The sequence below is a fragment of the Rhodococcus sp. BH5 genome (assembly GCF_027583855.1).
GTDB lineage: Bacteria > Actinomycetota > Actinomycetes > Mycobacteriales > Mycobacteriaceae > Rhodococcus_F > Rhodococcus_F qingshengii.
Genome location: NZ_JAJHVW010000007.1, coordinates 110,749 through 226,091 on the forward strand (window position 1 = coordinate 110,749; position 115,343 = coordinate 226,091).

Genomic DNA, 115,343 nt, shown 5'->3' on the forward strand with positions numbered 1-115,343 from the left:
TCAGCCGTGAGTCAGATTCGTCAACGACGTTACGGACCGCACGCTCGGCTTGTTTACGAGCCGAACTTGATCCGAGTTGACTCGAGAGAAACCATTCGTCGTGAATCTTCGGGGGCACCTCTACGGCTCCTGGCCTGTGGCCGTCTATCCAAGCAGAAGGGCTTCGATCGTATTCCCGAACTGCTGTCAGATATCGAGATTCCGTGTGAAATAAAGATCTTGGGATCAGGACCGGAAGAAGAAGACCTGAAACGGCGGTTCGGCAATACGAAGCCTTCTTCGCATACGGTGGAACTAGTAGGACGCGTCGATGACGTTGTGCCCTATCTGGATTGGTCAGACGCGGCATTTATGCCCAGCCGAAACGAACTCAACCCTGTGTTCGTATGGGAGGCGTGGGCGCGCGGCCGGCCGGTTGTTGCTGCCCATCTACCTGCATTCGAGGATCTGCGAACCTCCGGGCCGGTGCTCACATTTACCGGCGCGGCCAGCCTTCGGTCCGCCCTCGGCGTCGTATCGAGTGACGAGTACCGAGATTTCGCCTATTCAATGGGTTTGCAGGCGTCCCGAACCATGACGACCAGGAGTGAGATCGTTGCCCGAATACAATCGTGACCACCCGCGCATCCTGGTCATTCACGCATACAGTGCTCAAAACTCCGGCGACCGGTTGCTGGTGGAGGAAACACTCGAATTGCTGAGATCGGTGTGGCCGGATTCTGTCGTCGACGTGATTGCCACTGATGCCGAATCGTTCCGCCACCATCCGATCGCGAATCATGTCAAGTTTCATCAGTGGACGTCGGCATGGATTCCGAACCCGAAAAAGAAGGCATCCGTACGTGTTTCCATGCTGGCCAGTACCGTCACCGGCGGGCCGGCACCTGTCAGGATACTGTTCGAGCAAGCGGATTTGATAGTCGCTGTCGGGGGCGGATACCTTCGGGGTTCGTCCGTTTCCGAGGCCCTGAAAACTGCGGGGGCGCATTTCGGTCAACTCGATCTTGCCGCACGAAGTCGTGCGCGCAAGATCTATCTGCCGCAGAGTATCGGTCCGTTCCCGAACATTCTCCGTCGGCGTATCGCGAGTTCACTGAAGGCGATGGATCAGGTGCTCGTTCGTGACGATCGATCACGGGAATTGTTCGCCGACCTGACCAATGTCGAACGAATCTCGGATCTGGCGGTTCTCAAGATGGCGGAGGTCCGTACACCTCGTACTATCGAGATCACGCATGGCCCGGTAGTCGTGGCACGTGAGCTGTCCCGCCCTGGATCCTACGAGAACACTCTGTCCGACTTGGCTCGGTCAGATCATGTTGTATGGGCGATTCAGTCCACCGGTGGCGGAAACAATGACACTCCACTCACCGTCAAATACTCCTCGGGAACCCCAAAGCCATTGCAGCACTATCTGGAGAGCGCGGAGAATCGCGTCGTTGTCAGTACACGCCTGCATGGATCGTTGTCTGCATTGCTCGCCGGAAAGCCGAGTGTGCACCTGGGCTACGAACGAAAATCATGGGGAGCATTTCATGATCTGGGGTTGGAACAGTACGTTCTCGATGCCCGACGGACTTCGGCAACTCGCGTTCTCGACGCGGTGGAATCGATACGAGACGATCCAGCCACTTACTGGCGCCTGATCGATTCACGCATCGAGGCCGTCGCGTCCCAGAGGGAACGCCTACTCGGCTCCCTGGCTGTGCCATGCCACCTGCCGACGGCTGGCCAATGACATGAACCTCTCGTTCCTGTTGTTTGCCAGTGTTTTTCTCTTGCTGATCGCACGTGTACGTGGGGTGACGGTGTTGCCAACCCGCCGTCAAACCTCAACAGGTACCAGAAGCGGGCTGATCGGGATCTGGTTTTGGGTATCGGTGATATGGCCGGTCCTTTTCAAGGCGGTGTTAGGTAGCGTCCTTGCCCTATACCTTCCAGTTTCTGGCTCCGCGGTCTTCGTGATCTCCTACGTGCCTTCGATTGTCATCGGAATCGCGATTTTCATCGCCTCTCTCGGGTCCCGAGATTCATTCCCCTATATCCCCGCGATACTGGTCATGGCGGTGGCGATCATGCCGATCCTCATCTTCGGGGTCGTGGACATCGGTGTCGTCGGAGCGATATTCATGATTGTGCCTACGCTCCTGTGGTGCCGCGCGCTCTCGGTTGACGTACTGAACTGGCCCCGTCTTTGTTACCAGGGTCTGCTTGCGCTTTGTCTGAGCATGGCTGTGGTTTTCGTCGTCTGGCCTGAGGCTGTGGTCGAGACCTGTCGGTTGGACAAGTGCACTGTGGCGGGCCAAGTGCTCACGTCATCGATCACAGGCAATGGCAACTTCCTGGGGCTGTGTGTCGCACTGCTGAGCGTCGTTGCCGTGTATCGGCAACACTGGATCACAGTTGCGGCGGTTGGACTGGCGAGCCTCATCGTGATCGAAATTTCTGGCAGTCGAACAGCGATGATCGGTCTGGTTCTCGGCTACCTCGTAGTCCTCGGTATCGGAAACCGCATGTCGCGGGTTGTGGCTCTGGCAGCTGCGATGGTTGCGTTGGTGATTTCTTTTGTGCCAGTGTTCCGAGTTTACGGGCTCCGCGATTACACCTATCGCGGTGCTTTGTGGATGAGGGCGAAGGAGCTGATTTCGGAGAGTCCGAATGTTGGTCACGGCGCGAACTATTGGACGGAGCATAACGCGTATCGCTTCTCCTCCAACTATGCCGCGCACAACATTTGGTTAGAACTCGGCGTTGCCGTCGGGTTTCTCGGAATTGCCGTGCTTGTCGTCGCTGCGGCCTGGGCGTTGCTGACCACTGACGTGGAAAATCGATACTTGGCATGGGCGCTGATCGTAACTACGGTCGCTGTGGGATTTCTGGAGGCGCCCATCCAACCGTATCGAACCGGTCTGCTTCCCTTCCTGTGCCCTCTCATTCTTCTCTTGTGCTCCTCGGGTATGCGGAAAAGATCAGTTGATACTTCGGAGACGGAAGACCTTGCGATGGACGATATTCGAAGCTCACATGTTGATGCCGGCCTGACGAGGGATGGTGCGCGATGAAAGTTCTGCATGTCACGGAAGCGCTCGGAGGAGGTGTAAGCACCGCGATCTTGAACTATCAGGCGTTGACGCCAGAAATGCATCACTGCGTGATTGCTCGCGAACGGGCCGGGCAGAGCACATACAATTTCCCCTCCGAACTCAGCGTGACATTGGTACCTGGAAGTTTGGCCGCACTTTTGCTGTCCGCGATTCGTATGGTGCGCCGGGGAGATTTCGATGTTCTCCACCTGCATTCCAGTCTTGCCGGTCTCGCCCGGATCATCCCGGGGCACCGAGCTGGAATCGTATACACCCCAAACTGTTACGCATTCGAGCGCACCGACGTCAGTCCCCTGGCGCGGGTACTCTACAAGTCCGTTGAGCGTGGGCTACTCTCGATTCGGCGTCAGTGCGTTGTTGCCGTGAGTGGACGAGAAGCCGAGTTGACTACGGAGTTGTCGAACTCCTCCACCTCCATCGTGGTCGGCAATGTATCCCCGACCGATCACGGCGCATATTTGCGCGCAAGCAGCCCTCGGACAGCGGAAGCATCGGCTGAAAGAAGCCGAGTAGTGATGGTGGGAAGGATATTTCCCCAAAAGGATCCCCAACTGTTCGCCGATATTGCAGCAAGGTTGTCGAGCAGGTTCGAGTTCGTGTGGGTAGGAGACGGCGAAGCCGGGTTGAAAGAAAGTCTCGTGGAATCCGGGGTTCGGGTGACGGGCTGGATTCCAGCTGAACAGGTGCTGGATGAAGTGCGCGCCAGTTCGCTGTATCTCCATACCGCGGCCTGGGAGGGCGCTCCGATTTCCGCTGCGGAAGCCGCCGCGGTCGGTGTCTCGGTGATCAGTCGTGACATCAAAAGTATGGTCTCGCTTGGCTATCCAGTCGCTGGCAATACTGCGGAGTCTCTGTCAATGGCCGTCACACATTACTTCGACTGCCTGGACTACCGAACGACTGTTCAAGCCAAGACACAATATTTCAACCGAACAGTGGACGTCATGAGTTCGCGTACAGCACTCATCGACGCCTATGCATTCGCGATAGGGGCTTCTCGATGACTTCATCGGTCACCGTCATTACCATCACCAGGAATGATCTTTCGGGGCTGGTCCGCACGATCGAGAGCGTCCGGGCTCAGAGTGCACAGGGAGTCGAACACATCGTGATCGATGGTGGTTCGACGGATGGAACTGTCGAATACCTTGATTCGTTGGGTGATTCGTTAGTGTGGAACACAGGCCTCGACAGCGGTCGCTATGACGCAATGAACATCGGTGCGGAACTGGCGAGTGGCGAGTTGCTGTGGTTCATGCACTCGTCCGACGTGTTCCATTCATGTGACGTTCTGGAGAGAGTCTCTCGAGATCATCAAGGAGGGGGCGTCTCTTGGCGGTGGGGTTACGGGCTGAGCAACATCCACGACTCCGGAAGTTCCATCGGAATCGGTGGCCGTATCCCGTTCAGTCTGTCCCGATTCGCGCTAGGTGGAAACATCATTCCCCATCAAGCATGTGTGATCGAGAAGTCGCTGCATGTTGAGATCGGCGGTTACGATACCGAATTCGGACTCAGTGCCGACCAACTGTATCTGTTGAAGATGGCGGTCCGATCGCAACCGCGCGTGTGGACCGAGTTCTTCTGTGACTTTGATTCGGCCGGCGCTGGTTCGGTGCGGGGCATGATGGATCATTACCGGGACATGCGGCGATCACGCGCCCTGACCGGAATTACAGTCTTCAGGGCGCAGTGGCTCGATTATGCGGTGTCCTTGGGGGTTGCGCTTCTCGCAAAAACCGACCGTGTTCAAAGACGAGTTCTAGCAGGGGTGACTCCTCGTGTCCGATGACTATTTGGAACCCACAACGCAATCAAGTGCGGAATTCGCAGTTGTCATACCAGCTTTCAACGCGGAAGCCACACTTTTGGCGTCAATCGAGAGCGCGCACAATGCGGGCGCTTCGGAAGTCATCGTGGTGGACGACGGATCCACAGACAGTACCGCCGCGTTATGTCGCGCCCACGATATACGTGTCCTGACGCAGCCAAATGCGGGTGCATACCTCGCGAGACGACGGGGGGCCACGCTCGTCACGGCACCGTACATCGTGTTCCTGGACGCGGATGATCTTCTGGTCGCACCCGGCATTCACGAGTCCTTGGGTATTCTCTCTGCGCAGGCGGACTGCGCAGTCGTCGCTGGACGTGTGATGGCGAGTCTCCCACATGGGCGTAGTCGGTTGAACAATCAGTCGTACTCCGAGATCAATACTCGAACCCTGTTGACACAAGGGTATGGTCCGTTTCCACCGGGAGCGGCGCTGGTTCGGCGTGCCGATTACGAAGCAGCGATTGCGCTGGACGTACCGGAGATCGTCGAGCGTTACGCCGACGACTACGAAATGTTCATTCGTCTATCCGTCGTCGGCCGAGTCGTTCAACACAACACCGTTTCCCTCGTGTATTCGATGTACGCAGGCAAATCCATTGGTTCTCCTGAGAAATCGCTGTTGTGCAAGGAATCGATCAGGGGGCACTACGCGCGACATCTGGGGATCCCAGTTCGGCTGATGAGCGCATCGGCGGTTGCCGCAGCTGCGAACGCACGCATGGGACGAGCGTCGTTCGCGCAAGGTTTGTACTGGCGGGGTTGCGTGAAGGTAGCAGTTGCCGCGTGCTACAAGGTACTCGCTCGGATCGGCGACAGCGGTCTGAAGCAGTCCACAATCGTGTCTGGCGCTGGAACCTCGGAGACACGAGGGTGAACACAGTGGTCAGCTCGTACGTGAGGTCGGCGAAGTCGATCGACCTGGGCGGGACCGGGTTCTTTCGACTGGTAGGTCTGCTGGCCGGCGCTTGCGCGAACTTCGCCGTAATAGCAATTCTGTCTCGGGACTACGGCGTCGAGTACTACGCCTTCTATGCGCTGATGGCGTCCATGTTGAATCTACTTCCCTTCGCGGACTTCGGTATCGGCGCGACCATGGTGAACGCGACAGCAGATTACCGAAGTGGTGCACTCGATCGGATGTCGTTCCAATCCCATTTTCGGCGGGCGAGTCTGGTCACCGTTCTGGTATCCCTCGCTGTCGCAAGCCTCGCGTTCCTGTTCTATCAGATGGGGCTGTGGGTGCCAGTTCTAGGCGCAGTCGGTGAGATGGATCATGCGTCGGCGCTGGCCACAGTAGTGATTGTATCTGCGGCAGTTGGTATTCCATTGGGTTTGGGGTCACGCATCCTGCAGGGTTGCGGAAAGATGCGCGTTGTCGTTACCGCAGCGTTGATCGGTCCGATCATTCAACTGATCGTGATAGGGGTTTGTTGGACTACTCAGGCGCCGGCCTACCTGTTTGTTCTGGCACCGTGCGCAGGCTACCTCGCCGTCGGATTTCTTACCCTTGCTCTCGCGCTTCGATCGATTTCCGGCGATGAGGGTTCGTTGATCGGCTGGCGTCTTACAAGCCCGGTGCGAGTTCGCATAGCTGAAACGGCGGTTCCGTTTTTTCTCATATCGATCGGCATGGTTGTCGGGTTCCAGAGCCATAGGTTGCTGATCTCCACTTTTGGAACGGTCGAAGACGTCGCACAATATTCGGTGGTGGCGCAATTCGCTGGACCCCTGCTGGCTATCTTGGGAGTGATGGGCCAGAACTTGTGGTCAAGATATCGCGAGCGATACCGAATCGGGACACTTCGGGTGCGTGAATTCGCCCAGCATATAGTACTTCTCGGCACTGTGGGCGCCGTATTTGCGCTTGCTCTGGTCGTCATCAGCTATCCGGGAATTCGGTTTGTCTCGGGTGGAAGTCTTGTCGTCCCGCTGGCAACCGTTTTGGCCGGAAGTGTTTACATCCTTGTTGTTTCGGTGCATCAGCCGGCGGCGATGTTCCTCATGGACCCGCGAGGACTATGGTTGCAAGTCCTCTGTGTCTGGCTGAGCGGCCTCGTCGGAATGGTATTGGCAATATCCCTGATTCCTGAACTCGGAGCCGCCGCACTCTACTTGGGACTATCCGCAGGAATGGTTGTACTCCAGGTTATTCCGTGTATCTATATTTCGGTTCGGCGAATTTCAAGCATGGAGAAGGCGGTGGAGGCAGGCGTGACCGTGTGAATAGCTGCCCGAAAATCGTGAAGTCGCACATACATGAAGGAGAGAAATGAAGAAGGCACTGATCACAGGCATCACCGGTCAAGACGGCTCCTATCTCGCGGAGTTGTTGCTGGGCAAGGGATACGAGGTCCACGGACTTATTCGTAGATCGTCCACGTTCAATACAGCTCGAATCGATCACATGTATGTGGATCCCCACACGCCGGATGCAAAACTGTTCCTTCATTACGGAGATCTCAGCGACGGGGCGCGTTTGGTCACTCTTCTCGCACAGATACGCCCGGACGAGGTCTACAACCTCGCAGCGCAGTCCCATGTACGGGTAAGTTTCGACGAGCCCGAACATACCGGTGACACGACGGGAATCGGGTCGATCAGGCTGCTCGAAGCAGTCCGGATGGCTGGTCTCGAATGCAGGTTCTACCAGGCGTCCAGCTCCGAGATGTTCGGTGCGACACCGCCTCCGCAGGACGAGCAGACTCCCTTCTATCCGCGATCGCCGTACGGTGCGGCGAAGGTGTACTCGTACTGGATCACCAAGAACTACCGCGAGGCGTACGGGATCTTTGCCGTGAACGGAATTCTGTTCAACCACGAATCTCCGCGGCGAGGCGAAACATTCGTAACTCGCAAGATCACGCGAGCGGTGGCGCGGATCAAGGCCGGCCTGGAAAACGATTTGTACATGGGTAATCTCGATGCAATCCGCGACTGGGGCTACGCGCCGGAGTACGTGGAGGGAATGTGGAGGATGCTTCAGGCCGACGAGCCGGACGATTACGTGCTCGCGACAGGCGGTAACTACTCGGTCAAGGATTTCCTGACGGTGGCCTTCGAGCACGCGGGTCTGAACTGGGAAGATCATGTGCGCTTCGACGAGCGCTATCTGCGGCCGACGGAAGTAGACGCGTTGATCGGAGATGCAGGTAAGGCGGAGCAGAAGCTCGGCTGGAAGGCGACTGTACATACCCCCGAGCTGGCTCGAATCATGGTCGATGCGGACATAGAGGCTCTGAAGTGTGAGGGCAAGCCCTGGATCGACCGCCCGAACCTGGTGGATTGGGAGCATGCCCGATGACGGGGGAGTACGCGCAGAAGTCCCTCGATCGGAACGATGCGGTGTACGTCGCGGGCCATCGTGGACTCGTGGGTTCAGCGATCTGGCGTCGTTTGGAGGCCGACGGTTTCAATCGCATTGTCGGTCGCACGTCCGCCGAACTCGATCTTCGCGACCGCGGTGCCGTGTTCGAGTTCTTCGCCGCCGAGAGGCCGAAGAACGTGGTCCTCGCGGCAGCCAAGGTGGGCGGGATACTGGCGAACAGCACACTGCCGGTGGACTTCATCTCCGACAACCTTCGCATCCAGGTGAACGTGATGGACGCGGCGGCCGAGTTCGACGTAGATCGCCTGCTGTTCCTCGGATCATCCTGCATCTACCCGAAATTCGCTCCTCAACCGATTCGCGAAGAATATTTGCTGACCGGTCATTTGGAACCGACGAACGATGCATATGCCATCGCCAAGATCGCGGGAATCCTGCAGGTACAGGCTGTTCGAAAGCAGTTCGGGCGTCCGTGGATCTCCGCGATGCCGGCCAATCTCTACGGCCCGGGTGACAACTTCTCTGCCAAGGGCTCTCATGTGCTGCCAGCCCTCATCAGACGCTTCGACGACGCGCGCCGTGATGGAGCTGCTTCAGTCGTGAACTGGGGCAGCGGGACGCCGAGGCGCGAGTTTCTCCACGTCGACGACATGGCGGATGCCTGCCTTCATTTGCTCGACCACTATGACGGAGCAGAACACGTCAATGTTGGTACAGGCGAGGACCAGAGCATCGCGGAGATCTCTGCGATCGTGGCGGACGAGATCGGGTTCGACGGCGAGATCGAATGGGATCATTCGAAACCTGACGGGACGCCGCGGAAGTTGCTTGACATCGGGAAGCTTCGAGATTTGGGGTGGCAGCCCAGGATTGATCTTCGTGCGGGGATCGCATCGACCGTGGAGTGGTATCGACAGAACGTCGATTCGATCAGGACATGAAGTACTACAGCATTATTCGACGTAAACTCGACTTCGACAGGCAGACATCGTTATGACTTCTCGTATTGCGGTATTCGGCACAGGCTACCTCGGGGCGACACACGCAGCTTGCATGGCCGAGTTGGGTCACGAGGTTCTCGGGGTGGATGTTGATCCGAACAAGCTCGCTATGCTCGAAGCTGGGGAGGTTCCTTTCTACGAACCGGGACTCGAGGAAGTACTGCGCCGCAACATAGCCGCGGGACGTCTTCGATTCACGGCTTCCTACGAGGAGGCCGCAGAGTTCGCCGACATCCACTTCCTCGGCGTCGGTACGCCGCAGAAGAAGGGGGAGTTCGCGGCCGACATGCGTTTTGTCGATTCGGTGATCGAGACACTCGCACCCCTCTTGACCAGGCCGACCGTAATCTTCGGGAAATCAACTGTGCCAGTCGGTACAGCAGAGCGATTGGGTGCGCGGGCACGGGAACTGGCGCCTGCCGGACAAGACGTGGAGGTGGCGTGGAACCCGGAATTTCTCCGGGAAGGCTACGCGGTGAAAGACACGCTTCACCCGGACCGGCTTGTGCTCGGGGTCGACCGCAATCGACCCGGACGTGCGGAATCGATTGCGCGTGAAGTGTACGAGCAACTCTTGAACGAAGGTATTCCCTTTGTTGTGACCGACCTTGCGACTTCGGAGTTGGTCAAAGCATCAGCCAATGCATTTCTGGCAACGAAGATCTCGTTCATCAATGCGATCTCGGAGGTGTGCGAGGCTTCAGGTGCGGATGTGACCGTTCTTGCCGATGCCATCGGCCATGACGAGAGAATTGGTAGGCGATTCCTCAACGCCGGAATCGGTTTCGGTGGGGGCTGCTTACCGAAGGACATCCGTGCTTTCATGGCACGTGCTGGTGAGCTGGGAGCAGATCAAGCACTCACATTCCTACGCGAAGTCGACAATATCAACATGCGTCGTCGTACTCGGATGGTCGAACTGGCTCGAGAAGCGTGTGGTTCTCTACTCGGAGCCAATGTGGCGGTTCTCGGTGCAGCCTTCAAGCCTGACTCCGACGACGTGCGCGACTCACCTGCGCTGAACGTTGCCGGGCAGATTCAGCTGCAAGGCGCTGCCGTCAATGTCTATGACCCGAAGGCGATGGGAAACTCGAAGGCGTTGTTCCCCACCCTCACTTACACTTCGAGCGCACTTGAAGCGTGTGCAGGCGCTGATGTCGTCTTGGTTCTGACCGAGTGGGCCGAGTTTCGAAAGTTGTTGCCGTCGGACCTCGAACCTGTCGTCCGCAAGAAGGTCATCATCGACGGACGTAACTGTCTGGAACCGACCACCTGGCGCGACGCAGGGTGGACCTACCGAGGTCTCGGAAGGCCGTAAACCGGTGAAACCTTCACGGAGGGTGGGTGTTGTAGGCATCGAGGGGAAGTGGCCGTGTGCCCGGGACCAAAGTCCGTCAGCGAGCGAGCTGTGGCCGGGGGAGATGCTGGGATAGCCGCTCGTGCATCACAGGGTGAGGGGCATGTTGCCTTGTTCGGTTGGTATGCATCAACTTCCGGCGGCAAGTTGCGTAGTTGGTCGTCGACGGACGTTGGTCCTACGGCCCGCTGTGGTATGTGACCCTTTCATGGTCGGCGCGGTCGACTGACGATGTCTAGGAAGTTTCGAGGCTCCGTTGCGGTGGTGAAAAGACCAATGACGCAGTAGAGTTCAGCCTGGCTGCACGTTGTGTCTGCTCTGCGCGATGTGTGAGTGGGCCCGATGTCAGTGTCGCGGGTTTGTCAGTGTCGCGTGTTCGCCACTTCCCGATCATGCATCGGCCAGGAAGTGAGATGTGTGAGATGCCGTGAAGGCCTCTCCCCCCTGGCTGTTTCGGCAAATACCTCGCGCTGTGACGCAGGGACACGCGATAGAAGATTGGCTGCCTCGTTCAGCCTGCATTGAGTGCAGCGGCTCGACAGCGGCTGTCGATTACTACTCGAAGACGTGATACGTGTTCGAGCCGAAGGAGATTCGACGATGGATGTACGGGACTACCTGAAGATTTTGCAGGCACGGTGGAAGATAGTCGCTGTCGTCACTGTGGTCGTGATCTTGGGCGCATTGGGCGCCTCGTTGATTGCCACGCCGATCTACCAGGCTTCCACGCGCCTGTTCGTGTCGACTTCTACCGGAACAACCGTGAACGAGGCTTACCAAGGTAACCAGCTCTCACAGCAGTTGGTCACTTCCTACGCCAAGCTCCTTACCGGCGAGACACTGGCACAGAGAACGATCGATTCAGTCGGGCCCGATCGACTCGGCGGGCTTTCCGCTGCGGAGATTTCGTCCAAGGTGACCGCCACATCGGCGCCGGATACAGTACTGCTCGATTTGAGCGTGCAAGATGCGTCGCCTGAACTGGCACGTGAAATCGCAAATGCGCTCTCGGACGAGTTTGTCGTGATGGTCAAAGATCTGGGTACGCCCGCAAATGGTGGCACAGCACCTGCGCGCGTCGTTGTCGAACAGCGAGCACAAACTCCCGCGGAACCGGTGTCGCCGAAGACTTCGCGGAACGTGGCGCTCGGTGCCGCGATCGGGCTTCTGCTGGGGATCGGGTTGGCTGTGGTGCGTGATCGCCTGGACAACACCGTCAAAGAGCGCAAGGTGGTCGAAGACGTCGCCGGCGCGGCGATGGTGGGAACAATTCCGTTCGACAAGGAACGCGAAGTTCATCAAGCGATCAACTTCCACGAGGGCAACTCCGCAAGTGCCGAGGCGTACCGCGAGCTGCGAACCAATCTGCAGTTCCTGGCCGTGGATCGCCCACCGAGTGTCATCGTCGTTACGAGTTCTCTTCCCTCCGAGGGAAAGACCACGACTGCGGTGAACATCGCACTTGTGTTGGCCGAGGCAGGCAAGAAGGTGTGTCTCGTCGAAGGTGACCTCCGTAAGCCTCGCGTTTCGAAGTATCTGGGACTTATCGGAAGCGTTGGTCTGAGCTCGGTCCTGGCCGGGCAAGCAGATCTCGACGACGTACTTCAAGTCACGAGCAATGCTGACCTGACGGTTCTTGCCTCAGGTCCGATTCCCCCGAACCCGAGCGAACTTCTGGGCACTGACACTGCCCATGCGGTCTTTACCGATCTCCGCAGAAGGTTCGACTACGTCATCATCGACGCCTCGCCGTTGCTTCCGGTTACGGATGCTGCAGTTCTTTCAGCGCTGGCGGACGGTGCGCTAGTGATTGCTCGTCACGGCACGACGAAGAGGGAACAGCTGAGCAGGGCGGTCGGCAATCTCCACAGTGTGGGCGCGACGATTCTCGGTACTGTCATCACGATGACCCCGCTGAACGGTCGTGGTGTCTACGAGTACAAGTACTACTACGATTCCGATCCGGTTGTCGCTGACGTGGCCGTGGAAGGGTCCGTGGACAGCAATCCAGTCGGCGAACGAAAGGTCACGTCGACAGTCATCTGACCTGGTCGTACTCTAAAATCCCGACGCCTCACAGGGCCCTCGAGCAATGCTCGGGGGCCCTTCTCTGTGTGGTGAATCGGACGCGATCTCCAGTCGGGTCCTCTGAGTCTGCGACGCGCACTGCCGGAATGCAGGTTCATCGGCCGTCGCAGTAATCGGGTAGGCACGGGCATGCGGGATGTGACGCTGCGGTCTGAGCTGTCCCTGCTTGACCGGTGCCTCTATGACTGTCGATCTGGTTGCGCCCGACGAGGCCTTGGGCGTCTTGGTTGGAATCGCGTAGCGAGTGTGGCGGACCGCAGGCGGACCAGCCCGATTCGGCCTCGAGAGTTTCGCAACGCCTAGATGTCGATCTGGCATCCCTCGATGGATTTGGACAGCGGGTGCGGGGGTTGTCGGCCAGCTGCGACTCAGCATGAACGAGTTCTTGGCCGATGTCGGTGGTCATATCGGCCACGGGTCCGTCGGTCGGAGGGCCGGAAAGGGATAGCGTCGACTGCTCTGGGTGAGGCGCTCGCGTATGTCGGCGACCCGGTGGGGCTCAGTCGCGTCCTGGTTACCTGCGACGAAAGGAACCCGGTTTCGCGTAAGGCAATCGAAGCGTGCGGGGGTTTACTCGAGAGCGTGCGCCCAGCTGATCAGTTGTCCCGCAATGTCGGTTGTTCGAGAGACACGCTCCGCTACTGGGTGCGAACGAGCGTGTCGAGCGTCCGTTGACCCTACACGGCCACACACGTTTGCCATGGCCATGGCCATAGCCATAGCCATCGGTAGCAGTCGCCCCGCTTTGCAGCCGAGCGGCTGCGCAACTCGCATGTCCCTAATTGGGCTGTGCTGCAACTATTTCAGGACATCACCGGCGATCGCTGGCGGTCCACACTCCTCCTTTTGCATGTCTGAATTCTCGGTGTCGCCCGATCGTAGGTTCGCGCAATGCCGGCCAGGAGTAGGTAAGACGCCCAGAGGCGAAGTGTCGAACAATCGTCCAGGTCTGAGTCGACGCTGAGCGCATCAAAGTATGGATTGCAGAGTGTTTACCAACCGCGTGCTGGTTTCCGTCCAAACGCGGAGCCCAAATGGGCTAGGCGATGAAAACTATAGGTACGCAATGGTAATGGTGAGCAATGTTCACTCCTTCTTGTCGGAGGGTGAATAACTGACGTCAATGCTGGCGTCGGGAAGAACTTCGGAAAGCGCTATTGCCACGCTGTCCGGAATGTGGCAAACTCCTCACTGGTACTGACCAGCCAGCCGAAGAGTTGCCAAGATGTGAGTCCTGGCAATATCGAGGCCGGCGACGTCAGCGGGCGAGGAGAAATCGCCGATCGTCCTGTGTTTGGGTTGTTAGTGGACTCTGCTTCAATCATGGGGTGTGAGCTGCGGCAATGCCGCAATAATCGACAGTTGGGCCGAGGCCTGACAATAGTCGCCGGGTTAACTGCAAGGCGCACGTAATGCGACCATACGCACTGAACGCAGCAATGCGGAGCAGTTGCTTCGCTGTCGAAGTTTCGGGAATCGGCAAGGCGGTCCGATGGACCTCGGCCGGTGAACATCTTCAGGCCGAATTCTGTGCATGGGGAAAGGTTTCTGAACACATGACGGTTCTCGAGATGGCCGCGCCCACGAAAGAGCGGCCACAACAACACCGACGAGTAACGCCGGAGAGAGCCGGTGGAGTTTCCGCACGCAGGAAATGGCAATCTGCGTATCTTCGTCGTCTGGCGATCACCGACACGATCATCGTTGCGGCAGTTGTGTTTCTGGCTCAATGGTGGCGATTCGGTAGCGACGCGGATGTCGTCGACGGTGAAGCATTCGGCCATTTCAGCTACACCGCACTGTCTTTCGCCCTGATTATCGGCTGGTTTGCCGTACTGAGGGTATTTCGGACCAGATCTCCTCGTGTGATCGGAAGCGGCCCTGAAGAGTACCGATTGATCGCTGTCGGAACGCTCCGCCTGTTCGGACTGATTGCGATCGCCAGCCTTCTCCTTCACCTGGAGATCGCGCGCCTGTACCTTGCCGTGGCGTTTCCGATGGGATTGACCGCCTTGATCGCGAGTCGTTGGATCTGGCGACGGGTGATTGCTCGTGAGCGAGCCCGAGGTGAATTTCGAACTGCCGTACTTGTGGTCGGTGTGCGAGGGGCGGTTGTCGATCTTGCACGCAACCTCGAGCGCGACGATGCCCATGGATACCGAGTTGTCGGAGTCTGCGTACCCGGCTACGGAGGAGACGTGGGCGAAGTTGTCACAGTGAACGGTCGGGACATTCCGGTGCTCGGAGACGAGCACAGTCTCACCGACGCACTCGAACAGGTCGGTGCCGACACGGTGGCGGTGACGGTGTCGGAGCGACTCGGACCGGAAGGGCTGCGCAAGCTGGCCTGGGATCTCGAGCGCGATCATGTGGACCTTGTTGTCGCACCGGGGATTCTGGATGTGTCCGGGCCGAGGCTCTCGATGCGCCCGGTCGCAGGATTTCCGCTGATTCATGTCGAGCGTCCGCGCTATCACGGCGCACAGAAGTTCTCGAAGACGACCTTCGACGTTGCTTTCGCGGCGCTCGTGCTGGCCGTGATCAGTCCGGTGCTTCTGGCGGCTGCGATCGCCGTCAAGCTCACGAGCAAGGGTCCGGTTCTGTACAAGTCGGAGCGGATGGGGTTGGACGGTCAGCCGTTCCCCATGCTCAAGTTCCGCTCGATGGTCCAGAATGCGGATTCACAGGTCACGGCACTGATGAAGGAGAACGAAGGCGCCGGAGTGCTTTTCAAGATGCGAGACGATCCGCGTGTGACGACGGTAGGTCGATTCATGCGCCGATACTCGATCGACGAGTTGCCCCAGTTCGTCAATGTCCTCCGGCGAGAGATGAGTGTTGTAGGACCGCGGCCACCGCTTCGGCGCGAGGTCGAGATGTACGACGACGCGGTCAGTCGTCGGCTACTGGTCAAGCCCGGTGTCACCGGCCTGTGGCAGGTCAGTGGACGTTCTGATCTTTCGTGGGAAGACACTGTCCGCCTGGATCTTTCCTACGTCGACAACTGGTCGATGATGGGTGACGTCATGATCGTCGCGAAGACGCTCAAGGCGGTGGTGGGAAGTGATGGCGCCTACTGACAAGAAGGCGGTACCGGCGCCTTGCGAAAATGAGGCGCCGATCAATCCGCTGATCTTGCGAACGGCATTGGTGATCGCGGTCATCGGCGCGAGCGGAGCCTTTCAGGCGTACACGCAGAGGACAGCGCTCGGATCGTTGCTCGTACACGGTTCGGCCGTTCTTTCGGCGACACTTGCGTTGGTCTACTTCCTCGACCGGCGATACTCACGCAATACGACGTGGCCTGTCTTCACGCTTATGATCTCGGCCGGCGTCCCGGCAACCAGCTGGTACTGGTCGACACTGCCCCGGAACTCCGCCGTCGCCGGCATCGTCGTCGTGTGCCTGGCGATCACGGGAATCATCGTCGCCCGTGAGTTGACCTTCGCGGTGCGAGTGCGGACTGTTGCCCTCACCTTGCTGGTACTTCTCGTGCTGTCGCTGATGGTCGTGTTCCTCGATCCTTCGACTGGCATCGACGTGGACACCCGCGCCGTTGCTTATCGCGGAATCTTCACGCACAAGAACACTTTGGGACGAATGGCTGCCATCGAAGTTGTACTTGTCGGTGTCATGCTCATGCTTCCCGACATCAAGCGTATTCCGTAGGTGGCGGCGCTTGCTGTCGCCGGCATCGTGTTGTTCGAGGCCCGGAGCCAGACCGGTCTCGTCGCTGCAGGGATTGCGCTGGCGACAATGCTTGCTCTGAGGTGCTTTAGACGGACACCGAACGCTCACCTCGCCTCGACTGTGATCATCGGCCTGTACCTCGGGGTGTCCGGCGCGATGAAGGTGCTCGGACCCGATGTCGCGGCGCTACTCTCGCGAGATGTCACGCTGACCGGCCGGTTACATCTCTGGACGGTATCCGACTACTACGCCGAACAGCGGCCTCTGCTCGGATGGGGCTTCGGCTCGGTGTGGGCGCCGGACAGTGCAGTGGGGCAGATGATTCGGTCAAAGCTGTCCTTTCCGGCGACCAGCGCACACAACGGAATGCTCGACATTCGGCTGCAGATCGGTTGGATCGGATTCCTGCTGCTGTTGGCCGGCTATTACCTGCTTCTGAGCACGGCGCTCGGGCGAGCCCGCAGCAGAACGGAGTACATCGCCGTCGTCGCGATCATGGCTCTCGTCTTCTCGATGGACTTGACGGAGTCGACGCTCTTCTTCGGCGCCATGTGGCTGATCGCATGGGTCTTCCTGGCGCCGTACGGACCGTCGACCCACCGCTCCCACAATGCGGGCAACGCCGAGTTGTCGATCCGTGGGGTTCGTGCCGACAAGAACGACGCGTACAGGTTCGCTCCGGAGCGAAGAGGAGGTCACTGAGATGTACAAGTCGTTCGATGTAGCGCGTTCGAAGCCCGAAGTGAACCCGACGTCCGCCGGTGGATTCACGCCGCCGAAAGCCTTGATGTTCCATGCGATCTATCGGAATCCGGGTGGTGAGGAGCAGAGCTTCGCCAACGAATCCAAGCTCCTGAAATCGATCGGATACGAGACGGTTCAGTGCACCACCGAGAATTCCAAGATCTCCCGGGGACCGTGGGCGGCAGTCACCGCAGTGTTCAGTCCTCGCGTACTCGTCGATGCGTTGCGCATCATCCGTTCGGAGCGCCCCGACGTCATCTACGTGAACAATCTCTGGCCGGCGTTCTCGGCTTCGTTGCTCGTGGCCTCAAGAGCCGCCGCAATTCCTACGTTGCAGGCGGTTCGGAACTATCGCCTCGCCACACCGTCAGCCAAGTTGCGCGCAGATGGCACGTGCACCGAATGCGGTTCCACCAAATACTTCACGAGTTGTGTCCGCAACGGATGCTACGGAAACAGCCGACTGCAGAGCCTTGTCTGCTACCTGAGCGCTACGGCGGTCAAGCTGAGCGTCTTTGGGTGGAAGCAGCACAGGTTCGTCGCAACGAGCGCGATGACAGCACGTCTGGTCGAAGGACGACTGATCAGTTCTGGCCGCGTCGTGGTTCGTCCGAACTTCGGATTCGAAGAAAATGAACCCGAGTTTCGGAGCACTGATTCGGTTGTGTGCGTCAGCCGACTGACACCGGAGAAGGGCGTCCTGGATTTGGTGCGCAACTGGCCGCAGGGCGCTGGAAGTCCCTCGCTCACAGTTCTCGGTGACGGACCGCAGTACGGCGAGATCTCCAGCATAAGCGCAGCTCTCGACAACGTCACGCTGGCCGGATTCACTTCGCACGAAGATGTGATCGAGATACTTCGCGACAGTGCGGCGTCCGTGGTGCCGTCTCAATGGGCAGAACCGTTCGGACGCGTTGCGATCGAATCGATGTCGGTTGGCACCCCGGTCATCTACGCAACCAACGGTGCACTCGCGGATATCGTCGGACCGGGCGGAACGCCTCTCAATACCTTGGAAGAGTCGTCGATACGCGAGGCCCTCGATCGAATCTTCGGAGCGGACGATCGATCGGCGATACGCAGATCCGCTTATCGTCACTACTCGAATCGCTTCACATCGCGCAAAGCGGCGACGTCGATGCGTGAGCTCATCGACGAGGTGAGATCGTGAAAGATCGCACTCGGCATGTGACATTCATGGCCGATCAAGGGCTTTCGAGCGTCCTCACTTTTGTCGTTCTCACCTCGGTGGCACGACTCGGTGGTCCGATCGAAGTCGGCCAGGTTGCCGTGATTCAATCGGCGGGTCTGTTGGCACTGGCACTGGGGAGAGCGATCGGCGTCGACGTCTGGCTGTCGCGAGGGGCGGGGTCTGACGAGCGTGGACCGGCGTTGGCGCCCACGATCGTGCTGGCGGCGGTATCGGTGACATCGGTGTGGGCACTGTTCGTGATCGCCGGCTCGGACTCGATGAATCTCACGGTATACGCCTTGGCTGCAGCTGGTTTCGTGGTGTTGGACGTGATACGCACGATGCTGATGCACGACGGTGCGAGTTGGATCTCTGTGTCGATACAGATCGTGACACTCTCGTTCGTCCTTATTGCAGCTTTCCTGGTCGAGAATCTGACACTTGCACTCGTGACCTATACGGTCGGTGTCTTCGTCGCGCTCGCTCTCGGTCACGCATCCATGCGTCTGGTACCGCCGGTACCGTCGATCAGGTACTCGCGCACTCACCGATATAGATCCGTGCCGTTTGCGATCGAGATATTGATGGGATCAGCTGCGCAGCAGGCGATGTTCTTGATACTCACTGTGGTGGCGTCGATCTCGATGATCGGTGAGATCAGAACTGCCCAGACACTGCTCGGTCCGCTGTCCTTGATGTTCGCGGGCATCTCGCCAATTCTGATGCGTAAGTTCGGCAGTGGTGTCGAAGCGATGAGCCCGAGCGAGTGCATGGCACTCGGCCGCCGAGTGGGCTTGCAGATCTTCTGGGTTTCGATCATCTGCGTTTCGCTGATCTGTCTCACGCTCGAGATTCGATTCTCGGGAGTGCGATTGATGGATCATCTGGTCGGGTCGCACTTTCCGAACTTGATACCGGTCATTCTGCTGTGCGGGTTGGCGGTGGCGTTCAACGGGATTCTGCTGGGAGTCGGCACGTCGATCCGCGTCGTGGACAAGACGGGAAACCTCAACAGATTTCGCGCCTTGCTGTTACCTCTGCAGTTTCTGATCGTTCTCGGGGCGGGACTGACCGACAGCGCCGTACCCGTCGCAGGAGCATTGGCCGCGTCGGCGTGCGTCAGCGCGAGCGTCGCACTTCTGGTTTCGATGAACCGTGACGCCCGACCGAAAGTTGACCTCTCATGAAGAATCCCAGCGGCGTCGTAGTGGCGATTCTGACCTTCCGTCGTGAATCGGAACTGGCTGTCTGCATCGACAGCGTCCGGGCATCGATCCAGGCTTCCGGTGCCTCCGCCCAGGTCGTAGTAGGCGACAACGATCCGGAATCCACCACGCCGACGTATGTTGCCGACGGGATCGAACGACTGCATCTCGGATTCGGCGGGGTATCTCCGGCGCGACGTGCGCTCGTCGATCTCGCCCGTGCACGAGATCGTCGTTACATCGTCTTCGTCGACGACGACGAGTACGTCGATGTCGACTGGCTGTCGAATCTCCTCACCTGCGCAGCAGATTTCGACGCAGGTGCTGTGGCCGGTCCTGTGATTCCGGTGGGTCTGCCTGCCTCGGAACTTCCATTGCACACTCGCGTTCGCCATTCGACCGGCACCCCGGTTGCGTCTGCAGGCGCTGGAAATCTGTTGTTGGACCTGAAGGCTTTGAACGGCTTGAACTTCAGTGACGACTGGGATCTACCTGGCGGCGAGGACACCGAGTTCACGCTCAGGATGAGCGCCGGCGGTGTCCGGTTGTTGTGGTGCGACGAGGCGCTTGCGTACGAACCCGTAGGCGAGGATCGGCGTCGGGATTCCTGGCTCTTCGCCCGGTATGTCAACAACGGACGAATCCTCGCGGTCTGTCAGGGACAGCTCGACCTGCCACTGTTGGCGGCTCAGAGTGCCAAACGCGCTCTGCTCGTACTCGCGTCGGCGACGTTGATCCCCGCTGCCTTGATCAGTCCACGGATCAAGCGCGTGGTTCTCGACAACGGTGCACGCAACATCGGTTGGTTCTCAGAGCGATTCAGCCGCAGCGATTCTCGGACGCCGCGCGCACAGAGGCTGGTGGTAGCGCGATGACACGGTTGTTGATGACGGCATACGCCTGCGATCCGAATCAGGGGAGTGAATCCGGTGCGGGTTGGGCGCTTCTCTCGGCGGCTTCCGAACTGTGTGAGTCGATCACGGTGGTGACTCGCTCCGGTGAGGCTCCCGCATTGGAATCAGAGTGTGAACAGCTCGGTTGCGAGGTTCGTGTCGTGCGAATAGCGACTTTGCCCGCGGAAGAAGCCGGATCGTACGGTCGATACCTCCGATGGCTCTGGCACACTTCACTGTTCGTTCGGCGTGAAGCGGCAAACTTCGACGTCCTGCATCATGCAACGTTCGCCTCCGACTGGTTGCCCCCACCGGTGCTGTTCGGTGGAGCCGGCGGAGTACGACTGGTATGGGGGCCTGCCGGGGGCAACACCTACCCGCCGATGCCGCTCGCCAGGCGCATCGGTATGCGGTACCTGGCAACCACGGCAGTTCGGACCTGCTCCACGAAAGCCGTTCGGTCACTGACACACATCTTCATGTCCGGACGAGTCGACACTTTCATCGCGATGAACTCCGACAGCGGACGAGGCGCACCGCGGGCACGCAATGTCGTCGTCCAACCCAATTGTGTTCTGGACTACGACGGAATCGAGAAGCAAGCGGTACCCAGACCGAAACGAAGACTCTTGTTCGTAGGAAGACTGTTGCAATACAAAGGAATCGACCTGATTCTGGATGCGCTCGAGCAGCTGGGCACCGATTGGTCCATGACCTTTGTCGGGGAGGGACCCGCCCGCGGGCGGATCGAGAAGTCGCTTCCGTATCGGCGCGGTCAGGTCACGCTTCGCGGATGGCGCGACAGATCGGAAGTGGTAAGCGAGATGGGGGCCTCCTCCGCTCTGCTCTTCCCGAGCATGCACGATTCGGGCGGCTGGGTGGCGGCCGAAGCGGCTGCGGTGGGCCTGCCGGTGGTCTGTTTGGATCTCGGCGGTGTGCCGACACTGGCAGGTAGGAACGCCGTGACGATCCAGGTTGCTCCGGCGTCGACTCTCTCCTCTCGTATCGCTCGATCGATTGTCGAGACAGAGCTTTCTTTCTTTGAACCGCAGCGTGATTGGACTCGATCTCGGTTGACATCAGTCTTGTCACGCAGCTACGGCCAGTGCAATGAACGTCGACAAACGAACTCGAAGAAGTGGTGAGACAGATGAGCAGTCCGTTCGAGGTCATCGAGGTGGGTGGCATTCCGTTTGCCGCGACCAATCTCGAGGGAGCTACCGATTGGGTAGTCAACGACAGACGAGAGGGAGCCGGAACCGGAGTCTCCGTGAGGTTGTCGAATTCCTACTGCGTGTCGGCGGCGCACAGTGATCGCGACTACTCCGCGGTTTTGAAGGGTCCCGGTGTGAACTTCGCAGACGGAACCCCGGTCAGCTGGGTGATGCGCCTGATCGGCGGCACCGCCGATCACGTCGGTGTTCGACCAGTCCGGGGTCCGTCGTTCTTCGAGGCCACCCTGGACAAGGGACGCCGCTACAGCCTTCGTCACCATTTTGTCGGCACGACAGAAGAGACGTTGAATCTCTTGACGGATCGAGTCGAGGAGTTATACCCGGGAATCAAGGTGGCCGGCACATATGCCCCGCCGTTTGCCGCGTTCAGCGAGGAGTTCGTCGACGACATCATCACGAAGGTCGATCCGACGTCACCGGACATCGTGTGGGTCGGTCTGGGTGCGCCGAAGCAGGACTTTGTCACGAAGGCGATAGCGGATCGAACCGACTACGTGGCCGTCGGTGTCGGCGCGGCCTTCGACTTCTTGGCCGGAACTGTTTCGGAGGCGCCATCTTTCGTCCAGAACTCGGGTTTCGAGTGGTTGTATCGACTTGTATCCGAACCCAAACGTCTGTGGCGGCGCTACCTGTTCGGTAACTCGACATTCGTACGGCTGGCATCACGTGACATACGAAAAGTCTTCGGCCGTTTGGGGGGACGCGCATGAGCGAGATCAAGACTGCCGAGCGATTCGGAGGACTACGGACCACAACCGTGGTTTCGCAACTATCAGGCGGGCTGTCCCGCAACGGAAGGAACGCAGGATGAAACGCGCACTGATTACCGGAATCACGGGGCAGGACGGCTCTTACCTTGCCGAGTTGCTGCTCTCCAAAGGCTACGAGGTTCACGGACTGATCCGTCGATCCTCGACGTTCAACACTTCGAGGATAAACCACATCTACGTTGACCCGCACGATGCGGATGCCCGACTTTTTCTTCACTACGGTGACCTCAGTGACGGAGCGCGCCTGGTGACACTACTCGCGCAGATCAATCCGGACGAGGTGTACAACCTCGCTGCGCAGTCTCACGTCAGGGTCAGCTTCGACGAACCCGAACACACCGGGAACACCACTGGCGTCGGGTCGATCCGACTACTCGAAGCGGTTCGGATGGCCGGACTCGACTGCCGGTTCTACCAGGCGTCGAGTTCCGAGATGTTCGGTGCCACACCGCCACCGCAGAACGAGGAGACACCGTTCTACCCACGTTCGCCCTACGGTGCGGCGAAGGTGTACTCGTACTGGATCACCAAGAACTATCGTGAGGCATACGGGATCTTCGCTGTGAACGGAATTCTGTTCAATCACGAGTCCCCCAGGCGTGGTGAGACATTCGTGACGCGGAAGATCACGCGCGCGGTCGCACGCATCCAGGCAGGTATCGAGGATCATCTGTACATGGGCAATCTCGATGCGATTCGCGACTGGGGATATGCGCCGGAGTACGTGGAGGGAATGTGGCGCATGCTGCAGGTCGACGAGCCTGAGGATTTTGTGCTCGCCACCGGTGGCAACTACTCGGTGCGCGACTTCCTGACCGTCGCGTTCGAACATGCAGGTCTGAACTGGGAAAACCACGTTCGATTCGACGAACGGTATCTTCGGCCGACCGAGGTGGACGCACTGATCGGGGATCCGAGTCATGCCGAGCGCAAACTCGGTTGGAAGGCCGGCGTGCACACACCCGAACTGGCCCGGATCATGGTCGAGGCAGACATCGAAGCGCTCGAACACGAAGGGCGGCCGTGGATCGACACTCCGGCACTTCCCGACTGGTCGGCGACGCGATGAGTGATTCATTCGCAGCGCGACCACTCGATCGAGGCGCACCGTTCTACGTGGCCGGCCACCGAGGTCTGGTCGGCTCTTCGGTGTGGCGACACCTGGAATCTGCGGGCTTCACCAGGTTGCTCGGAAAGACCTCGGCCGAACTCGATCTACGTGACCGGGAAGCTGCTTTCGATTTCTTCGCCCGCGAAAAGCCGACCAACGTGATCCTCGCAGCAGCAAAAGTTGGTGGGATTGCGGCGAACAGCACTTTCCTCGTCGACTTCCTGTCGGAGAATCTGCGCATCCAGGTGAACGTGCTCGACGCTGCCCTCGCACACGGCGTCGAGCGTCTCCTGTTCCTCGGATCATCGTGCATCTACCCGAAATTGGCACCGCAACCGATCAAGGAGGAATACCTGCTCACCGGGCATCTCGAGCCGACCAACGACGCCTATGCAATAGCAAAGATCGCGGGAATACTCCATGTTCAAGCTGCCAGGCGGCAGCATGGTCGCCCCTGGATCTCAGCTATGCCCACCAACCTGTACGGCCCGGGAGACAATTTTTCGCCGCGCGGATCGCACGTACTTCCCGCCCTCGTTCGGCGTTACGACGAGGCGCAGTCGTCGGCAGTCCAGTCGGTTGTCAACTGGGGGAGTGGCAATCCGCGACGTGAATTCCTGCATGTCGACGACTTGGCGTCGGCGTGTCTGCATCTGCTCGACAACTACGACGGTGCATCGCATGTCAACGTCGGAACCGGCGAAGACCACACAATTCGCGAGATCGCTTCGATGGTCGCCGACGAGGTCGGATACACCGGCGAGACGCAGTGGGACACCTCGAAGCTTGACGGAACGATGCAGAAACTGCTGGACGTGAGCATGATTCGTGAACTCGGATGGCGGCCGACAATCGGATTGCGCGAAGGAATCGCGTCGACGATCTCGTGGTACCGCGACAACATCGGTGCCGTACGCACCTGAATCACTTTTCCCATCAACACACTTCGCACACTCTCGAGAAAGCAGATCGAGCAACATGAGCACTCGCATAGCAGTATTCGGCACGGGATACCTGGGCGCGACACACGCGGCCTGTATGGCCGAACTCGGTCACGAGGTCCTCGGAGTGGATGTCGATGCGGCAAAGCTGGAGAAACTGGCAGCAGGTGAAGTTCCGTTCTACGAGCCAGGGTTGGGCGAGGTCCTACGAAACAACATCGATCGAGGGCGACTGAAGTTCACGTCGTCGTACGAGGAAGCCGCAGAATTTGCGGTCGTGTTCTTCCTCGGGGTCGGCACGCCGCAGAAGAAGGGTGAGTTCGCCGCGGACATGGTCTACGTGGATGCCGTGATCGAGACTTTGGCGCCGCTGCTCACCAAGCCCTCGGTCATCTTCGGCAAGTCCACAGTACCGGTGGGCACCGCGGAACGGCTCGGCAAACGCGCGCGGGAACTGGCACCGATCGGTGACGGCGTCGAAGTCGCGTGGAATCCCGAGTTTCTCCGTGAAGGATTTGCCGTCCAGGACACGTTGCACCCGGACCGACTTGTGCTCGGAGTCGATCGAAATGTCCGCGGTCGAGCGGAATCTGTTGCGCGCGAAGTTTATGCAGAGCTCCTCGATGAGGAGATTCCGTTTCTCGTCACGGACCTTGCGACGGCGGAGTTGGTGAAAGCGTCAGCGAACGCTTTCCTGGCCACCAAGATCTCGTTCATCAACGCCATCTCCGAAGTGTGCGAGGCCGCGGGCGCCGACGTCACAGTGCTCGCCGACGCGATCGGGCACGACGTTCGGATCGGACGTCGATTCCTCAACGCGGGAATTGGTTTCGGCGGAGGGTGTTTGCCGAAGGACATCCGCGCCTTCATGGCTCGCGCCGGTGAACTCGGTGCCGACCAAGCACTGACGTTCCTGCGCGAAGTCGACAACATCAATATGCGCAGACGTACACGCATGGTCGAACTGGCGCGGGAGGCATGCGGATCGCTTCTCGGTGCGAGAGTCGCAGTTCTGGGTGCCGCGTTCAAACCGGACTCGGACGACGTTCGTGATTCGCCGGCGCTCAACGTCGCGGGTCAGATTCAGCTCCAAGGTGCTGCAGTGAACGTGTACGACCCAAAGGCCATGGACAATTCGCGCGCGCTGTTCCCGACGCTGACCTACTCGGCAAATGCATTGGAGGCCTGCGAAGGTGCCGACGTCGTCCTGGTATTGACCGAGTGGCTCGAATTCTTGAAGTTGCAGCCGTCCGATCTCGATTCGGTGGTTCGCAACAAAGTGATCGTCGACGGGCGCAATTGCCTTTCCCCCGACGACTGGCGAGGCGCAGGTTGGAACTACCGCGGACTGGGACGCCCGTGAGCACAGGACGTCTCGTCCGTCGCAGCTGATCTATATCGAAATTGATAAAGCCCGGTTCGCCCTCGCGGTCCGACCGGCAAAGACCGCTCAGACCCGCAGTGGACATGCGTGAGCCGAAGGAGACATCAAGATGGAAATTGTCGACTACCTGAAGATATTGCAAGCCAGATGGCGAATCGTCGCTGCTGTAACCGTGCTCGGAATCCTCGGAGCCCTTGGCGCTTCTCTTCTTTCGACGCCCGTTTACCAGGCCTCGACGAGGCTGTTCGTTTCGACGTCGGCGGGTACCTCGGTCAACGAGGCACTGCAGGGCAGTCAACTTTCACAGCAGCGAGTTCTGTCCTATACAAAACTCCTGACCGGCCGAACACTCGCACAGCGGACGATCGACGAACTGGGACCGAGGGTGGTCGGCGGGATGTCGGCTGACGAGTTGGCCTCCAAGGTCACTGCGACGTCGGCGCCCGACACTGTGTTGATCGACCTCGCAGTCAAGGACGCGTCACCGGAACTCGCACGCGAGATCGCAAACACTCTCTCATCCGAATTCGTCGCATTGGCAAAGGAACTGGAGACACCCGAGAACGGCGGAACACCGCCTGCACGTGTGGTCGTCGAACAGCAGGCTCAACAGCCGACTGTTCCGGTGTCACCCAAGACTTCGCGCAACCTCGCGCTCGGCGCGGTGGCGGGACTGGTTGTGGGGATCGCGCTTGCGTTGATTCGTGATCGACTCGACAACACGGTGAAAGATCGTCGAACTGTAGAAGAGATCGCGGGTTCGGCGATGGTGGGCACGATCCCGTTCGACAAGGACGTCGAAGTCAATCACGCGATCGCTTTCAGTGACGGAAGTTCCGTGAGTGCCGAAGCCTTCCGTGAGTTGCGCACCAACCTTCAGTTCCTCGAGGTGGACCATCCACCGCGTGTCATCGTCGTCACGAGTTCGCTTCCCTCCGAAGGTAAGACGACCACGGCCGTGAACATCGCTCTCGTCTTGGCGGAGGCCGGCAAATCAGTGTGCCTGATGGAAGGCGACCTCCGGAAGCCGCGAGTATCGAAGTATTTGGGATTGCTCGGAAGTGTCGGCGTCAGTTCGGTGCTCTCCGGTCAAGCGACGCTGGACGATGTGCTTCAGCCGACTGAGTTCGACGGGCTGACAGTGCTCGCCTCCGGACCAATCCCGCCGAACCCGAGCGAACTACTCGGCACGGACACGGCCAAACATGTTCTCGAGGAACTGCGGGCGCGATACGACTACGTCATCATCGACGCCTCGCCGTTGCTACCCGTCACGGATGCCGCGGTCCTGGCCGCGATGTCGGACGGTGCACTGGTGATCGCCCGACACGGCTCCACGAAGTGCGATCAACTGGCGCGCGCGGTCGGAAACCTACAGAGTGTGGGTGCGCACGTCCTGGGCACTGTCATCACGATGACGCCGTCTCGCGGACGCAATGCGTACGAGTACAGCTACTACTACGAGTCGGACAAGTCGCTACCGCAGTTGACCGCGGTGCCCGCGCTCAACGCTCACCGAAGCGAAGTCGGCTGAGCAGCGGGCCGAGGAGATCGGCGATCTCGAGTCCGATCTCGTGAAACACGTTCTCTTCCTTACCCATCGGATCCATGACGTCCTCGGGTTCGGTGGCACGAAATCGGGGTCTGGCGGCGGCGAGGTTCTCGACAGTTCCTGCATCTGCGAGCGAGCCCAACCGTGCGGCTTCTCGAAGTGTGAACGTGCGCTTGAGCCGCGCCGGAGCCATCGCCAGGACTTTGTCTCGCTGACTTTCGGTCATCGTGAGAATGAGGTCGGCGTCCGAGGCGAGCGCTGTTGTCATGCGCCGGGCTTGAAACTTCGTGGGGTCGCCGCCGAGCCCCGCGAGAACCCTCGCAGCAGTTGGCTCGATCGGGTGTCCGACCATCGCCCGGGTTCCGGCACTCGAGGCGGTGAATCCGGTGACCCCGGCTTCGGCGGCATAAGCACGTGCAAGGCGTTCGCCCGTGGGTGATCGGCAGATGTTTCCCGTACAAACGAAGAGAACGTGCATGGCAGAAGCATAGGTTGCACACGCGACGCACTCGTCGTACGCCCGATGTTGGTTTCGCGCCCACCTGGCGTACGCGTTTCGGAAAGTTCGGACGCATACCAACAACACATGAAGATGACCGTGTTCGGAACGGGATACCTGGGGGCGACCCACGCAGTGTGTATGGCCGAACTTGGCCACGACGTGCTGGGAGTCGACATCGACCAGTCCAAGGTCGACAAGTTGTCTCGTGGGGAGGTCCCGTTCTTCGAGCCGGGTCTGACCGACATGCTGGAGAAGAATCTGGCGTCGGGTCGGCTGCAGTTCACGACTTCCTACTCCGATGCCGCGGATTTTGCGGACATCCATTTCGTCGGTGTGGGGACGCCCCAGAAGAAGGGGGAGTACGCCGCAGATCTGAGTCATGTTCATTCGGTGATCGACATGTTGGCGCCGTTGTTGCGAAAGCCTTCGCTGATAGTCGGGAAGTCGACGGTGCCGGTAGGCACGGCAGCGGCTCTCGGCGAGCGACTCCGAGCGACTGCGCCGGCGGGTGGCTCGGTAGAGGTGGCCTGGAATCCGGAGTTCCTGCGTGAAGGACACGCCATCGCGGACACCTTGAGCCCTGACCGGTTGGTTCTGGGGATCGATCGTGACCGGCCGGGAAACGCCGAAGGCGTTCTTCGCGAGGTGTATGCCGAGATACTGGACGCGGGGGTGCCCTTCCTCGTGACCGATCTGGCGACGTCCGAGTTGGTCAAAGGATCTGCGAATGCGTTTCTCGCGACCAAGGTGTCCTTCATCAATGCGATTGCGGAGGTGTGCGAGGCGACCGGCGCCGACGTCACGATGTTGGCCGACGCTCTCGGGTACGACGCTCGGATCGGTAGACGATTCCTCAATGCGGGCTTGGGGTTCGGCGGTGGTTGCCTGCCGAAGGACATTCGGGCGTTCATGGCACGCGCCGGGGAGTTGGGTGTCGACCAGGCGCTGTACTTCCTCCGCGAGGTCGACAGCATCAACATGCGACGACGGACAAAAGCTGTGGAACTGGTGACGGCAGCCTGCGATGGCAGTTTGCTGGGAGCTAACGTGTCGGTGCTGGGAGCCGCGTTCAAACCCGAATCCGACGATGTACGCGATTCGCCTGCGCTCAACGTTGCAGGAATGATGCAGTTGCACGGGGCGGCGGTCACCGTTTTCGATCCGAAGGCAATGGATAATTCTCGCCGACTGTTTCCCACCCTTCACTACGCAACCTCCACGTCAGAAGCTTGCAGGAATGCTGATGTGGTCTTGATCGCCACTGAATGGGACGAGTTCGCCTCACTGATGCCCGCCGATTTGGAACCACTCGTTCGGCGGCGGGTGATCGTTGACGCCAGAAATTGCCTCGATCCGGACCTGTGGCGCGCCGCCGGTTGGAACTATCGCGGATTGGGGCGGTAGGTCGAACGTACAGGTAGCGAAAAAATAGCTGCGAGAAGGCCTTAGGTGAGATGCGCGAACCTCGCAGACCATGCCCAGTGGGTAGACTTCCGGCCGGGGAATGACGGGGTCTGGTGACGGAACCCGTCGACGGTCGACGAAGGTGGATCATGAACTTGGTTTTGGGTGTGACGGTGGGAGCCAGCGCTGTGCGTTTGGCGCGCCCGGGGACGCCCGACCACAGTGGTCCGGTGTTCCGATCCAGAGCGGTCGATCGAGGCCGCGAGATTCCGGAGGAAGTCGCAGCAGAGGCAACCGGCGTGGCCTTGACCGAGAATGCCGACCTCGGCAGCAATACGGTCGTCGCCTACCGGGATCAAGCACAGGCCGGAGCACTCCAAACAGCGTTCGAACAGAAAGGCATCCACAACTTCGAGCTGGTTCCCGAAGTAATCGCGACGCTTCGAATGCTCGAGGAGTCCGGTGCGTTGACCGACCAGAGCACACTCGTCGTCGTCGACATCGGTAGTTCTGGATCGACGATCAGCATTGTGGACAGGCAGATACGGTCTACCGTCGTCACCGCCCGGTCGACGCGGGTCAGTGGAGATCACTTCGACGAGCTCGTCTACTCGGATCAGACCGTGCGTCGCCGTATAGCTACGCCGGCCGACCCGGGCGGCGATGCCGAACTGCAGGCGCGATGCCGACTCGCGAAGGAACAGCTGTCCTCACGAAGTGCGGTGTGCCTGCCCGGCCCCGGCGGGCTTCTCCTGCTGTCGCGGGAAGTTTTCGATTCGTTGGTCGTCACGTCGGTGGAGGCCTTCGCACGCGAGATACGAGAGGTCATCGCAACGTCCGGCCGTAACCCCGACGCGATTCTCCTGATCGGTGGCGGTGCACGCATTCCGATCGTGCGGGCGACCCTCGCCGCGTGGCTGGAGTGCCCCCTCATCGCGCCCGAGCAGCCGGAACTCGTGACTGCGCAAGGTGCTGCGCTGATCGCGGAGTCGTCGATGACGCCATCGGCGCGCGCGGTATCTGCCCCGGTTCAGGTTCCGGCTGTAGCGCCGATCTTTGCGCCGTATCCGATCCACACCCCGGCGGAGGTACCCGTTCCGGTTCAGGCGTTCAGCCACGGAGGGGTGGCAACGCTCGCGGAATCGGAGCGGCCGAATGCCTTGTCCGAAGCCGCTTCCGGTACGAAGTCCGTTCCGCAGGAACAGGTGCCGAGCCCTTACGCGGCGGAACTGCCTCAGCCGCGACCGAACCGACACGAGCAACGATTCGATCCGGCCGCAGATCTCGTGGTCGCCGACAGCGACCAGGCCACGGACGGATTCGGCACAGAACGTGACGCAGACACCGAGGCCGTGATGGTTGACGCCCAGGCGTACTCGGCGATGTACGAAGGCGAGGGACCCGGGGCAGGAACCGCACACCCGTCCTGGCTCGCCGGGACACAACCCGTTGAATCGACATCCAAAGAGCCGAGAAACCCGCTACGGTTCGCGGGCCTCGGCGCCGGTGTGATCGCGGCGATCGTGATCGTGGGGCTGGGATTGGGCTACGGAGGAAAGGTCTTCGATTCCGAGGACGCCGGACCCGTGGCAACCGAGGTGACCACGACGGCACCGACGACCACGACTACTCCGCCGCCGACGACCACAACGACCGCGCCCCCGACGACGACGGAGGAAGCCCCTCCGGTCGTCGAGGCTCCGCCAGTCGTGCAGGACACTTACGTGCCTCCCGCGCCCGCGCCCGCGCCGCCACCGCCGGCGATCTACATCCCGGGGCTTCCGCCGATTCTGTTGCCGGTTCTCCCACCGATTCCCGGACTCTGAGCAGTTGATTCCTGGACCCTGAGTCGCCGATTCGTGGACTCTGGGGCCGGTTGGGCTGTTCCTGACGGGCGGCGCGGCCTTCGCAAAGCAGGTCCGGTGATCGACTTCACAGGGTTCCCGAAGGCTGGATGAGCAAATTTCTGGCTACTTTACTTTGGTGCCAAATTTCTTTGCTTTCGTGTTCCAATAACCGGGTTGTTGGTCTCTTTTCGCCCAAAAATTCAGGCAATTCCCCCTTTGAGCTGTAATTATTCGCCTTGCGAACAGTATCTTGCGACGATTTGGCTTATACAAACGAGGTCATGGTTTGCGCTCAGACGGATGACTATCCCGTGCATTCGGCGCAGATTCGTGTAGGTTTCGATTTGCTGATTGGTAGCGATTCGATGAATCTGTATCGATTGAGCATCACTGTGAGGCACACGACCGAAGGAAGCACATCATGGACAACGACGCCCCTGCGGCAGACGAGCGTATGCGTTCGGCGACGATGCGCCCCCGTGTCACGGTGATCGTGCCGGCGATGAACGAGGCGAAGAATCTGCCTCACGTGGCTGCTCAGATGCCGAAGGGAATCGACGAGATCGTGTTCGTCGATGGAAATTCGGTTGACGACACCGTCGAGGTCGCCACGATGTTGTGGCCCGACGCCACGGTGATCACACAAACGCGCAAAGGAAAAGGAAACGCCCTGGCGTGCGGGTTCGAGGCGGCGACCGGCGACATAATTGTCATGATCGATGCCGACGGGTCCACCAACCCCGGCGAGATTCCGCTCTTCGTGCAGGCACTCGTGGATGGGGCCGACTTCGCCAAGGGTTCGCGATTTATCGCAGGGGGTGGAAGTTCGGACATCACAAAGTTGCGGCGGCTAGGCAACTACGGCCTGAATTCCCTGGTGAATATCCTCTTTCGTACGCATTTCACAGACCTTTGCTATGGGTACAACGCGTTCTGGCGCAATGCACTCGACGTCATGCAGCTCCCGGATACAGGCATTGCTGCAGCTCAGTGGGGTGACGGATTCGAGATCGAGACGTTGATCAATGTTCGTGTAGCTGCCGCCGGATTGGGAATTGCGGAAGTCGGAAGCTTCGAGGCCGATCGAATTCACGGTGTCAGCAACCTCAATGCCTTCTCTGACGGAATGCGCGTGCTGCGTATCATCGGGATGGAGTGGCGCCGCCGACGCAGCGCGCGCAGGGGCGCCACCTCGCGTCGTTCCATCCCTCTCGACCCGCAAAAATTGACGTTGCCTGAGTCGATCGTCAGCTGAAGCAGGTTGGAGCGCACATTAAATCGGTTCCTGTTCGCGTCTGGTTGCCGGTTCGGAGCCCAGGACCGTCGCCAGCGCGATCAGGCCGATCAGTGAGGGGTACACCGTGAACCTTTGGATCGTGCCCAGCCCGAGCATGCCGAGACCGCCGACTGTGTGGATGAAGTAGGCGCTCAGTCCGAGTACTCCGGCTGCGAGGGCGACCCATTTTGCTGGGGACGGTCTGCGGAGCGTCCGGGACGAGGTCGCGATCATGATCACGGCGGTGTTGGCCAAGACGAAATACATGTTTGCACCGATTCCATGGAGGATCGATCCGCGGTCGAGGGACGACACGGCGATCAGGATCAAACCGCTTGCCGACACGAGTAGAAAGGAGCCTTCTGTAGGCGATACGACTCGCGACTTCCACCACAATAGTGTGCCGACAGATATTCCCAGTGCAGTGGTCACGAAAGAAATGTTCATCAACCAGTACCAACTGCACACGCCCGCACGACTGTCGCAGACACGAACACCTAGTTCGCTTACGAATTGATTGCGGCGCGAGTAGTTTCCTCGCCAGCTCCACGCGGTCAAGAATTCACACACAAAAAACAGGAATGTCGAAATCCACGCGTATCTGGCGAACAGCTCGATAATGTGCGAGCATTTGCCGTTTCCTTTGTTTGCGACGAATTCTTCGTTGTAGTCCGAGTGGATCATTCAGCGATTCCTTCTCTGAAGAACTTCAGTGGATTTTTGCATGCATTCTCGAATGCGGATCCGATTCTTTCGGCGTCGAATACATTGTCGTGAAACGAAAACGAGACATTGTTCAAGGTTCCCAGTCGTCCGACTGCAATCACGATATGTTCGGGACTTTCAGGTAACAAGGTCGCGATATAGACAGATTCTTTCGGGGTGCCGGTCAATGGAAAATTCTTGAACTGCGGAGCGCCTGACATATCGCTGTAAGCGATGCGCGCACGAGGGTGTGCCGGAGCGCTCGTCACAGCGTCTCCCACCGGCCTGCGCGTAATGCGACCGAGTCGGGACTTTACTGAAGTGGCGGCGAGATTGAGCAGCGGTCGACCCGAATCGGCCGCGGCGGAGATACCGTCCCCGACAGATGCAGGTGAGCCCGCATCGTCGAATGACAAGTCCAGGCCTGCCGCGAAGTTGGAGAGCGTCCGGTGGTTCTCGGGGAGGTACCGCCTGGCGTCGAACAGGACCTTCACAGTGTTGTCCACCTTGATACCTTCCTCTCGAAGTGCGCGCACTATGGAGGCGAAGAAGATCGACGACAACGACGCGGGAACGGCGTTTGCTTTCCTCCAAGCCGCGAGATCACCAAGCGCAGTGGGTGACGATGTTGCGAATCCGACGTGATGGGAAGGTTGCCACTTCGCTGTAATTGGTTGTGAAGAAACCTCTTTCGGTCTCCCTGCGGTCACGCTGCGGAGAAGCTTGCCGGGGCTCGACGCATAAAGATTCCAGGAGGCGGCCGTCAGAGGGAATCGTGTCGGTTGTAGCGCAGTGCACCATTGTGGGACTTTGCCGGTACGCGTCGCAGGGTCAGCGAGCGCGCGCGTGAGATTGACTGTGGTCTGGCCGTCTCCCACTCCGTGTGCAAGTCGCACGATCAGGTATCGGCCGCAGACCGTCACCGCAATAGGCAGCGACACGTCGGCCAGGCGGACCGCAGCGGCGAGGGTGGCAGGTAGGTCTTGTGTGTGAACAGCAGGGATTTCGTGCACGCCGCGCTGCAGTGAGTCCGGTTCGAACACCCAATTCCGAGTTCGACTGCTCGGGATCAGTCCGACTCGCGCGTGTGGGCCCGAGGACGCGATCGTGCGGAGCGCAGCGCGAACTCCTTCCACACCTCCATGGTCGATTGGCCCCATTGCGACTAATGTCCAGTTTTCAACCATGGCAACGTCGAGATCGGTAACTTTGTAGCGCGTGGGCTGAATCTCATTTCGCACGGTGAGGCCTTTCTAATAGTAGAAAGTGGGGAGATATGCGACATTTCGGAAATTGTGTCCTCATGGCGCGTGATTCTTTCTTGGTATGCTAATTCAGTGACGCGTAGCGAGGTTATCAAAGTGCTTGGAGTGACGCTTTCGGAGAATGTCGGCGGAACCGATCACAGCTTCCGAAATCTAGCTCTCGTTCTTGCCTCGGAAGGTATTCAATTGTCGCTGGCAGGCCCGTCCGGAGATACCCCGACCCGGCGCTGGTGGACAGAATCGAACCTTGAATATGTTCCGCTGGAAATTCCCAAACGAGTTGGATTGCGTCCGACAAGCGGGGAAGGCTTCAACTCCAAGTATGACTTTTTCTCGCAAGTCCCGAAAAGTATGCGCGCGGTCAAGGCTTTGATCGGGAAGGTTCGTTCCTTCGATGTCGTCCATTCGAACGACTTGATGACTCACGTGGACGTCGTGCTCGCCGCGCGACTAGCAGGAAGGCCGTCGTTGCTCGAGTTGCACGACATCGTGCCCCCAGGTGGTGGGCGGCTGGTGATGAGTAGTGCGGTGTCCACCGCAAACGCAGCAGTCGCCGTGAGCGAGGCTGTATTCGAGCAGTTGGGCCCGCTGGCACGGAGGAAGACCCGGGTCGTCCATCAAGGTGTCGACTCTGTTCGATTTAGTCCGGGAGTGGCCGATCCATCGATTCGCGCCGAGCTGTCAGCAGATCCCCGAGCATTGCTCGTGGCGGTGGTGGGGAGGTTGGACAGAGAGAAGGGCATCGGCGAGTTGATCGAGGCACTGGGGTCGTTGCGTCGATCGGGAGTTGACGTACATCTGGCTGTTGTCGGCGCACCGGCCAAGAATGACGCTGCATTTGTCGACGCGTTGCACACCTTGGCGCGGGCATCGATGCCGGGCGCCCATCGGTTCCTGTCGCCCAGAAATGACATTCCGTCGATTCTGCGTGCCGTCGACGTCCTCGCGTGCCCGTCTCACGACGAGCCTTTCGGGCTGATCGCGTTGGAAGCTCAAGCCTCCGGAGTCCCGGTGATAGCCAGTGACAGTGGAGGATTGCGCGACTTCGTTCACGACAACAGGACCGGCGTGGTCTTCCGGACAGGGGACGTCGATTCTTTGACCGTTGCCGCACAACGGCTTCTCGGCGATCCCGCACTATGCACCCGAATCGCCGCCGAGGCGTTGGGCCGGTCCAGAGACGACCTGTCCATCGAGCGACGAGCAGATTCGTTCGCCACGTCGTACAGAGCTCTGCTCCGTGACGCAGGACGGCGGAGGCGAATATCGAGGTTCGATTCGAACGGGCAGGGGTGATCATGTCTTCGTCGCCGGTTTCGAAGGTCGAATTCCTCGACAAGACAACATGTTCGGTATCCGTGGTGATCTGCGCGTACAGCATGAGTCGGCTCGAGATGCTGCTCGCTGCGGTTGATGCCGCCACTGTCCAGGCAAACGGCCCAGGCGACGAGGTCGTTGTTGTCATCGATCACAACGAGTCCATGCTTGCTCATGTTCGTGCACACGTACCAACGGGGGTCCGGGTGGTGCCCAACACTGCCGAGCAGGGCTTGTCCGGCGCGAGAAACTGCGGAATCAGTGCAGGCAACGGTCATCTGGTGGCATTTCTCGACGACGATGCGATCCTCCGAACTGGCGGGATCGACGCGATCCGAGCAACGATGAGTGCAGATCCCACGATTGCGGCAGTCGGAGGGGCAGTGCACGCACGGTACGAGGGGTCTAAGGCTCGGTGGTTTCCGGAGGAATACGGCTGGGTCGTCGGCTGCGACTACCGCGGCCTCCCACCAGACGGAGAACAGATTCGCAATCCGATCGGCGCATGTATGGCGGTTCGGCGCACCGCGCTCGAGTCCATCGGCGGGTTCTCGAGCGAACTCGGGCGGGTCGGCACGTTGCCGGTCGGTTGTGAGGAGACGCTGATGGGAATCAAGATCCGCCAGCGGGATCGCACTGCCAAGATACTGCGAGTCTGTGATTTCGCAGTCGATCATTTTGTTCCTGCCGACCGCCAGCAGTTTCGCTATTTTCGTCGACGTTGTTTCTACGAAGGTCGGTCCAAGCGAATTCTCACCCAAGCGGTGGGGAGCGCGGACGGGTTGTCCAACGAACGGGCGTACGTCGTCGGTGTCTTGAGCAGTGGAATCTTCACCGCAGCCAAGGATTCGATTCGAGGCGATCGCTTCGCGCCAGCCCGCGCGGCAGCTCTGATTTTCGGGTTCCTTGCCACCTTGCTCGGGTTCCTTTCGGCGAGAACCGTATTCGGTGGAGAGCACCTGGTTGACGACTGCGACGACATAAACGCCGATGAACTGGTGTCTGTGGTCGTGGCCACCGTCGGCCGTGATTCGCTCGCTCGGACACTGGACGCTCTGTTGGGTCAGAGCCACCACAATCTGCAAATTCTGGTGGTCGACAACAAACCTGATACCGATCGCGTGGACCAGGTCCTGTCGGCGATGGACGACGAGCGTTGCGTGATACTGAGACAACCAGTCAAAGGTGCTTCTGCCGCGCGTAATCTCGGACTTCACCACGCGAACGGGCGAATCGTGGCCTTCACCGACGACGACGCGGAGCCCGACCCATTGTGGATCGAGAAGATTTTGGACGTCTTCGTGCTCGACGCCTCCCACGAGGTTGCTGCGGTGACCGGTCGCGTTGTGGGAATTGGCATCGACACCGCCGAACAACGGTGGTTCGAGGAAGTGGGCATATTCGACAAGGGCGATACCACGACCTTGTGGGCGATGGAGACGCCGAAAATTGCTTCGATCGGATTGGGTCAGCGGGGGACTTCACCGCTTTTCCCCTACACGGCAGGCGAACTCGGTAGCGGCAACAACATGGCCTTCCGCACCGAAAGCATCCGACGTCTCGGCGGGTTCGACGAGGCACTCGGACCCGGAACACCGACGCTCGGAGGCGAAGACCTCGACCTGTTTCGGCGGGTAGTTCTTGCTGGAGCGACGCTGGTTTACGCCCCCGAGGCAACAGTAGGACACCATCACCGCGCGAGTGTCGCGGAGTTGCGGGACCAGATGTACGGCTACGGAACGGGAATGTCCGCGGTTTTGGTCAAGATCATTTCGGGCGGCGACCGGACTGCTCTGGGTTTGTTGAAGGTCGTGCCCCGAGGTGTGCGCATGCTTCTCGTTCCCGACACTGCGCGTTTCGGTGACAGAAGTACAACGATGCCCGGCGATCTCAAGCGAGTGGAACTGGCCGGGTATCTGGCCGGCCCCTATCTGTACGCTTCCAGCAAGCTACGCCTGCGTCGTAGACGGGCGCAGGCGGATCAGTTGTCCCGATGATCGTCGGACAGGCGTCGACTAAGGGGGACGCGGAAACGAAGCGAGGTCGTCATCGAGGTGACCTCGATGACGGCGGAACCACTCGCACCGCACAACTGGGACTCGATCATGTCGTCCTCATCGCAATCGCTGTATTGACCTGTACCGCGCTGATTCTCGCGTTGCTTGTTCGCCGCGATGGAGGGGAGGGAGTTCCATTCTCACTGCGCGTGTTGATCGGGGTCGCGACGACGGTTCTGGTTCCTGGTGTGCCTATTGCACTCATGGTTCGCATTCCGGATCCAGTGATCACGACGGCAGTGGGGATAAGCCTCTCACTCTCGGTCAACATCATTGTTGCGCAGTCTCAGTTCGTTATCGGCGCATTTCATCCGACCTTGATTCAGACAGTGCTGTGCGGGCTGTCCCTCCTCTCCTGTGCGGTGGCGTGGAAGGTTATGCCCTATCGAGAGATCGGACCGCCGCGGGTAGGGCGTCGGCGAATGCTCGCCGGTGTGACGATCACGGTTGCAGTGCTCTTCTTCGCGGTGGCAGTTCGAACTCTGGACACCGCTGCCGCAGGCGCGGCAGGAATCATTCCAGAAATCGGGTGGGCGTACTACGTTGCGCTTTTCCTGGTCTCACTCGTAGCCGGGATCGCACTGACTTCGCGCAGACTCGACGCAGTAGTGCTGACTGTCGCAGCACTGACTTTGATCACATTCACGACTTTGCTGGTAAGCCTTGCAGACGGGGTGACATCAATCCCCACAGCTTACGTACATCGTGGTCTCATCGAGATACTCGTCCATTTCGGAGAACTTCCACCACCCTCCGACGCGCGCTTCAGTTGGGCTGGATTCTTCTCCGGGAGCGCCCAAATGAGTACCGCCTATGGGATTACCGATTTCACCGCCATTTTCATCTGGGCACCCGTGTTCTTCAACGCGATGATCGCGTTGCCGATCTACTCGATCGGGTTGTCGATATCACGGAGTCGACGTGTGGCATGGCTGGGCGTGTTTGTCTATTTGCTTTTCAACTGGTACCAACAGGACTACTTTGCGCCACAACCAACCGCAATGATGTTCTACACCAGCGTGATTGCAGTGCTCTTGTGGCAACTGCGTCGTGCTCCACTCCCCGTGGTCGAGGGAGGGTTGGTGGCGAGAACTGTCGGCGCATCTCGTCGCACTCCGGGGCGTGTGCCTGGACAGAGTTCGGCGCAGACCCTCGCCGTAGAGGCGATTCTGGTTGTGATTCTGGCGGCGATGGTTGTGACACACCAGTTGACGCCGATGGTGATGGTCGGTGCACTGTTGATGTTCACGCTGACGGGATCGACTCGCTATCGGTTGTTGTGGGTGGCCGCCGGCGCGCTCTTTCTCGTCTGGTTCAGCTACGGCGCAGTCGACTACTGGAAAGGCCACCTTCAGGCGTTGCTGTCAGATGTCGGGCAGGTGAGCGGCGCGGTGCAAGGCGGTGTCAGCAAACGCATCGGCTCCGGGCCGACCTACCAAGCAATGCAATATCTGCGGCTCGCAGCTACAGGTTTCATGGGATTGCTCGGGTTCCTCGGCTGGGTTCTGACACGTGGACGAAAGACGTGGTTGATGTCGGGAGTGCTGTGTGTGGTTCCCTTCGGATTGGTGGCAGTACAGAGTTACGGCGGCGAAGTGGTCATTCGGTGTTTTGTCATGGCAGCTCCGATCCTGGCTCCACTTGGCGCCGTGACGATTGTGCGTAGTGCCGCTGCGCTTCGGAACGTTCTGATGAATTCGAGACGACGGCGTGGCGGGCGTATACCGCGTGTTGTCATGGCGTCGCTGTCGATTCTCGTTCTCTCCGTCATTCTCACCGCTACTCGAGGGTTGAACACCTCATTCGAGCACTCGTCGCCTTATCAGATCCGGATTGGTGATGCACTCCTCGCGTCAGTACCGGACGGTGCCACGATCATGGCGTGGGGACCGTCCGCGCAACTGGTCTCCCCGCGAATTCTCACCGGAGTGACGGTTTCTCAAGTTGATTCGATCGATTGCCTGGACAACTTCGATACATGTGTCGCTGATCGAGATCCGGACTACGTATTCGTTGCGCAGCAGGCTTCCTCCCAGATATCCCTTCAATACGGATACCCTGCGGGAATGTTCGACGATGCCATCGCCGATATGCTCGCGTCCGGCAATTTCGAGATCGTCGTCGAGAATGCCGATGTCACCGTGCTGCGTCGCGCTGGTGCCCCCGAGATCGACCTGGAACAGCGATGACAAATCTGTTGGGAGCATGCATCTTCGGATTGTTGTTCGTTGTGCTCACTCTGATTACGGTGACTCGGGAACGGCAGGTGCCGGACCTCGGCACCATCGGCCGTGGGAAGGCTGCGAGAGCTCTTACCGTTCTCGGGGTCGTCCTGGTCCTGTGTGCAGCCGCCGTGGTGTTCTTACGATTCGACCAGATCGCGCTGATCTCGAGTCAGGAGTGAAACACATTGTTGTTCAACAAAATAACGGCCATCGGTGGAGTTGTCGCTTTGTGCTTGTCAGTGGGGTGTTCGGTCACGGGTGACGTGCCAACCGACGCATGTGAAGAAGGACCGAGCGCGCCAGGCACCACGAATGCGCCGACAGGGGATCTGCGCGGGTGGAAGCAAGTCTTCGTAGACAACTTCGATCGCTGCGAGTTGGGAGAAATGTGGGGGGCGTACAGCGGCAAGCCTGGGGGTGATCCTCACAGTTGGTGGGAGCCTGAGCAAGTCAGCGTCACCGAAGGGGTTTTGCGCCTGCGTGCGCAGCAGGATGGTGACCAGTGGGTCACTGGCGGTGTTTCTAACAGTGCAGTGTCGCAAACTTATGGGAAATGGATGGTTCGTCTGCGGGCGGGGGTATCGGACGAGATCAGCTATCATGTGTTGCTGTGGCCGCGAGACGAGGTATGGCCGCCAGAGATCGACATCGCGGAAAGTGTGTCGGGTCGACGTGAGTCGATGTCATCTTTCATTCATTGGTCCGACGAAGGTGAGCATCACTTCGCACAAGCGGACACAACTGGTCGATTCGACGAATGGCATACCGTCGGTGTGGAGTGGGGCCCGGGAATTGTTCGGTACCTTGTCGACGATCGTGAGTGGGCTGAATTCGAATCATCTTTTGTTCCATCGACTTCCATGTGGTTGGGGATTCAGGCGCAAGCCGGGGCATGTGACAAGCAGAGGGAGTGGGGAACGGGGGATTGCCCGGTTTCGGGGTCGCCGGCAATCGCTGACATCGATATCGATTGGGTCAGCGTCTACTCGCCCGATTTCGCGGCTCTGGCAGCTGTCGAGTCTGCGCGAAGTACTGATCTCGAACTGATCGAACTGACTCCACGTCGGTAGTAGCTGTGGATTAATTGTCGCTGAAAATTTATACCTTTAGTCCCAATTGGTGCGTTATGCTCTCGTAGCAGATGAACATTCACTGCGACTAGACGGTGGCATGATGGTAAATCCACGGCAGCGAGTTTCGAAGCGGTTCTTCGGTTGGCTCAATCTTCTTCTTCTGTCTGTTCTTGTGGGAATAGTGCCGCAGGCAACTGTGAGCGCAGCTTCGCTGTGTTCTTCGGTAGCGAGCTCCGGTACCAAACCTGCTCCGGTCGGGAATATTTCGACCTGGCCGAAGTGGCGCCAGATCTTCATCGACAACTTCGACCGGTGTTCGCTGGGCGGGGACTGGGGTCCTTACTATGGTGCACCAGGTGGCAATTCGGCGAGCTGGTGGGATCCGTCGATGGTTCGCCTCGACGGTGGCAAGCTGCAGCTTCGTGCGCAACAAGTAGATGGTCGATGGCTCACGGGTGGGGTTTCCAACTTCACCCGCGCGCAGCAGTATGGCAAATGGGAAATGAGATTTAGAGCAGACAAGTCCGACGAGATCAGCTTCCATCTTCTGTTGTGGCCGAAGAATGAAATATGGCCCCCCGAGATCGACATTGCGGAAACTGTTGACGGAAACCGGAAGTCGATGTCGGCGTTCGTACACTGGAATACACCGACAGATGGATTCGGTCAGGGGCAAGCAGACATCACAGGCGACTTCAGCAACTGGAATACGGTGGGAGTGGAGTGGGGGCCAGGAATTGTTCGCGGCACTCTCAACGGTCGCGTGTGGACTACGTTCGAATCTGCAACCAAGGTTCCGGCGACGCCGATGTGGCTCGGACTGCAAACCGAGTCCGGGGCCTGCGCGCGGAAAGTGGCGTGGGGAGTGGGGTCCTGTCCATCTGCGGGTACGCCTGCGGTCTCGAACGTCGAAATCGATTGGGTGAGCGTCTATGCCCCCGGCTGGTGATCGACCGTCGATTCGTTGGATTCGATTTGAGTCGGAGTACGTGCGGCGCGTCGCAACATTCCGACCAGTGGAACCGAAACAATTGCTGCGGAGAGAATTTCGGCCGCGAGGTAGGACCAGCCGACACCGGCTATGCCGACGTGAGGTGTCAGGACAATTGATCCGGCGATGACCACGATGGTGTTGAGTACTTGCGCAACAACAGCCGAGCCCATTCTTTGGTACACCCTGGCGAGTGCGTTGTGTAGAACGACGAGTGCGGATATCGGAATGATGATCGCAGACAAGCGAAGTAGGGTCGTGCCTTCTCTCCGATAGTGATCGCCGACGGATCCCAGCGCAACCGGTGCCACGAGTGCGAGAAAGATTGCACCGAGAACGGCGAGTCCGGACAGTAGTGCGATGAATCGACGGGTCAGTGGCTGTATCTGCGTCGGAAAGGCGCTCGCCTCTGAGACGAATGGGCCCATGAGCATGTAGAAGAGTACGAACAGGGCGCTCACCAATGCCCAGGTTATCGCGAAGTATGCATTCTCCTCCGCGCCGAGAAGTGAAATGACAACGAGCGGCACTGCAAGCGGGGCAAGGGAACCGAGCGTCATGAGGCCGTACGAGTGGCCGAAGTACGACCACAGTTCACGTGCAGGGGGAAGTGCCGGTTGGGCCGCGGACTCACCTCGCGTGCGCAGTTTCCGACGTATCGCAACACCGAGGACCAGGGCCGCGATCGCCGCCGACCCACCCCAGGCTCCGACGACAGCAAGTTCATGCGCTGTGAATGCCAGTGACGCGACAAGAGCTAGTTTGGCGATGGCATGAACGATGTTCTTCGCGGCTGACCACCTCGCAACTCGAAGACCGTTGGTGGTCTGGTCTTCGAGGGCGAACAGCGCGAGGGTAACGACGAGCCCTACATACGAGAGCATGGCCCACCCCGAGGAGAACAGTTTTTCACGTGGACCGAACATCAACAGTGCGGTGGCGAGGATTGTCGCGAGGAGCGCTACGAGGAGATATCCGCGCGCCACCAGTGCGCCGGCACGGCTTCCTGCCAAAGGTAGGAATCGCTCGTACATCGATCCGAGGCTCAACGTAGACAGAGTGGACAGTACCACCGCCGAATTGATCACCGCAGATGCCCGGCCGACAACGTCGACCGGATACATCCGAGCTGTGACTGCCCAGAACACCAGCCCGAGTACTGCCGTGACGGCGCCCGAGATCAGCACGGCGATCGAGTCGTACTCGAACTTGCGCTTGTCTGTAGCTGGCGTTTCTGGTGATGCCACGGTTGTGACCGGTGATGAGTGCGTCATGTCCACTTTCGGAAGTCGATCTTCCGATGCTACTTGCCAGTAGTTAACTTGTGCATGTCGACGGGTCGGTCAAAATTGCTCTATTGAGAATCGTTGCTCTTCAAGGCGGGTGATAGCGCGAATAAATTGTGAACTTCCATGTGCGAGCGATTTGCCTGATGCGACCGACTGGTCGGGTTTGTGCAGTCCAGTACGATGGCGCCGTGGCTAATGGCGAGGGCGAAGTATGTGCATGCGGTCATGCAGAGGTGGCACACAGCCATCATCGTGCGGGAACCGACTGCGCCCTCTGTGACTGCGTCAGGTTCAAGCGTCGTGGGAGCATACTTTCCCGTCTGCTTCGCTGAACAGCTCGCTTTCAGCGTTTGGAGTGTCGGCCACCTGACGTGGGGCCGGCCTTGACCGCGCTACCGGGCGGACGGGCGAGAATCACGGCGATGGCAGTGGTGAGTGGAACCGAAAGCGCCAGGGCTATTCCGCCGACAGCGGACCTTACGATCTCGATTGCGACGGCGTCACCGACCAGGACGTCCTGAAGAGGGCGCCCGCTGACGCTGAAGAGCAGTAGCAGTGGCAGCGCCCCACCCGCGTACGCGAGAACCAAGGTGTAGACCGTGCTGGCGATGTGATCACGTCCGACCCGCATCGCACCGCCGAAGACTTTTCGACGGGACGCATGCTTGTCGAGTTCGGCCAACTCGAATGCCGAGGATGCCTGGGTGATGGTGACGTCGTTGAGAACGCCGAGCGAGCCGATGATGAAGCCCGCCAGCAGCAGGCCGGTGATGTCTATGTGCTCGATATAGGTCTGAACATTGGTGTTCTGCTCTTCAGACAAACCGGTGAGGTGTGTCAGTTCAATGCAGAGGTAGGAGAGAACCGCGGCGAGCACCATGGCGGCAAGGGTGCCGAGCAAAGCAGAACTGGTCTTGAGTGAGACCCCGTGCGCCAGATAGAGAACCGCGTACAAGATCACCGCCCCGGCGACCAGCGCAACCGGTATCGCAGGCTTGCCGTCGAGCAGAGCGGGTAGGAGAAACCCGACGACTACGCCGAAGGCGATCACCAGGCCGACGAGTGCGCGCAGCCCTCTCCACCGTGCGACTGCGATGATGACGACGGCGAACGCGATGACGATCAACGCCAGCGGGAGCCCACGCGAATAGTCTTCGAAGGAGTACTGCGTGTTTCCGTTCGGGTCGGTCTGACGCACCAGCCGAATGTGGTCACCCACGCGAAGGTCCGGCTGACCGGCGCCCGGAATGACCTCGAGCAATGTCTTCGTTCCGGCATTCGGCCCGGATTCGATATCGACGATACTTCGCTGGCACTGGTAGGCGGAGGTAGGCGGCGGTTGCGGGGCACCGACGAATACCCTTCCGGCAGAGGAACTTCCGCAGTCGCCGAGATCCTGCATCGTGACGGTGCCCGCCTCGGTTTCCACCGAGCTGCCGTCGGCATTCTGGAAGGGGAGTGGGACGGGAATGGTGTTCTTGTCCGGCCACAGTGCGACAGCTGCCGCGACGACGACCATGCCGATGACGACGAGCAACCCGATGACGACGCGTGATGCGGTGGGGCCGATCTGAATGGGGCCACCGTGGCCATGGCCGTGACTCATCGGAAACTGAGTGTCGGACTGGGGATTTGCACCGGTGCAATGTTATCGGCTCCGAAGCGAATGGTCAGCTTCTGACGGCAGTGTCGGTGAAAGGCAGTGTCGCTGCAAGGCAGAGTCGGCGAAAACCGGTGCTACCGATGAGGGGTTGTGAAACTGGGATTGGTCGAGCTGGGTGGCGGGGAACAGGGGGGGTTGTCCCCGCCACCAACCTGGTATCCACAGGGGGGGGAGGGATACCAGGTGCTCGCGGCACCGAAGTGCTGCTAACTAATGTACCCAATTTCAAACCGATTTGGCGCGTTGTCCAACTACCAATTTCACAACGAATCACGTACCGGTTGGACCGTTTTCACATCGGGGCAGGTCACTAAATAGTTAAAGAGTCAATCAAACCGCCTGGTTTGCGAAAAATGTGACCAAGGTCGCACAAATGACCCGCAGTTTTACGTTTACGGGGCATTTGTACAACGAATTGTTTACTCGATTTCAGCCGGATTCAGCGTGAGAATCTACTGTTTGTAACTGGTGAGGAAGTTGCCGAATCGCTCGATGGCCACGGAGAGATCTCGGGCCCACGGAAGGGTGACGATCCGAAGGTGATCGTGATTCGGCCAATTGAACCCGGTGCCTTGAACCATCAGGATCTTCTCCTGGAGAAGCAGGTCCTGAACCAATTTCTCGTCGTCGTAGATCTCGTAGACGTTCGGATCCAGACGAGGGAACGCGTAGAGCGCGCCGCGAGGCTTCACACACGAAACGCCCGGAATCATGTTCAATCGCTCCCAAGCGACGTCGCGCTGCTCGAGCAGGCGGCCGCCGGGCAGGATCAGGTCTTCGATGCTCTGGTGACCGCCGAGGGCGACCTGAATGGCGTGCTGTCCGGGGACGTTGGGGCACAGACGGGTCGACGCCAAGAGATCGAGTCCCTCGAGGAAGCCGGCCGCGTGATCCTTCGGGCCCGTGATCGCCACCCAGCCGGAGCGGTAGCCGGCGACGCGGTAGGCCTTCGAGAGGCCGTTGAACGTCAGGCACAGCAGATCAGGGGCAAGTGTTGCCAGCGAGATGTGCTTGGCGTCGTCGTAGAGGATCTTGTCGTAGATCTCGTCGGCGAGCAGCAGAAGCTGATGCTTGCGTGCCAGATCGACCAACTGCTGCAGAACCTCCATCGAGTACACCGCACCCGTGGGGTTGTTCGGGTTGATGACGAGGAGAGCCTTGGTCTTGTCGGTGATCTTGGATTCGATATCGGCGATATCGGGATTCCAGTCGTTGGCCTCGTCGCAGAGGTAGTGGACGGGCGTGCCTCCGGACAAGCTCGTCATCGCAGTCCACAGGGGGTAGTCCGGTGCTGGAATCAGAACCTCGTCGCCGTTGTTGAGGAGGGCCTGCATGGTCATCGTGATCAGTTCGGAAACACCGTTGCCGAGGTAGATGTCGTCGACGTCGAGCTCGGGGAAGCCGGGAACCAGCTCGTAACGCGTCACGATTGCGCGCCGCGCCGACAGAATGCCCTTCGACTCCGAATAGCCCTGTGCATAGGGCAGGGCGGCGATCATGTCCCGCATGATCACATCGGGGGCGTCGAATCCGAACGGTGCCGGGTTGCCGATGTTGAGCTTGAGGATCCGGTGTCCTTCCGCCTCCAACCGGGCGGCATGCGCGTGCACCGGTCCACGGATTTCGTACAGGACGTTCTGGAGCTTCGACGACTGCTCCAGCTCGCGCTGCGGCTGACGGTGGCGGACGGGTTCTGGTGTGCTCACGAGTTACATGATTCCACCACTGTGCAAGTGCATTGTCGGGGACCGTGTCGCACGCCCCGTTGGCTATTGTCGAGCGATGACCCCCAGCGAGCAGATTGCAGCCCCGTACGGATCGTGGACTTCTCCGATCGGAGCAGCTGATCTGGCTGCAGGTGGGCATCCTGTCGAGGGTGGACGATACGTCGGTGACGAGATCTGGTGGGCTGAACTTCGTCCGACCGAGGGTGGTCGGACCTCGATCCGTCGATCTGGTCTCGACAACCAACCCGTCGACATCCTCCCCGCGCCGTGGAACGCGCGAACCAGGGTTCACGAGTACGGCGGTGGCGCCTGGACGGTCACCGAGTCCGGAAAACTGGTCTTCAGTGAATTCTCCGATCAACGGGTGTACATCCTCGAAGGAGTCACTCCACGGGCTCTGACGCCCGAACCGGCGTCGCCGGCCGCGTGGCGATACGCAGACCTGCAGATCGTGAACGGCGAGGTGTGGGCGGTTCGGGAAGCGCACGCGGAGGACGGGGCGATCACTCGCGATATCTGCGCGATTCCGCTGGACGGTTCCGGCAACATCCGCTCGATCGTCGGCGGCTCGGACTTCCTCTCGTCACCGAGGCTTTCGCCGAGTGGAACCAAGATCGCCTGGATCGCATGGAACCATCCGCAAATGCCCTGGGACGGTACCGAACTGAGGGTAGCTCCACTCGTCGACGGCGTCGCTCAGGCGTATTCCGTGCTGATCGGCGGACTTGAAGAGTCCGTCCTGCAGCCGGAGTGGATCACCGACGACGAACTCTACGCAATCAGCGATCGCAGCGGCTGGTGGAACATCTATCACGTCGGCGGCAAGATCAGCCCGATTTGCCCGGTGAACGCGGATTTCGGTGGCCCGCAGTGGCGCTTCGGTGGGCGCTGGTTCGTCGAACTCGGCAACGGGCACCTTCTCACCGCACGCACCGTCGGAACCGACACGCTGGCGGTACTCGACCCGGCGTCGGGGGAACTGCGCGACATCGCGACCCCGGGTGTCACCAGCATCGGCCTCATGCAGGTTCGCGGCGATCGGTTACTGCTCATCTCGGGAGGCGCGAAACTGGCGGGCGCGCTACGTGAACTGGACCTCGGTACCGGCGAACTCACCGAAATCCGTTCGTCGGTCGAAGAATTGCCCGAGTCTGCCTACCTTCCGGAAGCGCGAGCCGTCGTGGCTCACGGACACGGGCGAGAAGTTCACGCCGTTGCGTATCCGCCGCGCAGTCCGCGATACAAAGGGCTCGACGATGAACGACCGCCGTATGTCGCGTTTGTTCACGGTGGGCCGACGGCGCACGTCGCACCGGCCCTCAACCTCGTCTACGCCTTCTTCACCAGCCGCGGAATCGGCGTCGTCGACGTGAACTACGGCGGGTCGACCGGTTACGGACGTGAGTACCGTAATCGATTGCGTGGTCAGTGGGGTGTCGTCGACGTGCAGGACGTCGTCACCGCCGTCAACGGGTTGGCCGAGCAGGGGCTTGCCGATCCGGCCCGCCTTGCCATCGAAGGCGGATCCGCCGGTGGTTGGACCGTTCTGGCCGCACTGACGACGTCCGACGTGTTCGCTTGTGGTGCTTCCTATTTCGGCGTGGCCGAACTGGACCTGTTCGTGCAGGAAACTCACGATTTCGAATCGCGTTACGTCGACGGTTTGATCGGCCCGCTGCCGGAATCTGCCGACCTGTACGCGGAACGTGCTCCACTCAACAACGTCGACGGGTTGAACTGCCCGGTGTTGCTTCTCCAGGGTCTCGACGATCCGATCGTGCCACCCTCGCAGGCGGAGCGATTCCGGGATGCTCTGGTGGCCAAGGGCATTCCGCACGCGTACCTGGCCTACGAGGGTGAATCTCACGGATTCCGCAAGCAGTCGACCATCATCAGCTCACGCAACGCCGAGCTGTCCTTCTACGGGCAGGTGCTCGGATTCACTCCACCCGGCATTCCGACGCTCGAGCTGTGGAAGCCTGCGATCAGTAGCTGACGGCCCCGTGGCTGCGCGCGAAGGCCGCCAGGATCCGACTTGCCACCAGTGACGGGGTCGACAGGTCGGCCCACGTCCACCTCGCGACCTCCCACCCTGCGTCACGGAGTCGGTCTTCGCGGAGCTTCTCGTTCCAGAGCGCGTCCTCGGGGCTGCGACCGGCGGGCACCAGTCGGCCGTACTTGATGCGGCCGTCGAACTCTCCGATGGTGCGCTGCTCACGCCACAGGAAGTCGACGCGGCCGGCGAACCCTCGAGCGTCGTGGATGTCGACCTGGGGTTCGGGGAGCGGTAAGTGTTCGTGCAGGAACAATGCGAGGCTCCGTGATTCACCGACGCTTTCGATACGGGAGTCCATCGCGGTGAGCGCGTGGAGCGCATGTCGATGGCGCGGATCGTTCGGGCTGAGTGCCAGCGATGCTGCAACCGCGTCCTTGGGCAACCTTGAACGGTGCAACGCTGAATTGCCCACGACGAGAGCCTGTTCGAAAGTGAGTGTCCTCGCGAGATCCGCAACAGTTCGTGCCGGAGTCGTGACGCGCAGCCCATCGACTTCGGTGATCTCGTTGTCCGCCAGCCATGTCGAGTGCACGTGACGTCGAGCGGACTTTCGGCCACCACCTCGCCGGTTCCGGGACAGGTGAACGACCTCGAGCGGAGTGTTCCAGAGTTCGAAACCGTGCAGAACCGCAGCCGAGACGTGGCTGACGGTGGCACCGGGTGAAGCGGCGCAGGCCACGGCCTCTGCCCGTAATCGATGTCGTCCGTATGCGTCGAGGCGGGACAGGTGGCCGCTGTCCACGTACGCACCACGATGGATTCTGGCCCAGGTTCCACTAGCGCAGGCCTGTCGGATCTCGGCATCGGTGCGACCGATCGACAGTTGGTCCGGCCTGCGGATGATATGTGTCTGTTCCCCCATGTCGATCGATCTTGCTGTGCCCGGCGCTGGAAAGGAAGCCGTGACCCCGGGGGTGTGGATAGCCGTGAGTGAACACCACTTGTCCACAGCTCGAACCGGTTTCGCGTCGCTGGAGAGGGTGTTCGGTATGGGAAACGGTGGCAGGTTCCCGGTGTCGCGCTCTAGGAAACCCTTGCGTCCGGAGCGTTCGCGTGCCAGGCTGTTCAACTATGACTACAGGAAAGGCGGACACCGCCACCGTCGCGTGAGCGCCGCACCGATTCGCTCGTCGGCATCACATCGAGCGACATTGCCCGAGAACTTCAATCTCTTCGATGAAGACAGTCTGGCCCTGGAAAAGATCCGCGACGTGTGGCTCGAACGCGGATTGTGTACTCGTCCTGCTGATCGAAACACCGCAGAAGCCTCTGTCGCGCAACTGTATCGACGTTCCGGGCTCCCGAAACCGGAGTTCGTCTGGGTCCCGTCGCCGTCTGCTGGTTCGGACCTGATCGTCACCGAAGGACTGTCGACCAAGATGTCATTGGACGGCACCGGCCTCGACTGCGCTTCCGGGTATATCGCGAGCATGTTTGCGGCATCGCGCCGACGCATGGACGCGCGAATCGAATGTCGGAGAACTGGCTGGCAGATGGAACGCCGGCAGGGGGAGCGCCTGATCAGGGCGTCCATTTGGGAATCGTTGCACACCACGCTGTTCGACGGCGTCGCAGCTGCGATACGAACGATGTCGACTCCGGTGGCCGGGGAAGTGACCTGGTACGGGCAGCAGGACGCACATCGAATCGCGTACTACGACACATGCCATCGATTCGGTCTTGCGACCTTCCGCTCGGAAGACCGTGAACTCCTCGACGTGCAGACCGCACTGGCCGACTCGACCGGGTGGTGGTGGGCGTTCGACGACGTGTGCATCATGGCGGAACGACCCACCGCCTTACATGCCGAACCGATTCCGGGCAGCGCGCAGGGAGCACGGCGCTTGCATCATTCTGATTCCCCCGCAATCGAATTCGTAGACGGTACAAAGGCGTTCGTTCTACACGGAGCGATCGTTCCAGACTGGGTAGTGCTCGACCCCACCGCCGAACGCATCGCACACGAGCGCAATGTAGAGATCCGTCGATGTGCAATCGAGCGGATCGGGTGGGATTCCTACATCGAGCTGGCGGGCCTGACACTGGTCGACCAAACCGACGATCCCGGTAACGCCGGTTGCCTGCTGCAGCTCCACGCGTCGCCGGAGGGCTGGGGTCGAAGTGGACGGATTCTCCTCGCGGTCAACGGTTCTCTCGAACGCGACGGGCATCGGCGTCGATACGGCCTTCACGTACCCGGATGGTTTACCTCCGCGTTGGATGCCGCCGGATGGACTTACGGCATCACCGGTACCGACTATTCCCGTCTCGTTCGTCGAACCTGAATCTCGAACCCTCTACCCTCAATCCTCAAACCTTGGGTGATACTTATGAACTCGAACATGACCTTGTCCGCTCTCACCAGCCTCACCGGCCTCGATGTCTTCGACTACCTGGACCAGGAAGTGTCCATTCCTGTGATCGACGGACTTCAGGCGCAAGGCGATCTCATCGTGATCCCGTTTTCGCTGCTCGCAAATATCGTGGCGCCTCTGCCATGGACACGCTCTGTGAGAGTGCCGCTCTCCGGCGTGGAACTGCTGCGAAGTGCGGCGGGAGGGAACCCCCACAGTCTGGTTGCAGACGAAGGGGAGTGCACGTGGTCGACGCCGGTGAAAGATGCTCGGGGCCTTGCACTCGGCATGCTCGACACCCGAGTGACCGCGTACCTCATCCACCCGGAGCACGGCGCGACCGGCATCGCTCAGGGACGATACGTCATCGGCCGGCAGCAGGAAAGGGGCGTCGGGCGTGCGCGCGGTGCGGTGATGCTTGTCGCCGATTGACACGCCGGCCTCGAGTTGGCGGGGGAGTGAGCACCACTTGCACAGGGCGAGCACCGGTTTCCGTGTGCTGGACGGTGTGTCGGGTCGAGGGAAAGGGTGCTCGGTCGGCAAAGGCTCCCGCACAAACACGAATGCCCTCACCGTGACGGTGAGGGCATTCGCGTGTGGTGCGCTTACTTCTTGCGGCCAGGAGCCTTCGCGCCGGCCTTGAATCCGAGTCCGCCTGCCTTGGGGGCGGGCGGCGCGGCAGCGGGCGCCGGAGCTTCCGCGGGTGCGGACGCCTCAGCAGGCGCTTCAGCGGGTTCTGCCTTCACAGGTTCGGCCTCGGGAGCCGGGGCCTCTGCAGCCGGCGCCGGGGCCGCAGCGGGAGCTGCCTTCCGGGCACCGGGAGCCTTTGCGCCCGACTTGAATCCGAGTCCGCCGGCCTTGGCAGCAGGCGGAGCCTTCGGGGCTTCCGCCTCGGCGGCCGGAGCCTCTGCCGGTGCAGCCGGAGCCTCTGCCAGAGCCTCTGCCGGAGCAGCAGCAGGTGCTTCAGAAGCAGGAGCAGCCTTTGCACCAGGAGCCTTGGCCCCACCCTTCATCTGCAGTCCCTTGCCGCCGGGTGCCTTGGCGCCGGACGCCAGGCCCAGACCCTTCGGCTTGGCGACGGGTGCAGCAGCTTCGGGTGCAGCAGCCTCAGCAGCCGGAGCTTCCGCTGCCGGCGCGGCAGCGGCCTTTGCTCCGGGTGCCTTGGCGGCGCCCTTCATCTGCAGTCCCTTGCCGCCGGGAGCCTTGGCCCCGCCTGCCAAGCCGAGACCCTTGGGCTTTGCGACAGGTGCTGCCGGTGCAGCAGCTTCGTCAGCGGGAGCTTCCGCGCTTGCGGCGGGAGCCGCCTTCTTGGCGCCAGGAGCCTTGGCCCCGCCGGCCATTCCGAGCCCCTTGCCTGGTGCCTTGGCGCCGGGAGCTTTCGCGCCTGGTGCTTTGGCGAGGCCCTTCATGGCCAGACCCTTGCCTGCCGGTGCAGCCTTGGCTTCCGGAGTCGCGGCGGCTTCCTCGACTTCGGCGACCCGATCCTGCTCGACGGTCTCAGCCTTTGCCTCAGCAGCGACCGGTGCCTTCTCGCGCGGGATCACCTTGATGTTCTCGCCGAGCTGGGCGGGATCGAGGCGGGTGACGGAGTTCAGCATCAGCTGCGCGACGTCGACGACCTCGACGCCTTCGCCCTGGCCTTGCTCCTGGCGGGCAGTGACGCCGTCGGTGAGCATGACGCGGCAGAACGGGCAACCCGTGGCGATCTTCTTGGGGTTGGTGGAGAGCGCTTCGTCGACGCGGTCGACGTTGATGCGCTTGCCGATGTTCTCTTCCATCCACATGCGAGCACCACCGGCACCACAGCACATGGAACGTTCGCCGTGACGCGGCATTTCGACGAGCTTGGAGCCTGAGGCTTCCATGAGTTCACGGGGAGCGTCGTAAACCTTGTTGTGGCGTCCGAGGAAGCACGGGTCGTGGTAGGTGACGTCTTCGCTCACGGACGCAACCGGGATCAGCTTCTTCTGGCGCACCAGACGGTTGAGCAGCTGAGTGTGGTGCACGACCTCGTAGTCGCCGCCCACCTCCGGGTACTCGTTGCCGAGGGCGTTGAAGCAGTGCGCACAGGTGACGACGATCTTGCGCTTCTTCTGCTCGATACCGTCGAAGACCGAATTGAGCATCTCGATGTTCTGCATCGCGAGCTGCTGGAACAAGAACTCGTTGCCGGCGCGACGTGCGGAGTCGCCGGTGCAGGTTTCGTCGGCGCCGAGGACCATGAACTTCACTCCCGCGGTGGCGAGGAGTTCGGCGACGGCCTTGGTGGTCTTCTTGGCACGGTCTTCGTAGGCGCCGGCGCAGCCGACCCAGAAGAGGTACTCGTAGTCCTCGAAGCTGTCGGCGTCCTTGCCGAAGACGGGGATCTCGAAGTCCATCTCGTTGATCCAGTTGAGGCGATCCTTGGAGTTCTGACCCCAGGGGTTGCCCTTGTTCTCGAGGTTCTTGAACAGGCCGGCGAGTTCGGAGGGAAACTCCGATTCGATCAGGACCTGGTAGCGACGCATGTCGATGATGTGGTCGACGTGTTCGATGTCGACGGGGCACTGTTCGACGCAGGCGCCGCAGTTGGTGCAGCTCCACAAGGTTTCGGCGTCGATGACCGGGGCCATCTCACCTTCGACGGTTTCACCGACGAGCTTGCGGTCGGCCTCGAGGCGCGCGGCCTCGGGGATGGCTGCGAGGGCGCCTTCCTTGACATTGCCTTCGCTGTCGACGAGACCGATCTCGTCGCCGCCCATGTCCTTGCGTCCACCAGCGAGCAGGTACGGGGCCTTGGCGTAGCCGTGGTCACGCAGCGACATGATGAGCAGCTTGGGCGAGAGCGGCTTTCCGGTGTTCCACGCGGGGCACTGGGACTGGCAACGACCGCACTCGGTGCAGGTGGTGAAGTCGAGCCAGCCCTTCCAGGAGAAGTCTTCGATGTTTCCGGCGCCGAGAGTGTCGGTGTCGGGGTCGACGTTCTCCATCGTCAGGACTTTGCCCTTGGACATCATGGGCTTTGCCGCGCCGAGGGCGACGGTGCCGTCGTCTTCACGCTTGAAGTAGATGTTGAAGAACGCCGAGAAGCGGTGCCACGCGACGCCCCAGGTGATGTTGCGGCCCACGATCGCGAGCCAGATCATGCCGGTCATCAGCTTCACGAATGCGAACACCGAGATCATGACGGGGCTGGCGGGAAGCAGTTTCGCGACCTGCATGGTGAAGAAGTCGGTCCACGGGTTGGCGTGACCGTAGGTCGCGATCTTGCCTGCCTTGACCATGATCATGCCCAGGCCCTCGAGCAGGACGATGCCTTCGATGACGTAGGCAGCCTTGAAGTTGGAGCCGCCGAAACGGGACAGGCGCGCGGGCAGACGCGGGTGGTTGAGCTGACGGATCACGATCAGCGTGGTGATACCGATGACGGTGCCCAGGCCGAGGATCTCGTCCCACAGGTGCCACGCCCACGTGTTACCGAAGATGGGCCAGTGGAACTCGGGGTTGAACGTCTGGCCGTAGGCCTCGAACCACAGCAGGAACCCACCGAGGAAGCCGACCATGACGAGCCAGTGGGCCCAGCCGACGCTGCGGAACTTGTTCATGCGCGTGTGCGCGATGAACTCGATGATCATCTGCTTGAAGCGAGGGAAGAACGGGCGCCATCGATCGGGTGCCGACTGGCCGATGCGCACGGTGTTGAACATCCTCAGCGCGCCTGAGAGGAAGATGTACCAACACACCAAGCTCAGCAGAGCACCAATCGTGCCCAACGTAATCGTCAGGGCATTCATGTCGCGGCCTTTCGTTTCAGGGCGACGCGTCGGCCACCTCGGGACAGCCCACTGATACTAACCTGCGTTATGTTACCCGCCAGTAACTAGCATTACCAGCCTGTAGGTACCGGCTGGTAACCGCTCGTGGCCTGGAGAGATCGATCTTCTGCGTCGGACGGGCTGGGCCAGACGCAGACATGTCTGGTCGTCACGTTAGGCGGTGCCCGTCAGGTGTCCATCTGTCAGGCAGCCCTAAGTCGGGATCCGAGCAGGTGATAACAACCGACCGGCTGTTATCGTTACGCCCGTCACGCACAGGGGAAACGGGTGGTGTGAGTCATCGACTGACGCCCGCCCGATCCCGGGGAGGATCAAAAATGTTCATTCGAAAAGCTGCGGCCGTCGCAGCGATGACCATTGCCGCTACGGGCATCGCTGCAGGTACTTCTTACGCAGCTCCGGAGACGTCACCCGACGTTTCGTACACCGCCGAGGTCGTCGACCAGGCCGTTGTCACCACCATCGACGCCGGAGCATTCCGGGTCTCGGGCGACGGAACTCACGTCGACTTGCAGAACAGCCAGGGCGCAACTCTCGTGAGCCTTCCGCTCGCGTTCAATCTCGGCGACGTTCAGTTCCCGTTCGACGAGACCGTCAGTGAGGACGGCAAGACCCTCACCCTCAAGCCGAACCTGGACCCGGCCAGCTCCAAGCCGAAGCCGGTCGCTGCCGAGTTCACCCCGGTTGCTTCGCCTGACGAGGATCAGAAGGCAATCGAGAAGTTCCAGTCACAGCTCGGGCTTGCCACGCAGATCGGTAGCCTCACCGGCACGATCGTCGGGGCGGTCATCGGTTGCATCGTGGGTCTGCCCGGCCTGGTCGTCGGCTGCCTGCCCGGCATGGTCACAGGGGCCGGTATCGGTGGAGTCGCCGGTACCATCCTCGCCGGCGGCGGAACTGCCGTCGTCGCGGGCTTGGACCTGATCAAGGTTCTGAACGCTCCGGCTGGAACAACTCTCTTCCAGTAGAACGTCACGAACGCCGAAACGGGCGCCACACCTTCAGAAGGTGTGGCGCCCGTTTTGCTGTCTCGAGTAATGCGTGTGATCAGTAGTCGCGAACCTTCAGGCCTGGGTTGGCGGCGAGGATGTCGTTGATCGGCGTCGCGTACTGGGTCGGGGCTTCTTGCCCGAACAGTGTCTCTGCCTGAGCGATCTCGCACAGGGGAGAGGTGGCGACGTTGGACGCACTCGTGATGCCCACTGCCAACGTTCCGGAGACGATCGGGCCACCGCTGTCACCCTGCAGGACGCAGATGTTGGTGGTGAAGCCGTTGTCGAGGGTGTGATCCAAAACCTTTGCGACGCGGTTGACGCCGGTGACGACGCCGCAGCTGAAGCCTGTGGTCGATCCTGCCTTGCAGACCGGGGCGCCCACGACAGGATCGGCGGTACCGGTGATGTTGACCGAGCGGTTGAACGGGACCCGCACGCTGTTGTTCTCGAAGCGGTACTTCGCGTTGTCGTCGATGTTGATGATCGAGTAGTCGCGCCCGTCGAAGCTGCTCTTGGCGAAGTACCCGACGCGGGGCCCGGTCTGGTTGTTCACCATTGGGAAGACCTGGCTGGAGTTCGAGGTGCCGGCAGCGGCACGGTTGGGATCGCAGTGACCGGCGCTGATGTTGACTGTGCGTCCTGAACCGTCGGTGCCGTTGAAGCCGAACGAACAACGCAGTCCAGTGTTACCGGAGGTTGCGCCGAAGGCGTCTCCGCCCAGTGCAGCGTCGCCGGTTGCGGATCCGGTTGCGGGGATGAGGTCCGCGACGATCGGGGGAACCAGTAGCGGAGCAGCGGTATGGACGACGGTCCGCTTCAGGAATTCAGGCAATTCGATGCCGGCGGCAGGATCGGCCGTGAGGGCGACTCCGTTGCCGACGACGTCGACGGCGATGCCACGCACGAGGTCTGCGACCTCGGCAGGCTGCGAATCGAGCCAGGTGTTGAGTGCCGAGAGTTGACCTTGCAGAGCCTGCTCGCTCTGCGCGACGTCCTTGACCTCGAAACCGGCCTTCTCGGCGGCCTCGCGGGCAGCATCCTTGTCGCGACCGTCAGCGAGAGCGACGATGCCCTTGCCGAGGTCGTCGAGCCACACTCCGGCAAAAGAGTCGGGAAACTGGACGCGCGCGATGGCGGCGAACTCCGCGAGCTTCTGCGCGAGTTCGGAACGCGAGACGAACTGGTCGGGCGTCAGCGCCAAGTCGTGCTGTAGGGCTTCGGCGAGTTCGACGGGCAGATGGGCTGCCTGATCGGATACCCCGGATTCGTTCGGTTCTGCGTTCGCGACCGCGGTAATCGGTCCGAGGAGCAGCAGCGCGGCCGAACCGAACACTGCGGCGCGACGTGCGATGGAGCTTCGCATGTGGGCCTTTCCACTTCGTTGACCGCGTACCACCCCCCTGGGAGCACACGGATACGGCTCACGGACTTGTGGTGAGCCGATCACAGTCGACCATGACTATATGGGTTCGAACGCGCTATTCCCACCCGTTACATGAGCAGACAGCGCTGACCCCGACCGACAACAGCACTGTGCCCGCCGATCGCGAAACGGATCGGCGGGCACAGTGCGTGAATCAGTGGTTGGTCAACCTGCAGTGCGGACGCGGATTCCGGCACCGACACCGCCACCGGAAGCGCGATCTGCCGCGTCGAGGATGTCTCCGACCGGAATACCCAGATTCGAGGTTCCACCGGAGGTCGCCAGTACCAGGTTCGCTTCGTTGCAACTGGGTGCTCCGCTGCTGTTGGAGCCGCTGGTGATGCCCAGAGCCAAGGTTCCGGAGACGATGGCGCCGCCACTGTCCCCGGCGAGGGTGCACGCGGTGCCGGCGAATCCGCGAACGGTTCGTGAATCACCGTCCGCCATGACCAGTTGAGTTTCGACGCGATCGGCTGCCACGACACCACAGGTGAAGGACGACGTCTGGCCGGACTTGCAGATGGGAGCGCCGATCACGGGACGTGCTGTTCCGGTGATCGCGAGGGTGGTCCCGTTGGCACCGCGGACGGCAGCACGGTCGAGGCCCGCGTCGATGCCGGACTGGTCGAACTTGATGACCGAGTAATCGAGATCGCCGGCGTTGTTGCCGACGGAAGACTGTGAGAATGCTCCGATCAACTGACTGTCGTCGACGTTCGCGTGATTCGGCAGGTAGACGGGCGACTTCGAACCCTCGGCCGGATTGCAGTGTCCGGCACTGATATTGAGAGCATTGTTCTGATCGTCGACGGCGTTGAACCCGAACGAGCAGACCGAGATGTTCTCGGTCGGTGTCTCGCGAATGGGGCCTGTCGACGTGATGTAGGTGTCGCCGCCGAGTGCTCCGGGATCAACCGATCCGCCGCCATCCGGGCTGAGAACGATCTTGGTGTTCTCGAGCAGGGTCGGAAGATTGAGCGCCTGCCCGACGGGGCTGTTCGCGACGTCGATGACGACCTGGTTGTTCAGGACGTCGATAGTCGCCGTATTGACTGCGCGTGAGATTTCCTTGGGCAGCCCGGCAATCCATCCGTTGACGTCGGCCAGCGTCTTCTCGAGGGTGTCGGCGGAGACGGGGGCGACGTGCGTGCGGTAACCGTCGTCGGCCGCGATGCGTGCAGCTTCGGTGGTGGTGACGGCTACGACGGGTTGACCGTCGAGTCCCATCCACGAGCCGGCGTAGTCGCCAGGGCGCTCGGACTTGAATTCCTGGGCGTATGCACCGAGTTCCTGAGCTTTGGCAGCGCGGTCCAGATACTCCTGTGGGGAGATCTTCAGATCGCGTGTGATCGCCTCGACCAGCTCAGCCGGAAGCTGATCTGCCCCGAGCTGTTCGACATGCGTGTCGGAGGCGGGCTCTGCCGATGCCGTCGTGGTGAATGGAGCTGCGAGCAGTAGTGCCGAGGCGCCGACCACAGCGGTGCGGATCGCCAACGAGTTACGCATGAAATCCCTTCAAGTCCCCGGCACCGAGCCGGTAGGTACCGCACCCACCATAGGGGAAAAGTTTCGACGAGGAATATGTGCCTGTTGTCGGCAAGTCGAATTATTCTGTCTAACTTGGCATTCCGGGTCTCGGGGCCAATGGCATGACGGGCATGTCGGGATTCGGAACCACCGGATCGGTTGTGTCGGTCGGGTTGGGCGGCTGCGTCGGCGTTGTCTGTGTATCAGTGGGGTCGGTCACGGCGGGAGTGTCCGGGGTATCCGGATCGACCGGATCCAGCGGTCCGACGACCGGCGGCAGGTTCTCGATCCGAAGGGGATCGATCTGGATGGTGATCGGCGATCCCTGTTGCGCGGGGACGTTCGCCGTAGTGGATTTCTCTGTACCGGTGCCCGGACTCACCGGGATGGGCTGGGATTCGGATGAGGTCGATTCCGCTTCGGATGCCCACGACTGCGCCGTCGGCTGCGCGCCGAGAGCGGGTACTTCCGGTGGGGGTGAGGTCGCTGATTGCGTGCCTGTCCCGGATGAACTCGTCGGGGTGGCAGCTGTGTCCGTCCCGGGGGACAGGGAAGATTGTGCGTCGAGAATCCCGGGCGCTGAAATGGTCCCGATGATGACCGCTGCCGCGCAACCCGACACCGTCAGAAAGACTGCGGCGGCTGCTGCGGCGATGATCGGTCGGCGCTCCGAGCGCCACTGGCGATTCAGCCAACCGTCGATGCTCGGTTCTTTCGTGACCGGTGCCTCCACGCCGGATTCCGGCTCCGGTTCGATCAGAACGAACGGCGGAAACTCTTCGGGGGTGTTCTCTGGCTCGGCAAATTCGGTTGGCTGGGGTTCGGGACAGGTAGAGGTGATCGAGAAGGGTGCGGCCAACGCTGCGGCTCCGCGAGCAGCACGGTCGTCGGCGTCCGGATCCGCGAGCCAAGCCGCAGAGGCTTCATCTTCTGAAATCAGTTCGACGCCGTCGAGATTCATGCTGTCGAGTGCGCCGCGCAGTACGTCGACGGAATCGCTCGACCAACCCGCGGGGATCACCGCAGAGATGTTCAGGTTCTGATCGGTGAGTGTTCGGACTTCCTTGACCAGGCAATACATTGCTGTCGCTACCAGTTCCTCCCCTCGCGTCATGTGCTCGGAGAAGTTGTCGGTATCGTCGGTGCCGACCCTGTCGAGGAACCCGCGCAACCCGGTGGACCCCGCCGCGGTTCCGCCTAGCTGCACGGTGCCGTCGGGGGCGTGGTGCAGAACCGATTCGCGTTCGAGGGTCACCAGCTCCGAGTCAGGTCTCGCGATCGCAGCAATGCTTCGTTTGTTGCCGACGGCGAGTCCGACTCCCCACTTCATAGCGATCCCCGTTTCACAGTTACCGAACTTTGCTCGGCAGGCATGCCCTGATTACTGTGAAAACTATCACTTAAACGAATATACGCAACCCTCTGGACAATATGCAGCTAACTACTTGTTCGGCGGTGTCATGCTGCGAAGGATGGTGAGCAGTTCCGAACGAGACTGCGCCCCGACGCGCCGCTTGATCCGTGCGACATGGTGCTCGACGGTTTTAGCGGAGATGTAGAGGCGTTCGCCGATTTCCCGATACGTCAGTCCGACGACGACGAGTTCGGCAACTTCTTGTTCGCGCTCGGTCAGCACCGACGGTGGCGCCGCACTTGTGGCGGTATCGGTTGCACTTGTCTCGGCCGTCGACGTTGTGCGTAGCGAGCGCGCAACGTGGAGCAGTGCCGTGGCCGATTTGGTGTCCGGGGTGCGCAGCGCTGCTTCGCCGGCGAGGCGAGCGGCGTCCCACGGGAGTCCGATCCGACTGAGCGTTCGTGCGGCGGCTTCGACACCGTCTGCGTCGACGTTGCCTTGCATGAGTAGGAGCCACTGGCGTCCGGCGATCGCCAAACCGGCTGCGTAAGTGTGAGTTTTGGCTGATTCGGCGAGTGTATGGGCGTGTGGGAGGAGATCGGCCGGCGACTGCGAGAGGATCGACGCCTGGACGCCGTACCAATGCAGCGGCGACGACCACAGCGGCGGCTCGCCGAGCGCGCGGAGGAGTGAGCGCGCGTCGTCGACGAGATGCTCGACCTGCTCGGTCTCCTCGAGCCGTACTGCCGCAAGCCACAGTTCGCCGATGGGAAGCAGATTGAACAGATCAACGCTGCAGGACGAGAGGGTGCCTGCCGCGCCCGACCAAGCTCGACGCAGCTGGGCGAGATCGCCGGAACGCCGAGCGAGACCCACGATCAGAGCATGCAGAAACAGTGCGTCACGCTCGCGGAGGGGGCCGCGGACTACCTCCTGCGGTAGGTCTTCGAGAATCGCGTCCTGCCCGCGGACCATCGCGATCCAGGCGCCGAGAAGGTGAAGTCGTGCCCACGTGTGACTGCTTGCGTCGTCGGCGGCGATCGCGGCCGTGACGACAGCGGCGGCCCGTTCATGGGCGCCGTTGTGCAGGAGTGCGAGAGCGACCAGCGCCGGGGCGGAATCAGGCTGGAATTCAGATGTGTCGGCTCCGCCGGGGAGCGAGAGTGCGCGCGACATCGTGTTGAGCGCACTCGGCGCGCTCCCGGTGACCGATTGCATCAGTCCGTTGGCCAGTGTGGTAGCGCCGACCGTCGAGCTCGACGGTGATCCTGTGTGTCCGGTGAGCGCGGCGTTCGCGTCATCGACCTTGCCGATGCCGAGGAAAGTGATTGCGGCGAAGGGGGATTCGTTTCCGGTGCGCCCTGGCCCCAGCCAGGTGTAGAGATCTGCAGCGGCGCCGAGTTGGCCGCATGCTGCGGACGAAGCTGCGCGGATTCGCACCGCCGCAGCCAATCTCGCGTCGTCGAGATCGGGTGCGGCGATGACGGAATCGGCCAGACGGCAGGCAGTGTCGAGGTCACCACTGCGAGCCGAGACCTGGGCGTACAGCAGCGTGTCGGCCACGCCGAGAGGCTCGATCGAATTCACGCGGCGAAAGAGATCTGCCGCGACCGCCGGCGTGCTCGCCTCGACGGCGTCTCGTAGTACACCCGTGAGATCGCGGTGGCGGATTCCGGAGTCGAAAAGTCTTCGTGCTGTGTCGATATCGAGGGTTCTCGTGTGTGCGCGTGATTCGACGATTCTGATCAGCTCGCTGCGGATACGCCCGGTGCTCGTCGACTCGGCGAGCACGCTCGCGACGAGTGGTGATCGCGAACCGAACAGTCCGGTCGCCAGTGCCCGGTCGAATGCAGCTGTGAGGCTGAACTTCTCCTGTCCCAGATCGAGCTCGAAGGCGTCGATGTCCGGGACGGCGAGTGAAACTTCGAGGATCTCGCGCTCGATCGGATGCAGAGCGGTGACCTGGTGGAGGATGTGTGTGCGTATGGCGTTCGGCATTTCCGGGCGGCCTGCCGAGGCGGCGGCGAAGTACGCTTCGATCGCCCCGAAGGAACCACCGGACAGATGCTCGAGCGCCACCACGGCGCGGTCGTCGAGCGGGACTCTTCGCTCGGCCGCGATCTTCCGAATATCGTTTCGGTTCAACGGGTTCAGATGCAACACGGTGCCGAAACTCGAGATGTTCGAGTAGATCGGTGCGAGTGGTGGATCGATCCGATCGGAGGCTACGACAACTCCGAGGTCGTCACGTTGGACAAGCTCTTTCAGGGCACGGATTTCATCGGAGGTCAGAGCTTGCGCGTCCGCGATCACCACAATCGCGTCGGCGGGGACGTCATGCGTGACTGCGGTGACCACGGGCTTGTCACCCGATTCGATTCGCTTCCGAACAACCCTCGTCACTTGGGGCCGAGCGCTGGCATCGGTCCCGGTGACGAATAGGCGCAGTGGCGATGCAGTCAGGTCGACGTCGCGCAAAAGTCCTGCGATGAACGACGATTCGGTGCCGTTGTCACGGTTCATCGAAAGACCGCCGGTCAGCGGATCGGTGCGGTGACGCCGCCGACGACACCACCGACCACGTTTCCGACACCACCGACGACGTTACCGAGACCTCCGACCACGCCTCCGACTCCGTTGCCGACACCGTCGACCAGACCGCCGACTCCGTTTCCGATGCCGGTCGCAGCGTCACCGACACCGGTCCCGACGCCGGCTCCAGGCGCGGGTGCGGGTGCTGGTGCCGGGGCGGGAGCAGGTGCGGGCGCCGGGGCGCCGGGTGCGGCAGGTGCAGGCGCCGACGGAGCGGTCTCGCCCGGTGCGGGCGAGGATCCCGCCGGTGCGCCGGCAACCGGAACTGCCCCCGGCGCCGTCGTCGAGCCGCCTGCGGCAGCAGGAGAACCGGGCTGATTGCTTCGAGTGCCGTTGTTCGCAGTCGTGGATCCGGTGCCTGCCGCTTCCGCTGCCGTGGTGCTGCCGGGAGTAGAGCCCGCGGTGGTCGAAGCGGTCGAGGAGGTGGACTCGCTGGTGGTGTTCGCCGAACTGGACGGAACGTTGATCTTGTCCATGGCAGTTCCGATTCCGAGCCCGCCTGCGGCGAGCACGATGAATGCTCCCACCACTGCAGCAACGACGCCGACCCTCGACGAGCGTCGAGTCGCCGTGTTCTCTTCTTCGGTCGGCTCGGCAAGCAACGGAGTGGAGAAGGCGGGAACTGGTGCGGGCTTGCGAGACGGCTCGGCGGGAATCACTGCAGTGGCGGCGGCCGGTACTTGCGAGTCTCTGGCGTCGAGTGCGAGGGCCGCGGCGCCGGACGCCGCGCTCGACGCTGGATCGGCGTCGGCGATCACCGGGACACGAAGCTCCGCGGACAGTAGTTCGGCGACAAGGGGAATGGACGAGCTTCCGCCGGCCAGGACAACCTGATTGACGTCACTGGACTCGACGCCGGCAGATCGCAGGCTTTCGCGAACCAATGCCACCGATTCGGTGAGGGCGGGCCGGATCAGATCTTCGAGTTCGGAACGAACGAGTCGAACGTCGCTGACGGCACCGGGAAGCGCCACGCGGGCAACGGTTTCCGTCTCGGTGGAAAGTTCCTCCTTGGCTGCGCGGGCATGCTCGCGCAGAGTTTCCAGCGCTGCAATCGTCTCGGGTGCAAAGGGATCAAGGGTTGCGAACTGGTCGGAAACCGCATCGAGCAGGTGAACGGTGACGAGGTGATCGAATTCGTCGCCGCCGATGTCCTCGCTGCGCAGCGGCTTACCGAAGATCTCGCTTCGTCCGTCGGTCGTGGACATCATCGTGACGTCGAGCGAGCGAGCACCGAGGTCGTAGACGACGGTCAGACCGTCGCTGACGACAGTTCCGGAAGCGGCGAGCCACGCCATGACGGCTGCGGGTTCGGCGACGAGAGTCGCCCCGTGAATTCCGACGTGGTCCAGAGCGGACTCCATGGTGCGTGCCGTGTGGCGGTTCCACCCCACCGGGTGAGCCAGGACGACAGTTGGCCCTTCGTTACCGCCTGCCTGGTCTACCAGTGCGCCGACCGCTGTCGCCGCGAGAGCCTCGCCGCGGTACTCGGTACCGTCGGCGGCAAGTATCGGAATCGGGTCTCCGACGCGCTCGACAAATCCGGTGATGACGGATCCGTCGTCCAATTGCAGCGCACTGGGTAAGCGGACCTGTTGCGTTTCACCGGTCGAGCCGTCGGTGACAGCTACGAGAGTGGCCGAACCGATGCTGATGCCGAGCCCTGCCGCCATGAACGAACTCCCCTGGTCGTGGGCGACAGAAGGACTGTCGCGGTTGTCTGCGATGTCGGTTTCAGGACCTAGATCGTTACCGGATCGGAGGCGTCGCGACGAAGTAGGGGACCGATCCCCTAATCGGGGCAAATCCCCTATTCCGACCGGGCGTAGCCCAATGGGGGGCTTCCCCACCTGTCCCTGGAGAAGAGGGGGGTGCTCCCCGTTGGCCCCAGTCGCAAAAGTTCTTAGCGTTGATTCCACTCGCTACCTCTGGCAGCGCACCAGTTTCCGGACCACCGGCAACTACCCACCGGCAACAACCCGGTCAACGAACTTCAGGAGAACCCGCCATGGCAACGAACGCCGTACTCGAATTCATCCTCGGGCTACTTCGTGACGACGAGGCAGCTGCCAACTACTGCGCCAACCCGACCGCGGCACTCGATGCTGCCGGTCTGTGCGACGTCAGCCCCGCCGACATCGTCGCGGTCGCTCCGCTGGTCGCTGAGTCCGGACTCTTTGCCGGTGGCGGCGCCGACCTGTCCGCGATCGTCAACGCCGGTGCGTCCGCTGCCGGTGCAATCGGCGGCGGTCTCGGACTCGGCGGTGGTCTCGGTGGTGGACTCACCGGTGGTCTCGGTGGTGGCCTCGGCGGCAGCCTGGGTCTCGGCGCCGGTGCAGGAATCGGAGTCGGAGGCGCCCTCGGCGGCCAGTTCGACCTGGTCGGCGACTTCGCAGCAGCCCTCAGCGCTGCGCTTGCCATCGGTGGCGAGATCAGTGCCGAACTCGGCGCAGCCTTCGGCGCTGTGATCGAAGCCGGTCTCGGTTTGGGCGGCGCACTCGATCTCGAAGGAGCTCTCGATCTGGGCGCACAGCTCAGCGCGGCTCTGGGCGGCGCCCTCGGTGTGACCGGCGGCCTGACTGCGGAGCTGGGAGCAGCCCTCGACGCCGCGATCGGCGCAGTCGGCGGACTCGACCTGACGGCAGGGCTCAGCGGAGCTCTCGCACCCGTCTTCGCCATCGGTGGTGACCTCGGAGCCGATCTCGGCCTGGCTCTCGGTGGACTCCTCGGCGGCGCAGCAGACCTCAGCGGTCTCCTTGACATCGGCGGCGAACTGGGCGCGAGCCTGACCGGCGCACTGGAATCCGCTCTTGCACTCGGCGGCGGCCTGGATCTCGCCGGCGCTCTGACAGGCGACCTCAGCACGGCATTGTCCGGCGCGCTCTCGGGCGTCCTGGGAGCCGGCGGCACGATCGGCGCCGATCTGGGTGCATCGCTCGGTGGCGTCCTCGGCGCGATCACGGATGTCAGCGTTCTCACCGATATCGCGGGCGGCCTCGATCTCGGTGCTGCCCTGAGTGGCGCCCTCGGCGGAGCGCTCGGCGTCGGCGGCGGTCTGGAAACTGCATTGGGCGGCGCACTCGACGCAGCACTGGGTCTCGGCGGCGGACTCGACCTCGACGCCGTACTCGGCGGCGGCGCAGACCTCGGCGCGCAGCTCAGCGCGGCACTCTCCGGCGCCCTCGGTGCCGGCGGAACGGTCGGAGCCGACCTGGGTGGCGCACTCGGTGGACTGCTCGGGGGAGCACTCGACCTCGAAGGTGGTCTCGGCGCAGACCTCGCGGCAGCTCTGGGCGGAGGCGCGAATCTGTCGACGGCCCTCGAGGGTGTTCTCGGTTCGGCACTCGGCGTCGATGCCGGGCTCGCGGGCGGTCTCGGCGGCGCTCTCGACGCAGCGCTGGGCGCAGGCGGACTTACCGGAATCGACCTCGGTGGTGCACTCGGTCTGGGCGGTGAAGCAGGCTTGGCAGCCGGTGTCGCTGCGGCTCTCGACACCGCCCTCGCAGGTGCAGGCGGCTTGGGTGCTGTCGGTTCCGTGGGCACGGACCTGACCGGCGCGCTGGACGGTGCGCTGGGCGCGGGCCTCGGGCTGGGGGGCTCTCTCGACAGCGTTCTCGGTGCCGAAGGTGCACTCGGTGGAGCGCTGGACACGGCACTGAACCTCGGCGGAATCGACACCGGTTCGATCGGTGCCGACTTGCCCTCCGTCGACCTCGGCGCTGTGAACCTCGGCCCGATCTCCGCTGAACTGCCTTCCGTCGACCTCGGAAGCATCGCGGCAGAAGGCCTGAACCTCGGCGGTGTGACCGGCGACCTCGGAGCAACTGTGGGCGGCGCGCTGGACGCAACCGCAGGTCTCGACGCAACAGCAGGTCTCGACGCGGCCACGAACGCTGCGGCTGGTTTGGGTGGGTCGCTCGGCGGCGCACTGAACGGCGTCACCGATCTCGGTGGATCGCTCGGCGGGGCTGTCGGAGCAGTCACCGACGTGACGGGTTCGATCGGTGCCGACGCAGCCGCAGCTGCCGGTGGCACAGTCGACGGCGGCGGTACCGTTGGCGGCGGCGGAGTCGCTGACCTGGGCGGATCCCTCGGTGGAGCAGTGAGCGGAGTGTCCGACCTGACGAGTTCGTTGACCGGTGCGCTGAACCCGTGGTCGTCGATCGATGCGACCGATGCTTTCGGTTCGGGTTCCACTTCGGGTCTGAGCGCCGATACCGAACACTCGCTCTTCGCCGAGGATTCGGTTGCAGCGCCGGTCGATCACATCGACCCGGTTGCGGTTGTCGATCACCTGCATCCCTGATCTGCTGACGCAGGAACTGAAATCGGTCAAAATGACCTGATGTAACAAATCCGGCCCTGCGTGCGCTATGCGTTCGCAGGGCCGGATATTCGAGTCGGGAAGAATTGCGGGTCAACGTAGCTCATGAGTGATTCAGCGAGTCAGGTAAGCAGTCGGAAGGCGCGCGTCGCGTCGTCGACGGCGTCGTTGCTCGAACGAACAGCCGTCGTGGCGAAGGATTTCGGGCGCACGGATCTGGTGCGCCGACTCGAGAACGCTCAGGTGAGAGTCAACGACCCGCGTATTCGCATCGTGGTGGTCGGACCCCTCAAGCAAGGCAAGAGCCAGTTCGTCAATTCTCTGCTCGGCATCGACGTGTGCTCGGTCGGTGACGACGAGACCACTGCCGTGGCGACGGTAGTTCAGTACGCGGAGACCGCGGTCGCCGAACTGATTCTCGCCGATCCGGGTGCGGCGCCCATTCGGGTGCCCCTCCCGCTCGAGGAACTGATGGGGATCACCCCGGCCACGCCTCGCGCCGAAGGGCGTGAGGTTCTGCGTGTGGAAGTGGGTGTTCCCAGTCCGCTGTTGGCCGACGGTTTGGTTCTGATCGACACCCCTGGTGTCGGCGGTCATGGAAATCCTCATGCTGCAGGAACATTGGGATTGATCACTGCGGCCGATGCAGTGTTGGTTCTGTCGGACTCCAGCCAGGAGTTCACCGAACCGGAGCTGGGATTCATCCGCCAGGTCGTCAATCTGTGTCCTGCGGTAGCCGGGCTGATCAGCAAGACCGATCTGTACCCGCACTGGCGGCAGATCCTCGACGCCGATCGCGGACATCTCCAGCGTGCCGGGTTGGATCTGCCGCTCATTCCGATCTCCTCGGTACTGCGCTCGCACGCGCTGAGGCTGGGGGACAAGGAACTCGAAGCGGAATCCGGATTTTTGGACCTCTATCAGTTCTTGCGGGACAACGTCGTTGCGCGTGCCGAATCGAATACTCGACGCGCAGTTGCGATGGATGTGCGTTCTGCGGCAGCGCATCTGACGTTGGAGATGGGCAGTGAGCTTGCGGCGCTGAAGGATCCGTCGACCGCTCAGGCAGCGGTCGCGGGACTGCAGCGTGCCCGGGCAGCGGCCGAGGAACTGCACAAGAAGACCTCACTGTGGCAGCAGAGCCTCGGTGACGGCATCGCAGACCTCGCCGCCGACATCGATCACGACCTCCGGGACCGGTTGCGCCGGGTGACCCGCCAGGCCGAGGAGACGGTCGACGAAGGCGATCCCGGTAAGGACTGGGACGTCGTGGGGGAGTGGCTCGAACAGGAGATCGCCACCGCGATCGGTGACAACTTCGTGTGGGCGCATGATCGCGCACAGTGGCTGGCAGAAGTTGTGGCGCAGCACTTTGCGGAGACCGGTGACGTCGCGCTCCCGCATCTCGACGTCGCCGACACCGACGGTTTCCTGGAACCGGTCGGTGCATTGGCGGACCTCGAATCCGGCCGTATCGGCATCACTCAGAAAGTCCTGGTCGGCATGCGCGGCTCGTACGGCGGCGTGCTCATGTTCGGCTTGATCACCACGATGATGGGCATGGCTCTGGTCAACCCGATCTCCATCGGCGCCGGGGTTCTGCTGGGCACCAAGGCTTATCGTGAAGACAAGCAGGCTCAGGTACTCAAGCGTCGCGCTGAGGCGAAAGCGGCCATCCGACGGTTTGCCGACGACGTCAGCTTCCAGGTGGGCAAGGAGTCGAAGGATCGCCTACGCCTGGTGCAGCGGCTGTTGCGTGATCACTTCACCGACATCGCCGAGCAGGCGTTGCGCTCGATCAACGAATCCCTCCGCGCCACTCAGGAAGCCGCGCAGTTGGAATCGAGTGAACATGCCGCTCGGATCAAGCGTCTGGAGACCGACATGCGCGTCGTCGCGGAGCTCGACGCCGTTGCCGGAACGCTGATCGGCGAAACTCCCGCTCCTGCCTCGGCAAAGGTGACCAACGCATGAATGCCACGACCACCGTGACCGCAGTGGAGTCGGCACACGCCCTGATCGACCACGCCAGACGTGCCTACGCCGATCAGCCGCAGACGCGCGCCCAGTTGGAAGAATGTGCGGCCAGGCTCGACGAGCCACTCCGGGTGGCGCTCGCCGGCTCCCTTAAAGCGGGTAAGTCGACGCTGCTCAATTCGCTTGTCGGACAGGATATAGCGCCTACCGACGCGACGGAATGCACACGCGTAGTCACCTGGTATCGGAACGGGACGACGCCGCAGGTGACCGCGACGGCCGAGAACGGTGCCGAGTTCAACGTGCCGGTGACGCGCCGCGACGGCAGGCTCACGTTCGATCTGGGCGAGTACACCGCAGACTCGGTGGACCGCATCGACGTCGACTGGCCGTCTTCGGCATTGGCTCGTACGACGATCATCGACACACCGGGCACCTCGTCGCTCTCGACCGAGGTCTCGGCCCGCACCTGGGACATGCTCGTTCCCGACGGTGAGGCACCGGGCGCGGATGCAGTGGTCTACCTCTTGCGGGCTCTCAACGCCAGTGACATGCAGTTCCTCGGGAAGATCGCGGATCACGTGGGCGGAGAATCCGGGCCACTCGGAGTGATCGGAGTGCTCTCGCGTGCCGATGAGGTCGGCGCAGGCAGGCTCGACGCGTTGTCTTCGGCGAAGGACGTCGCGGCGCGATTCGCCGAGGAGTTGGAGCGAACCGGCCTGTGCCAGTCGGTGGTTCCGGTGGCAGGTCTACTCGCGCTCGCTGCTCGGACGATGAGGCAGAGCGAGTTCGCGGCCTTCTCGGCGCTCGCGCAGGTTCCGGCCGAGGATCTGAGCCTTGCACTGCTCTCCGCGGATCGCTTTGCCAGGCAGGACAGTCCGCTGCCGGTCGACGCGGCGATGCGGGCGCAATTGGCCGATCGGTTCGGGCTCTTCGGAATTCGCCTCGCCGTGACGTCGATCAAGTTGGGGGCGACCGATTCACCGTCCCTGGCGGCCGAATTGTTGGAGCGTAGCGGCCTGGACGAACTGCGTCAGGTGATCGACGTTCAATTCGGGCAGCGGGCAGATCAGCTCAAATCGCACACGGCGCTGGTGACGCTGGGAAGAATCCTCGAAGCCGATCCGAGCGAGGAAGGCGATCAGATCGCGGCGGAGGCGCAACGGTTGCTTGCCGATGTTCACGGCTTTCACGAACTTCGCCTGCTCGGGCGTCTTCGTTCGGTACACACGGATCTGCCACCCGACGACCTGGCACAACTGCAAAGACTGATCGGCGGCTACGGAATCCGGGCAAGTGACCGGTTGGGCTGCGAACCGGAAGAATCGCCGGAGGTGCAGCGTGCGCGGGCCACGGCGGCTGTCCGCAGATGGCGCGAGTTGTCCAGACATCCGCTCTTCGACAGGTTCACCTCGCGGGCCTGCCTGGTCGCCGCCCGCAGCGCCGAGGGCGTCCTGGCTGAAATTGTGCCCGAATAGGGACCCGTTCACTATGCGAGCGCCGGACGAGGGTTCTATCTTGAGTTCGGGATGATCCGGACATAACTCCCAGGTTCGGGTCCCACCTCGATGGGAGCACGCGCATGGCGAGTGACATCAAGTCCGCTTCACCGGATCGAGCCACCCTCGTCCTGGGGACGCTCATCCTGGTCGCTGCGGTCGCGAACCTCAATCTCTCGGTCGCGAATGTCGCTTTGCCCGATATCGGGCGGGCTTTCGACGCCAGTCAGACGCAACTGAACCTGATCGCGGTCGGCTACTCGCTGGGCCTGGCCGGAACGGTGCTCTACCTGGGGGCCTTGGGAGACCGATACGGCCGCAAGATGTTGCTGGTCACCGGCATGGCGCTGTCCATTCCGGCGTCGATCGTGGCGGGATTCGCCGGGAACTTCGAAGTGCTGTTCCTCGCTCGGATAGTCGGAGGCGTCTCGGCAGGTCTGGCGTTCCCGACCACGCTGGCAATCATCACGGCGTTGTGGGCCGGACCGGCACGAACCAAGGCGATTGCCATGTGGTCGGCAATCGGTGGCGCGATTTCAGCACTCGGTCCGATCGTCTCGGGGGCGCTGCTCGAGCAGTTTCACTGGGGTTCGGTCTTCTTCGTCACCCTTCCCTTGGCCCTTGTGGCACTGATCTGTTCCCTGGTGTTGGTTCCCGCTCACGTCAACGAGACGACCGAGCGAGTCGATCACCTCGGCGGCATAGTGTCGATCGTCTTCATCGGGGCGCTGGTATTGTCCATCAACTTTGCGCCGGTGAAGGGTTCGGGCACGTTGGCTCTGGTGCTCGGGGCGATAGCAGTTGTCGCGGGTATCGGGTTCTTCCTGCAACAGCGACGCGCGGTCAATCCGCTGTTCGATCTTCACGTAGCTGCGCGCCCGACCTTCTGGGTCGCGGCGGTGGGTGGGTTGGTCGTGTTCGGTTCGCTCATGGGCGCGATGTTCATCGGCCAGCAGTTCCTGCAGAACGTCCTCGGGTACTCGACGCTGGCAGCCGGTGCGGCGATCATTCCGGCTGCGCTGGCGATGGTGATCGTTGCGCCGCGCTCGGCGACCATGATCGAAAGGTACGGCGCCCGCGTCACGCTGCTCGCCGGCTACCTGTTCGTGGTTCTCGGGTTGTTCGTCGCGCTGTTCCTGTGGAACGAAAGCACACAGTATTGGCAGGTCGCGTTGGCCTATGCGCTTGTCGGCATCGGCGTCGGTCTGGCCGGCACACCGGCATCGCGTTCGCTGACCGGATCCGTTCCCGTGCACCGCGCTGGTATGGCGTCGGGAACCTCGGACCTGCAACGCGACCTGGGCGGCGCCATCATGCAGTCGATTCTCGGCGGAATACTCACGGCCGGGTACGCAAAATCGTTGGGAAATGCGATCTCGTCCTCGCCGAACGCATCCGAAGTGACTCCCGAAACTCAGGCCGCGCTCACCAAATCCTTCTCCAGCGCCGAAGTTCTGGCGGAACGCTACCCGCAATACGCGGAGCAAATCATGACCGCCGCCAAAAACGCCTTCCTGGACGGGGATACAAACGCCTACATCGCGGCGATCATCATCGTGTGTGCCGGTGCCGCGGTGGTGACGTTCTTCTATCCGCGTCGCGAGCGCGAACGAGTCCTGCTGGCGCAGTACGCGGCGGAATCCGATCTAGCCGCGGAGAAGAGTTGAGCGCGCTCTGGTAGTGATGAGGGATGCCACAGCTACTTCACATCGATTCGTCCGCCGAACTCCACCACTCGACCTCACGTGATCTGACCGCACTGTTCGCTCAGCAGTGGTCGAAGAACAGTCCGGATCACACGACGGTGACGTTGGACCTGCACCGGGATCCCTTGCCGCACCTCGCGGACGCGGCCCTGCACTATGCACCACGCTTGCGAGTCGAGGGCGAGATTCCGGATCCCGCCGCGGAAGCACTCCAGGCTCGGGTCATCGAGCAACTTACCGCTGCAGACGTCGTCGTGATCGGTGCGCCGATGTACAACTGGTCGATCCCGTCCACGTTGAAGGCGTGGATCGACTACGTACACGTCCTGGGGACTACGGTGCCTTTCGACACGCGTACTCAGCCTCTGGCAGCTAAGCCGGTGGTGATCGTCTCCAGCCGCGGAAACACCTATGCGCCGGGCTCGGGAAACGAGGCCAACGATCACACCGTCCCGCCACTCGTTCAGGTGCTCGGGGTGTCGATGGGAATGGATGTCTCCGTCATCACCGCGGAACTGACTTTGGCGCAACGTATTCCGGCGATGGCACCTCTGATCGAGCAGGGTGACGCGAGCCTGCGTGCTGCCCGGGAGTCGTTGACCGAGCTGGCCCGTACCTTGGGGGCCTGATCAAGAAGTTCGACCGGGTTCAGGTGAGAGACGAGATCATCGACGCCACGTCTGACGGTTCTACGTCGTAACCGGGGAAATAGCAGCACACTTCGTCGGCATGTTCGCCGAACCGCCGCCGAATCTCGGTGGCGCACTCTTCGGGAGTGCCGACGACGGCGAGTGTGGTCAGCATCGGATCGGTGATCAGCGACGCCATCTCGGTGTAGCCACCTCGCTTCGACAGGGCATTGAGTTCCGGTTGGACCTCGCCCCACCCTTCGACGTCGAGCACCGGACGGTATGCGGGCGTCGAACCGTAGAACGAGAGCAGGGCTCGGACGCCTCTGGCGGCCGCGGCAAGTTGATCCTCGCCGCGGCCGACGCCGACGATGACCTGCGGGATGATCGTGAATTCGTCTCGGGTGCGGCCGGATTCGCGAAGACCTGCATCGACGGCCGGAAGTGTTCGTTCGAGGAAATGACGTTGCGTGTGGAACGGCATGACCAGTAGTCCGTCGGCCACCTCGGCAGCCGTCCTGGTCATCACCGGTCCGAGCGCACCCATCAGGATGGGCGGCGGCCCGTAGGGGTTGGGGCCGGGATCGAACGTCGGAGGCATCAACGTGTGGGTGAAGAACTCGCCGCGGAAGTTCAGCGTCGAGGTGTTCTCCCACGCAGTGAAGATCGCCTTGACCGCTGCGACCGTCTCCTTCATGCGGGCCGCCGGACGCGACCACGTTGCGCTGTAGCGTTTTTCGATGTGCGGTTTGATCTGCGATCCGAGACCCAGTCGAAAGTGGCCGCGACTGAGCAACTGCAGGTCGTTGGCCGAATGCGCCAGATGCATGGGACTGCGGGGGAATGCGATGGCGACGTTGGTCATCAGGTCGAGGTCGACGGCCGATGCTGCTTCGACGAGCGGGAAGAACACGTCGTGTGGTCCCTCGAACGTGAACAGGCCACCGGCGCCGGTCTCCGCGAGTTCACGGCTACGAGCAGCGCCCGCGCCCGGCGCGGAGTCCAGTTGTACGTGAACCTTCATCGGCGTCCCCGCAGCCAGGTGCTGACACCGGGAGCGAACGGAGCGATCGCCGCCACCGCGACCAGGGCGCAGTAGAGAATCGGGCCCCATCTCAGAACTCCGGCGCCGATGTCTGCTGCGCCGTCGACCAGAGACATGAAGCCGAGTCCGGCCGCGATGCTCACGACTCCCACGATCGCCGTCATCACCCGCCCGGCGTTCTTGCGTGCGCGGAGGAGTTGAAGGCTCATGAGTGCGAGCAGGACCAGGACGAGAGCGCCGCCGCCGCTGCCCGCGAGTACGACGGTCACGGCATCGGAGATGTCGGTGGACGAGTATCCGGGATTGTCGCGCGCAGTCGATTCTTCGAGAGCCGACCGGACGTCGTCGAGGCTGGTGACTACCACTCCGGCGATTCCGGCCAGGACGACGAACGAGCCGATCCAGGCAGAGGTAGACAATGTCACGGCTTTGGGTGTCTCGTCGCTCGCTGCAGGTCGGAGCGGCCGAACCGAGACGTCGGGTCGCTCGGGTGCCGGGCGTGGAGGTGACGGGCGAGGAGGTCGCGCGGGAGAATTGTCGGGATCGGTCACCGGCCGATCGTAGCCATTCGGAGAGATACGGAAGTGATGTGGCGCACTTTTCCGGCTTTTCGGGGAAGGCGGGAACAAATCTACGTGGGCTGTAGTTGACCATTTCGACAAGCTTGAGCGCCCTCGGCTCAACTTCAAGTTGACTCCCGGCCACGGTCGGAGGCAAACTTGAGCGGAGGACGCTCACCAAGCGAAAAACTCGCGGTCATGTTCGAGATCAACCACTCGGGCAGAGAACCGCAGAACGAAAGGTAGGAACACTATGGCTCGTGCAGTCGGTATCGATCTCGGTACGACCAACTCGGTAGTTGCAGTGCTGGAGGGCGGCGAGCCCGTAGTGGTCGCCAACGCCGAAGGCTCACGTACCACCCCCTCGGTGGTCGCATTTGCCAAGAACGGCGAGGTTCTCGTCGGTCAGCCCGCGAAGAACCAGGCAGTCACGAACGTCGACCGCACCCTCCGCTCCGTCAAGCGCCACATCGGCACTGACTGGAACGTGGAAATCGACGGCAAGAAGTACACGCCGCAGGAAATCAGCGCCCGCACGCTCATGAAGCTCAAGCGTGACGCGGAGGCTTACCTCGGCGAAGACATCACCGACGCCGTCATCACCGTCCCCGCGTACTTCGAGGACGCACAGCGTCAGGCAACCAAGGAAGCCGGCCAGATCGCCGGCCTCAACGTCCTTCGTATCGTCAACGAGCCCACCGCGGCTGCACTGGCATACGGACTCGACAAGGGTGACACCGAGCAGACCATTCTGGTCTTCGACCTCGGTGGCGGCACCTTCGACGTCTCCCTGCTCGAAATCGGCGACGGTGTCGTCGAGGTTCGCGCAACCTCCGGTGACAACCACCTCGGTGGCGACGACTGGGACGAGCGCGTCGTCGCTTGGCTGGTCGACAAGTTCAAGGCTCAGAACGGCATCGATCTGACCAAGGACAAGATGGCCCTGCAGCGTCTGCGTGAGGCTGCGGAGAAGGCGAAGATCGAGCTCTCCAGCTCGCAGAGCACCTCCATCAACCTCCCGTACATCACGGTCGACGCGGACAAGAACCCGCTCTTCCTGGACGAGCAGCTCACCCGCAGCGAGTTCCAGAAGATCACCTCGGACCTGCTCGATCGCACTCGTGCGCCGTTCCAGGCAGTGATCAAGGACAGTGGAATCGCCGTCAAGGACATCGACCATGTCGTGCTCGTCGGTGGCTCCACCCGTATGCCGGCCGTCTCCGATCTGGTTCGTGAACTGACCGGTGGCCGTGAGCCCAACAAGGGCGTCAACCCGGACGAGGTCGTCGCCGTCGGCGCCGCACTCCAGGCCGGTGTGCTCAAGGGTGAGGTCAAGGACGTTCTGCTCCTCGACGTCACGCCGCTTTCCCTCGGCATCGAAACCAAGGGTGGCGTGATGACCAAGCTCATCGAGCGCAACACCACGATCCCCACGAAGCGTTCCGAGACCTTCACCACCGCTGACGACAACCAGCCTTCGGTGCAGATCCAGGTCTTCCAGGGTGAGCGCGAAATCGCTTCGCACAACAAGCTGCTCGGCTCCTTCGAGCTCACCGATCTGCCGCCCGCCCCGCGTGGCGTTCCGCAGATCGAGGTCACCTTCGACATCGACGCCAACGGCATCGTGCACGTGACGGCGAAGGACAAGGGCACCGGCAAGGAAAACACGATCAAGATCCAGGACGGCTCCGGTCTGTCCAAGGAAGAGATCGAGCGCATGGTCAAGGACGCCGAGGCTCACGCCGAGGAAGACAAGGCCCGTCGCGAAGAGGCAGAGGTTCGCAACCAGGCCGAGTCGCTGGTCCACCAGACGGAGAAGTTCGTCAAGGAGCAGCGTGAAGGTGAGAACGCGGGCAAGGTCTCCGAGGAGATCCTGACCAAGGTCGAGGCAGCGGTCAAGGACGTCAACGACGCCCTGGCAGGCACCGACATCGCTGCAGTGAAGACCGCAGTGGAGAAGCTGGGCACCGAGTCGCAGGCTCTGGGCCAGGCCATCTACGAGGCTTCCGCTGCAAACGAGGCCGGAAACACCGACGGCGCAGGCAATGACGACGACGTCGTCGACGCCGAGGTTGTCGACGAGCCCACCGACTCGGACAAGAAGTGACCTCGGACAACCCCGAGAACAACCCGGTCGACCCCGAGACCGGTGCACAGGGAGAGGCGGCGGGGGAATCCCTGCCGCCGCTCGACTCGGAAGACACAGGGGTAGTTCAGGAAGCAGAGTCGATCGTGGAGGAAGCATCCGCCACCGATCAGCTCGCCGAACGGACTGCGGATCTGCAGCGACTTCAGGCGGAGTTCACCAACTACCGTCGTCGCGTCGAGCGTGACAAGCAGGTCATCAAGGAAACCGCGCGGGCTTCGGTCATCACCGAGCTCATCGGAATTCTCGACGACCTGGATCGCGCTCGGGCACACGGTGACCTCGAATCGGGTCCACTGCGTGCACTCGCAGACAAACTCAACACGACCCTGACGGGTCTGGGTTTGACCGACTTCGGCAGCGAGGGTGACGATTTCGATCCCGCACTCCACGAAGCGGTGCAACATGAAGGCGAAGGCCACGACCCCGTACTCGGGACGGTCATGCGCAAGGGATACAAGCTCGGCGACCGGGTCCTTCGGACCGCAATGGTGGCCGTGACGGACCGGGTAGGCGACAAGCCTGCAGACGGTTCAGAACAAGAAGCGAAGTAAGAGTGAGAGGAGGAGACGCCCAGTGAGTCAACGGGAGTGGATCGAGAAGGACTTCTACAAGGAGCTGGGCGTCTCGTCCACCGCGACGGCCGACGAAATCAAGAAGGCGTATCGCAAGCTGGCTCGGGATCTTCATCCCGACGCCAACCCTGACGATGCGAAGGCCGAAGAGCGTTTCAAGTCCGTCAGTGAAGCTCATGCCGTTCTGTCTGATCCGGACAAGCGCAAGGAGTACGACGAGGCTCGGCGCCTCTTTGCCAGCGGCGGCTTCGGCCCCCGCGCGCAGGGCGGCGGCGGATTCAACCCCGGCGCTGGTGGTTTCGACATCAACGACCTGTTCGGCGGCGGGGCCGGTGGGCAGGACTCGGGTCTCGGAGACATCTTCGGCGGATTGTTCAACCGCGGGGGAGCGGGCCAGCGAACAGCTGCGCCCAACCGCCCGCGTCGAGGCAAGGATCTCGAGACCGAGACGACGCTCGCCTTTCGTGAAGCAGCGCTCGGTGTCACCGTCCCTCTTCGTCTGACCAGCCCTACGTCGTGCACCACGTGTCACGGCAGCGGCGCAAAGCCAGGCACCAGCCCGCGAGTGTGCCCACATTGCAACGGAACCGGCGTGGTCAGCCGGAACCAGGGCGCCTTCGGATTCAGTGAGCCGTGTGACGATTGCCGGGGAACCGGCTCGATCATCGACTCGCCGTGTGAAGACTGCCACGGTAGCGGAGTCACCAATCGCACACGGACCATCACGGTTCGCGTGCCTGCCGGTGTGAGCGACGGTCAGAAGATCAGACTCAAGGGCAAGGGCGAAGCGGGACTCCGCGGCGCTCCGGCCGGCGACCTGTTCGTCAACATCCGCGTCAAGCCGGACAGTGTCTTCGGACGCAACGGCGACGACCTGACACTGACGGTTCCGGTGAGCTACGGCGAGCTGGTGCTGGGAACGACACTGTCCGTGCCGACTTTGGAAGGCCGTGTCGGAGTGAAGGTTCCGGCTGGAACGGTGGACGGACGCATTCTGCGAGTTCGCGGACGCGGTATCCCCAAGCGGCCGGACGGTGCCGGTGACCTTCTGGTCACGGTCAAGGTATCCGTTCCGCAGAAGTTGGACGACCCGGCGATCGAAGCGCTGAAAACCTATCTCGAAGCCGAGAAGGCGAGCGGGTTCGATCCACGGGCCGGGTGGGCCGGTGCATGATGACAGAGCGACCGCAGAATCAATGGGATGCGACGGTCGATCCTGACGCTCAGATCTTCGTGATCTCGGTGGCAGCCGAGTTGGCCGGAATGCACGCGCAGACTTTGCGTAACTACGACCGACTCGGGTTGGTCACCCCGCATCGAACCACCGGTGGCGGACGACGCTACTCCCCGCGCGATGTTGCGCTTCTTCGTGAAGTACAACGGCTTTCGCAGGACGAGGGAGTCAACCTTGCCGGAATCAAACGAATCATCGAACTGACCAACCAGGTCGAGGCTCTGCAGCATCGCGTCCGCGAATTGGCCGAGGAGATCGCGAAAGTCCATGCGGGCTATCGCCGGGATCTCGTGCCGATTCCGCGCAACAACGCGTTGGTGGTCTGGAAGCCCCGCAACCAGCGATAGTCGGACCTTTACACAAACGGCTCCACGCCCTGTCGGATTCATTTCGTCGAATCCGCCAGGGCGTGGAGCCGTTTCGGCGTTTCCACCCAGCGGGAAGAGATCTGTCGACGCCGCCTCAATGTGCATAGCGTCCGCTTCCATGACTCCACTTTTCAGCGTTTGACGTTATCCAGATCACATTCTATGCTCCATCCCAAGCAACTGCTTGCTAGATCATCAAGCGGGTGCTTGGTTGGCTGGTGCTCGAAATCAGGCACGTCCACCGGCCGATCATTCTTTCGTCAGGTATTCGCCTGACGTTCGGTGCATACATGTGTTCTAGGAGTGCAGACATGAATCGTCGGCCCATTCTTGTTGCGGCAGTTGCCGTGACGGCTCTGGCTCTTGCAGGGTGCAGTGGTTCTTCGGAGTCCGACGGAGGTGCGGACTCGCCCTACCGTGTGCTGCTGACCGGCGGGATCAGTGCACAGGGAGTCCTCGCGGCTAATTCGCAGACCTCGCTGCTCGCCACCAAGGCGGGCGTTCAGGTCCAGAACGAAGCCGGGGGGATCGGTGGCCGTCAGATCGAGCTCACTACGGTGGACGACGCGGGTGACGCAACCATCGCCGTCACCAAGCTGCGCGAAGCCATCAATTCGGGGAACAAGCCTGACCTCTACCTGAACTCGGGTCCGTCGTCGATCGCGGCTGCGGTTCTGCCGATCCTCAAGCAGAACAACATTCTCTCGATGAGCATGGCTCCCTCGCCCGATTCGACGGACCCCTCGAAGTTCCCGCTCAACTTCGATCTGGCTCCGGGTGCGACCGATACCGCTCGCGGAATTTCCGAGTACGCGAAGTCCAAGGGTTACAGCAGCGTCGGAGTCTTGCACGGCAGCACCGCTTACGGTGAGCTGTTCGGCGAAGAAATGACCAGTGCTTTGCAATCCGCAGGTCTGAAGGCCGCCGGTAACGAGGAGTACGACGCCGCCGCTTTGGACATGACGGCGCAGTTGCAGTCGCTCAAGAATTCGGGTGCCGCGGCAATCGCCTTGGATGCGTACGGCGCTCCTCTCGGATACGTGTTGCAAAGCCTCGAGCGACTCGGCTGGGACGTGCCGCTGGTCGGAAACACCTCGGTGTCTGCCACCAACCTGATCGCGAATGATCCGCCGGCCGGTGTGCTCGGCACCCCGCAGATGAAGAACCTGGTGACGCAGGTGTTCAGCAGCACGGTGTTCGATCCGAACAACGCACTCGTCAACACGATGGTGGACACGATGGCTTCGCTGGGCTCCATCCCGTCGACGCTGATCCTCGCGGACAACTACGACGCTTTCCCCCTCGTCGCGGCGGCAGCGGAGAAGGTCGGCAGTTCGACCGATCCGAAGAAGCTCGCCGAAGCACTGGAAACCACTGAGGTCCAGGAGAATGCCAAGACCGCATTCCTCTCGCGCTACAACTTCAGCTCCGACAACCACGGCCCGAACCCGGACACCAGCGAGCTGAAGTTCATCAGTCCGACGAAGATCCTCAACGGTCAGTTCGGAAACCCGGCTGCGTCATGACCATTCTGTGGTCCGGGTTGGCGCTCGGCGCGGTCTACGTGCTGGTTGCCATCGGGTACAACATCGTTTTCGTTTCCTCCAACACATTCAACTTCGCTCAAGCTCAGCTGATGATGGTGGGCACCTTTGTCGCCTACACGGGTCTGGTGACCCTGAAACTCCCCGTTCTCGTGGTGGCCGTCATGGCTACCGTGACCGTGATGCTCCTCGCCTCGGTCGAGGAGATCGTCGCGATCAGACCGGTGGCCGATCACCAGAACCAGTTGGTCACGACGTTGGGTGTCGCAACTCTGCTCAACGGCGCCACTCAATTGATCTGGGGTAGTGAACCTCTCACGGTTCCGTTCTTCGGATCGAACGAACCGATCACCCTGCTCGGCGGCCGTACCTACCCGGTCGAGATCGCTCTGCTGGTTGCGGCGATCGCACTGGTCGTCGGGTTGAGTTACGTCTCGAAGAAAACGATGACGGGTCTGGCTCTGATCGGCATCTCCGAGGATCGTGAAGCGGCGATGCTGCGAGGAGTCAACGTACGACGGTTGGCACTGGGAGCGTTTGCCTTCTCGGGTGCCTTGGCCGGTGTCCTCGGACTCTTCGTCGGCCCCAAGACGTTTGCAGTTGCGACGTTGGGTGCAGCGTTGGCCCTCAAGGGATTCGTGGCGTTGGCGATCGGCGGGTTCGGCTCTCTGCCTGGCGCTTTGATCGGCGGTCTGACCGTCGGCCTGGTGGAATCGTTCACCGCCCTGTGGGCGGGAAGTCAGTACAGCAATATCGCCGTCTTCACGGTGCTGATCGTCATCTTGATGGTCAAACCGGCTGGACTGTTCGGCAATGTCCGAGAACGGGTGGTGTGAGATGGTAAGTGCGTGGCGGACTTCCCGTTCCCTACCGAGCTGGATCATCCCACTCGTCCTGGCCGTGGTGATCCTGCTGCTGCCCGTGATGGGACTCGACCTGTCGACATCACGTCAGATTCAATTGGCCTGCATCCTGGCACTTGTGGTCAGTGGCCTGAACTTGAGCCTCGGCTTTGCTGGTGAACTGGCACTCGGCCAGGCAGCGATGTACGCGGCCGGTGCCTACACCGCGGGTCTGATGTCCCAGGCAGGTCACACCGACATTCTGCTTCAGCTTGCTGCCTCCGGAGCAGTGGCACTGGCGGTCGGAATCCTGACCGGTGTTCCCGGTCTGCGCCTGGGCAACTGGTCCCTGGCGATGACGTCGTTCTTCCTGGTTCTGCTGGTACCTGACGTACTGGCGATCTTCGGTGGCAAGACCGGCGGCCGAAACGGCCTCACCGGTATGGAGCCGCCGACGTTCTTCGGTTCCGAACTCGACACCCAGCAGTACTACATGGTGGTCGTCGTCGTGACCGTGCTCTGGTTCGCGGTGATGCGTAACCTGGTGGTCTCGCGGCACGGCATCGCGTTCCGCACGCTCAAGCAGTCGCCGGTTCTGGCGTCGTCGCAGGGTGTATCGGTGTTCCGGATGAAGCTGCTCGGTTATGCCATCGGTGCGTTCCCCGCCGGTCTGGCGGGTGCGCTGTTCGCCAACACCGACCTGTTCATCTCGCCGGAAGCCTTCGGGTTCACCTTTGCCACAGCAGTTCTGGCGGCGTCGATCCTCGGCGGTGCGGCAAGTGTGTACGGCGCCGTGGTCGGTGCCGCGATCATGCAGCTCGGTCCCAACCAGTCGACGGCGTTCCAGGAGTATTCGCTGATCTTCTACGGCGGCTTCCTGATCATCGGCGGTGTGCTTCTCTCCGGGGGTTTGACCAAGGTCGGGCGAGCGATCGTCTCGAAACTCGATCGCAAGGCCGGCCTGGGCGTAGTCACCGCAAAGGAAAACAGCGGTGGGACACCGGAACTGGCGCCGATCAACGGAGCACGGTTGGTGGTCGACGGAGTGTCCAAAGCGTTCGGTGGCAACCAGGCGCTCAATGCGGCAACCCTGACCGCCGAGGCCGGTAAGGTCACCGCGTTGATCGGGCCCAACGGTTCGGGTAAGACGACCATGCTCAACATGATCTGCGGCTTCTACACCGCAGATGCGGGCGTGATCACGATCGGTGACACGGTGGTCTCGCAGTCGTCGCCGCACAAGGTGGCGCGCGTGGGTGTGGCGCGCACGTTCCAAACTCCGACGATTCCGGAAAACATCACGGTTCTGGAAGCTGTTGCATCCGGACGTTATTCGGTGCACCGAGCGTCGATGGCGTCGGCTGTGCTTCGCCTGCCCAGCTTCCGCAGGATCGCGAAGGCCGACATCGTCGAGGCCGAGCGTGTCCTCGAACTCGTGGGGATGTCGCACTTGCGCAACGAGATCGCGACGTCGCTGCCCCTGGGGATGCGTCGCATGCTCGAGGTTGCTCGCGCCGTCATCGCCGAACCGAGGGTCGTCCTCTTCGACGAGGTGGCATCCGGACTCGACGAGGACGAACTCGAACGCCTGGCAGATCTGATCCGGGTACTGCGAGATGCCGGGGCGACAGTGGTGTTGGTGGAGCACAACTTCCGCCTCGTCCTCTCGCTGGCCGACGAGATAGTCGTGCTGGCGCAAGGGCAGGTGATCGCCACCGGCGATGCGGCAACCATCGAACATCACCCACGCGTGTTGAGCGAGTACCTCGGAGTCAAGTCCGGTGACGAAGAAGCACTTCTCGAAGAAATCGGCGCGGTAGACCATCAGACCAGTGAGGTGAAGTGATGGAACCGATTCTGAAGGTCCGAAACTTGCAGACCGGGTACGGCGATCTGCGCGTCGTCTGGGATGTCTCGTTCGACGTCTATCCCGGTCAGGTGACCGCCCTGCTCGGACGCAACGGCGCAGGCAAGACGAGCACGCTCCGTGCCCTGTCCGGCCTCAACAAGGTGGCCTCCGGAACCGTCGAGATGGACGGCGCCGACATCACCGGAGTCCCCGCGCACAAACGGGTACGACAGGGGATGGCGTACGTGCAGGAGGGCAAGCGGGTCTTCCACAAGCAGACCGTCGAGCAGAACCTCCTGCTGGGCGGGTACACCCGCAAGGCAAAGCGCGGCGAGCTTATGGAATCCGTCGAATCGATGTACGAGATGTTCCCGATCCTGGGGGAGAAGCGTTCGCTTCCCGCCGGTTCCATGTCGGGCGGTCAGCAGCAGATGCTCGCGATCGGCGCAGCGCTGATGGCGCAGCCTAGGTTGCTCCTTCTCGACGAACCTTCGGGCGGTCTCGCTCCCGTGATCGTCGGTGAGGTGATGGACCGCGTCCAACAACTCAAGGAAACCGGCCTGGCTGTTCTACTGGTCGAGCAGGCAGTCGAGGCCGCGATGAGCGTCGCCGATCATGTGACGGTCCTCGACATCGGCAAGGTGGTTCTCGACGCCGATGCCAAGGACATCGACGACCTGGCAGTGCTCAAGGATGCGTACTTCGGACGCGTCTGAACGGCAATGACGACTTCAGCCCGGCCTCCTCGGCCGGGCTGAAGCCGTTTCCCGCTCCGTGGCACGGGCCCTAGCCGGCTCGGGGCCATCGATCTACCGTCCTGCAAACAACTCCCGCGAGAGGCAAACTCGATGACCACTGCTCCCGACGTGCTCGCCCCGGCGAAGCTCGGCCCGGTGACCCTTCGAAATCGAATCATCAAGTCCGCGACATTCGAAGGCAAAACTCCCGACGCCCTGGTCACCGACGAGCTGATCGAGTTCCATCGTCGCCCAGCCGCCGGCGGAGTCGGGATGTCCACCGTCGCGTATTGCGCCGTCGCACCGGAAGGGCGCACCGAATACGGCCAGCTCTGGATGCGGCCCGATGCCCTCCCCGGGCTTCGGCGGCTCACCGATGCCATTCACGCCGAAGGTGCTGCTGCGTCGGCGCAGCTCGGCCATGCCGGTCCCGTGGCGAATCAGAAGTCGACCGGACTGCCCGCGCTGGCACCGTCGAGTTCGTTCAATCCGTTGAGCATGAGGATGATTCGCACTGCCACGACAGCGGACATCACCAGAATTGCGGCCGCGCACGGGAGCGCTGCGCGACTTGCCGTCGAGGCAGGATTCGACGCCGTCGAGATCCACTTCGGTCACAACTATTTCGCGAGCTCGTTCCTGAGCCCGAAACTCAACCGTCGTAAGGACTCCTACGGCGGATCGCTGGAGAACCGGGCTCGCGTCGTACTCGAAACTGCACGCAGTGTGCGCGATGCCGTCGGTGACAAGGTCGCGATCTTGGCCAAGCTGAACATGGACGACGGTGTGCCAGGCGGATTCTGGGTGGACGAAGCAATCCAGGTGGCGCAGTGGCTCGAAGCATCCGGAAGCGTCGACGCGCTCGAGTTGACGATGGGCAGTTCACTGCTCAACCCGATGTACCTGTTCAAGGGCGATGCGCCGATCCGCGAGTTCGCCGCGGCGATGCCGCAACCTGTTCGACTCGGTGTGCAGTTGGTGGGGAAGAGCATGTTGCATACCTATCCGTACAAGCCGTTGTTCATGCTGGAAGAGGCTCGGCAGATTCGTGCTGCGGTGAAGTTGCCGCTCGTGCTGCTCGGGGGTGTCACGGACAAAGCGGGCATGGATACCGCAATGGCGGAAGGGTTCGAGTTCGTCGCCATGGCACGGGCGCTGCTCAGAGAACCGGATCTGATCAATCGGATCGCGGCCGAATCCGATACCCAATCACTGTGCATCCACTGCAACAAGTGCATGCCCACGATCTTCAGTGGCGCCCGCTGCGTGTTGGTCGAACGCGTCTGAGCTGGTCAGCGCACACCACGTCCCGACATCCATGCGGATACCGGGTCGTGGGCCGTAGCGGATCAAGTTCGTGGTTGCATCAACGCTTGGTTCAGTTCTGCGTGAAGACGTCGTAGGAGGCGTTCATCGTGGGGTAGCCGGTGGCCATGTAGTCGGTGAGGATGACGTGCGTCGGGTCGCCGATGATGCGAGTCCCGTCGAGGGTGGGGTTGCCGACGTAGTTGTTGGCAGCCATGACCGTCTGGACGCCGTCGGCGACGTTGTAGGTGACGTCGACACCGATACCGCGGGGATCGCTGCTGTAGGCGGTGACGATCTCGGTGGTGTGCGGGGCCAGGTAGGAGCGGGGGCCGTTGATCCACTGTCCGTAGGGGTTGGACGCGCTGTCCAGCAGCATCGGGTTGTCGGTGTTGTTGGTGATGGTCATGGCAACCGTCGGGCCGTCGGTGGGCATAGTGCCGGCGTTGGCGATCGCTGCGGTTCCCAGTGCGGTTCCGCCGACAGCGAGGGCGATTGCGGTGACTGCTACGAAGCGAGTGGTGTTGGTACGCATGATGTCTGCTCCTGGGATGGTGTGTGGTTGCCGTTCTCGGCGATGAATCAATCTTGTCGCGAAGGAGTGCTGCTGTATGTCCGCCGACGGGGCCGTGGCGGGGTTGAATCTCTTGTCCCCCGATCGGGGGAGGCGTAAGTGCTCGCATTGCTGGTACGGGCGTGAGAAAGTGAGCAATGCGCGAAGGCACGAAGCCGCTGGCCGGCAAGGTTTCCGTGGTGGTCGGCGACGATCACCCACTGTTCCGTGAGGGCGTGGTTCGGGCTCTGACCGGCAGTGACAGCATCGACGTCCTGGGCGAGGCCGACGACGGCGCAGCAGCGCTCGCAATGATCCGCGAACTACGCCCGCAGGTCGCGCTGCTCGACTTCCGGATGCCGCACCTGGATGGAACTCAGGTCGCCGCCGCAGTCGTTCGAGACGAACTTCCGACGCGTGTGCTTCTGCTCAGCGCTCACGACGAATCGTCTGTCGTGTACCAGGCCCTGCAAGCCGGTGCTGCCGGATTCCTGCCGAAGGAATCCACTCGCGCCGAGATCGTGAGTGCCGTGCTCGACTGTGCTGCGGGACGAGATGTGTTGCCGCCCAGTATCGCCGCCGGATTGGTAGGAGAGGTTCGGCGTCGTAGTGAACCGTCCGGTCCGACGCTCAGCGCCCGCGAACGTGAGGTTCTCGGATTGATCGCGCAGGGCGCCAGCATCCCGGTCATCGCCTCACAACTCTTTCTTGCGCCCTCCACCGTCAAAACTCACGTGCAGCGCCTCTACGAGAAACTCGGAGTCAACGATCGAGGCGCCGCCGTCGCCGCTGCAATGCGGCAGGGATTGTTGGAGTGAGCAAGCGTCACCGAAGCACGTACGTGACGTTCATGGCCGGGTAACCCGAGGTCATCGTCACCGTGACGTCGTGGCTGTCGGGGGCGTACGTACCTCCGGCATCCGCCCTGGTCTTCGAGTTGGTAGCACTGAAGACAAACACCCCACCGTCGTCGGAGCGGTACGTGAGCACGATGGGGAAGTCGTTCTGGTTCTTGCTCGTGGCCACAACGTTCACGTTCATGTTGGGGAGGATGTAGTCCGCCGGCGGGACGACCCAGTCGCCGTTCGGATTGGACGCGTGGACCAGATACAGGGCCCCGCGACCCGAATTGCTGATCATCGCCGTCGTGACGGATGTGTCGGTCATCGACTTCACCGTGTTCGCACCGGCCGAGCGGGCAACCAGAGCTGCCATGCTGAGGCCGGAGAAGGAAAGTGCTTCAGGTCGAATTGTGTTGGTGCTCATCATGTTCTCCTCGATTTGTCGGTCTTGGTGACCGTGTGTTTCTGTGATGAGACAACTATGGCCCCGAAATCCCTTCGGGTCTGTCCACCTACGGGTCCGAGTGCTGGACGACATCGCTGTCCCCCGATCGGTGGACACAGCGCTCTCCGCCCACCCAGTGTCATGGGGTGGAGGCTCCGCCCACCCAGCGTCATGGGGTGGAGGCTCCGCCCACCCAGTGTCATGGGGTGGAGGCTCCGCCCACCCAGCGGGAGAACCTGTTCCTCTACCATTCAACCCACTCGTAGCGTGGCCACCATGACCGATCCTGACTTCTCCACCGCACCACTCGACGTCGTAGTCATCGGCGCCGGCGTCGCCGGCATGTACGCCATGCACCGACTTCGCGAGCAGGGGCTGCGTGTCCACGGCTTCGAGGCGGGCTCCGGAGTGGGCGGCACGTGGTACTTCAACCGCTACCCGGGCGCACGCTGCGATGTCGAGAGTTTCGACTACTCCTACTCGTTCTCCGAAGAGTTGCAACAGGATTGGGACTGGAGCGAGAAGTACGCCGCGCAGCCGGAGATCCTGTCCTACCTCGATCACGTCGCCGATCGCTTCGACCTACGCAGTGGGTTCACTTTCGATACCCGTGTCCTGAGCGCACAGTTCGACGAGGACTCGTCGACGTGGCGAGTGCACACCGACGGTGGTCATGACGTCACCTCGCGGTTCGTGGTGTGCGCCACGGGCAGCCTCTCGACCGCGAACGTTCCGAACATTGCAGGTCGCGAGACTTTCGGCGGTGAGGTCTTCCACACCGGCTTCTGGCCGCACGAGGGCGTCGATTTCACCGGCAAGCGAGTGGGAGTGATCGGCACCGGATCGTCGGGCATCCAGTCCGTTCCGTTGATCGCCGAGCAGGCCGATCACCTCTTCGTGTTCCAGCGGTCCGCGAATTACAGTGTGCCGGCGGGAAACACGCCTCTCGATGACAAACGACGCGCAGAGATCAAGGCCGACTACGCCGAGCGTCGAGCGCTGTCCAAGCGCAGTGGCGGTGGATCTCCGTTCGTTTCGGATCCTCGCAGCGCGCTCGAGGTGTCCGAGGCCGAGAGGAACGCGGCCTACGAGGAGCGGTGGAAGCTCGGCGGTGTTCTGTTCGCCAAAACCTTCGCAGACCAGACCAGCAACATCGACGCCAACGCGACGGCGGCCGCATTTGCCGAGGCCAAGATCAGATCGGTGGTCGAAGATCAGGCCATCGCCGACCTGCTGATCCCGAACGACCACCCCATCGGGACCAAGCGGATCGTGACGGACACCGACTACTACCAGAGCTACAACCGTGACAACGTGAGCCTGGTCGATCTCAAGAGCGCACCGATCGAGGCAATCGACGAGGCCGGGATCAAGACGACCGACTCGCACTACGAACTCGACGCATTGGTGTTCGCCACCGGTTTCGATGCGATGACCGGGGCACTCGATCGCATCGAGATCCGTGGCCGCAACGGCGAGACCTTGCGAGAGAACTGGCATGCGGGTCCGAGAACCTATCTTGGTTTGGGAGTTCACGGCTTCCCGAACCTGTTCATCGTCACCGGGCCGGGCAGCCCGAGTGTGCTGTCCAACATGATTCTCGCTGCCGAACAGCACGTCGACTGGATCGCCGACGCGATCAACCACCTCGATTCGGCGGGGATCGACACCATCGAGCCGAGTGCCGAAGCCGTGGACAACTGGCTCGAGGAGTGCTCACGCCGGGCGTCGGCAACATTGTTCCCATCCGCGAACTCCTGGTACATGGGAGCCAACATCCCGGGAAAGCCGAGGATATTCATGCCCTTCATCGGAGGCTTCGGTGTCTACTCCGACATCTGTGCAGACGTGGCAGCAGCGGGATACCGAGGCTTCGAACTGAACAGCGCGGTGCACGCATGAGCCGGCTGGAGGGCAAGCGGGTACTCGTGACGGGTGCTGCCGGAGGAATGGGACGCTCACACTGTGAGCGGCTCGCCGAGGAAGGCGCGTCCGTGATCGCGTTGGATGTCGAACAGGCGCAATCGGGGTTGGCGGAAACCGCTCAGGCAGTGCGTGATCGAGGTGGTGTCGCGGTCACCGGTGTGGCGGATATTCGGGACTTCGACGGTCTGGCCGCCGTCGTGGCCGAGTGCGTTACCGAACTCGGCGGGTTGGACGTCGTGGTCGCGAATGCGGGCGTCTACGACACGCCGGGACCGTCGTGGACCATCGATCCTGCAGTGTGGAACCGCTCGCTGGACGTCAATCTGACCGGCGCGTGGCACACCGTCAAGGCCTGCGTTCCGCACTTCGGCGACGGTGGATCCGTCGTTCTGGTCAGCTCGACAGCGGGAATCAAAGGTATTGCCGGAGCAAGTCATTACAGCGCAGCCAAGCATGCCGTGGTGGGCCTGGCCAGAACGCTGGCCAACGAGTTGGGGGCGCAGAGTATCCGCGTCAACTCCGTGCATCCGGGTTCGGTACGTACCCCGATGATCATCAACGAGCGAGTGTTCGCGAACCTGTGCCCGGACATCGAGAATCCCACCGAAGCAGACGCTGCTGCAGTGCTCAGCGCTCGCAACTTGCTGCCCGTTCCCTGGGTCGATCCGGTGGACGTCAGTAATGCGGTCCTGTTTCTCGCATCCGCGGAGTCCCGCTACATGACCGGCTGTCAGTTGGTTGTCGACGCCGGCCTGACCCAGAAAGTGTGAATTGATGACTTCTCGATTGGAAGGCAAGATCGCGCTGATCACGGGTGCGGCACGAGGAATCGGGCGGGCTCAGGCCGTGCGTTTTGCCGAAGAGGGCGCGGACATCATCGCGGTCGACGTGTGCACTTCGGTGGAAACCACAGTCACGCCGCCCGCGACGGAGGCCGATCTCGATGAGACAGTGGCGCAGATCCGGGCGCTGGGGCGAAAGGTCGAATCTGCGGTAGTGGACGTTCGGGATCTCGAGGCACTACGCAGTGCCGTGGACTCGGCCGTCGGAATGCTCGGTGGTCTCGACATCGTCTGCGCTACAGCTGGTATCACGTCCTCCGACGGGGCCCTGACCATGTCGGAAACGATGTGGCAGACCATGCTGGACGTCAATCTGACCGGCGTGTGGCACACCACGACCGTCGCGGCTCCGCACTTGATCGCGCGGGGCGGGGGATCGATGACACTCACAAGCTCCATCGCCGGACTTCGGGGGCTGGTCGGAGTCGCGCACTACACCGCAGCCAAGCATGGAGTCGTTGGTCTGATGCGTTCGCTGGCAAAGGAACTGGCTCCGCACAACGTACGCGTCAATACGGTCCATCCCACCAACGTCGACACCCTCATGATTCAAAACCCGTTGGTGCGCGGCAAGTTCCGCCCCGATCTCGAGAACCCGACGCGCGAAGAATTTGCTGCCGCAGCGATGACGATGAACATGCTCGCCATTCCGTGGATCGAACCGGTGGACGTAGCGAACGCTGCTCTGTTCCTGTCTTCCGACGAGGCTCGCTACATCACGTCGGTCGCCCTGCCGGTGGATGCAGGAAGTTCGTCCCGCTGAGGTTTCGAACGGCTGAAATCTTGAACAGCTGAAATCTTGAACAGCTGAAATCTTGAACAGCTGAGGTTTTGACACGCTGAGTTCCGCCACGGTGTGTAGCGTCGGTTTCACCTAACCGAAAGGCGTACACCGTGGCGGAACGGCGCTATCTGGAAGTCACCGTCGGGATCAACATCGTGATGGTCCTCGACCACCGCACGGTGGAGGTCTTCGACCGCACCGCCGCGAGCACGAGCGAAGTGGCTCGTTGGCATGTCGAACACATTGCGGTGAAGGCGAAACCGTCGAAGTCGGGACTGAAACTCACCATCGGGAACAGGCTCGCCGACGACTCGATCGCGGTAGCGGGTCCACGGGCATCGCTGACTGTTCCGCCGGAGAACGAGGCAGCCGTCATCGCGTTCTTCGACGAGGTCAAGGCTGCTCGGGTGTGAATCGGCAGAAGACCTTCGGCGCGGATGATTCGGGTTCTCTAGTCGAGCACGTCGTGCGCTGCCACGAAGATCGGGCCGGACGCACTTTTGTCGGGATCTCGGGAATCGAGGCTTCCGGAAAATCGACGATCGCGGACGAGTTGGCTGCCGGTATCTCGAAGTCGGGCCATGACTTCATCATGATCCATGGGGACGAGTTCTCGACTGCGAAAGCGGTACGGAACAAAGATCCTGACACGGTGCGTGGGTATCTCGAGGATGCGTACGACTATTCGAACCTGAGTAGCCGTGTGATGGTGCCGCTACGGTTGGCCGAAGTTACCGAAATTTCCTACGTCTCGACTGATCCGGAGACAGACGAATCTGTGGTGTCGAAGCCACGAGTCCCGGATCGCGCCATTGTGATCGTCGAGGGAGTGCTGCTTTTTCGCGGACTGATGCGAGATCAGTTCGACCTACGAATCTGGGTTGAAGCAAGCTTCGACGAGTCCTTGCGGCGTGCGAAGGGACGTCCGCGCGATGTGAGCTATTACGGGACGGCCGAGGCGATAGCGTCCCGGTACGAATCCCGGTTTCATCCGGCGCAGAGGATTCATCTGCGTGACGATCGACCACAACTGACCAGCCACGTAATCGTGCGTGGCTAGTCAGTCGAAAGGCCGGCGATATCAAGCTTTACGCGCGGCGGCATGGGCCCCGGCGACACGGCCGAATGCGAAGGCGTCGGCAATGTGGAATCCGCCGTCCTTGGCCGCGCTGTAGGTGGAACTGACCGCGCCCGCGGCGTAGAGGCCAGGAATTGGATTGCGGGCAGTATCGAGTACGCGGGAATGACCGTCGCGGCGCGGCCCACCGCTACTCCATCCCAGCAGTGGCGACCCGGAGACGGCGTAGAACGGAGCGGTAGCCACCGGGGCCAAAGTTTCGGGATTGCGGCCGAACGAATGGTCGATGCCGTCCGCGCACGCCTCGTTGTAGCGTCGCACGCTCGTTTCCACGACTGTTGGGTCCAGTCCGAGTTTCTCGGCGAGTTCGGCGAGCGTGTCCGCCTTTAGGATCCATCCCTTGTCGATCTCGGCTTGATTGTCCGAGCTCCACTCGTACCCTTCGTCGAGAACCCTGTGGCCGACGGGCAGTGCGTCGCGGCCGGGGCTCAGCTGTCCGGCCAACCTCATCGTCTCGTCGAAGACGACGTTCATCGGTTGCACCGGAAAGTGTTGGTAAGAACCCTCTCTGAACACATGACCATGCCGCATTTCGGCTGACTCGTCGGTGAAGCGTCTACCTTCCCGGCTGAGGAACACATAGTTGTGCGCGTTCCACAGTGCGAGGAAGAATCCAGTCGGATTTTCGAGGTCGCCGGGAATTCCCGTAATGGTCATCATGTTGTTCATGTGCCACAGATCGGCGCCCACGGCCTGTGCCATGCGGTGACCGTCGCCGGTTGCCGATGGTGAGCCCCAGATCTTCGGATTCTCCAGACGCAAGTAGTCGCGCACCATCGTCGGATTTGCTTCGAATCCTCCGGTGGCAAGGATGACGCCCCGGCGTGCCTGGATCTGCGAAGTCTTTTCACCCGAACGGATCTCGACTCCGGTCACCGCTCCGGATTCATCCGTCAGCAGTCCGGTGGCTTCGGTGTCGAATAGTGTTGTGACGCCGCGTTCAGCGAGAGCGGAGACGAGGAACCGGTAGAGAAGTTCATTGCCCATCTTCCCTTCGACGGTGTCCATCCCTGCGTAACAAGAACTTCCGTCAAGTTCGGCGAACTCTGCCGCGGAATGGAAATCGCCGGTCATCGCTACAGTTGCACCCAGACTGCGGATCCAGTCGGACAGTCCGTGAGTGTTCTCGGCCCAGGCATCGATGACGTCCTCGGCAACGGGGAACTCCCCGTTCAACGAACGCAGGAAGGTTCGGGCGGCAGCGGGGTCCTGGTTGACGAACCATCCACTGCCGGACAGTCGAGTGTTGCCGCCCGCGGAATCAGGTCCGCTCTTTTCCAGAATCACGACCGATGCGCCGTCGGCGTGCGCTTGGAGCGCTGCGGCCGATCCGGCAGCGCCCGATCCGATGACGAGTACGTCGACAATGTTATCCATGTCACAGAAGGTATTGCGGAATGGTGGTGCGGCGAACCCACCTTCCCGATGAGCGAGAAAGCCAGTGGTCGGCGCCGCAGAGACGTCGCCCCGCAGGCACGTCGGGGGCCAGGCGAGGTAGCGGTTCAGTGCGTCGGGGGTGGCGCCAAAAGTGCGATATCGCGCTGTGACGTTTTCGAGACCCTAGCGTTATAGATGTGGTTGTGTCGGCGAAACCTGCCGGTGGCAGAGTTCGTCTGGAACGCAGTGACCGACACGGTTGGTTATCCGACGCACAGTGATTCATCGCTGATTCGGGCGGTGGGGCACGCCGAGTCCAGACAAGAGGCTTTCATGACTACGATCAACGAACGTTCTTCAGCTGCAAATGTTCTCGATCTCTTTGACAGCGCCGGCCGAGAAGGGCATCGGTACAGTATCGACGTGGAAAGCTACACCCCTTCGTATGCGGTACTGAGACTTGCCGGAGAATTGGACATGGGTCAGCGGGTGGAATTGGTGCACGCGCTCGACCGACTTCTCCTGGTCGGAACCGATATTCACGTCGATCTCTCCGGCGTGACCTTCATGTCGTCCGGAGTGGCGAATGCCGTTGTCGATGCTGCGGGGCGTGGCAACAACCGCATTCGCTTGTTTGCCCCGACGCGAGCGGTCTCCATGATCTTTCAGGCTCTCGGCGCCTCCGAACTCATTGCGGGCGTTGCCACGTCGACCGCCGATGCTCTCGGTGCTTGAGCCGGAAACAACTCCCACGAACGATGTGAAGTGAGCAGTGCTCGATACGCGTTGACTTGGTATCTGGTCTGATCTGCGTGTCGATGTGCACTTTGCGGCGCGGGATCAGGTTGTCGTCACCGGGTTGCGCCGAGATTTGCGGTAGTCTCGTTCGGTGTCGAGCAGCCGGCGCTGCCATCGACGCGTCCGGCCGCATGAACGCTTGGTGGTCCCGACTCGTAGTGAAGAGCCACACCATGGCGTATGACACCAGCAACGGTTCGACATCGTCGAATTCTCCGATCACCCAGTTCTCCGATGTGATTGGTCTGGAAGTAAGCATGCAGTTCGCACCGATACGCCGCCTCGACGACCACGCACTTGCAGGCGCCGAGTTGCAATTGCGTGGGCCTGACAATTCCTCTCTGTGTTCGGCGCATGCCCTCCGTCGCGCCTCGCAATTGATGCAGCAACGCTCGGAATTCGACAGTCACAAACTGGCCATGTCCCGTACTGCACTCGCATGCACCGTCGCGGATCGCCTGCCGTTGCTGGTGGCAGTCGACTCGGCTTCCCGAGCAGCTCTGAACGCTCCTGGTATCGAAGGAGTGACGAGAAATCTGCAACGGATCGTCATCACGGTTGACAGCGCATCGGTGCTTACCGATCCCCACAACTCTCTGGCAGTGATCAGAGAAGCCCGCGCGGGCGGGCGTCTGATTGCACTCGACGGCGTCGGCATCGACAGGCACTCGGCGACACTTCTGTCTTTGGTCGAACCCGACATCATTATCACTTCCGCTGAATTACTCTCCAAGGCGGCATATTTCGAAGTTGGAACGACGGTGCACGCGCTCGGCGCCTACGTCGAGCGATCGAACGCGATTATCCTTGCCGAGGGTGTCGACTCGGAATCGTCCCGTCTTGCCGCAATCACCATCGGAGCCACATACGGAACGGGTGAGTTGTATCCCGCAGTCGACGATCCGAGTTCACTGTTGTCCGAACCGGTCGTCGCGATGCCCGACAGTCCGGTGTGGAGTGATCCCATCCCCGACGTGGGCACTCCCTACTCGATCGTGTCTGCTCACAGCCGGATCCGGCGCGGTACCAAGCGTCTGTTGATCCAACTGAGTAAGTCTCTCGAAGCGCAAGCCGCCACATCGGGTTCCTCGATGCTTGTTCTGGGCACCTTTCAACAAGCCGAGCATTTCACCGCATCCACAACAGCACGGTGGCGTCACCTCGCCGATACCGTAGGGTTTGCCGGTGTCTACGGTGTCGGACTGTCCGTGATGCTCGACGGTAAAGTTCAACACGCACCGCTCGACCCGGGTGATGATCTCGTCAACGAGTGGACGGTCGTCACTCTGGGACCACACCATGCGGCGATGCTGTCGGCGCGAGATCTTCATGACAACGGTCCAGATCTCGAGCGGACCTTCGACTTCGTGCAAACCTACGATCGCACCACCGTCACCCAGGCAGCGCACTCTATTCTTCGTCGTTACCCCAAGACGAATTCGTGAACCCCGTACCGATGTTCTCGACGTTCGCCGCGAGCGCTGCCCGACCGGCGATCGTGGCTAAGGAGTGGCCGGGCGCCGCGCAGCACGTCTCTTTGCTGCAGAGTTGAGTAGATACCTTTCGGCGACCGTGTAGTCCGTGACGGTTGCGCCATCCGGCGCTGTGGTGTGGGTGAGCAGTTCGAGATAGCGGCGACGGAAGACATGGGCGTCGGATTCTGCGAGTAGGAACTCCGCCGCTGCGACGACCTCTGGTTTCGGAGCAGCGCGTGCATGCCGGTTTCGGGCAGGCCGAGTGCTCATGTTTTCCTCTGGATTTCGAAAGCGTCTGTGCCGGTAGTCATGTGCGAGTTGATCCTGACGTCTGTTCGGTCGCTACCGGTCATGAGAAGTCGTGAGTGGTTTCAGATCGATCGGCTGTCCGTCGGAGGGGAACGGCAAGGACATGTAGTTGAGAGGGGCGGTGTAGCCGGGCGCGACCTGCCAATCGAAGCGTGTGAGCAGGTGGTGCATGATCGCTTTGATTTCGACGCCGGCGAAGTGCATGCCGAGGCATTTGTGCACGCCTCCACCGAACGGTTCCCAGGCATACCGGTGCACCTTGTCTTCACGTCGGTGGTCCGCGAAACGTTCGGGATCGAAATGTTCGGGGTCGGGCCAGTACTGCGGCATGTGGTGAGTGAAATGTGGCACCACTGACACGTAGGTCCCAGCGGGTACGAAGTGGTCCTGTATCTGGGTGTCACACACCGCTCGGCGAGCCATGACCGGCACGGGAGCGACGAGTCGGAGGCATTCTTTCATCACCAGGTCCAAGCCGGCGAGTTGGTCGAGTTCGGCATAGCTCGGCGTCGACGTACTCAGTGCGAGTGATTCCGCCCGACATCTGTTCTGCCACTGCGGATTCTGGCCGAGATATTGCATCATTGTCGAGATGGTGATGGTGGAGGTGTCATGTGCGGCCATCAGCAGGAAGATCATGTGATCGATCACCTCGCCGTCGCTGAAGCGCTGTCCGGTGTCTGATTCGATGTGACAGAGAACGGAAAACAGGTCGTCGGTTTCGCGTGAACGGCGCGCAGGTAGGTAGCGGCGGAAGAAGTTTTCGAGGGTTCGGCGCCCGTCGAGGCCGCGCTTCCATCTGGTGCCGGGAACTCGATAACGGATCACCGAGGTTGCAGCTTGCACGCAATCGACGAAAGCTTTTTTCACAGAGTCGATTTCGCTTTCAGTGGTCCCTTCCGCGCCGCCCATGAAGATGTCGGTCGCCAGGTTGAGTGTGAGAGCTTTGAGGGCGGTGTAGGCGCGGAACCCATCGGACGGAGTCCAGGCGTCGAGCGCGGAGGCGATCGCGGGATTCAGCACGTCCACGGTCTTTTCGAGACGCGATCTCGTGAAGGCTTGTTGCATGATGCGTCGTTGTCGTAGGTGCTCTTCGGAGTCGAGAAGCATCAGACCCCCGTGAAAGAAGGGGCCGATGAGCACTGACCAACCGTCGCTGTTGACAAAAGCGCGGTCTTTGTTCTGGAGAACTTCTTGGCATGCGTCGGGTCCGAGGGCTGCGACCCACCGTCTACCGGCCATCGAGAACCACGAGACCTCGCCGTAACGATCCCAGCGTTTTTGCATCAGAGCGAGAGGGTCGCGGATGTATTCGAAAGTTTGCCCTATTCCGGGTAGTCCCGAATTGCCTGAGATGGGACGCAACTGCGACCGGATGGGTGGAGCGGCCAGGATTTTCGACATCACGTACCTGCCTTCCGTTTGCATCTGACAGTGGCGCCTGTCAGATGGGGGTAGTCTGCGTCACAGTCGCGTCGTCTGTCAAGATCGACTCATGGCTTCTCCCACGCCCCGTCGATATGCCGGTCTGAGTGGTGAGCAGCGGGCCGCGCTTCGGCGTGAAAGCTTGCTCGCAGCAGGACTGGACGTGTTTGCGGCCGCGGGCAGGCAGGGTGCCACCATGACCGCCATCTGTGCGCATGCCAAGCTGACAGAGCGATATTTCTACGAGAGTTTCACCAGCAGGGACGAACTCCTCCAGCAGGTTTTCGACGGAATCGTCGACGAGGTGCGCGTGGCCGGAATGGCTGCACTCCGAACGACCGAGGGGACACGGGAGGAGCGCGTGCGGAGCGCCATTGCTTCGTTCGTCAACATCCTGACGGACGATCCTCGAAAAGGGCGTGTCGCGATGGTCGAGTCGGTGGCTTACGAGCCGCTGCGCACTCACCGGCGGGGAGCGCTGCGTGGGTTCGCGCAGATGGTGGCCGACGAGGCTGCGCTCTTGTACGGCGATCGAGCTTGGCCTCCCCATCAGGGTGAGATCAACGGATTACTGTTCGTGGGCGGCCTGGCCGAATTGGTGACGGCCTGGCTCAACGGCGAAATCGACATCACGCCCGCTGAGATCGTGGATGCCGCAACCTTCCAATTCACATCCACAGCGCACCGATGAAACGCGGGGCCGGCGATGCGGACTGCCAACTCCAGTGGGCGGCATGTGTCGTGATTCGAGGCAGTTTCGGGTCTGAATTGTCGATGACACTGTCCGCGCGGGTCCAGGGCTCTGCAGCCGCGAAGTACAGACGTTGGCCGCCGACATAACGGTTCATCGACGGGTGTTCCGGATCCGCGTTCGTTCCGTCGCGAAGGTTCATTCGCTCGGCGGTGATCTCGAAGGGCACGTCGAGAAAGATCGAATAGTCCCATCGGGAAGCAAATTCGTCCCGATGCAGAAAGAGTCCCTCGACGAGGACTACGGCTCCGTCGGCTGCATGCAAGTACGCGTCGCTGTCCCGTCGTGGTCGGTACTCGCGGTTACCTCCCGGTCTCAGAGGGGCGAGAACATGACGCTCGAGGGCGTCGTAGTCGTAGCTGTCGAGCCAGAAGCCTTCCGGTGACAGCCGACCTCTGCGATGGCGAATCTCCGGCGGATTGAGGAAGTCGTCGACGTGAATCACAATGGCGGGGCGTTCATTCAGCTGTGCTGCAAGACTTTTCGTGAATGTCGTCTTGCCGCTCCCGTCGACGCCGTCGATCGCGACGACGGGAGAGCCGCGCAGCGCGTTTATTTCGGCGGCCAAGGTCTCGAAGACCGTCTTGGTGCTCATCGAGCAGTTCTTCCCGCGCTCGTAGCGACGCGAAGAGGCCCGGTGTCGTACAGGATTCGGTGGCCGTCTTCGAGGACGCGTCGAGTGCCCGCGTCGAGCGGAAGGTCGGCCCAGCTCTCGCTCGCGAAATTCAGTTCGACGAGAAGACCGGACCGTAGGCGGAAGCGTCGTTCTCGGACTGGCCCCCAGTTGGCGGCTCTGATGAATCGCGCGTCGGGGCGGAGCCGGTCGAACCAGTCTTCATTTGCGAGTGCGTTCGCGTCGTCGGCCAGGATCATCAGATCAAGATCACTCGCCATACGCTCCGCGCCGCGCGCGTAGGATCCGACCAGCGCTACAGCTTTGACGTCATCGTGCTCAGCGGCCCATCGTTCGACGTCGACGAGCAGCGCGTTCACCGCACGTCTTCGCCCCTTCAATCGTGCTGACATACCGGCATCATTCCCCATCGCCACCCTTCTCCGTAGCTTCGCCGGGGCCTCTATCCTGGAACTGTCAGTGACAAACCAGGCGGAGGGATGCGTATGTCCAAAATGAGAGAACTCAGCCGATGAAAGCAATCATCGTGTGTACCTCTGTCTCCCATGGCAATACGAAGCTGATCGCCGACGTCATCGGAGAAGTTCTCGATGCTCGCGTGGTCGAGCCCGGTGACATCGACGCCGCGCAGCTCGCCGACTACGACCTCGTGGGGTTCGGCTCCGGCATCTACCTACGCTCGTACCACGCAGATTTACGCTCGTTCGTCGAGGCACTCCCCGAAGAACGGCGATCCAAGGCTTTTGTCTTCGCCACCAGTGGTTTTCCTGACAAGGGGATTCATCGCTTCTCGCGTCCACTGGTTCAGTTGCTCGAACAGAAGGGCTTCGATGTGGTCGCAGCCTTCTCGTCCCGTGCGTGGGATACCTATCTCCCGTTCAAGCCGTTCGGCGGTATCCGGAAGGGGCGGCCGAACGCCGACGACCTGGAATCGGCGCGCATGTTCGCCGAAATGCTACGCGGAAGCGTTCAGGACAGCTTGCCCGGCACCGGGTAGCTGCGCAGGCTCATCTCCAGCTCACCGGCGTCGGCAAGGTCGTTGATCGTCTGGCGCAGAGCGCCACACGTCCGTTGAGCGTTGGCACGGCTGTTCGCGCGACCCAACTCCGGGCACACTTCCTGCGACTCTTCGAGCCATTGGACGCTGGTGTGCGCTTCGCTGTACTTCTCGACGAGGACACGGTTTCCGCAGTTGCGGCAACTGACCTGACGCATCAGCGTGCAATCAGATCGGCCGGTGACCAGAAGGCGCGCATGCTCGTGATCTTGGCGTCCTCGTCGAAAGTCATGACGTCGATCGGTTCGACCTCGTACACCTGATCGCCCACCGGTGTGACGACGCGGAAGTGGAAGGCCGCGCTGGATCCGCTCACCCGCAAGGTAAGCAGTTCCGTCTCTTGCGAACCGCCCTCGAGAGCGCCGTAGAACTCGGTGATCGCGGCCTTGCCGACGCGGGGTTCGCTGCCGACCGGGTCTTCGAGCGTCGCGTTCTCGGCGTAGAGGGCGGCGATGTCCGCTGACGATCCGCGAGCCACGGCGTCGAGGTAGGTGGTAACCGTCGCCGTGATCGCGGCCGTGGTGTCTGGTTCGAGAGTGGTCATCGAGTTAGTCCGATCAGTCGAGAAGTTCAGGGTCTGACAACTACTTCGGACGCTATCGGTGCGGGCTCGATTCGGCGCCGGCATCTCCCACGCAGCGGGACAGCCTGAGCACTCAGGCGTCGAAGCGTCCGAACCCGCCGCGGTAGAACAGAAGCGGACCGTCGTGGCGCAGCACGTTCAGATCGGTGATGCGTGCGACGACGATGGTGTGATCACCGGCGTCGTGCTCCTGCTCGACCGTTGCTTCGATGCGGGCGAGCGCGCCGCTCAGCGCCGGAGCACCGTTGCCGGCGGCATCCCACTCGACGCCGAGGAACTTGTCCGTCCCGCCGCGAGCGAACGCCGAACACATGTCCTGCTGATCGTGGGCGAGAACATTGATGCAGAGAGTTCCCGTTTCGCGAAGCTTCGGCCAACTTGTCGACGTCTTCGCCGGGCAGAACGAGAGCAACGGGGGATCAAGCGATACCGAGACCAGGGACTGGCAAGTGAAACCGAGGGGTGAATTTCCGTCGTGAGCGGTGATGACGGTGACGCCGGTGCAGAAATTGCTCATCACGTTGCGAAGTGTGCGTCCGTCCAGAACTGGCGGCTCGGCGTTTTCCACGGTCATGTCGTCTCCTTGTTCAAATCTTTTGTTCAAAACTCTGCAAACAGCTTCAGAAGCAACGATGTGTGGCGCCGCGGCCGTAATCCAGCGGCAGTCCCACTCAATGGCAGCAATGGCTTCTCGGCACGGGTCAGGACCGACCGATTGGCAGGTGGTGGGGTTTCGAGCAAATTTGATCCCGCTCAGCGGTCCGTTCGGATTCTACGAAACCAGCAAATGACCAGTGATTGTTAGACTTCGGGCATGTCCGAACCTGATGACGTGTCCCGAGGACTTCCCGCTACCAGCTGGGCAGTGCTCGGGATGCTGACGTTCGGGGAGGAGCTGACCGGAAACGATTTGAAGAAGTGGGCTGACTGGAGTGTCGGCTTCTTCTATTGGAGCCCGTCCATCAGCCAGGTGTACGCAGAACTGAAGAAGCTCGAAAGCATCGGGTTCGTGGAGTCCCGGGTCGTCTCCGAACCAGGGGTGCGAGGCAAGCGCCTTTACTCCATTACTCGGTCAGGAACCGACGCCGTCCGGACGTGGTCACGGGAGGCACCGGTGGAAGTTCCGGTGCTCAAGCACGGCGTGATGTTGCGTCTGTGGATGGGACACCTCAACGAGCCCGAGCGACTGAAGGCGCTGGTGGAAGCCCACATCGCCAATGTCGAAGAGCAGATTCGACGCGCGAAACTCCACGCAGATCATGCCGAGAACGAGCCGGCCTGGTCGTTCCCGGTCATGACGTTGCGATGGTCGGAACGGTACTTCCGAGCCGAGATCGAACTTGCTCGCGAACTGCTCGACGACATCGATCGTGCGACCGCCGAGTTCGCGAACGTCGCCGAGCACGACCGACTGGGATCACCGTTGCCCTCGACGCCTGGCAAATGGAAGAACGTCGAGGAGTACGTGTTGGCGCTCGAGCAAGCCGGGCTCACCGGCAACGGTTCGAGTATCTGAGTCAGGCCCCGGCTGCGGTCGGCATGTTGCGCAGCAGATGACGACGTTGCAAAGTCGGAGTGACGCTCAGCGATCCGCCGTCGATGCCTCGCCAAATGGCAGCGGCCGCCATACGGACCGGCGCTGCGCTGACGTGGTCGAGGCGGAGGGCCTTCGACGGCGCGCAGATGGATACCGCGGCGACGGCGCGGCCGATGGGGCCGATCGGTGCCGCAAGACAGCTGAATCCCGGTAGGCCGTTTCCGGATTCGAAGGCAACCCCGGACTCGCGGATTCTGGCGAGGTGGGGCAGTGCGTAGCCCGAGGACTTCGGCGAACCGAACGCGAGCAGTGCCTGACCGATCGCAGTGGTCTCGGCGCGGCGTCGACCACCGACACGCGTCGGCACTGCGGCGGCGAGGCGTCCGCCGATCTTCTCCATGTAGACCACATCGGGCCCGTCGAGGATGCCGAGGTGAACCACAAATCCGGTGACTCGGTAGAGCTCATGGAGAAGGGGCATGGCTGCAGCGTGGAGGCGGTCCTGATGAACCGCGAGCGATCCCAGTTCGACGAGGCGCATACCGAGTTCGTAGTCACGGCCGTCGCGACGCAGCCAACGCATCGAGACAAGACGTTCGAGCATGCGGTGGGCAGACGAGCGGGGAAGGCCCGTGCTCCGAACGACTTGAGCGAGCGTCAACCTGCCGGGACCGTCGAAGGCGTCGAGAACCAGCGAGACGCGATCGAGAATTGCTGTCGGGGCCGAATCGGCGCCTAAAGCATCCACAGCCTGCAGTGTCATCGTGTACCTCACTTCTCTTAGAGCTCCACAACCAGTGAACTGGCTATTTCAATTAGAAATAGTGTCATAGAGTTACGGATTTGTGAAGTGGATCACCGGTCTGTTTTCGGGCGCGTCGCGGTGGAAACGACGAGGGGGTTTGCGCGAATGCTCGCGCAAACCCCCTCGTCGTTTAACTACTGGCAGGTATTACATCGCCACCGGCAGGTATTGATCGCCACCGGCGGTACTACATAGCTGCCAGTGGTTCGCTTCCGGACCAGTCGTGGCCCCAGTAGCTGTCAGCGGTGATCTCCTCGGAGGAGTACGAGTCCTGATCCACCCTCGCGCCCTCGGTGCCGAACTCGATGTCCCAGCCGCCGGGTGCGCGGACGTAGAAGGAGATCATCTTGTCGTTGGTGTGACGACCCAGGGTCGACGACACGGAGAATCCGTCCTTCATCACGCGGTCGAGTGCCTGGCCGACGGCGTCGAGGGTGTCCACCTCGACCATGATGTGAATCAGGCCGGGTGCGCCGCCGTGCGGTGCCGGGCACAGGGCCAAGCTGTGGTGACGCTCGTTGACGCCCATGAAACGGATTCGCAGCGGCCCGAATTCAGGCGGGGCCGGCAGGCGGAAGGCGCCGCGCGGGTAGAAGCCGAGCACCTCGGTGTAGAAGTCGAAGCTCGCAGCACTGTCCATGACGGGGAGTACGACGTGGCCGAGACCCTGTGAGCCGGTGACGAATCGAGCGCCGAAGGGCGTCACCACGGGGCTGTGGTCGAGGATCGCTCCGTGGAAGACCTCGATGGCTGCTCCGCCGGGATCGGTGAAGGCGATGACCTCTTCGACCCGTCGAGCATCTGCTTCGGCGAGCGAAAGCTGCTCGACCTCGGTGCCGTTCTTTTCGAGTGCTTCTTGAACGCGGCGCAGTGCGGCGTGGTCGGCGACCTCCCAACCGATGTTGACGATCTCGTCGCGCTCACCCTCGACGACGACGATGCGAGCAGCACGCTCGTCGAGTCGTAGGTAGAGCGCGTTCTCGTCCGGCCCACTGCCCTTGGCGAAGCCGAGAACGTCGAAAGCGAAAGTGCGCCAACGTGCCATGTCGTTGGTCGAGATCTTGACGTAGCCAAGTCCCTTGATGTCGGTGCGTGTCATCGTGTCTTTTTCCTGTCGATTTCTTGTGTCGAAGTCTGATCAGATCATCGCCCGCAGCGGACCCTGCGGGTCTGCGCCGAGACGGCTCAGTGATGCGGCGTGGAAAACGGTGCTCGGCACGTGAATTGCGTGATGCTGTCCAGCATGAGCATCGCGCCAGAATCGCTGAAGCGGCTTGTCCATCCGCAATGCGTTGCCACCGCAGCGTGGGTAGACCTGATCGATTGCGTTGACGGCGCGCCAGGCGGCCTGTACCTGAGTCTGACGTCCCTCCGCGCGCTGCTCGAAGGTCACTTCCTTGCCAGCGTCCACTCGATCCCACATGCGGTCGACGTTGGCAAGCAGGGTGTCGCGCGCAGCCCGGATGTCGGCGGTTGCCTGACCGATGGCGAACAAGGTGTACGGGTCGTCCTTGATCGCCGTGCCCTGCGCGTTGATGCGATCGGCTTGGTACTCGTTGGCGTGGAAGAGCATTCCCTCGCAGATGCCGATCGTGGCGGCGGTGATTCCGAGGGGGAAAATGTTCGACCACGGCATGAGGTACAGCGTCTCGGTGCGCCCGTACTTGCGCACTGCCGTGCCGTCGATGACCTCGTCGCAGTCCATGACACGGTAATCGGGGACATACGCATCCTTGACTACGAGATCCTTGGAGCCGGTGCCGCGAAGTCCCATGACATCCCACGAGTCTTCGATGATCTCGTAGTCGGTGCGCGGAATGATCACATGGAGCATGCGCGGCGGCATCTCCATGTTGCCGTCCTTGTCGCACGCCATCGCGCCGAGGAATGCCCAGTCGCAATGGTCGGTACCGGAGGAGAACTGCCAGCGACCGGAGAACTTGTAGCCGCCGTCGGTGGGGATGCACATTCCGCCGGGCATGTACGGCGATGCCATCCAGGTGTCGGGATCGGATCCCCAGATCTCCTGCTGCACCTTGGGATCCGCGAACGCGAGTTGCCACGGGTGAACTCCGACGATCCCGTGGACCCAGCCGGCCGACGGGTTCAGTGAAGCCATGCGCATGACGGTTTCGGCGAATTCGCGCGGATGCGCCTCCATGCCGCCATGCTCCTTGGGCTGCAGCATGCGGATGGAACCGATTGCCTTCATCTTCTTGGCGGTGTCGTCGGCCACCCGGCCGATCCGCTCGGCCTCGATGCCTTCGGCGAAGATGTCGTCGGCCATCGCGTTGATCTGTTCGAGCACTTCGTACGTCATGTTGTTCCTTGCATCCAGTCTGGTTGTCTCAGCAGTGTTTTCGACTGCGGATCAGGAGGTTGTCTCGAGTGCCTGGGCGTCGCGTGCGGCAACGTTTTCGGCGACTTCCCGCTTCCAGCTCTCCACTGCGCGGGTGGTGTCGATCTCGAATTCGAAGCGCTTCGTCATGTCTTCCGTGACATTCTCGACGTCGGTGTAGAACTGGTTGTACCAGCGACGCAACTGGTAAACCGGGCCGTCCTCCTCGGAGAGCAGTGGGTTGTCGATCGGAGCTTTGTTCTTCCAGATCTCCACGTCCTGAAGGAATCCCATCTCGACGCCCTCGGTGAACTGCGCGGCCATCGCGGCAGTGGACTCGTCGTCCATACCGGGTAGCTTCTTGACCATCGCGCCGTACTGCAGGACGAACGCATTGTTCGAGATCGGGTAGTGGCAGTTGATCAGGACGGTCTCGATGATCTGCCCGTTGGCTTCGCTCTTGATCCAGTCGATCATGTACGACGGTCCGAAATATGAAGCATCCGAACGGAGCACAGCGTTGGGATCGCCGTAGTTGGTGCCGCTGATGACGTCCTCACGTCCCACCGATTCCATGTACTGGCTCGCGACATGACCTTCGAAGATGTTCTTGAAGTACTTGGGGAACGAGTAGTGAACGTAGAAGAAGTGGGCCATGTCCACGACGTTGTCGACGATCTCGCGGCAATGAGAGCCTTCGATGGTGAGCGTGTTCCAGCTCCAGTCGCTCCACTCATCGCTTCCGAAGCCCTCGATGTCGGGGATCGTGACCTCGGCGGGCGGGGGATTTCCCTGGGGATCGTGCCAGACGAACAGCTGACCGTTCTTCTCGAGAGTGATCCATGCCCGCGTCTTGGCCAGCGGCGGAACGCGTCGTGCGTAGGGGATCGCCGTACATTTTCCGTTACCGCCCCAACGCCAGTCGTGGAACGGGCAGGCGATCGAATCGCCCTTGACGGTTCCGTGAGCAAGGTTGCCACCCATGTGGCGGCAGTATGCGTCGAGAATCTTGATGTCGCCCTTGCTGTCGGCGAAGACGACAAGGCTGGTGCCGAATGCCTCGATCTGGTGGGGCTGACCGTCGCGATAGGTATTGCTCAGTCCGAGGCAGTGCCATCCACGTGCGAACCGTGCGGGAGGCGCTGCCGCTTCGATTTCTCGAATTTCCTCGCCGGCGCCCGTCTGCGTCGGGGTGTCCGTAGTGGTGAGTGGGCCGGTTCCGAGTGCCATGTCTTCCTCCGAGCCGCGTCTTGCGACGCTCCAGTGATGTGATCCGTCTCATACAACGACGAAGCGTCCGCTGGAGATACGGCAGTTCCCGCTGGATGGAACGCCTACTCGGTGACCTGCAGAGATTCAGCTCGCGAGTGTCGCCACATCGTCGATCGCGTAAGTCGCCCAGGCCCGGGCAGTGACGACCCCAGCGGGATCGGTAGCGACCAGAGCTACGTCGGCCACGCTCTCGTGGTCCTTCTCGTACGTCGCGAGCACTGTCACGGAGCAGTGCAGATCTGCTCCCGTGGAAGTCGCGGTGGAACGTCCGCGGAAGCGTCGTAGTGACGCCGAGCCGTAACGACGAGCAGCGAAATCAGCAAGGGCGGCAACGGAATCGGTTCCGGTGCCCGCTGTCGGGACTTCCCGGACGAAGACCTCGGCCACCAGATGTCCGGTCTGGTCGTGGTATTCGGTGATCCGCTCGAGTGTCGAACTCAACGCCCTCACGGATCCGGTGAGCAGTGCGCCGGGATCGGGGCGTCCGAAGAACACGACGTCCTGCTCGACGACGGCCCCGTCGGGTGCCGAGCGCACGGTGCCGTACAACGAGTCGAAATCGGAGAGGAGCGTGGTGGCAGTACGCGGAGCAGTTGCCGTGAAGTGGGCGGTACCGAGGTTGGTAGTCATGACACTCTCCGTTGGACGCGACCGAGACGCTGTCGTCTCGGTGGGTACATCGACGCTAACCACCGCTCTCGCGGGTGACGACGGGCTTCCCGCTGATCGGGAGCATTCTCGGATTCGATCGAAGAGGTGGAACCTGTTCCAGTTTTGTGCAATTCTGGATATCGTATCCGTGACCGGGAGCACATCTCGATGACTGCACGCGCCGAGCAGAAGGAAGACCAGATGACAGACGAGTTCGCTGACCTGCACCGACCGGTATACGGTCCGGACCTGCTCATCACCGCTCTGGAACGCAATCACGACAAGCCCGCGCTGTACCTCGGCGACGTGATCCTCACCGGCGGTCAGATGCGCGATCAGATCAGCTGCTTCGCCCAGGCGCTCGCGTCTTTGGGAATCACTCAGGGCACCAGCACCGCGATGCTGTCGAAGAATCGCCCCGAGGTTCTGATCAGTATGGGCGCGACCATGATCACCGGCTGCCGGGCGAGCGCCTTGAACCCGATGGGATCGCTCGACGACCACAAGTACATCGTCGACGACGCCGAGATCGAGACGCTGATCTTCGATCCCAATGCCTTCGAAGAGCGTGCCGCCGAGTTGAAGGCGTCGTCACCCTCGTTGACCAACGTGCTCTCGATGGGGCCGTCCGAGGTGGGAATCGACATCCTCGCGCTGGCTGCCACGTTCGAGCCCGCGCCGCTGAAGGCAGCGCACGTCGACGCCGAAGACGCCAGCAGCATGGTTTACACCGGTGGAACGACCGGCAAGCCCAAAGGTGTTGTCGGATCCTTCCGTTCGGGTGCTGCGCTCAATCAGATCCAGATGTCGGAGTGGCAGTGGCCCGAGGACAACCGCTTCCTCATCTGCACGCCACTCTCACACGCAGGTGCAGCGTTCTTCATCCCGACCTTGCTGCGCGGCGGTGCGTTGATCGTCCTGCCTGCCTTCGAGCCAGGTGCTGTGCTCGAAGCGATCGAGAAGCACAAGATCACGGCAACCATGTTGGTGCCCACCATGATCTACATGCTCATGGACCACCCCGATCTGCCCAAGCGGGACATCTCGAGTTTGCAGACGCTGTTTTACGGAGCGTCCGCGATGTCTCCCGCCAGACTGCAGGAGGGCATCAAGAAGTTCGGTCAGATCTTCTTCCAGTTCTACGGTCAGACCGAGTGCGGCATGACTATCTCGGTGCTGCGCAAGGAAGAACACCTCGCCGACGATCCGGCCCGCCTCGCCACGTGTGGGCGTCCGGTGCCGTGGCTCGACGTCCGGTTGCTCGACGACGACCTCAACGAGGTGCCGCAGGGAGAACTCGGTGAGATCTGCGTCCGTGGCCCGCTGATCATGAAGGGCTACTGGAAGAAGCCGGCCGAAACCGCCGAGGCGTTCCGGGGTGGTTGGCTGCACACCGGCGACATCGCGCGCAAGGACAAGGACGGGTTCATGTCCATCGTCGATCGCAAGAAGGACATGATCGTGACCGGTGGTTTCAACGTGTTCCCCCGCGAAATCGAAGACGTGATCTCGGCGCATCCGTCCGTCGCGTCGGTGGCGGTAGTCGGTGTGCCGGACGACAAGTGGGGCGAAGCCGTCAAGGCCTGTGTCGTACTTCGTGCCGGACTGACCGTCGACACCGAGGAACTGGTCGACAAGGTGAAGGCAGCCAAGGGTTCGGTTCACGCTCCCAAGAGCATCGACTTCGTGGAATCACTCCCGCTGACACCGCTGGGCAAGCTGGACAAGAAGGCGCTGCGCGCGCGGTACTGGGAGACCAGCGCCCGCGCGGTCTAGGAACCAGCGTCGTGTAGCGAAGGGTCAGCGTTTCCAGACGTAACGACGTTCCGGGCGGCCCACCACTCCGTATTTCAGCGAAGTGGTGGACCGCCCGGTTTCGTAGAGGTATTCGAGGTAGCGCCTCGCGCTCGCGCGTGAGATGCCGACCCTCTCGGAAATGTCTGTGGCCGAGGCGGGTTCGGTTTCGTCTCGTAGTGCTGCCTCGACCAGCTGAAGGGTCTCAGGACTGAGTCCTTTCGGTAGACCCTTGAGGGACGACGCCGTTGTCGCGCCACCTGCCACGCCGAAAGCCTCGTCCACCGCCTCCTGTTCTGCTTCGCCGGAGCTGTCGAGATTCGCATATGTCGATCGGTAACGCTCGAGACGCTCACGGAGAACCTCGAACGTGAAGGGCTTCATCAGGTAATGCACGACGCCGCTGCGCAGCGCTTTCTTGACCGAGCCGGCCTCGCGCTCACTAGTGATGACAAGAACATCCAGCTCCGGTGCCAGCTCGCGAAACGGGGCGATCAGATCGAGTCCGGTGGTGCCGGGCAGGTGGACGTCGAGAAGCACCAGGTCGGGTTGCAACTCACCGACTGCGGCCAGCGCGGTCTCGGCCGAATGGGCAACGCCGCACACTTCGAAACCGTCTATCCGTGAGACGAATCCGCTGTGCACCTTCGCCACCATGAAGTCGTCGTCGACCACCAGTACCCGGATCATGCGCCCTCTCCGTCGTGTAGGACTGCGCTGAAGACAGTCCACTCGATGTCCTCTGCCGAACGAGTGCTCACGGTGACGTCGCCGCCCCGCCGACGACACGTCAGGCGCACCAGCGCCAAACCGAAACCGTGTCCGTCACTCGATTGTCCCTTGGTGCTCCAACCCTGGCCGAACACTCTGTCGCGATTCTCCGGCGCGATACCGGGGCCGGCGTCCTCGACCCGCACTTCGACCGCGGTGCCGCGGCCCCGAATCGACAACCGAACCTTGCGGCGCGCGGCTTCCGGCATCTCACCGACGGCGTCGACGGCATTGTCGACGAGGTTTCCGACCACTGTCACGAGATCTCGTCCGAGTCTGCGGTCCACCGGTTCCAGATGCGTGTCCGCCGCCAGCTCGACCGTGACCAACCCCTGTGCAGCAGCACCTATCTTGGCGATCACGAGTGCGGCGGTGCCGACGTCGGCGATCTTCTCGGTCACGGTCGCGCTGACCTGCGCGCGCTCCATGGTCAGACCCTCGACGTAGCCGACCACCTCGTCGTATTCGCCGAGCTGGATGAGGCCGGAGATGGTGTGCAGTTGATTGTCGAACTCGTGGATGTGGGCGCGTAGTGCGTCGGTGCTGGTTTTGGTCACGTCGAGTTCTTCTTCCACGGAGCGCAATTCGGTGCGGTCGCGGAAAGTGGTGACCGACCCGATGGTGCGGCCTTTCGATTCGATCAAGACGGTGTTGAGGACGAGCAGGCGATCGCCGACAAGAACCAACTGATCGGATTCGGTTGTGCCGGAGGTCAGTACACTCTGGAGGCGGTCGTCGAGACCGAGGTCCCGCACCGATCTACCGGCGCTGCCGCGTGGGATGTCGAGGAGTTGGTGGGCACTGTCGCTCATCAGCACCACCTTTCCCTGCGCGTCGAATGCGATGACGCCTTCCTTGAGACCGCGCAGCATTGCTTCACGTTGGCGAACCAGGTCCAGGATCTCGCCGGCTTCCATGCCGAGAGTCTGCCGTTTTACCCTGCGGGCCAACAGGATCGACCCGACGCCGCCGAGAAGGGATGCCACCGCGAGGTATACCAGGAGATTCGGTGCAGACTGCAGCAGCCGTGTCCAGATCGAGGGGTACTCGATGCCGACGATCGCGGTTCCGGTAATCGCTCCTTCGCTGCCGAGAATCGGAACGTGCGCCTCCACGGCCTTGCCGGAGGGCGTGTCGACCAAACCCGTCCACGACCGATCCTCCGTCTGACGTGCGTCGATGCCGACATCACCGGGACGCGTCGAAATGACGACACTGCCGTCGGCGTCGGCAAGCGAGACGTAGGTGACGCCCGAGATGGCGCGTACCGAGTCGACCGAACCTTGTAGTCCGGAGCGGAGACGGGTCTGCGCCTGGGGGAGTAGCTCGCGTACTGCCGGATTGGCTGCGAGCGATTCCGCTGCCGAGAGTGCGCGACGTCCCTCCTCGCGTTGGAAACTCGCGGACGACTGCGCGAGGGAGAGGGCGGTGACGCACACGAGAACTGCAACGACGATCAGAAGTTGCAGTTCGAGAAGTTGTGTCGCCAGAGTGTGCCGGCGGCGAAACAGCCGGGCAAACAGAGACGACTTGCTCTCTCGCTCCGCCTGCTCGTTTCCTGAGGACACCAGCCAGACCCTAGCCTTCAGTTCGATGCCGGGAAAGCGGCCGTTCGTGAGCACAATGAGCACAAATCAATTTGCTTTCCCAATGGTGACCCCAGTCACAAAGTGCGTCAGTATGAAACCTGTTCACACATCGGTACCGGCAGACAAGGACGAAGCCATGAGCACATCGAAGCGGCTGAGCAGGCATATCGCCCTGCTCGGTGCCTGCGCGATGACTCTCGTGCTCTTGACCGGATGCACTCCGGTCGAGTCCTTCGTCGCCGGTGGCCGAGCGGGTGAGAGTTCCGAAGAACTGCGCGTGCTGGTGCCCTCGGTGGCCGGTGGTGGTTACGACCTGACCGCCCGGACCATGGTGCAAGCACTGGCCGACGAAGGGACCGTCGACGCCGACGTCGTTGTGCTGCCCGGATCGGGCGGCATCGTCGGACTCAACCGGTTGGCTCTCGAAAGCGGGAATCCCGACCTACTCATGGTCATGGGGCTCGGAGTTCTCGGTTCGCTCGAGATACTGCCGTCCGAGCACACACTTGCCGACGTTACACCGATTGCGAGACTCGTCGAAGAACCGGAAGCGCTACTGGTTCCAGCAGATTCACCGTACAAAACTCTCGCCGATCTGACGCAGGCCTGGGTGGCGGATCCGTCGTCGATCTCGATCGGCGGTGGTTCGAGTGAAGGTGGACCGGACGGGTTGTTCCGCCTTCTGTTCGCACGGGCGGTCGGCGTCGATCCGTCGCGCTCCCCGTACCGCATCTACGACGGCGGCGGCGAACTGCTTCCCGCACTGCTCACGAGGCAGGTCGACGTAGCCGCCACCGGTATCGGTGAGTACCTCGATCAGATTGCGGCAGGCACGGTTCGGGTCCTTGCGGTCAGCTCGCCGGCCCGTACCCCGGCGGTGGATGCGCCCACGATGGCGGAGTCTGGCGTCGACGTCACGTTCACCAATTGGCGCGGCCTCATGGCGCCGCCGGGCCTGACGGACGATCAGCGTCAGCACTTGCAGAATTTGGTGCGGGATCTGGCGGCAAGTCCGCGCTGGAACGAGCTGTCTCGCCGAAACGGTTGGAACAGTGCAGTTCTCACCGAACCCGAGTTCTCCGCATTCCTCACCGATCAATCCCGGTTCGTCGACGCAACACTCGATCCGCCCGGCATCAACTGAGCACTACCGAAGTTTCGTTTCACCTCCACGAAGGTCACCGGCTCGATTTGCCGTGCCGTTTTTCTCGGCAATTCAGCACTAAAGGAGTTCATCATGCTCGTCACACTCGGCTTCCTCATGGTTGCGGTGTTCATGTTCCTGATTCTCACCAAACGCGCGACCCCGGTGGTGGGACTGACTCTGGTTCCGGTGGCCTTCGGACTACTTGCCGGGGCGGGCCTCGGAATCGGCGACATGATCACCGACGGCATCAAGTCGCTCGCACCCACCGCGGCGCTGTTGTTCTTCGCGATCATCTTCTTCGGAATCATGATCGACGTCGGCCTCTTCGATCCGCTGGTCAAGCTCATCTTGCGGATGGTGCGAGACGATCCGATGAGGCTCGTGGTCGGAACCGCAGTGCTCGCGATGGTGGTCTCGCTGGACGGAGACGGTTCGACGACCTTCATCATCGTGACCTCGGCGCTGCTTCCGCTCTACCTCAAACTCGGTGTCAGTCCCGTCGTTCTGACGGTGATCGCCGGCCTGTCCAACGCGACCATGAACATCATTCCGTGGGGCGGCCCGACCGTCCGGGCCGCGAGCGCGCTGGGACTCTCACCCTCCGACGTGTTCGTGCCGATGGTGCCGTCGTTGATCGTCGGCCTGATCATGGTGCTCGGATTCGCGATTCACCTCGGGATCATGGAGCGCCGCAGGATCGGGACTTTGGTCCTGACTTCTGAGCGCATCCTCGAAAAGGTCGGAAACGGTGGAAGTTCCAGCACCGGTAGCGCCGGCACCGGCGGCTCGAACGACTCCGAGGACGACGGCGGCGACACCGGACGATTCATCGACGGCCTCGACCCCAAGCGAGACACCTTGCGGCCGAAATTGCTCTGGTTCAACGCTGCGCTGACGACGATCCTTCTCGTCGTACTCGTGATGGACATCCTGCCCATCCCGGTGCTGTTCATGATCGCGTCGTCGATCGCCCTCGCGGTGAACTTCCCGGCGGTCAAGGATCAGGGTGAAGCAATCGCACGCCATTCGTCGAGCATCGTCTCGGTGGTCGCGATGGTGCTGGCAGCAGCGGTGCTGACCGGCGTTTTCCAGGGAACCGGCATGGTCGAGGCGATGGCAGAGTGGCTGCTGCAGGTCATCCCCGACGCGATGGGCCCGCACCTCGCCGTCATCACGGGCGTCCTGAGTATCCCGCTCACGTTCTTCATGACCAACGACGCGTTCTACTTCGGTGTGCTGCCGGTGCTGTCCGAGACTGCAGCGCAGTACGGCATCGAGCCGGTGGAGATGGCGCGCGCCTCGATCACCGGGCAGGCCGTGCACATGCAGAGCCCGCTGGTCCCGGCGATCCTGCTACTGGTCACACTCGCCGGTGTTTCTCTGGCGGATCACCACAAGAAGGTTCTGTGGCGAGCGGGCCTGATCTCGATCACGATGCTCGTGGTCGGCGTCGGATTGGGGCAGATCCCCTTCTGAGCGCGATCAGTTGTGGAAGGGGCACCGGCCTTGGTCGGTGCCCTTCTTCTTTTTTGTCACGAAATTGGGCCGGATGTCGAGATCGGGCTCGTCGTACAGGCGGTGGAACGTCGGCGTGAGCGAGCTGGACATGGGCGGGTTCACCCATGACCAGTCGGTCGGGCACTTGCGCCCGGCCTTGTCCTCACGCGCGATGTGATCGATGAATTGCTTTGCGACAGTGTGATGGTCGACCATGATGACGCCGGCCTTGCGGTAGCTGTGGATAACTGCACGGTTCAGTTCGACCAGTGCGCGGTCCTTCCAGAGCGTGCGGTCGTGGCTCATGTCGAGCTCCATCATCGCTCCGATGGTGGGCAACATGTTGTAGCGATCGGTGTCGCTGAAGTTGCGTGCGCCTACCTCGGTGCTGACGTACCAACCGCTGAACGGCGTGCAGGGATAAACGATTCCGCCGATGTCGAGGTTCATGTCCGAGACCGCAGGGACGGCATGCCATTTAAGCCCCAGATCAGCGAACCAGCTGTATTCGGGGTGCTCGATCTCGACCTCGAGAACCAGGTCGGTCGGGACGTCGAAGTACTGCAGGGGTTCGTCGGGAACCGAAATCAGTACGGGGAGAACGTCGAACGGCGTACCGGCGCCCTTCCACCCCATCGCGGTGACCTGAGCAGTCAGATCGACGTGCCACGGGTCGCCCAGAATGGTGCCGTCAGGCTGCCGGTAGCCGGCGTAGCGGATCAGTTGCGGGCTGAGGATTCGGTACTCCTGACCGTCCTCGCGGGGGAGTGGCCCGACCGTCACGACCGACTGCAGAGCGCCGCCGTTGGTCGACAGTCGCAGGTGCTCCCAGCATGCTTCGGCGAGAGCGGAAGCCGTGACGGCATCGCGCGCGTCGATGAGTTTGAGGGTCCGCCAATGCGCGCGACCGACGCACCTGGCGTGGTTTCGCCACGCGAGTTTGGCGCCGACGAGCAATTCCTCCGCTGTGTGCGTGTAGGTGCCGGTCCGATGGAGTTCACGCAAGGCCTCACGCCGCCGAGACGTCGGGAGGTGGCCCAGTTCCGGAGAGTCGAAAAATTCGACGCACTCGAGTTCCCGACGTTGAAGCTCGGTCAGCGTCGGGGTAGTGGAGGCGATCTGGGACGTAAGCCCGCTATCGGTGGGCAATTCGTCCTGTCGAACAAAATCCACGGCACGACTCCTGTTTGGCTGGTTGAGATTTCGCTGAACGTTAGCTCGGCGATCGAGAGTGTCGAAGCTCTTGTTTATCTTGCACGCAAGAATAAGAAAGGGACGGTCACACCGCGAAATGGGGTCGCATTGTGACACTTGTCCAGAATGATTTACGAGTCAGACATTTGTGACATAAGCTGCAGACGAAATTCCGCGGCGGGTCTTGCCGCGTCTAGTCGGGACGAGGATGAGCGTGGATTCGCAAGCAATCTCTCTGGTCCGGTCGAGCTTCAAATCCGTCGCTGCGGTAGAAGATGGTCCGGAACGGCTCGCCCGTACCTTCTATTCGATCCTGTTCGCTCGATCGCCCGAAACCCGGGAGTTCTTTCCGGCAGCGATGGATGTGCAGCGTGACCGGCTTGTCAGCGCTATCGCTCACGTCGTCGAACGCCTCGACGAGTCCGACGCGATACTCGAGTACCTCGCACAGCTCGGCCGCGATCACCGTAAGTACGGCGTCACCGACGAGCACTACACGGCAGTCGGCAATGCCTTGATCGAAGCACTCGAGACCTTCGGTGGCGCCGAAATGTGGACCGACGAGGTCGACAGCGCGTGGCGTAAC

Annotated in this window: 99 protein-coding genes and 1 pseudogene (2 of these 100 only partly in view); 67 read left to right on the forward strand and 33 right to left on the reverse strand. The window is 61.6% G+C overall.

The features are described from left to right. From RhoBH5_RS19015 to RhoBH5_RS19130, 25 genes and pseudogenes are all read left to right on the forward strand, one after another. Positions 1-615: the 3' portion of a glycosyltransferase gene (locus RhoBH5_RS19015; protein WP_054187557.1), read on the forward strand. 483 nt of this gene lie to the left of the window's left edge; only the last 615 of its 1,098 coding nucleotides appear in the window; its start codon lies off the left edge, out of view; its stop codon occupies positions 613-615. Beyond that, positions 587-1,738: a polysaccharide pyruvyl transferase family protein gene (locus RhoBH5_RS19020; RefSeq protein WP_231916139.1), complete on the forward strand. Its 1,152-nt coding sequence runs from the start codon at positions 587-589 to the stop codon at positions 1,736-1,738. Before RhoBH5_RS19015 ends, RhoBH5_RS19020 begins: the two co-directional genes overlap by 29 nt. Position 1,739: 1 nt before the next feature. Beyond that, the gene (locus tag RhoBH5_RS19025) at positions 1,740-3,062 is read left to right on the forward strand and encodes an O-antigen ligase family protein (protein WP_270008671.1); all 1,323 of its coding nucleotides are present in this window, start codon (positions 1,740-1,742) and stop codon (positions 3,060-3,062) included. Continuing rightward, complete coding sequence (locus RhoBH5_RS19030) at positions 3,059-4,108, forward strand: glycosyltransferase (protein ID WP_270008672.1); 1,050 nt, start codon at positions 3,059-3,061, stop codon at positions 4,106-4,108. The genes RhoBH5_RS19025 and RhoBH5_RS19030 overlap by 4 nt, the downstream gene beginning before the upstream one ends. Further along, positions 4,105-4,395, forward strand: a pseudogene (locus RhoBH5_RS19035) (glycosyltransferase); the annotation flags it as partial. The gene RhoBH5_RS19030 and the pseudogene RhoBH5_RS19035, both read left to right, overlap by 4 nt. A 168-nt stretch (positions 4,396-4,563) precedes the next feature. Beyond that, positions 4,564-4,896: a hypothetical protein gene (locus RhoBH5_RS19040; protein ID WP_228232624.1), complete on the forward strand. Its 333-nt coding sequence runs from the start codon at positions 4,564-4,566 to the stop codon at positions 4,894-4,896. Beyond that, complete coding sequence (locus RhoBH5_RS19045) at positions 4,886-5,812, forward strand: glycosyltransferase family 2 protein (protein ID WP_270008673.1); 927 nt, start codon at positions 4,886-4,888, stop codon at positions 5,810-5,812. Before RhoBH5_RS19040 ends, RhoBH5_RS19045 begins: the two co-directional genes overlap by 11 nt. 164 nt (positions 5,813-5,976) lie before the next feature. Then, on the forward strand, positions 5,977-7,161 hold the full coding sequence (locus tag RhoBH5_RS19050) for a polysaccharide biosynthesis protein (protein ID WP_228401970.1): 1,185 nt from the start codon (positions 5,977-5,979) through the stop codon (positions 7,159-7,161). A gap of 46 nt (positions 7,162-7,207) precedes the next feature. Next, positions 7,208-8,239 (forward strand): GDP-mannose 4,6-dehydratase, encoded by a 1,032-nt coding sequence (gene gmd, locus RhoBH5_RS19055; RefSeq protein ID WP_003943737.1) that lies wholly within the window; start codon positions 7,208-7,210, stop codon positions 8,237-8,239. Next, positions 8,236-9,204 (forward strand): GDP-L-fucose synthase family protein, encoded by a 969-nt coding sequence (locus RhoBH5_RS19060; protein ID WP_270008674.1) that lies wholly within the window; start codon positions 8,236-8,238, stop codon positions 9,202-9,204. The genes gmd (RhoBH5_RS19055) and RhoBH5_RS19060 overlap by 4 nt, the downstream gene beginning before the upstream one ends. 52 nt (positions 9,205-9,256) lie before the next feature. Continuing rightward, positions 9,257-10,582: a UDP-glucose dehydrogenase family protein gene (locus RhoBH5_RS19065; protein ID WP_007726621.1), complete on the forward strand. Its 1,326-nt coding sequence runs from the start codon at positions 9,257-9,259 to the stop codon at positions 10,580-10,582. 639 nt (positions 10,583-11,221) lie between these two features. Beyond that, positions 11,222-12,667: a polysaccharide biosynthesis tyrosine autokinase gene (locus RhoBH5_RS19070; protein WP_270008675.1), complete on the forward strand. Its 1,446-nt coding sequence runs from the start codon at positions 11,222-11,224 to the stop codon at positions 12,665-12,667. A 366-nt stretch (positions 12,668-13,033) separates the two neighbouring features. Further along, positions 13,034-13,384 carry a GNAT family N-acetyltransferase gene (locus RhoBH5_RS32705; protein WP_075832471.1) on the forward strand — a complete coding sequence of 117 codons (351 nt, stop codon included), beginning with the start codon at positions 13,034-13,036 and terminating at the stop codon, positions 13,382-13,384. 881 nt (positions 13,385-14,265) lie between these two features. Further along, positions 14,266-15,789, forward strand: a complete 1,524-nt coding sequence (locus RhoBH5_RS19075; protein WP_270008676.1) for a sugar transferase — start codon at positions 14,266-14,268, stop codon at positions 15,787-15,789. Further along, complete coding sequence (locus tag RhoBH5_RS19080) at positions 15,776-16,378, forward strand: hypothetical protein (RefSeq protein ID WP_270008677.1); 603 nt, start codon at positions 15,776-15,778, stop codon at positions 16,376-16,378. The genes RhoBH5_RS19075 and RhoBH5_RS19080 overlap by 14 nt, the downstream gene beginning before the upstream one ends. Further along, the gene (locus RhoBH5_RS19085) at positions 16,379-17,101 is read left to right on the forward strand and encodes an O-antigen ligase family protein (protein WP_270008678.1); all 723 of its coding nucleotides are present in this window, start codon (positions 16,379-16,381) and stop codon (positions 17,099-17,101) included. A gap of 1 nt (position 17,102) precedes the next feature. Next, a complete protein-coding gene (locus RhoBH5_RS19090; protein WP_270008679.1) occupies positions 17,103-18,314 on the forward strand; it encodes a glycosyltransferase family 4 protein in 1,212 nt (403 codons plus the stop codon). Further along, the gene (locus RhoBH5_RS19095; RefSeq protein ID WP_058038963.1) at positions 18,311-19,522 is read left to right on the forward strand and encodes a hypothetical protein; all 1,212 of its coding nucleotides are present in this window, start codon (positions 18,311-18,313) and stop codon (positions 19,520-19,522) included. The genes RhoBH5_RS19090 and RhoBH5_RS19095 overlap by 4 nt, the downstream gene beginning before the upstream one ends. Then, complete coding sequence (locus RhoBH5_RS19100) at positions 19,519-20,415, forward strand: glycosyltransferase family 2 protein (protein ID WP_218748179.1); 897 nt, start codon at positions 19,519-19,521, stop codon at positions 20,413-20,415. The genes RhoBH5_RS19095 and RhoBH5_RS19100 overlap by 4 nt, the downstream gene beginning before the upstream one ends. Beyond that, entirely contained in the window at positions 20,412-21,578 is a 1,167-nt protein-coding gene (locus RhoBH5_RS19105) for a glycosyltransferase family 4 protein (protein WP_054831289.1), read from the forward strand. Before RhoBH5_RS19100 ends, RhoBH5_RS19105 begins: the two co-directional genes overlap by 4 nt. 5 nt (positions 21,579-21,583) lie before the next feature. Beyond that, positions 21,584-22,378, forward strand: a complete 795-nt coding sequence (locus RhoBH5_RS19110; protein WP_054831299.1) for a WecB/TagA/CpsF family glycosyltransferase — start codon at positions 21,584-21,586, stop codon at positions 22,376-22,378. A 97-nt stretch (positions 22,379-22,475) separates the two neighbouring features. Continuing rightward, positions 22,476-23,507, forward strand: coding sequence for a GDP-mannose 4,6-dehydratase (gene gmd, locus RhoBH5_RS19115; protein WP_003943655.1), 1,032 nt, complete (start codon positions 22,476-22,478; stop codon positions 23,505-23,507). After that, positions 23,504-24,472 (forward strand): GDP-L-fucose synthase family protein, encoded by a 969-nt coding sequence (locus tag RhoBH5_RS19120; RefSeq protein ID WP_214514607.1) that lies wholly within the window; start codon positions 23,504-23,506, stop codon positions 24,470-24,472. Before gmd (RhoBH5_RS19115) ends, RhoBH5_RS19120 begins: the two co-directional genes overlap by 4 nt. A 55-nt stretch (positions 24,473-24,527) precedes the next feature. Then, positions 24,528-25,853, forward strand: coding sequence for a UDP-glucose dehydrogenase family protein (locus tag RhoBH5_RS19125; protein WP_165639189.1), 1,326 nt, complete (start codon positions 24,528-24,530; stop codon positions 25,851-25,853). A gap of 130 nt (positions 25,854-25,983) precedes the next feature. Then, positions 25,984-27,408 carry a polysaccharide biosynthesis tyrosine autokinase gene (locus RhoBH5_RS19130; RefSeq protein WP_064074620.1) on the forward strand — a complete coding sequence of 475 codons (1,425 nt, stop codon included), beginning with the start codon at positions 25,984-25,986 and terminating at the stop codon, positions 27,406-27,408. On the opposite strand, the gene RhoBH5_RS19135 is transcribed toward RhoBH5_RS19130, so the two are convergent. Next, entirely contained in the window at positions 27,380-27,904 is a 525-nt protein-coding gene (locus RhoBH5_RS19135; protein WP_270008680.1) for an arsenate reductase/protein-tyrosine-phosphatase family protein, read from the reverse strand. The two genes, RhoBH5_RS19130 and RhoBH5_RS19135, sit on opposite strands and share 29 nt — an antisense overlap. A 108-nt stretch (positions 27,905-28,012) precedes the next feature. On the opposite strand from RhoBH5_RS19135, the gene RhoBH5_RS19140 reads away from it, so the two are divergent. The 3 genes from RhoBH5_RS19140 to RhoBH5_RS19150 all read left to right on the forward strand — a co-directional run bounded on the left by RhoBH5_RS19140 (position 28,013) and on the right by RhoBH5_RS19150 (position 32,434). Further along, on the forward strand, positions 28,013-29,332 hold the full coding sequence (locus RhoBH5_RS19140) for a UDP-glucose dehydrogenase family protein (RefSeq protein WP_054187546.1): 1,320 nt from the start codon (positions 28,013-28,015) through the stop codon (positions 29,330-29,332). A 149-nt stretch (positions 29,333-29,481) separates the two neighbouring features. After that, entirely contained in the window at positions 29,482-31,158 is a 1,677-nt protein-coding gene (locus RhoBH5_RS19145) for an Hsp70 family protein (protein ID WP_270008681.1), read from the forward strand. Between the two features lie 442 nt (positions 31,159-31,600). Further along, positions 31,601-32,434 (forward strand): glycosyltransferase family 2 protein, encoded by an 834-nt coding sequence (locus RhoBH5_RS19150; protein ID WP_054826884.1) that lies wholly within the window; start codon positions 31,601-31,603, stop codon positions 32,432-32,434. Positions 32,435-32,452: 18 nt separating this feature from the next. On the opposite strand, the gene RhoBH5_RS19155 is transcribed toward RhoBH5_RS19150, so the two are convergent. Both RhoBH5_RS19155 and RhoBH5_RS19160 read right to left on the reverse strand, forming a co-directional pair. Beyond that, on the reverse strand, positions 32,453-33,139 hold the full coding sequence (locus RhoBH5_RS19155) for a DUF998 domain-containing protein (RefSeq protein ID WP_058227564.1): 687 nt from the start codon (positions 33,137-33,139) through the stop codon (positions 32,453-32,455). Beyond that, positions 33,136-34,296: a hypothetical protein gene (locus RhoBH5_RS19160; RefSeq protein ID WP_270008682.1), complete on the reverse strand. Its 1,161-nt coding sequence runs from the start codon at positions 34,294-34,296 to the stop codon at positions 33,136-33,138. The genes RhoBH5_RS19155 and RhoBH5_RS19160 overlap by 4 nt, the downstream gene beginning before the upstream one ends. 234 nt (positions 34,297-34,530) lie before the next feature. Between RhoBH5_RS19160 and RhoBH5_RS19165 the strand changes: the two genes are divergently transcribed. The 6 genes from RhoBH5_RS19165 to RhoBH5_RS19190 all read left to right on the forward strand — a co-directional run bounded on the left by RhoBH5_RS19165 (position 34,531) and on the right by RhoBH5_RS19190 (position 42,046). Then, positions 34,531-35,721: a glycosyltransferase family 4 protein gene (locus RhoBH5_RS19165; protein WP_270008683.1), complete on the forward strand. Its 1,191-nt coding sequence runs from the start codon at positions 34,531-34,533 to the stop codon at positions 35,719-35,721. A gap of 2 nt (positions 35,722-35,723) precedes the next feature. Then, entirely contained in the window at positions 35,724-37,739 is a 2,016-nt protein-coding gene (locus tag RhoBH5_RS19170; protein ID WP_047269050.1) for a glycosyltransferase family 2 protein, read from the forward strand. Next, positions 37,736-39,988, forward strand: a complete 2,253-nt coding sequence (locus RhoBH5_RS19175; RefSeq protein ID WP_058227561.1) for a hypothetical protein — start codon at positions 37,736-37,738, stop codon at positions 39,986-39,988. Before RhoBH5_RS19170 ends, RhoBH5_RS19175 begins: the two co-directional genes overlap by 4 nt. Further along, positions 39,985-40,203 (forward strand): hypothetical protein, encoded by a 219-nt coding sequence (locus RhoBH5_RS19180; RefSeq protein WP_270008685.1) that lies wholly within the window; start codon positions 39,985-39,987, stop codon positions 40,201-40,203. Before RhoBH5_RS19175 ends, RhoBH5_RS19180 begins: the two co-directional genes overlap by 4 nt. A 207-nt stretch (positions 40,204-40,410) precedes the next feature. After that, on the forward strand, positions 40,411-41,094 hold the full coding sequence (locus tag RhoBH5_RS19185; protein ID WP_134929618.1) for a glycoside hydrolase family 16 protein: 684 nt from the start codon (positions 40,411-40,413) through the stop codon (positions 41,092-41,094). A 103-nt stretch (positions 41,095-41,197) separates the two neighbouring features. Continuing rightward, entirely contained in the window at positions 41,198-42,046 is an 849-nt protein-coding gene (locus RhoBH5_RS19190; protein WP_270008686.1) for a glycoside hydrolase family 16 protein, read from the forward strand. Here RhoBH5_RS19190 and RhoBH5_RS19195 read toward each other — a convergent pair. From RhoBH5_RS19195 to RhoBH5_RS19205, 3 genes are all read right to left on the reverse strand, one after another. Continuing rightward, the gene (locus RhoBH5_RS19195) at positions 42,028-43,335 is read right to left on the reverse strand and encodes a lipopolysaccharide biosynthesis protein (protein WP_270008687.1); all 1,308 of its coding nucleotides are present in this window, start codon (positions 43,333-43,335) and stop codon (positions 42,028-42,030) included. The two genes, RhoBH5_RS19190 and RhoBH5_RS19195, sit on opposite strands and share 19 nt — an antisense overlap. A gap of 385 nt (positions 43,336-43,720) precedes the next feature. Then, positions 43,721-44,983 (reverse strand): YibE/F family protein, encoded by a 1,263-nt coding sequence (locus RhoBH5_RS19200; RefSeq protein WP_003943628.1) that lies wholly within the window; start codon positions 44,981-44,983, stop codon positions 43,721-43,723. Between the two features lie 509 nt (positions 44,984-45,492). Continuing rightward, complete coding sequence (locus RhoBH5_RS19205; RefSeq protein ID WP_270008688.1) at positions 45,493-46,746, reverse strand: pyridoxal phosphate-dependent aminotransferase; 1,254 nt, start codon at positions 46,744-46,746, stop codon at positions 45,493-45,495. Positions 46,747-46,822: 76 nt separating this feature from the next. Between RhoBH5_RS19205 and RhoBH5_RS19210 the strand changes: the two genes are divergently transcribed. Next, positions 46,823-48,763, forward strand: a complete 1,941-nt coding sequence (locus RhoBH5_RS19210; RefSeq protein ID WP_214924470.1) for a S9 family peptidase — start codon at positions 46,823-46,825, stop codon at positions 48,761-48,763. Here RhoBH5_RS19210 and RhoBH5_RS19215 read toward each other — a convergent pair. Next, on the reverse strand, positions 48,753-49,685 hold the full coding sequence (locus RhoBH5_RS19215; RefSeq protein ID WP_065352063.1) for a hypothetical protein: 933 nt from the start codon (positions 49,683-49,685) through the stop codon (positions 48,753-48,755). The genes RhoBH5_RS19210 and RhoBH5_RS19215 overlap by 11 nt on opposite strands. A 244-nt stretch (positions 49,686-49,929) precedes the next feature. Here RhoBH5_RS19215 and RhoBH5_RS19220 point away from each other — a divergent pair, with 244 nt between their 5' ends. Together RhoBH5_RS19220 and RhoBH5_RS19225 are read left to right on the forward strand one after the other, a co-directional pair. After that, on the forward strand, positions 49,930-51,108 hold the full coding sequence (locus RhoBH5_RS19220; RefSeq protein WP_270008689.1) for a DUF6745 domain-containing protein: 1,179 nt from the start codon (positions 49,930-49,932) through the stop codon (positions 51,106-51,108). Positions 51,109-51,153: 45 nt separating this feature from the next. Then, entirely contained in the window at positions 51,154-51,609 is a 456-nt protein-coding gene (locus RhoBH5_RS19225) for a hypothetical protein (protein WP_065352064.1), read from the forward strand. 173 nt (positions 51,610-51,782) lie between these two features. On the opposite strand, the gene RhoBH5_RS19230 is transcribed toward RhoBH5_RS19225, so the two are convergent. Beyond that, positions 51,783-54,950 (reverse strand): (Fe-S)-binding protein, encoded by a 3,168-nt coding sequence (locus RhoBH5_RS19230; protein ID WP_073512914.1) that lies wholly within the window; start codon positions 54,948-54,950, stop codon positions 51,783-51,785. A 359-nt stretch (positions 54,951-55,309) separates the two neighbouring features. Between RhoBH5_RS19230 and RhoBH5_RS19235 the strand changes: the two genes are divergently transcribed. After that, positions 55,310-55,960, forward strand: a complete 651-nt coding sequence (locus RhoBH5_RS19235) for a glycine zipper family protein (protein WP_003943407.1) — start codon at positions 55,310-55,312, stop codon at positions 55,958-55,960. A gap of 79 nt (positions 55,961-56,039) precedes the next feature. On the opposite strand, the gene RhoBH5_RS19240 is transcribed toward RhoBH5_RS19235, so the two are convergent. The 5 genes from RhoBH5_RS19240 to RhoBH5_RS19260 all read right to left on the reverse strand — a co-directional run bounded on the left by RhoBH5_RS19240 (position 56,040) and on the right by RhoBH5_RS19260 (position 64,556). After that, positions 56,040-57,350 carry a S1 family peptidase gene (locus tag RhoBH5_RS19240; protein WP_054187117.1) on the reverse strand — a complete coding sequence of 437 codons (1,311 nt, stop codon included), beginning with the start codon at positions 57,348-57,350 and terminating at the stop codon, positions 56,040-56,042. A 225-nt stretch (positions 57,351-57,575) separates the two neighbouring features. Next, positions 57,576-58,916 carry a S1 family peptidase gene (locus RhoBH5_RS19245; protein WP_270008691.1) on the reverse strand — a complete coding sequence of 447 codons (1,341 nt, stop codon included), beginning with the start codon at positions 58,914-58,916 and terminating at the stop codon, positions 57,576-57,578. 109 nt (positions 58,917-59,025) lie between these two features. Further along, positions 59,026-60,267: a hypothetical protein gene (locus tag RhoBH5_RS19250; RefSeq protein WP_214924341.1), complete on the reverse strand. Its 1,242-nt coding sequence runs from the start codon at positions 60,265-60,267 to the stop codon at positions 59,026-59,028. A 111-nt stretch (positions 60,268-60,378) separates the two neighbouring features. Beyond that, the gene (locus RhoBH5_RS19255; protein ID WP_054828411.1) at positions 60,379-62,814 is read right to left on the reverse strand and encodes a LuxR C-terminal-related transcriptional regulator; all 2,436 of its coding nucleotides are present in this window, start codon (positions 62,812-62,814) and stop codon (positions 60,379-60,381) included. 14 nt (positions 62,815-62,828) lie between these two features. Beyond that, positions 62,829-64,556: an Hsp70 family protein gene (locus tag RhoBH5_RS19260; protein WP_270008692.1), complete on the reverse strand. Its 1,728-nt coding sequence runs from the start codon at positions 64,554-64,556 to the stop codon at positions 62,829-62,831. A 335-nt stretch (positions 64,557-64,891) separates the two neighbouring features. On the opposite strand from RhoBH5_RS19260, the gene RhoBH5_RS19265 reads away from it, so the two are divergent. From RhoBH5_RS19265 to RhoBH5_RS19285, 5 genes are all read left to right on the forward strand, one after another. Continuing rightward, positions 64,892-67,189, forward strand: a complete 2,298-nt coding sequence (locus tag RhoBH5_RS19265) for an IniB N-terminal domain-containing protein (RefSeq protein ID WP_042452232.1) — start codon at positions 64,892-64,894, stop codon at positions 67,187-67,189. A gap of 123 nt (positions 67,190-67,312) precedes the next feature. Then, positions 67,313-69,181, forward strand: a complete 1,869-nt coding sequence (locus RhoBH5_RS19270; protein WP_007726689.1) for a dynamin family protein — start codon at positions 67,313-67,315, stop codon at positions 69,179-69,181. Continuing rightward, positions 69,178-70,662, forward strand: coding sequence for a dynamin family protein (locus tag RhoBH5_RS19275; RefSeq protein ID WP_042452229.1), 1,485 nt, complete (start codon positions 69,178-69,180; stop codon positions 70,660-70,662). The genes RhoBH5_RS19270 and RhoBH5_RS19275 overlap by 4 nt, the downstream gene beginning before the upstream one ends. 104 nt (positions 70,663-70,766) lie before the next feature. Then, the gene (locus RhoBH5_RS19280) at positions 70,767-72,350 is read left to right on the forward strand and encodes an MFS transporter (RefSeq protein ID WP_054187123.1); all 1,584 of its coding nucleotides are present in this window, start codon (positions 70,767-70,769) and stop codon (positions 72,348-72,350) included. Between the two features lie 23 nt (positions 72,351-72,373). Continuing rightward, positions 72,374-73,018 carry an FMN-dependent NADH-azoreductase gene (locus RhoBH5_RS19285; protein WP_270008693.1) on the forward strand — a complete coding sequence of 215 codons (645 nt, stop codon included), beginning with the start codon at positions 72,374-72,376 and terminating at the stop codon, positions 73,016-73,018. A gap of 19 nt (positions 73,019-73,037) precedes the next feature. Here RhoBH5_RS19285 and RhoBH5_RS19290 read toward each other — a convergent pair whose 3' ends face one another. Both RhoBH5_RS19290 and RhoBH5_RS19295 read right to left on the reverse strand, forming a co-directional pair. Next, positions 73,038-74,042, reverse strand: coding sequence for a TIGR03617 family F420-dependent LLM class oxidoreductase (locus RhoBH5_RS19290; protein ID WP_070162097.1), 1,005 nt, complete (start codon positions 74,040-74,042; stop codon positions 73,038-73,040). Next, a complete protein-coding gene (locus RhoBH5_RS19295) occupies positions 74,039-74,614 on the reverse strand; it encodes a hypothetical protein (protein WP_039972689.1) in 576 nt (191 codons plus the stop codon). The genes RhoBH5_RS19290 and RhoBH5_RS19295 overlap by 4 nt, the downstream gene beginning before the upstream one ends. Positions 74,615-74,876: 262 nt before the next feature. On the opposite strand from RhoBH5_RS19295, the gene dnaK reads away from it, so the two are divergent. The 9 genes from dnaK (at position 74,877) to RhoBH5_RS19340 (ending at position 85,205) form a co-directional block, all read left to right on the forward strand. Next, a complete protein-coding gene (dnaK, locus tag RhoBH5_RS19300) occupies positions 74,877-76,730 on the forward strand; it encodes a molecular chaperone DnaK (RefSeq protein WP_003944365.1) in 1,854 nt (617 codons plus the stop codon). Then, positions 76,727-77,323 (forward strand): nucleotide exchange factor GrpE, encoded by a 597-nt coding sequence (gene grpE, locus RhoBH5_RS19305; protein ID WP_003944430.1) that lies wholly within the window; start codon positions 76,727-76,729, stop codon positions 77,321-77,323. Before dnaK ends, grpE begins: the two co-directional genes overlap by 4 nt. Positions 77,324-77,345: 22 nt before the next feature. After that, on the forward strand, positions 77,346-78,518 hold the full coding sequence (dnaJ, locus tag RhoBH5_RS19310) for a molecular chaperone DnaJ (protein ID WP_003944329.1): 1,173 nt from the start codon (positions 77,346-77,348) through the stop codon (positions 78,516-78,518). Next, on the forward strand, positions 78,515-78,925 hold the full coding sequence (locus RhoBH5_RS19315; protein ID WP_003944355.1) for a heat shock protein transcriptional repressor HspR: 411 nt from the start codon (positions 78,515-78,517) through the stop codon (positions 78,923-78,925). The genes dnaJ and RhoBH5_RS19315 overlap by 4 nt, the downstream gene beginning before the upstream one ends. 332 nt (positions 78,926-79,257) lie before the next feature. Beyond that, entirely contained in the window at positions 79,258-80,472 is a 1,215-nt protein-coding gene (locus RhoBH5_RS19320; RefSeq protein WP_270008694.1) for an ABC transporter substrate-binding protein, read from the forward strand. After that, on the forward strand, positions 80,469-81,326 hold the full coding sequence (locus tag RhoBH5_RS19325) for a branched-chain amino acid ABC transporter permease (RefSeq protein ID WP_007726703.1): 858 nt from the start codon (positions 80,469-80,471) through the stop codon (positions 81,324-81,326). Before RhoBH5_RS19320 ends, RhoBH5_RS19325 begins: the two co-directional genes overlap by 4 nt. Position 81,327: 1 nt before the next feature. Continuing rightward, positions 81,328-83,178: a branched-chain amino acid ABC transporter ATP-binding protein/permease gene (locus RhoBH5_RS19330; protein ID WP_212633991.1), complete on the forward strand. Its 1,851-nt coding sequence runs from the start codon at positions 81,328-81,330 to the stop codon at positions 83,176-83,178. After that, positions 83,178-83,897, forward strand: coding sequence for an ABC transporter ATP-binding protein (locus RhoBH5_RS19335; RefSeq protein WP_003944438.1), 720 nt, complete (start codon positions 83,178-83,180; stop codon positions 83,895-83,897). Before RhoBH5_RS19330 ends, RhoBH5_RS19335 begins: the two co-directional genes overlap by 1 nt. Before the next feature lie 132 nt (positions 83,898-84,029). Continuing rightward, positions 84,030-85,205: an NADH:flavin oxidoreductase gene (locus RhoBH5_RS19340; protein ID WP_054827517.1), complete on the forward strand. Its 1,176-nt coding sequence runs from the start codon at positions 84,030-84,032 to the stop codon at positions 85,203-85,205. 91 nt (positions 85,206-85,296) lie between these two features. Here RhoBH5_RS19340 and RhoBH5_RS19345 read toward each other — a convergent pair whose 3' ends face one another. Continuing rightward, positions 85,297-85,758 (reverse strand): hypothetical protein, encoded by a 462-nt coding sequence (locus tag RhoBH5_RS19345; protein ID WP_007726708.1) that lies wholly within the window; start codon positions 85,756-85,758, stop codon positions 85,297-85,299. 176 nt (positions 85,759-85,934) lie between these two features. Between RhoBH5_RS19345 and RhoBH5_RS19350 the strand changes: the two genes are divergently transcribed. After that, the gene (locus tag RhoBH5_RS19350; RefSeq protein ID WP_003944425.1) at positions 85,935-86,594 is read left to right on the forward strand and encodes a response regulator; all 660 of its coding nucleotides are present in this window, start codon (positions 85,935-85,937) and stop codon (positions 86,592-86,594) included. A gap of 7 nt (positions 86,595-86,601) precedes the next feature. Here RhoBH5_RS19350 and RhoBH5_RS19355 read toward each other — a convergent pair whose 3' ends face one another. Then, a complete protein-coding gene (locus tag RhoBH5_RS19355) occupies positions 86,602-87,042 on the reverse strand; it encodes a hypothetical protein (RefSeq protein WP_039972735.1) in 441 nt (146 codons plus the stop codon). Positions 87,043-87,339: 297 nt separating this feature from the next. Between RhoBH5_RS19355 and RhoBH5_RS19360 the strand changes: the two genes are divergently transcribed. The 5 genes from RhoBH5_RS19360 (at position 87,340) to RhoBH5_RS19380 (ending at position 91,675) form a co-directional block, all read left to right on the forward strand. Continuing rightward, positions 87,340-88,965 carry a flavin-containing monooxygenase gene (locus tag RhoBH5_RS19360; protein WP_007726712.1) on the forward strand — a complete coding sequence of 542 codons (1,626 nt, stop codon included), beginning with the start codon at positions 87,340-87,342 and terminating at the stop codon, positions 88,963-88,965. Continuing rightward, positions 88,962-89,759: a mycofactocin-coupled SDR family oxidoreductase gene (locus tag RhoBH5_RS19365; RefSeq protein WP_058038555.1), complete on the forward strand. Its 798-nt coding sequence runs from the start codon at positions 88,962-88,964 to the stop codon at positions 89,757-89,759. Before RhoBH5_RS19360 ends, RhoBH5_RS19365 begins: the two co-directional genes overlap by 4 nt. Positions 89,760-89,763: 4 nt before the next feature. After that, the gene (locus RhoBH5_RS19370) at positions 89,764-90,594 is read left to right on the forward strand and encodes a mycofactocin-coupled SDR family oxidoreductase (RefSeq protein WP_042924153.1); all 831 of its coding nucleotides are present in this window, start codon (positions 89,764-89,766) and stop codon (positions 90,592-90,594) included. 131 nt (positions 90,595-90,725) lie between these two features. Further along, the gene (locus RhoBH5_RS19375) at positions 90,726-91,028 is read left to right on the forward strand and encodes a hypothetical protein (RefSeq protein ID WP_042452216.1); all 303 of its coding nucleotides are present in this window, start codon (positions 90,726-90,728) and stop codon (positions 91,026-91,028) included. Further along, complete coding sequence (locus tag RhoBH5_RS19380; RefSeq protein WP_003944437.1) at positions 91,025-91,675, forward strand: hypothetical protein; 651 nt, start codon at positions 91,025-91,027, stop codon at positions 91,673-91,675. Before RhoBH5_RS19375 ends, RhoBH5_RS19380 begins: the two co-directional genes overlap by 4 nt. Before the next feature lie 21 nt (positions 91,676-91,696). On the opposite strand, the gene RhoBH5_RS19385 is transcribed toward RhoBH5_RS19380, so the two are convergent. Further along, the gene (locus tag RhoBH5_RS19385) at positions 91,697-93,130 is read right to left on the reverse strand and encodes an FAD-dependent oxidoreductase (protein WP_054187130.1); all 1,434 of its coding nucleotides are present in this window, start codon (positions 93,128-93,130) and stop codon (positions 91,697-91,699) included. 423 nt (positions 93,131-93,553) lie between these two features. Here RhoBH5_RS19385 and RhoBH5_RS19390 point away from each other — a divergent pair, with 423 nt between their 5' ends. Beyond that, complete coding sequence (locus tag RhoBH5_RS19390; RefSeq protein ID WP_228401988.1) at positions 93,554-93,865, forward strand: STAS domain-containing protein; 312 nt, start codon at positions 93,554-93,556, stop codon at positions 93,863-93,865. A gap of 236 nt (positions 93,866-94,101) precedes the next feature. After that, positions 94,102-95,373 (forward strand): DICT sensory domain-containing protein, encoded by a 1,272-nt coding sequence (locus RhoBH5_RS19395; protein WP_007726720.1) that lies wholly within the window; start codon positions 94,102-94,104, stop codon positions 95,371-95,373. Positions 95,374-95,430: 57 nt separating this feature from the next. Here RhoBH5_RS19395 and RhoBH5_RS19400 read toward each other — a convergent pair whose 3' ends face one another. Together RhoBH5_RS19400 and RhoBH5_RS19405 are read right to left on the reverse strand one after the other, a co-directional pair. Next, positions 95,431-95,673: a hypothetical protein gene (locus RhoBH5_RS19400; RefSeq protein WP_042452212.1), complete on the reverse strand. Its 243-nt coding sequence runs from the start codon at positions 95,671-95,673 to the stop codon at positions 95,431-95,433. A 72-nt stretch (positions 95,674-95,745) separates the two neighbouring features. Beyond that, positions 95,746-97,116, reverse strand: coding sequence for a cytochrome P450 (locus tag RhoBH5_RS19405; RefSeq protein ID WP_080726744.1), 1,371 nt, complete (start codon positions 97,114-97,116; stop codon positions 95,746-95,748). Positions 97,117-97,207: 91 nt separating this feature from the next. Between RhoBH5_RS19405 and RhoBH5_RS19410 the strand changes: the two genes are divergently transcribed. Then, complete coding sequence (locus RhoBH5_RS19410) at positions 97,208-97,828, forward strand: TetR/AcrR family transcriptional regulator (protein ID WP_042452208.1); 621 nt, start codon at positions 97,208-97,210, stop codon at positions 97,826-97,828. Here RhoBH5_RS19410 and RhoBH5_RS19415 read toward each other — a convergent pair. Next, on the reverse strand, positions 97,806-98,483 hold the full coding sequence (locus RhoBH5_RS19415; protein WP_042452206.1) for an AAA family ATPase: 678 nt from the start codon (positions 98,481-98,483) through the stop codon (positions 97,806-97,808). The genes RhoBH5_RS19410 and RhoBH5_RS19415 overlap by 23 nt on opposite strands. Continuing rightward, positions 98,480-98,914, reverse strand: coding sequence for a nucleotidyltransferase domain-containing protein (locus RhoBH5_RS19420; RefSeq protein WP_037131485.1), 435 nt, complete (start codon positions 98,912-98,914; stop codon positions 98,480-98,482). Before RhoBH5_RS19420 ends, RhoBH5_RS19415 begins: the two co-directional genes overlap by 4 nt. Before the next feature lie 119 nt (positions 98,915-99,033). Between RhoBH5_RS19420 and RhoBH5_RS19425 the strand changes: the two genes are divergently transcribed. Next, positions 99,034-99,519, forward strand: coding sequence for a flavodoxin family protein (locus RhoBH5_RS19425; protein WP_003944338.1), 486 nt, complete (start codon positions 99,034-99,036; stop codon positions 99,517-99,519). On the opposite strand, the gene RhoBH5_RS19430 is transcribed toward RhoBH5_RS19425, so the two are convergent. The 3 genes from RhoBH5_RS19430 to RhoBH5_RS19440 form a co-directional block, all read right to left on the reverse strand. Beyond that, on the reverse strand, positions 99,492-99,737 hold the full coding sequence (locus RhoBH5_RS19430; RefSeq protein ID WP_007726731.1) for a hypothetical protein: 246 nt from the start codon (positions 99,735-99,737) through the stop codon (positions 99,492-99,494). The two genes, RhoBH5_RS19425 and RhoBH5_RS19430, sit on opposite strands and share 28 nt — an antisense overlap. Further along, positions 99,737-100,123: a nuclear transport factor 2 family protein gene (locus tag RhoBH5_RS19435; protein WP_003944423.1), complete on the reverse strand. Its 387-nt coding sequence runs from the start codon at positions 100,121-100,123 to the stop codon at positions 99,737-99,739. Before RhoBH5_RS19435 ends, RhoBH5_RS19430 begins: the two co-directional genes overlap by 1 nt. 112 nt (positions 100,124-100,235) lie before the next feature. Further along, the gene (locus RhoBH5_RS19440; RefSeq protein ID WP_007726733.1) at positions 100,236-100,736 is read right to left on the reverse strand and encodes a flavin reductase family protein; all 501 of its coding nucleotides are present in this window, start codon (positions 100,734-100,736) and stop codon (positions 100,236-100,238) included. Between the two features lie 240 nt (positions 100,737-100,976). On the opposite strand from RhoBH5_RS19440, the gene RhoBH5_RS19445 reads away from it, so the two are divergent. Then, positions 100,977-101,678 (forward strand): PadR family transcriptional regulator, encoded by a 702-nt coding sequence (locus RhoBH5_RS19445; RefSeq protein WP_228401990.1) that lies wholly within the window; start codon positions 100,977-100,979, stop codon positions 101,676-101,678. Position 101,679: 1 nt separating this feature from the next. Here RhoBH5_RS19445 and RhoBH5_RS19450 read toward each other — a convergent pair whose 3' ends face one another. From RhoBH5_RS19450 to RhoBH5_RS19470, 5 genes are all read right to left on the reverse strand, one after another. Next, positions 101,680-102,462 (reverse strand): IclR family transcriptional regulator, encoded by a 783-nt coding sequence (locus tag RhoBH5_RS19450; protein WP_007726735.1) that lies wholly within the window; start codon positions 102,460-102,462, stop codon positions 101,680-101,682. Positions 102,463-102,691: 229 nt separating this feature from the next. Continuing rightward, positions 102,692-103,603 carry a biphenyl-2,3-diol 1,2-dioxygenase gene (gene bphC, locus RhoBH5_RS19455; RefSeq protein ID WP_007726736.1) on the reverse strand — a complete coding sequence of 304 codons (912 nt, stop codon included), beginning with the start codon at positions 103,601-103,603 and terminating at the stop codon, positions 102,692-102,694. A 39-nt stretch (positions 103,604-103,642) separates the two neighbouring features. Continuing rightward, the gene (locus RhoBH5_RS19460) at positions 103,643-104,824 is read right to left on the reverse strand and encodes an acyl-CoA dehydrogenase family protein (protein ID WP_003944352.1); all 1,182 of its coding nucleotides are present in this window, start codon (positions 104,822-104,824) and stop codon (positions 103,643-103,645) included. Positions 104,825-104,875: 51 nt separating this feature from the next. Beyond that, complete coding sequence (locus RhoBH5_RS19465; RefSeq protein WP_003944428.1) at positions 104,876-106,072, reverse strand: Rieske 2Fe-2S domain-containing protein; 1,197 nt, start codon at positions 106,070-106,072, stop codon at positions 104,876-104,878. A 126-nt stretch (positions 106,073-106,198) separates the two neighbouring features. Continuing rightward, complete coding sequence (locus tag RhoBH5_RS19470) at positions 106,199-106,744, reverse strand: hypothetical protein (protein ID WP_007726737.1); 546 nt, start codon at positions 106,742-106,744, stop codon at positions 106,199-106,201. A gap of 222 nt (positions 106,745-106,966) precedes the next feature. Here RhoBH5_RS19470 and RhoBH5_RS19475 point away from each other — a divergent pair, with 222 nt between their 5' ends. Then, the gene (locus tag RhoBH5_RS19475; RefSeq protein WP_270008720.1) at positions 106,967-108,541 is read left to right on the forward strand and encodes an AMP-binding protein; all 1,575 of its coding nucleotides are present in this window, start codon (positions 106,967-106,969) and stop codon (positions 108,539-108,541) included. A gap of 24 nt (positions 108,542-108,565) precedes the next feature. On the opposite strand, the gene RhoBH5_RS19480 is transcribed toward RhoBH5_RS19475, so the two are convergent. Beyond that, positions 108,566-109,249 carry a response regulator gene (locus RhoBH5_RS19480; protein WP_003944308.1) on the reverse strand — a complete coding sequence of 228 codons (684 nt, stop codon included), beginning with the start codon at positions 109,247-109,249 and terminating at the stop codon, positions 108,566-108,568. Further along, positions 109,246-110,898 carry a sensor histidine kinase gene (locus RhoBH5_RS19485; RefSeq protein ID WP_230359592.1) on the reverse strand — a complete coding sequence of 551 codons (1,653 nt, stop codon included), beginning with the start codon at positions 110,896-110,898 and terminating at the stop codon, positions 109,246-109,248. The genes RhoBH5_RS19480 and RhoBH5_RS19485 overlap by 4 nt, the downstream gene beginning before the upstream one ends. Positions 110,899-111,055: 157 nt before the next feature. On the opposite strand from RhoBH5_RS19485, the gene RhoBH5_RS19490 reads away from it, so the two are divergent. Together RhoBH5_RS19490 and RhoBH5_RS19495 are read left to right on the forward strand one after the other, a co-directional pair. Continuing rightward, positions 111,056-112,063 carry a Bug family tripartite tricarboxylate transporter substrate binding protein gene (locus tag RhoBH5_RS19490; protein WP_257233221.1) on the forward strand — a complete coding sequence of 336 codons (1,008 nt, stop codon included), beginning with the start codon at positions 111,056-111,058 and terminating at the stop codon, positions 112,061-112,063. A gap of 93 nt (positions 112,064-112,156) precedes the next feature. After that, on the forward strand, positions 112,157-113,542 hold the full coding sequence (locus RhoBH5_RS19495; protein WP_003944372.1) for a CitMHS family transporter: 1,386 nt from the start codon (positions 112,157-112,159) through the stop codon (positions 113,540-113,542). Positions 113,543-113,548: 6 nt separating this feature from the next. Here the strand turns inward: RhoBH5_RS19495 and RhoBH5_RS19500 are convergent, their stop codons facing one another. After that, positions 113,549-114,736, reverse strand: a complete 1,188-nt coding sequence (locus RhoBH5_RS19500) for a nitric oxide synthase oxygenase (RefSeq protein WP_042924169.1) — start codon at positions 114,734-114,736, stop codon at positions 113,549-113,551. 235 nt (positions 114,737-114,971) lie between these two features. On the opposite strand from RhoBH5_RS19500, the gene RhoBH5_RS19505 reads away from it, so the two are divergent. Then, positions 114,972-115,343, forward strand: partial view of a globin domain-containing protein gene (locus RhoBH5_RS19505; protein ID WP_003944359.1) — the 5' portion only. It continues 789 nt past the right edge of the window; 372 of the gene's 1,161 nt are visible here — the first part of the coding sequence; the start codon lies at positions 114,972-114,974; its stop codon lies beyond the right edge, outside the window.

Coding starts and splice junctions, on each gene's coding strand:
- RhoBH5_RS19025 (WP_270008671.1), top strand. CDS start 1,740: ATGAACCTCTCGTTCCTGTTGTTTGCCAGTGTTTTTCTCTTGCTGATC.
- RhoBH5_RS19030 (WP_270008672.1), top strand. CDS start 3,059: ATGAAAGTTCTGCATGTCACGGAAGCGCTCGGAGGAGGTGTAAGCACC.
- RhoBH5_RS19050 (WP_228401970.1), top strand. CDS start 5,977: ATGGCGTCCATGTTGAATCTACTTCCCTTCGCGGACTTCGGTATCGGC.
- gmd (WP_003943737.1), top strand. CDS start 7,208: ATGAAGAAGGCACTGATCACAGGCATCACCGGTCAAGACGGCTCCTAT.
- RhoBH5_RS19060 (WP_270008674.1), top strand. CDS start 8,236: ATGACGGGGGAGTACGCGCAGAAGTCCCTCGATCGGAACGATGCGGTG.
- RhoBH5_RS19065 (WP_007726621.1), top strand. CDS start 9,257: ATGACTTCTCGTATTGCGGTATTCGGCACAGGCTACCTCGGGGCGACA.
- RhoBH5_RS19070 (WP_270008675.1), top strand. CDS start 11,222: ATGGATGTACGGGACTACCTGAAGATTTTGCAGGCACGGTGGAAGATA.
- RhoBH5_RS32705 (WP_075832471.1), top strand. CDS start 13,034: ATGGATTTGGACAGCGGGTGCGGGGGTTGTCGGCCAGCTGCGACTCAG.
- RhoBH5_RS19075 (WP_270008676.1), top strand. CDS start 14,266: ATGACGGTTCTCGAGATGGCCGCGCCCACGAAAGAGCGGCCACAACAA.
- RhoBH5_RS19080 (WP_270008677.1), top strand. CDS start 15,776: ATGGCGCCTACTGACAAGAAGGCGGTACCGGCGCCTTGCGAAAATGAG.
- RhoBH5_RS19090 (WP_270008679.1), top strand. CDS start 17,103: ATGTACAAGTCGTTCGATGTAGCGCGTTCGAAGCCCGAAGTGAACCCG.
- RhoBH5_RS19100 (WP_218748179.1), top strand. CDS start 19,519: ATGAAGAATCCCAGCGGCGTCGTAGTGGCGATTCTGACCTTCCGTCGT.
- RhoBH5_RS19105 (WP_054831289.1), top strand. CDS start 20,412: ATGACACGGTTGTTGATGACGGCATACGCCTGCGATCCGAATCAGGGG.
- RhoBH5_RS19110 (WP_054831299.1), top strand. CDS start 21,584: ATGAGCAGTCCGTTCGAGGTCATCGAGGTGGGTGGCATTCCGTTTGCC.
- gmd (WP_003943655.1), top strand. CDS start 22,476: ATGAAACGCGCACTGATTACCGGAATCACGGGGCAGGACGGCTCTTAC.
- RhoBH5_RS19120 (WP_214514607.1), top strand. CDS start 23,504: ATGAGTGATTCATTCGCAGCGCGACCACTCGATCGAGGCGCACCGTTC.
- RhoBH5_RS19125 (WP_165639189.1), top strand. CDS start 24,528: ATGAGCACTCGCATAGCAGTATTCGGCACGGGATACCTGGGCGCGACA.
- RhoBH5_RS19130 (WP_064074620.1), top strand. CDS start 25,984: ATGGAAATTGTCGACTACCTGAAGATATTGCAAGCCAGATGGCGAATC.
- RhoBH5_RS19135 (WP_270008680.1), bottom strand. CDS start 27,904: ATGCACGTTCTCTTCGTTTGTACGGGAAACATCTGCCGATCACCCACG.
- RhoBH5_RS19140 (WP_054187546.1), top strand. CDS start 28,013: ATGAAGATGACCGTGTTCGGAACGGGATACCTGGGGGCGACCCACGCA.
- RhoBH5_RS19145 (WP_270008681.1), top strand. CDS start 29,482: ATGAACTTGGTTTTGGGTGTGACGGTGGGAGCCAGCGCTGTGCGTTTG.
- RhoBH5_RS19150 (WP_054826884.1), top strand. CDS start 31,601: ATGGACAACGACGCCCCTGCGGCAGACGAGCGTATGCGTTCGGCGACG.
- RhoBH5_RS19155 (WP_058227564.1), bottom strand. CDS start 33,139: ATGATCCACTCGGACTACAACGAAGAATTCGTCGCAAACAAAGGAAAC.
- RhoBH5_RS19170 (WP_047269050.1), top strand. CDS start 35,724: ATGTCTTCGTCGCCGGTTTCGAAGGTCGAATTCCTCGACAAGACAACA.
- RhoBH5_RS19175 (WP_058227561.1), top strand. CDS start 37,736: ATGATCGTCGGACAGGCGTCGACTAAGGGGGACGCGGAAACGAAGCGA.
- RhoBH5_RS19180 (WP_270008685.1), top strand. CDS start 39,985: ATGACAAATCTGTTGGGAGCATGCATCTTCGGATTGTTGTTCGTTGTG.
- RhoBH5_RS19185 (WP_134929618.1), top strand. CDS start 40,411: ATGTGGGGGGCGTACAGCGGCAAGCCTGGGGGTGATCCTCACAGTTGG.
- RhoBH5_RS19190 (WP_270008686.1), top strand. CDS start 41,198: ATGGTAAATCCACGGCAGCGAGTTTCGAAGCGGTTCTTCGGTTGGCTC.
- RhoBH5_RS19200 (WP_003943628.1), bottom strand. CDS start 44,983: ATGAGTCACGGCCATGGCCACGGTGGCCCCATTCAGATCGGCCCCACC.
- RhoBH5_RS19210 (WP_214924470.1), top strand. CDS start 46,823: ATGACCCCCAGCGAGCAGATTGCAGCCCCGTACGGATCGTGGACTTCT.
- RhoBH5_RS19215 (WP_065352063.1), bottom strand. CDS start 49,685: ATGGGGGAACAGACACATATCATCCGCAGGCCGGACCAACTGTCGATC.
- RhoBH5_RS19225 (WP_065352064.1), top strand. CDS start 51,154: ATGAACTCGAACATGACCTTGTCCGCTCTCACCAGCCTCACCGGCCTC.
- RhoBH5_RS19230 (WP_073512914.1), bottom strand. CDS start 54,950: ATGAATGCCCTGACGATTACGTTGGGCACGATTGGTGCTCTGCTGAGC.
- RhoBH5_RS19235 (WP_003943407.1), top strand. CDS start 55,310: ATGTTCATTCGAAAAGCTGCGGCCGTCGCAGCGATGACCATTGCCGCT.
- RhoBH5_RS19240 (WP_054187117.1), bottom strand. CDS start 57,350: ATGCGAAGCTCCATCGCACGTCGCGCCGCAGTGTTCGGTTCGGCCGCG.
- RhoBH5_RS19245 (WP_270008691.1), bottom strand. CDS start 58,916: ATGCGTAACTCGTTGGCGATCCGCACCGCTGTGGTCGGCGCCTCGGCA.
- RhoBH5_RS19250 (WP_214924341.1), bottom strand. CDS start 60,267: ATGAAGTGGGGAGTCGGACTCGCCGTCGGCAACAAACGAAGCATTGCT.
- RhoBH5_RS19255 (WP_054828411.1), bottom strand. CDS start 62,814: ATGAACCGTGACAACGGCACCGAATCGTCGTTCATCGCAGGACTTTTG.
- RhoBH5_RS19260 (WP_270008692.1), bottom strand. CDS start 64,556: ATGGCGGCAGGGCTCGGCATCAGCATCGGTTCGGCCACTCTCGTAGCT.
- RhoBH5_RS19265 (WP_042452232.1), top strand. CDS start 64,892: ATGGCAACGAACGCCGTACTCGAATTCATCCTCGGGCTACTTCGTGAC.
- RhoBH5_RS19270 (WP_007726689.1), top strand. CDS start 67,313: ATGAGTGATTCAGCGAGTCAGGTAAGCAGTCGGAAGGCGCGCGTCGCG.
- RhoBH5_RS19275 (WP_042452229.1), top strand. CDS start 69,178: ATGAATGCCACGACCACCGTGACCGCAGTGGAGTCGGCACACGCCCTG.
- RhoBH5_RS19280 (WP_054187123.1), top strand. CDS start 70,767: ATGGCGAGTGACATCAAGTCCGCTTCACCGGATCGAGCCACCCTCGTC.
- RhoBH5_RS19285 (WP_270008693.1), top strand. CDS start 72,374: ATGCCACAGCTACTTCACATCGATTCGTCCGCCGAACTCCACCACTCG.
- RhoBH5_RS19290 (WP_070162097.1), bottom strand. CDS start 74,042: ATGAAGGTTCACGTACAACTGGACTCCGCGCCGGGCGCGGGCGCTGCT.
- dnaK (WP_003944365.1), top strand. CDS start 74,877: ATGGCTCGTGCAGTCGGTATCGATCTCGGTACGACCAACTCGGTAGTT.
- RhoBH5_RS19315 (WP_003944355.1), top strand. CDS start 78,515: ATGATGACAGAGCGACCGCAGAATCAATGGGATGCGACGGTCGATCCT.
- RhoBH5_RS19320 (WP_270008694.1), top strand. CDS start 79,258: ATGAATCGTCGGCCCATTCTTGTTGCGGCAGTTGCCGTGACGGCTCTG.
- RhoBH5_RS19325 (WP_007726703.1), top strand. CDS start 80,469: ATGACCATTCTGTGGTCCGGGTTGGCGCTCGGCGCGGTCTACGTGCTG.
- RhoBH5_RS19330 (WP_212633991.1), top strand. CDS start 81,328: ATGGTAAGTGCGTGGCGGACTTCCCGTTCCCTACCGAGCTGGATCATC.
- RhoBH5_RS19335 (WP_003944438.1), top strand. CDS start 83,178: ATGGAACCGATTCTGAAGGTCCGAAACTTGCAGACCGGGTACGGCGAT.
- RhoBH5_RS19340 (WP_054827517.1), top strand. CDS start 84,030: ATGACCACTGCTCCCGACGTGCTCGCCCCGGCGAAGCTCGGCCCGGTG.
- RhoBH5_RS19345 (WP_007726708.1), bottom strand. CDS start 85,758: ATGCGTACCAACACCACTCGCTTCGTAGCAGTCACCGCAATCGCCCTC.
- RhoBH5_RS19350 (WP_003944425.1), top strand. CDS start 85,935: ATGCGCGAAGGCACGAAGCCGCTGGCCGGCAAGGTTTCCGTGGTGGTC.
- RhoBH5_RS19355 (WP_039972735.1), bottom strand. CDS start 87,042: ATGAGCACCAACACAATTCGACCTGAAGCACTTTCCTTCTCCGGCCTC.
- RhoBH5_RS19360 (WP_007726712.1), top strand. CDS start 87,340: ATGACCGATCCTGACTTCTCCACCGCACCACTCGACGTCGTAGTCATC.
- RhoBH5_RS19365 (WP_058038555.1), top strand. CDS start 88,962: ATGAGCCGGCTGGAGGGCAAGCGGGTACTCGTGACGGGTGCTGCCGGA.
- RhoBH5_RS19370 (WP_042924153.1), top strand. CDS start 89,764: ATGACTTCTCGATTGGAAGGCAAGATCGCGCTGATCACGGGTGCGGCA.
- RhoBH5_RS19385 (WP_054187130.1), bottom strand. CDS start 93,130: ATGGATAACATTGTCGACGTACTCGTCATCGGATCGGGCGCTGCCGGA.
- RhoBH5_RS19395 (WP_007726720.1), top strand. CDS start 94,102: ATGGCGTATGACACCAGCAACGGTTCGACATCGTCGAATTCTCCGATC.
- RhoBH5_RS19400 (WP_042452212.1), bottom strand. CDS start 95,673: ATGAGCACTCGGCCTGCCCGAAACCGGCATGCACGCGCTGCTCCGAAA.
- RhoBH5_RS19405 (WP_080726744.1), bottom strand. CDS start 97,116: ATGTCGAAAATCCTGGCCGCTCCACCCATCCGGTCGCAGTTGCGTCCC.
- RhoBH5_RS19410 (WP_042452208.1), top strand. CDS start 97,208: ATGGCTTCTCCCACGCCCCGTCGATATGCCGGTCTGAGTGGTGAGCAG.
- RhoBH5_RS19415 (WP_042452206.1), bottom strand. CDS start 98,483: ATGAGCACCAAGACGGTCTTCGAGACCTTGGCCGCCGAAATAAACGCG.
- RhoBH5_RS19420 (WP_037131485.1), bottom strand. CDS start 98,914: ATGTCAGCACGATTGAAGGGGCGAAGACGTGCGGTGAACGCGCTGCTC.
- RhoBH5_RS19425 (WP_003944338.1), top strand. CDS start 99,034: ATGAAAGCAATCATCGTGTGTACCTCTGTCTCCCATGGCAATACGAAG.
- RhoBH5_RS19430 (WP_007726731.1), bottom strand. CDS start 99,737: ATGCGTCAGGTCAGTTGCCGCAACTGCGGAAACCGTGTCCTCGTCGAG.
- RhoBH5_RS19435 (WP_003944423.1), bottom strand. CDS start 100,123: ATGACCACTCTCGAACCAGACACCACGGCCGCGATCACGGCGACGGTT.
- RhoBH5_RS19440 (WP_007726733.1), bottom strand. CDS start 100,736: ATGACCGTGGAAAACGCCGAGCCGCCAGTTCTGGACGGACGCACACTT.
- RhoBH5_RS19445 (WP_228401990.1), top strand. CDS start 100,977: ATGTCCGAACCTGATGACGTGTCCCGAGGACTTCCCGCTACCAGCTGG.
- RhoBH5_RS19450 (WP_007726735.1), bottom strand. CDS start 102,462: ATGACACTGCAGGCTGTGGATGCTTTAGGCGCCGATTCGGCCCCGACA.
- bphC (WP_007726736.1), bottom strand. CDS start 103,603: ATGACACGCACCGACATCAAGGGACTTGGCTACGTCAAGATCTCGACC.
- RhoBH5_RS19460 (WP_003944352.1), bottom strand. CDS start 104,824: ATGACGTACGAAGTGCTCGAACAGATCAACGCGATGGCCGACGACATC.
- RhoBH5_RS19465 (WP_003944428.1), bottom strand. CDS start 106,072: ATGGCACTCGGAACCGGCCCACTCACCACTACGGACACCCCGACGCAG.
- RhoBH5_RS19470 (WP_007726737.1), bottom strand. CDS start 106,744: ATGACTACCAACCTCGGTACCGCCCACTTCACGGCAACTGCTCCGCGT.
- RhoBH5_RS19475 (WP_270008720.1), top strand. CDS start 106,967: ATGACAGACGAGTTCGCTGACCTGCACCGACCGGTATACGGTCCGGAC.
- RhoBH5_RS19480 (WP_003944308.1), bottom strand. CDS start 109,249: ATGATCCGGGTACTGGTGGTCGACGACGACTTCATGGTGGCGAAGGTG.
- RhoBH5_RS19490 (WP_257233221.1), top strand. CDS start 111,056: ATGAGCACATCGAAGCGGCTGAGCAGGCATATCGCCCTGCTCGGTGCC.
- RhoBH5_RS19495 (WP_003944372.1), top strand. CDS start 112,157: ATGCTCGTCACACTCGGCTTCCTCATGGTTGCGGTGTTCATGTTCCTG.